This window comes from Nocardioides sp. YR527 (assembly GCF_900101045.1).
Lineage (GTDB): Bacteria > Actinomycetota > Actinomycetes > Propionibacteriales > Nocardioidaceae > Nocardioides.
In genome coordinates this window covers 1-109,183 of the sequence record NZ_FNFN01000010.1, presented here as the reverse complement: position 1 = coordinate 109,183, position 109,183 = coordinate 1, and the positions used below count along the sequence as shown (strand labels likewise).

122 protein-coding genes, 4 tRNA genes, 1 rRNA gene and 1 pseudogene (1 of these 128 cut by a window edge) are annotated in these 109,183 nt (G+C 68.9%); 83 read left to right on the top strand and 45 right to left on the bottom strand.

The window, feature by feature from the left end:
• The 3 genes in view from BLT25_RS25705 to BLT25_RS25695 are tightly spaced (at most 21 nt apart) and all read left to right on the top strand, a layout consistent with a single transcriptional unit that may run on beyond the window.
• A protein-coding gene (locus tag BLT25_RS25705) for an ABC transporter permease (RefSeq protein WP_091052133.1) crosses the window boundary here: on the top strand, positions 1-727 show its 3' portion. It extends 107 nt beyond the left edge of the window; only the last 727 of its 834 coding nucleotides appear in the window; its start codon lies off the left edge, out of view; the stop codon is at positions 725-727.
• A 13-nt stretch (positions 728-740) separates the two neighbouring features.
• A complete protein-coding gene (locus BLT25_RS25700) occupies positions 741-2,384 on the top strand; it encodes an amidohydrolase (protein WP_091052131.1) in 1,644 nt (547 codons plus the stop codon).
• 21 nt (positions 2,385-2,405) lie between these two features.
• A complete protein-coding gene (locus tag BLT25_RS25695; protein WP_091052129.1) occupies positions 2,406-2,654 on the top strand; it encodes a zinc-ribbon domain-containing protein in 249 nt (82 codons plus the stop codon).
• A gap of 238 nt (positions 2,655-2,892) precedes the next feature.
• Here the strand turns inward: BLT25_RS25695 and BLT25_RS25690 are convergent, their stop codons facing one another.
• Positions 2,893-4,158: an HNH endonuclease signature motif containing protein gene (locus tag BLT25_RS25690; protein ID WP_143033864.1), complete on the bottom strand. Its 1,266-nt coding sequence runs from the start codon at positions 4,156-4,158 to the stop codon at positions 2,893-2,895.
• Between the two features lie 525 nt (positions 4,159-4,683).
• On the opposite strand from BLT25_RS25690, the gene BLT25_RS25685 reads away from it, so the two are divergent.
• From BLT25_RS25685 to BLT25_RS25670, 4 genes are read left to right on the top strand one after another with little or no spacing between them, the layout of a single operon-like run.
• On the top strand, positions 4,684-5,679 hold the full coding sequence (locus BLT25_RS25685; protein ID WP_091052127.1) for an intradiol ring-cleavage dioxygenase: 996 nt from the start codon (positions 4,684-4,686) through the stop codon (positions 5,677-5,679).
• A gap of 26 nt (positions 5,680-5,705) precedes the next feature.
• Positions 5,706-5,900 (top strand): Sec-independent protein translocase subunit TatA/TatB, encoded by a 195-nt coding sequence (locus BLT25_RS25680; RefSeq protein ID WP_091052126.1) that lies wholly within the window; start codon positions 5,706-5,708, stop codon positions 5,898-5,900.
• Positions 5,897-6,667 (top strand): twin-arginine translocase subunit TatC, encoded by a 771-nt coding sequence (tatC, locus tag BLT25_RS25675; protein ID WP_091052124.1) that lies wholly within the window; start codon positions 5,897-5,899, stop codon positions 6,665-6,667. The genes BLT25_RS25680 and tatC overlap by 4 nt, the downstream gene beginning before the upstream one ends.
• Positions 6,648-7,139 (top strand): Sec-independent protein translocase subunit TatA/TatB, encoded by a 492-nt coding sequence (locus BLT25_RS25670; RefSeq protein WP_218131484.1) that lies wholly within the window; start codon positions 6,648-6,650, stop codon positions 7,137-7,139. Before tatC ends, BLT25_RS25670 begins: the two co-directional genes overlap by 20 nt.
• Here BLT25_RS25670 and BLT25_RS25665 read toward each other — a convergent pair.
• A complete protein-coding gene (locus tag BLT25_RS25665; protein ID WP_091052123.1) occupies positions 7,132-8,673 on the bottom strand; it encodes an AMP-binding protein in 1,542 nt (513 codons plus the stop codon). The genes BLT25_RS25670 and BLT25_RS25665 overlap by 8 nt on opposite strands.
• A 104-nt stretch (positions 8,674-8,777) precedes the next feature.
• On the opposite strand from BLT25_RS25665, the gene BLT25_RS25660 reads away from it, so the two are divergent.
• The 3 genes from BLT25_RS25660 to BLT25_RS25650 are packed head-to-tail and all read left to right on the top strand — an operon-like array spanning position 8,778 to position 11,126.
• On the top strand, positions 8,778-9,047 hold the full coding sequence (locus BLT25_RS25660) for a hypothetical protein (RefSeq protein ID WP_091052295.1): 270 nt from the start codon (positions 8,778-8,780) through the stop codon (positions 9,045-9,047).
• Positions 9,034-10,476, top strand: a complete 1,443-nt coding sequence (locus BLT25_RS25655) for a sensor histidine kinase (protein ID WP_256328796.1) — start codon at positions 9,034-9,036, stop codon at positions 10,474-10,476. The genes BLT25_RS25660 and BLT25_RS25655 overlap by 14 nt, the downstream gene beginning before the upstream one ends.
• Complete coding sequence (locus tag BLT25_RS25650; RefSeq protein WP_091052121.1) at positions 10,461-11,126, top strand: response regulator transcription factor; 666 nt, start codon at positions 10,461-10,463, stop codon at positions 11,124-11,126. The genes BLT25_RS25655 and BLT25_RS25650 overlap by 16 nt, the downstream gene beginning before the upstream one ends.
• 16 nt (positions 11,127-11,142) lie before the next feature.
• Here BLT25_RS25650 and BLT25_RS25645 read toward each other — a convergent pair whose 3' ends face one another.
• Together BLT25_RS25645 and BLT25_RS25640 are read right to left on the bottom strand one after the other, a co-directional pair.
• Complete coding sequence (locus BLT25_RS25645) at positions 11,143-12,015, bottom strand: serine/threonine-protein kinase (protein WP_091052120.1); 873 nt, start codon at positions 12,013-12,015, stop codon at positions 11,143-11,145.
• 7 nt (positions 12,016-12,022) lie between these two features.
• Positions 12,023-12,403: a hypothetical protein gene (locus tag BLT25_RS25640; RefSeq protein ID WP_143033863.1), complete on the bottom strand. Its 381-nt coding sequence runs from the start codon at positions 12,401-12,403 to the stop codon at positions 12,023-12,025.
• Positions 12,404-12,553: 150 nt separating this feature from the next.
• Between BLT25_RS25640 and BLT25_RS25635 the strand changes: the two genes are divergently transcribed.
• Entirely contained in the window at positions 12,554-12,988 is a 435-nt protein-coding gene (locus BLT25_RS25635; protein WP_091052116.1) for a hypothetical protein, read from the top strand.
• Positions 12,989-13,031: 43 nt separating this feature from the next.
• On the top strand, positions 13,032-14,114 hold the full coding sequence (locus BLT25_RS25630; protein ID WP_091052114.1) for a baeRF2 domain-containing protein: 1,083 nt from the start codon (positions 13,032-13,034) through the stop codon (positions 14,112-14,114).
• Positions 14,115-14,120: 6 nt separating this feature from the next.
• Here the strand turns inward: BLT25_RS25630 and BLT25_RS25625 are convergent, their stop codons facing one another.
• The 4 genes from BLT25_RS25625 to BLT25_RS25610 form a co-directional block, all read right to left on the bottom strand.
• Entirely contained in the window at positions 14,121-15,053 is a 933-nt protein-coding gene (locus BLT25_RS25625) for a lysophospholipid acyltransferase family protein (protein WP_091052112.1), read from the bottom strand.
• Between the two features lie 166 nt (positions 15,054-15,219).
• A complete protein-coding gene (locus BLT25_RS25620) occupies positions 15,220-16,800 on the bottom strand; it encodes an NPN-dependent hydroxyacid isomerase, LarAH14/15/16 family (protein WP_091052110.1) in 1,581 nt (526 codons plus the stop codon).
• 28 nt (positions 16,801-16,828) lie between these two features.
• A complete protein-coding gene (locus BLT25_RS25615; RefSeq protein ID WP_091052108.1) occupies positions 16,829-18,019 on the bottom strand; it encodes a zinc-dependent alcohol dehydrogenase in 1,191 nt (396 codons plus the stop codon).
• A gap of 11 nt (positions 18,020-18,030) precedes the next feature.
• Positions 18,031-20,316 carry an HAD-IB family hydrolase gene (locus BLT25_RS25610; RefSeq protein WP_256328795.1) on the bottom strand — a complete coding sequence of 762 codons (2,286 nt, stop codon included), beginning with the start codon at positions 20,314-20,316 and terminating at the stop codon, positions 18,031-18,033.
• A gap of 99 nt (positions 20,317-20,415) precedes the next feature.
• Here BLT25_RS25610 and BLT25_RS25605 point away from each other — a divergent pair, with 99 nt between their 5' ends.
• The 3 genes from BLT25_RS25605 (at position 20,416) to BLT25_RS25595 (ending at position 23,067) form a co-directional block, all read left to right on the top strand.
• Positions 20,416-20,910 carry a hypothetical protein gene (locus BLT25_RS25605; RefSeq protein ID WP_091052106.1) on the top strand — a complete coding sequence of 165 codons (495 nt, stop codon included), beginning with the start codon at positions 20,416-20,418 and terminating at the stop codon, positions 20,908-20,910.
• Between the two features lie 402 nt (positions 20,911-21,312).
• Positions 21,313-22,608 carry an HNH endonuclease gene (locus tag BLT25_RS25600; RefSeq protein WP_091052104.1) on the top strand — a complete coding sequence of 432 codons (1,296 nt, stop codon included), beginning with the start codon at positions 21,313-21,315 and terminating at the stop codon, positions 22,606-22,608.
• Positions 22,609-22,731: 123 nt separating this feature from the next.
• Positions 22,732-23,067 carry a DUF1048 domain-containing protein gene (locus BLT25_RS25595; protein WP_091052102.1) on the top strand — a complete coding sequence of 112 codons (336 nt, stop codon included), beginning with the start codon at positions 22,732-22,734 and terminating at the stop codon, positions 23,065-23,067.
• Between the two features lies 1 nt (position 23,068).
• Here the strand turns inward: BLT25_RS25595 and BLT25_RS25590 are convergent, their stop codons facing one another.
• The 5 genes from BLT25_RS25590 to BLT25_RS25570 are packed head-to-tail and all read right to left on the bottom strand — an operon-like array spanning position 23,069 to position 30,732.
• Entirely contained in the window at positions 23,069-23,581 is a 513-nt protein-coding gene (locus tag BLT25_RS25590; protein WP_091052101.1) for a GNAT family N-acetyltransferase, read from the bottom strand.
• Positions 23,572-25,659, bottom strand: coding sequence for a penicillin acylase family protein (locus BLT25_RS25585; protein ID WP_091052099.1), 2,088 nt, complete (start codon positions 25,657-25,659; stop codon positions 23,572-23,574). Before BLT25_RS25585 ends, BLT25_RS25590 begins: the two co-directional genes overlap by 10 nt.
• Complete coding sequence (locus tag BLT25_RS25580) at positions 25,656-27,932, bottom strand: GNAT family N-acetyltransferase (RefSeq protein ID WP_091052097.1); 2,277 nt, start codon at positions 27,930-27,932, stop codon at positions 25,656-25,658. Before BLT25_RS25580 ends, BLT25_RS25585 begins: the two co-directional genes overlap by 4 nt.
• Entirely contained in the window at positions 27,929-29,296 is a 1,368-nt protein-coding gene (locus BLT25_RS25575) for a lysine N(6)-hydroxylase/L-ornithine N(5)-oxygenase family protein (RefSeq protein ID WP_091052095.1), read from the bottom strand. Before BLT25_RS25575 ends, BLT25_RS25580 begins: the two co-directional genes overlap by 4 nt.
• Positions 29,293-30,732: a pyridoxal phosphate-dependent decarboxylase family protein gene (locus tag BLT25_RS25570; protein WP_256328793.1), complete on the bottom strand. Its 1,440-nt coding sequence runs from the start codon at positions 30,730-30,732 to the stop codon at positions 29,293-29,295. The genes BLT25_RS25575 and BLT25_RS25570 overlap by 4 nt, the downstream gene beginning before the upstream one ends.
• 105 nt (positions 30,733-30,837) lie before the next feature.
• On the opposite strand from BLT25_RS25570, the gene BLT25_RS25565 reads away from it, so the two are divergent.
• Complete coding sequence (locus BLT25_RS25565) at positions 30,838-32,094, top strand: MFS transporter (protein WP_176884278.1); 1,257 nt, start codon at positions 30,838-30,840, stop codon at positions 32,092-32,094.
• A gap of 18 nt (positions 32,095-32,112) precedes the next feature.
• Here the strand turns inward: BLT25_RS25565 and BLT25_RS25560 are convergent, their stop codons facing one another.
• Positions 32,113-32,691, bottom strand: coding sequence for a DUF4232 domain-containing protein (locus BLT25_RS25560; protein ID WP_091052087.1), 579 nt, complete (start codon positions 32,689-32,691; stop codon positions 32,113-32,115).
• 25 nt (positions 32,692-32,716) lie between these two features.
• Positions 32,717-33,613, bottom strand: a complete 897-nt coding sequence (locus BLT25_RS25555) for a type II CAAX endopeptidase family protein (protein ID WP_091052085.1) — start codon at positions 33,611-33,613, stop codon at positions 32,717-32,719.
• Positions 33,614-33,756: 143 nt separating this feature from the next.
• Here BLT25_RS25555 and BLT25_RS25550 point away from each other — a divergent pair, with 143 nt between their 5' ends.
• Positions 33,757-34,983, top strand: a complete 1,227-nt coding sequence (locus tag BLT25_RS25550; RefSeq protein ID WP_143033862.1) for a sensor histidine kinase — start codon at positions 33,757-33,759, stop codon at positions 34,981-34,983.
• The gene (locus BLT25_RS25545) at positions 34,980-35,639 is read left to right on the top strand and encodes a response regulator (RefSeq protein WP_091052081.1); all 660 of its coding nucleotides are present in this window, start codon (positions 34,980-34,982) and stop codon (positions 35,637-35,639) included. The genes BLT25_RS25550 and BLT25_RS25545 overlap by 4 nt, the downstream gene beginning before the upstream one ends.
• Before the next feature lie 12 nt (positions 35,640-35,651).
• On the opposite strand, the gene BLT25_RS25540 is transcribed toward BLT25_RS25545, so the two are convergent.
• From BLT25_RS25540 to BLT25_RS25520, 6 genes are all read right to left on the bottom strand, one after another.
• A complete protein-coding gene (locus BLT25_RS25540) occupies positions 35,652-36,269 on the bottom strand; it encodes a response regulator (RefSeq protein WP_091052079.1) in 618 nt (205 codons plus the stop codon).
• A complete protein-coding gene (locus tag BLT25_RS25535; RefSeq protein ID WP_091052078.1) occupies positions 36,266-37,513 on the bottom strand; it encodes a sensor histidine kinase in 1,248 nt (415 codons plus the stop codon). Before BLT25_RS25535 ends, BLT25_RS25540 begins: the two co-directional genes overlap by 4 nt.
• Positions 37,510-39,510, bottom strand: coding sequence for an MMPL family transporter (locus BLT25_RS25530; protein ID WP_256328792.1), 2,001 nt, complete (start codon positions 39,508-39,510; stop codon positions 37,510-37,512). The genes BLT25_RS25535 and BLT25_RS25530 overlap by 4 nt, the downstream gene beginning before the upstream one ends.
• A 196-nt stretch (positions 39,511-39,706) precedes the next feature.
• A complete protein-coding gene (locus BLT25_RS25525; protein ID WP_256328789.1) occupies positions 39,707-40,522 on the bottom strand; it encodes an endonuclease/exonuclease/phosphatase family protein in 816 nt (271 codons plus the stop codon).
• Between the two features lie 125 nt (positions 40,523-40,647).
• Entirely contained in the window at positions 40,648-40,893 is a 246-nt protein-coding gene (locus BLT25_RS29565; RefSeq protein ID WP_143033861.1) for a hypothetical protein, read from the bottom strand.
• Positions 40,894-40,950: 57 nt separating this feature from the next.
• A complete protein-coding gene (locus tag BLT25_RS25520; RefSeq protein ID WP_091052073.1) occupies positions 40,951-41,883 on the bottom strand; it encodes a LysR family transcriptional regulator in 933 nt (310 codons plus the stop codon).
• A 75-nt stretch (positions 41,884-41,958) separates the two neighbouring features.
• On the opposite strand from BLT25_RS25520, the gene BLT25_RS25515 reads away from it, so the two are divergent.
• Both BLT25_RS25515 and BLT25_RS25510 read left to right on the top strand, forming a co-directional pair.
• A complete protein-coding gene (locus tag BLT25_RS25515; RefSeq protein WP_091052291.1) occupies positions 41,959-43,185 on the top strand; it encodes an MFS transporter in 1,227 nt (408 codons plus the stop codon).
• 97 nt (positions 43,186-43,282) lie between these two features.
• The gene (locus BLT25_RS25510; RefSeq protein WP_091052072.1) at positions 43,283-43,744 is read left to right on the top strand and encodes a nitroreductase family deazaflavin-dependent oxidoreductase; all 462 of its coding nucleotides are present in this window, start codon (positions 43,283-43,285) and stop codon (positions 43,742-43,744) included.
• Between the two features lie 142 nt (positions 43,745-43,886).
• Here BLT25_RS25510 and BLT25_RS25500 read toward each other — a convergent pair whose 3' ends face one another.
• Complete coding sequence (locus BLT25_RS25500; protein ID WP_091052070.1) at positions 43,887-44,204, bottom strand: hypothetical protein; 318 nt, start codon at positions 44,202-44,204, stop codon at positions 43,887-43,889.
• Between the two features lie 160 nt (positions 44,205-44,364).
• Complete coding sequence (locus BLT25_RS25495; RefSeq protein ID WP_176884276.1) at positions 44,365-44,787, bottom strand: helix-turn-helix domain-containing protein; 423 nt, start codon at positions 44,785-44,787, stop codon at positions 44,365-44,367.
• Between the two features lie 190 nt (positions 44,788-44,977).
• Here BLT25_RS25495 and BLT25_RS25490 point away from each other — a divergent pair, with 190 nt between their 5' ends.
• From BLT25_RS25490 to BLT25_RS25370, 28 genes are all read left to right on the top strand, one after another.
• Entirely contained in the window at positions 44,978-45,211 is a 234-nt protein-coding gene (locus BLT25_RS25490) for a hypothetical protein (protein WP_091052067.1), read from the top strand.
• A gap of 121 nt (positions 45,212-45,332) precedes the next feature.
• On the top strand, positions 45,333-45,584 hold the full coding sequence (locus BLT25_RS25485) for a hypothetical protein (protein ID WP_143033859.1): 252 nt from the start codon (positions 45,333-45,335) through the stop codon (positions 45,582-45,584).
• Entirely contained in the window at positions 45,584-45,991 is a 408-nt protein-coding gene (locus BLT25_RS25480) for a hypothetical protein (RefSeq protein WP_091052064.1), read from the top strand. The genes BLT25_RS25485 and BLT25_RS25480 overlap by 1 nt, the downstream gene beginning before the upstream one ends.
• Complete coding sequence (locus BLT25_RS25475) at positions 45,988-46,314, top strand: hypothetical protein (protein WP_143033858.1); 327 nt, start codon at positions 45,988-45,990, stop codon at positions 46,312-46,314. Before BLT25_RS25480 ends, BLT25_RS25475 begins: the two co-directional genes overlap by 4 nt.
• On the top strand, positions 46,311-46,685 hold the full coding sequence (locus BLT25_RS25470) for a WhiB family transcriptional regulator (RefSeq protein ID WP_091052061.1): 375 nt from the start codon (positions 46,311-46,313) through the stop codon (positions 46,683-46,685). Before BLT25_RS25475 ends, BLT25_RS25470 begins: the two co-directional genes overlap by 4 nt.
• Before the next feature lie 68 nt (positions 46,686-46,753).
• Positions 46,754-46,897, top strand: a complete 144-nt coding sequence (locus tag BLT25_RS30070; protein WP_176884274.1) for a hypothetical protein — start codon at positions 46,754-46,756, stop codon at positions 46,895-46,897.
• Between the two features lie 66 nt (positions 46,898-46,963).
• Positions 46,964-47,590 carry an ERF family protein gene (locus BLT25_RS25465; protein WP_091052060.1) on the top strand — a complete coding sequence of 209 codons (627 nt, stop codon included), beginning with the start codon at positions 46,964-46,966 and terminating at the stop codon, positions 47,588-47,590.
• Entirely contained in the window at positions 47,587-48,147 is a 561-nt protein-coding gene (locus BLT25_RS25460) for a hypothetical protein (protein WP_091052058.1), read from the top strand. Before BLT25_RS25465 ends, BLT25_RS25460 begins: the two co-directional genes overlap by 4 nt.
• A 169-nt stretch (positions 48,148-48,316) precedes the next feature.
• Positions 48,317-48,697 (top strand): hypothetical protein, encoded by a 381-nt coding sequence (locus tag BLT25_RS25455; protein WP_091052056.1) that lies wholly within the window; start codon positions 48,317-48,319, stop codon positions 48,695-48,697.
• Positions 48,697-49,500, top strand: coding sequence for a hypothetical protein (locus BLT25_RS25450; protein ID WP_091052054.1), 804 nt, complete (start codon positions 48,697-48,699; stop codon positions 49,498-49,500). Before BLT25_RS25455 ends, BLT25_RS25450 begins: the two co-directional genes overlap by 1 nt.
• Positions 49,497-50,768, top strand: a complete 1,272-nt coding sequence (locus BLT25_RS25445) for a replicative DNA helicase (protein ID WP_091052053.1) — start codon at positions 49,497-49,499, stop codon at positions 50,766-50,768. Before BLT25_RS25450 ends, BLT25_RS25445 begins: the two co-directional genes overlap by 4 nt.
• Positions 50,769-51,112: 344 nt before the next feature.
• Positions 51,113-51,466 carry a hypothetical protein gene (locus BLT25_RS25440; RefSeq protein ID WP_091052051.1) on the top strand — a complete coding sequence of 118 codons (354 nt, stop codon included), beginning with the start codon at positions 51,113-51,115 and terminating at the stop codon, positions 51,464-51,466.
• Positions 51,463-53,118 carry a DNA cytosine methyltransferase gene (locus tag BLT25_RS25435; RefSeq protein ID WP_091052049.1) on the top strand — a complete coding sequence of 552 codons (1,656 nt, stop codon included), beginning with the start codon at positions 51,463-51,465 and terminating at the stop codon, positions 53,116-53,118. Before BLT25_RS25440 ends, BLT25_RS25435 begins: the two co-directional genes overlap by 4 nt.
• Positions 53,115-53,327 carry a hypothetical protein gene (locus BLT25_RS25430; RefSeq protein ID WP_091052047.1) on the top strand — a complete coding sequence of 71 codons (213 nt, stop codon included), beginning with the start codon at positions 53,115-53,117 and terminating at the stop codon, positions 53,325-53,327. The genes BLT25_RS25435 and BLT25_RS25430 overlap by 4 nt, the downstream gene beginning before the upstream one ends.
• The gene (locus tag BLT25_RS25425; RefSeq protein WP_091052046.1) at positions 53,327-54,025 is read left to right on the top strand and encodes a hypothetical protein; all 699 of its coding nucleotides are present in this window, start codon (positions 53,327-53,329) and stop codon (positions 54,023-54,025) included. Before BLT25_RS25430 ends, BLT25_RS25425 begins: the two co-directional genes overlap by 1 nt.
• A gap of 26 nt (positions 54,026-54,051) precedes the next feature.
• Positions 54,052-54,519: a single-stranded DNA-binding protein gene (ssb, locus tag BLT25_RS25420; protein WP_091052044.1), complete on the top strand. Its 468-nt coding sequence runs from the start codon at positions 54,052-54,054 to the stop codon at positions 54,517-54,519.
• A complete protein-coding gene (locus tag BLT25_RS25415) occupies positions 54,519-54,773 on the top strand; it encodes a hypothetical protein (protein ID WP_091052042.1) in 255 nt (84 codons plus the stop codon). Before ssb ends, BLT25_RS25415 begins: the two co-directional genes overlap by 1 nt.
• A gap of 35 nt (positions 54,774-54,808) precedes the next feature.
• A complete protein-coding gene (locus tag BLT25_RS25410) occupies positions 54,809-55,171 on the top strand; it encodes an HNH endonuclease (RefSeq protein WP_143033857.1) in 363 nt (120 codons plus the stop codon).
• 68 nt (positions 55,172-55,239) lie between these two features.
• Positions 55,240-55,386, top strand: coding sequence for a hypothetical protein (locus BLT25_RS30065; protein ID WP_176884273.1), 147 nt, complete (start codon positions 55,240-55,242; stop codon positions 55,384-55,386).
• 156 nt (positions 55,387-55,542) lie between these two features.
• On the top strand, positions 55,543-56,460 hold the full coding sequence (locus tag BLT25_RS25405; protein WP_091052038.1) for a hypothetical protein: 918 nt from the start codon (positions 55,543-55,545) through the stop codon (positions 56,458-56,460).
• Complete coding sequence (locus BLT25_RS25400; RefSeq protein ID WP_091052036.1) at positions 56,453-56,815, top strand: hypothetical protein; 363 nt, start codon at positions 56,453-56,455, stop codon at positions 56,813-56,815. Before BLT25_RS25405 ends, BLT25_RS25400 begins: the two co-directional genes overlap by 8 nt.
• On the top strand, positions 56,808-57,173 hold the full coding sequence (locus tag BLT25_RS25395; protein ID WP_091052034.1) for a hypothetical protein: 366 nt from the start codon (positions 56,808-56,810) through the stop codon (positions 57,171-57,173). Before BLT25_RS25400 ends, BLT25_RS25395 begins: the two co-directional genes overlap by 8 nt.
• Positions 57,166-57,438, top strand: coding sequence for a hypothetical protein (locus tag BLT25_RS25390; protein WP_091052032.1), 273 nt, complete (start codon positions 57,166-57,168; stop codon positions 57,436-57,438). The genes BLT25_RS25395 and BLT25_RS25390 overlap by 8 nt, the downstream gene beginning before the upstream one ends.
• Positions 57,439-57,591: 153 nt before the next feature.
• A complete protein-coding gene (locus BLT25_RS25385; protein ID WP_091052030.1) occupies positions 57,592-58,197 on the top strand; it encodes a hypothetical protein in 606 nt (201 codons plus the stop codon).
• 229 nt (positions 58,198-58,426) lie between these two features.
• A tRNA-Asn gene (locus BLT25_RS25380) sits at positions 58,427-58,502 on the top strand.
• Positions 58,503-58,581: 79 nt separating this feature from the next.
• Positions 58,582-58,652: transfer RNA gene (locus tag BLT25_RS25375), tRNA-Trp, on the top strand.
• An 83-nt stretch (positions 58,653-58,735) separates the two neighbouring features.
• On the top strand, positions 58,736-58,888 hold the full coding sequence (locus tag BLT25_RS30060; RefSeq protein WP_176884271.1) for a hypothetical protein: 153 nt from the start codon (positions 58,736-58,738) through the stop codon (positions 58,886-58,888).
• Positions 58,885-59,589: an endonuclease/exonuclease/phosphatase family protein gene (locus BLT25_RS25370; RefSeq protein ID WP_091052029.1), complete on the top strand. Its 705-nt coding sequence runs from the start codon at positions 58,885-58,887 to the stop codon at positions 59,587-59,589. The genes BLT25_RS30060 and BLT25_RS25370 overlap by 4 nt, the downstream gene beginning before the upstream one ends.
• A gap of 7 nt (positions 59,590-59,596) precedes the next feature.
• Here the strand turns inward: BLT25_RS25370 and BLT25_RS25365 are convergent.
• Positions 59,597-59,670, bottom strand: a tRNA-Val gene (locus BLT25_RS25365).
• A 220-nt stretch (positions 59,671-59,890) separates the two neighbouring features.
• Here BLT25_RS25365 and BLT25_RS25360 point away from each other — a divergent pair.
• Positions 59,891-60,877 (top strand): hypothetical protein, encoded by a 987-nt coding sequence (locus BLT25_RS25360; RefSeq protein WP_091052027.1) that lies wholly within the window; start codon positions 59,891-59,893, stop codon positions 60,875-60,877.
• A 443-nt stretch (positions 60,878-61,320) separates the two neighbouring features.
• Here the strand turns inward: BLT25_RS25360 and BLT25_RS25355 are convergent, their stop codons facing one another.
• Positions 61,321-61,506 (bottom strand): hypothetical protein, encoded by a 186-nt coding sequence (locus BLT25_RS25355; protein ID WP_091052026.1) that lies wholly within the window; start codon positions 61,504-61,506, stop codon positions 61,321-61,323.
• A gap of 89 nt (positions 61,507-61,595) precedes the next feature.
• Here BLT25_RS25355 and BLT25_RS25350 point away from each other — a divergent pair, with 89 nt between their 5' ends.
• From BLT25_RS25350 to BLT25_RS25335, 4 genes are all read left to right on the top strand, one after another.
• On the top strand, positions 61,596-62,153 hold the full coding sequence (locus BLT25_RS25350; protein WP_091052024.1) for a helix-turn-helix domain-containing protein: 558 nt from the start codon (positions 61,596-61,598) through the stop codon (positions 62,151-62,153).
• Positions 62,125-63,417, top strand: a complete 1,293-nt coding sequence (locus BLT25_RS25345) for a PBSX family phage terminase large subunit (protein WP_091052022.1) — start codon at positions 62,125-62,127, stop codon at positions 63,415-63,417. Before BLT25_RS25350 ends, BLT25_RS25345 begins: the two co-directional genes overlap by 29 nt.
• Positions 63,418-63,427: 10 nt before the next feature.
• Positions 63,428-64,924 (top strand): phage portal protein, encoded by a 1,497-nt coding sequence (locus BLT25_RS25340; protein ID WP_176884268.1) that lies wholly within the window; start codon positions 63,428-63,430, stop codon positions 64,922-64,924.
• 73 nt (positions 64,925-64,997) lie between these two features.
• Positions 64,998-66,092 (top strand): phage minor capsid protein, encoded by a 1,095-nt coding sequence (locus tag BLT25_RS25335; protein WP_176884266.1) that lies wholly within the window; start codon positions 64,998-65,000, stop codon positions 66,090-66,092.
• Between the two features lie 294 nt (positions 66,093-66,386).
• On the opposite strand, the gene BLT25_RS25330 is transcribed toward BLT25_RS25335, so the two are convergent.
• From BLT25_RS25330 to BLT25_RS25300, 9 genes and pseudogenes are all read right to left on the bottom strand, one after another.
• Positions 66,387-67,022: a DUF5753 domain-containing protein gene (locus tag BLT25_RS25330; RefSeq protein ID WP_256328788.1), complete on the bottom strand. Its 636-nt coding sequence runs from the start codon at positions 67,020-67,022 to the stop codon at positions 66,387-66,389.
• 15 nt (positions 67,023-67,037) lie between these two features.
• A pseudogene (locus tag BLT25_RS30745) lies at positions 67,038-67,232 on the bottom strand (helix-turn-helix domain-containing protein); the annotation flags it as partial.
• 6 nt (positions 67,233-67,238) lie between these two features.
• Entirely contained in the window at positions 67,239-67,736 is a 498-nt protein-coding gene (locus BLT25_RS25325) for a DUF6879 family protein (protein ID WP_091052016.1), read from the bottom strand.
• Positions 67,717-67,974 (bottom strand): hypothetical protein, encoded by a 258-nt coding sequence (locus BLT25_RS25320; protein WP_091052014.1) that lies wholly within the window; start codon positions 67,972-67,974, stop codon positions 67,717-67,719. The genes BLT25_RS25325 and BLT25_RS25320 overlap by 20 nt, the downstream gene beginning before the upstream one ends.
• Positions 67,975-68,412: 438 nt before the next feature.
• Positions 68,413-68,682: a hypothetical protein gene (locus tag BLT25_RS25315; protein WP_091052013.1), complete on the bottom strand. Its 270-nt coding sequence runs from the start codon at positions 68,680-68,682 to the stop codon at positions 68,413-68,415.
• A gap of 57 nt (positions 68,683-68,739) precedes the next feature.
• Positions 68,740-68,871, bottom strand: coding sequence for a hypothetical protein (locus BLT25_RS30530; protein ID WP_256328787.1), 132 nt, complete (start codon positions 68,869-68,871; stop codon positions 68,740-68,742).
• Complete coding sequence (locus BLT25_RS25310; RefSeq protein WP_143033856.1) at positions 68,864-69,130, bottom strand: hypothetical protein; 267 nt, start codon at positions 69,128-69,130, stop codon at positions 68,864-68,866. The genes BLT25_RS30530 and BLT25_RS25310 overlap by 8 nt, the downstream gene beginning before the upstream one ends.
• Complete coding sequence (locus BLT25_RS25305) at positions 69,123-69,743, bottom strand: zinc metalloprotease (protein ID WP_091052010.1); 621 nt, start codon at positions 69,741-69,743, stop codon at positions 69,123-69,125. The genes BLT25_RS25310 and BLT25_RS25305 overlap by 8 nt, the downstream gene beginning before the upstream one ends.
• 138 nt (positions 69,744-69,881) lie before the next feature.
• Entirely contained in the window at positions 69,882-70,085 is a 204-nt protein-coding gene (locus tag BLT25_RS25300; RefSeq protein WP_091052008.1) for a hypothetical protein, read from the bottom strand.
• A 697-nt stretch (positions 70,086-70,782) separates the two neighbouring features.
• On the opposite strand from BLT25_RS25300, the gene BLT25_RS25295 reads away from it, so the two are divergent.
• The 20 genes from BLT25_RS25295 to BLT25_RS25200 all read left to right on the top strand — a co-directional run bounded on the left by BLT25_RS25295 (position 70,783) and on the right by BLT25_RS25200 (position 83,517).
• On the top strand, positions 70,783-71,529 hold the full coding sequence (locus BLT25_RS25295; RefSeq protein WP_091052006.1) for a hypothetical protein: 747 nt from the start codon (positions 70,783-70,785) through the stop codon (positions 71,527-71,529).
• 29 nt (positions 71,530-71,558) lie between these two features.
• Positions 71,559-72,536: a major capsid protein gene (locus tag BLT25_RS25290; protein WP_091052004.1), complete on the top strand. Its 978-nt coding sequence runs from the start codon at positions 71,559-71,561 to the stop codon at positions 72,534-72,536.
• 2 nt (positions 72,537-72,538) lie between these two features.
• On the top strand, positions 72,539-72,952 hold the full coding sequence (locus BLT25_RS25285; protein WP_091052003.1) for an SAP domain-containing protein: 414 nt from the start codon (positions 72,539-72,541) through the stop codon (positions 72,950-72,952).
• A 181-nt stretch (positions 72,953-73,133) separates the two neighbouring features.
• Positions 73,134-73,535: a hypothetical protein gene (locus BLT25_RS25280; protein WP_091052001.1), complete on the top strand. Its 402-nt coding sequence runs from the start codon at positions 73,134-73,136 to the stop codon at positions 73,533-73,535.
• A gap of 1 nt (position 73,536) precedes the next feature.
• Complete coding sequence (locus BLT25_RS25275; RefSeq protein ID WP_091052000.1) at positions 73,537-73,854, top strand: hypothetical protein; 318 nt, start codon at positions 73,537-73,539, stop codon at positions 73,852-73,854.
• The gene (locus tag BLT25_RS25270; protein WP_218131482.1) at positions 73,851-74,204 is read left to right on the top strand and encodes a minor capsid protein; all 354 of its coding nucleotides are present in this window, start codon (positions 73,851-73,853) and stop codon (positions 74,202-74,204) included. The genes BLT25_RS25275 and BLT25_RS25270 overlap by 4 nt, the downstream gene beginning before the upstream one ends.
• Complete coding sequence (locus BLT25_RS25265; RefSeq protein WP_143033855.1) at positions 74,197-74,631, top strand: minor capsid protein; 435 nt, start codon at positions 74,197-74,199, stop codon at positions 74,629-74,631. The genes BLT25_RS25270 and BLT25_RS25265 overlap by 8 nt, the downstream gene beginning before the upstream one ends.
• 10 nt (positions 74,632-74,641) lie before the next feature.
• Positions 74,642-75,100: a phage tail tube protein gene (locus tag BLT25_RS25260; protein WP_091051996.1), complete on the top strand. Its 459-nt coding sequence runs from the start codon at positions 74,642-74,644 to the stop codon at positions 75,098-75,100.
• Positions 75,101-75,152: 52 nt separating this feature from the next.
• Positions 75,153-75,225: transfer RNA gene (locus tag BLT25_RS25255), tRNA-Lys, on the top strand.
• Positions 75,226-75,262: 37 nt separating this feature from the next.
• Positions 75,263-75,760 (top strand): hypothetical protein, encoded by a 498-nt coding sequence (locus BLT25_RS25250; RefSeq protein ID WP_091051994.1) that lies wholly within the window; start codon positions 75,263-75,265, stop codon positions 75,758-75,760.
• Positions 75,761-75,822: 62 nt separating this feature from the next.
• Entirely contained in the window at positions 75,823-76,002 is a 180-nt protein-coding gene (locus BLT25_RS25245) for a hypothetical protein (RefSeq protein WP_091051992.1), read from the top strand.
• A gap of 9 nt (positions 76,003-76,011) precedes the next feature.
• On the top strand, positions 76,012-78,393 hold the full coding sequence (locus BLT25_RS25240; RefSeq protein ID WP_091051991.1) for a phage tail tape measure protein: 2,382 nt from the start codon (positions 76,012-76,014) through the stop codon (positions 78,391-78,393).
• Positions 78,394-78,395: 2 nt separating this feature from the next.
• Positions 78,396-79,313, top strand: a complete 918-nt coding sequence (locus BLT25_RS25235; protein ID WP_091051989.1) for a phage distal tail protein — start codon at positions 78,396-78,398, stop codon at positions 79,311-79,313.
• A 64-nt stretch (positions 79,314-79,377) separates the two neighbouring features.
• Positions 79,378-80,370, top strand: coding sequence for a hypothetical protein (locus BLT25_RS25230; RefSeq protein WP_091051988.1), 993 nt, complete (start codon positions 79,378-79,380; stop codon positions 80,368-80,370).
• Positions 80,371-81,558, top strand: a complete 1,188-nt coding sequence (locus tag BLT25_RS25225; RefSeq protein WP_091051986.1) for a hypothetical protein — start codon at positions 80,371-80,373, stop codon at positions 81,556-81,558.
• Positions 81,558-82,085, top strand: coding sequence for a hypothetical protein (locus BLT25_RS25220; protein WP_143033854.1), 528 nt, complete (start codon positions 81,558-81,560; stop codon positions 82,083-82,085). The genes BLT25_RS25225 and BLT25_RS25220 overlap by 1 nt, the downstream gene beginning before the upstream one ends.
• Positions 82,086-82,099: 14 nt before the next feature.
• Positions 82,100-82,396, top strand: coding sequence for a hypothetical protein (locus tag BLT25_RS25215; protein ID WP_091051983.1), 297 nt, complete (start codon positions 82,100-82,102; stop codon positions 82,394-82,396).
• Complete coding sequence (locus tag BLT25_RS25210) at positions 82,396-83,097, top strand: CHAP domain-containing protein (protein WP_091051981.1); 702 nt, start codon at positions 82,396-82,398, stop codon at positions 83,095-83,097. The genes BLT25_RS25215 and BLT25_RS25210 overlap by 1 nt, the downstream gene beginning before the upstream one ends.
• A gap of 2 nt (positions 83,098-83,099) precedes the next feature.
• Positions 83,100-83,303 carry a hypothetical protein gene (locus BLT25_RS25205; RefSeq protein WP_091051980.1) on the top strand — a complete coding sequence of 68 codons (204 nt, stop codon included), beginning with the start codon at positions 83,100-83,102 and terminating at the stop codon, positions 83,301-83,303.
• A gap of 4 nt (positions 83,304-83,307) precedes the next feature.
• On the top strand, positions 83,308-83,517 hold the full coding sequence (locus BLT25_RS25200; protein WP_091051978.1) for a hypothetical protein: 210 nt from the start codon (positions 83,308-83,310) through the stop codon (positions 83,515-83,517).
• A gap of 44 nt (positions 83,518-83,561) precedes the next feature.
• Here the strand turns inward: BLT25_RS25200 and BLT25_RS25195 are convergent, their stop codons facing one another.
• The 6 genes from BLT25_RS25195 to BLT25_RS25170 form a co-directional block, all read right to left on the bottom strand.
• Positions 83,562-84,500, bottom strand: coding sequence for a tyrosine-type recombinase/integrase (locus BLT25_RS25195; RefSeq protein WP_091051977.1), 939 nt, complete (start codon positions 84,498-84,500; stop codon positions 83,562-83,564).
• Between the two features lie 354 nt (positions 84,501-84,854).
• The gene (locus BLT25_RS25190) at positions 84,855-85,319 is read right to left on the bottom strand and encodes a peroxiredoxin (protein ID WP_091051975.1); all 465 of its coding nucleotides are present in this window, start codon (positions 85,317-85,319) and stop codon (positions 84,855-84,857) included.
• Positions 85,316-86,980, bottom strand: coding sequence for an AMP-binding protein (locus BLT25_RS25185; protein ID WP_091051974.1), 1,665 nt, complete (start codon positions 86,978-86,980; stop codon positions 85,316-85,318). The genes BLT25_RS25190 and BLT25_RS25185 overlap by 4 nt, the downstream gene beginning before the upstream one ends.
• Before the next feature lie 69 nt (positions 86,981-87,049).
• Positions 87,050-87,463 carry a DUF3052 domain-containing protein gene (locus tag BLT25_RS25180; protein WP_008358178.1) on the bottom strand — a complete coding sequence of 138 codons (414 nt, stop codon included), beginning with the start codon at positions 87,461-87,463 and terminating at the stop codon, positions 87,050-87,052.
• A 132-nt stretch (positions 87,464-87,595) separates the two neighbouring features.
• Entirely contained in the window at positions 87,596-89,155 is a 1,560-nt protein-coding gene (locus BLT25_RS25175; RefSeq protein ID WP_091051972.1) for a TIGR03767 family metallophosphoesterase, read from the bottom strand.
• A 117-nt stretch (positions 89,156-89,272) separates the two neighbouring features.
• Positions 89,273-92,233 carry an alpha-mannosidase gene (locus tag BLT25_RS25170; protein ID WP_091051971.1) on the bottom strand — a complete coding sequence of 987 codons (2,961 nt, stop codon included), beginning with the start codon at positions 92,231-92,233 and terminating at the stop codon, positions 89,273-89,275.
• Between the two features lie 55 nt (positions 92,234-92,288).
• On the opposite strand from BLT25_RS25170, the gene BLT25_RS25165 reads away from it, so the two are divergent.
• Positions 92,289-93,470: a glycoside hydrolase 5 family protein gene (locus BLT25_RS25165; RefSeq protein WP_091051969.1), complete on the top strand. Its 1,182-nt coding sequence runs from the start codon at positions 92,289-92,291 to the stop codon at positions 93,468-93,470.
• A gap of 20 nt (positions 93,471-93,490) precedes the next feature.
• Here the strand turns inward: BLT25_RS25165 and BLT25_RS25160 are convergent, their stop codons facing one another.
• A complete protein-coding gene (locus BLT25_RS25160) occupies positions 93,491-94,267 on the bottom strand; it encodes a siderophore-interacting protein (RefSeq protein ID WP_091051967.1) in 777 nt (258 codons plus the stop codon).
• Positions 94,268-94,334: 67 nt separating this feature from the next.
• Between BLT25_RS25160 and BLT25_RS25155 the strand changes: the two genes are divergently transcribed.
• Both BLT25_RS25155 and BLT25_RS25150 read left to right on the top strand, forming a co-directional pair.
• Positions 94,335-95,447 carry a glutamate-cysteine ligase family protein gene (locus BLT25_RS25155; protein ID WP_091051966.1) on the top strand — a complete coding sequence of 371 codons (1,113 nt, stop codon included), beginning with the start codon at positions 94,335-94,337 and terminating at the stop codon, positions 95,445-95,447.
• Positions 95,444-96,403 carry an NAD(P)/FAD-dependent oxidoreductase gene (locus tag BLT25_RS25150; RefSeq protein WP_091051964.1) on the top strand — a complete coding sequence of 320 codons (960 nt, stop codon included), beginning with the start codon at positions 95,444-95,446 and terminating at the stop codon, positions 96,401-96,403. The genes BLT25_RS25155 and BLT25_RS25150 overlap by 4 nt, the downstream gene beginning before the upstream one ends.
• On the opposite strand, the gene BLT25_RS25145 is transcribed toward BLT25_RS25150, so the two are convergent.
• Positions 96,400-97,293: a carbohydrate kinase family protein gene (locus tag BLT25_RS25145; RefSeq protein ID WP_256328786.1), complete on the bottom strand. Its 894-nt coding sequence runs from the start codon at positions 97,291-97,293 to the stop codon at positions 96,400-96,402. The two genes, BLT25_RS25150 and BLT25_RS25145, sit on opposite strands and share 4 nt — an antisense overlap.
• Before the next feature lie 85 nt (positions 97,294-97,378).
• Here BLT25_RS25145 and aceE point away from each other — a divergent pair, with 85 nt between their 5' ends.
• From aceE to BLT25_RS25110, 7 genes are all read left to right on the top strand, one after another.
• On the top strand, positions 97,379-100,219 hold the full coding sequence (aceE, locus tag BLT25_RS25140) for a pyruvate dehydrogenase (acetyl-transferring), homodimeric type (RefSeq protein WP_091051963.1): 2,841 nt from the start codon (positions 97,379-97,381) through the stop codon (positions 100,217-100,219).
• Positions 100,220-100,427: 208 nt separating this feature from the next.
• Positions 100,428-101,609, top strand: coding sequence for a PucR family transcriptional regulator (locus BLT25_RS25135; protein ID WP_091051961.1), 1,182 nt, complete (start codon positions 100,428-100,430; stop codon positions 101,607-101,609).
• A 103-nt stretch (positions 101,610-101,712) separates the two neighbouring features.
• Positions 101,713-102,903, top strand: coding sequence for an acyltransferase domain-containing protein (locus BLT25_RS25130; RefSeq protein WP_091051959.1), 1,191 nt, complete (start codon positions 101,713-101,715; stop codon positions 102,901-102,903).
• Positions 102,900-103,886 (top strand): beta-ketoacyl-ACP synthase III, encoded by a 987-nt coding sequence (locus BLT25_RS25125; protein ID WP_091051957.1) that lies wholly within the window; start codon positions 102,900-102,902, stop codon positions 103,884-103,886. Before BLT25_RS25130 ends, BLT25_RS25125 begins: the two co-directional genes overlap by 4 nt.
• A gap of 55 nt (positions 103,887-103,941) precedes the next feature.
• Complete coding sequence (locus BLT25_RS25120; RefSeq protein WP_091051955.1) at positions 103,942-104,193, top strand: acyl carrier protein; 252 nt, start codon at positions 103,942-103,944, stop codon at positions 104,191-104,193.
• A gap of 91 nt (positions 104,194-104,284) precedes the next feature.
• The gene (locus BLT25_RS25115; RefSeq protein WP_091051954.1) at positions 104,285-105,553 is read left to right on the top strand and encodes a beta-ketoacyl-[acyl-carrier-protein] synthase family protein; all 1,269 of its coding nucleotides are present in this window, start codon (positions 104,285-104,287) and stop codon (positions 105,551-105,553) included.
• Entirely contained in the window at positions 105,553-106,992 is a 1,440-nt protein-coding gene (locus BLT25_RS25110; protein ID WP_091051952.1) for an acyl-CoA carboxylase subunit beta, read from the top strand. The genes BLT25_RS25115 and BLT25_RS25110 overlap by 1 nt, the downstream gene beginning before the upstream one ends.
• Positions 106,993-107,104: 112 nt before the next feature.
• Here the strand turns inward: BLT25_RS25110 and BLT25_RS25105 are convergent, their stop codons facing one another.
• The 3 genes from BLT25_RS25105 to rrf all read right to left on the bottom strand — a co-directional run.
• A complete protein-coding gene (locus BLT25_RS25105; protein ID WP_176884297.1) occupies positions 107,105-107,596 on the bottom strand; it encodes a DUF3145 domain-containing protein in 492 nt (163 codons plus the stop codon).
• A 244-nt stretch (positions 107,597-107,840) separates the two neighbouring features.
• Entirely contained in the window at positions 107,841-108,962 is a 1,122-nt protein-coding gene (locus tag BLT25_RS25100) for a tetratricopeptide repeat protein (protein ID WP_091051948.1), read from the bottom strand.
• Between the two features lie 127 nt (positions 108,963-109,089).
• Positions 109,090-109,183: ribosomal RNA gene (rrf, locus tag BLT25_RS25095) — 5S ribosomal RNA — on the bottom strand; the annotation flags it as partial.

Sequence of the window (109,183 nt, the reverse complement as noted above, 5' to 3'; positions counted from 1 at the left end):
CGGCCGACTGCTGACCGCCTGGGACGGCTTCAGCCTGGAGCCGTTCAAGGCGATCATCGAGCGGCCGACCGTACGTCACACCGTCGCCGTCTCCCTCCAGACCGCCGTGATCGCCGCGCTCCTGGCGTGCGCGCTCGGCACCCTGGCCGGGATGGCGACGGCACGGTTCCCGGGCCGTTGGGCGGGCCCGTTCACGCTGCTGTTGCTGCTGGTCTCGGTGACGCCCGAGATCGTCGACGGCATCGCGCTGCTCCCCTGGTTCGTGACGCTCGGGCAGGACTGGTCGCTGCTGCCGTTCAACAACGGCTACGTACGCCTCGTGATCGGGCATTCGCTCTTCGCGACCGCGGTCGTCACCTATATCGTCCGGGCGCGCCTGGTCGGGCTGGACGCGTCGTTGGAGGAGGCCTCGGCGGATCTCTATGCGCGCCCTGTCACGACCTTCTTCAAGGTCACGCTCCCGCTGGTCGGGCCGGCGGTGCTGGCCGGTGGGCTGCTGGCCTTCACGCTGAGCCTCGACAACACGGTGATCTCCTCGTTCATCAACGTCTCCGGCACGACCTCGTGGCCCGTCTACGTGCTCTCCTCGGTCCGCTCCGGTCTCAAGCCCGAGATCGCCGCGGTCTCCACGATCCTGTTGGTCCTCACGCTCCTGGTCCTCGGCCTGGTGGCGCTCGTGCTCAAGCGCTCGGGCTCCTCGGTCACCGACACCATGGCCGTCAACTGATGGCCGTCGACTGATGGGCGGTCCCGTCGTCCCGGCGGACCTGCTGCTGCGCGGTGGCCGGGTGCTGCGCTCGGGATGCTGGTCGGAGGTGACGCTCGCGGTCCAGGGTGGGCGGATCGCGGCCATCGGCGAGGACCTCGACGCCCTGGCCGGTCCTGAGACGGTGGTCGAGGAGCTCGACGGCAGGTGGGTCCTGCCCGCCTTCCACGACTCCCACGTGCACCCGATCCAGGCCGGGCTGGAGATGAACCAGTGCGACCTGACCGGTCTCTCGACGCTCGAGGGCTACCTGGACGCCATCGCGTCCTACGCCGCGGCTCACCCCGGACGCGCCTGGGTCACCGGCGGTGGCTGGTCGATGGACTCCTTCCCAGGTGGGGTGCCGAGCGCCGAGCCCCTCGACCGGCTCCTTCCCGACCGGCCGGTCTTCCTGCCCAACCGCGACCACCACTCCGCCTGGGTGAACAGCCGCGCGCTCGAGATCGCCGGCATCGATGCCCGCACGCCCGACCCCGCCGACGGGCGCATCGAGCGGGACGCCGCCGGGCGGCCCACCGGCGCGCTGCACGAGGGCGCGATGGCGCTGGTCGGCTCGCTGGTGCCGACGCCGACCTCCCGCGACCTGACCGAGGCACTGCTCACCGCGCAGCGCCATCTCAACTCCGTCGGCATCGTGGGCTGGCAGGACGCGCTGGTCGGCGAGGGTCTCGGCATGCCGGACTCGCTGCCGACCTACATCGCCGCCAACGACTCCGGCGCGCTCACCGCGAAGGTCGTCCTCGCCCAGTGGTGGGACCGCGACCGCGGCGTGGAGCAGTTGCCCGAGCTGATCTCACGCCGGGCTCTCGCCGCACAGGCGGGGCTGGACGCGGCCAGCGTGAAGCTGATGCAGGACGGCGTCTGCGAGACCCACACGGCCGCGATGCTCGACCCCTACCTCGACTCCCACGGTCACCTCACCGACAACCGCGGGCTCTCCTTCATCCCGGCCGACGCCCTGGCCGCCTACGTCGCGGCCCTGGACGCCCATGGGTTCCAGGCGCACATCCACGCGCTCGGCGACCGGGCCGTCCGCGACAGCCTGGACGCGATCGAGCACGCGCGTGCGGTCAACGGGGCCAGCGGGCTGCGGCACCATCTGGCCCACATCCAGGTCGTCTCCCGGTCCGATGTCGCCCGCTTCGCCGCGCTCGAGGTCACCGCCAACATCCAGCCGCTGTGGGCGTGCCGGGACGAGGCGGTGGAGGTGCTGACCCTGCCGTTCCTGGCACCGGCCGCGCGCGAGCAGCACTATGTGTTCGGGTCGCTGCTGCGTACGGGTGCCCGGATCGCGTGCGGGAGCGACTGGCCGGTCTCCGACCCGGCACCGCTGCTCGGCATGCACGTCGCCGTCAACCGCCGCTCCCCCGACCAGCCCGCGGACGCCGCCCCGCTGCTGCCCGAGGAGGCGCTGACGGTCGCCGAGGCCCTCGCCGGCTACACCACCGGCACGGCCCACCTGAACCGCCTGGAGGACTCCACCGGCCGGATCGAGACCGGGTACGCAGCCGACCTGGTCGTCGTCGACCACGACATCCTCGACGACGACACCACCGTCCTCGCCCGGACCCGGGTCACCCACACGTACGCAGACGGCCGCGAGGTCCACCGCCGCTGAGCGCGTGCAAGACTCGTCGGCATGATCATCTTCGGGCTCAAGGCCTACACGCGTCTGCTGGCCACGCTCTCGCTGGTCTGTCCCCACTGCCGCCAGCAGGCCGCCCATCGCCTGTTCGAGGTCGTCAACAAGTTCACCCTCTTCTTCATCCCGCTCTTCCCGGTCAGCAAGTCGCGCCGGATGGACTGCACCTACTGCGGCTACGCCTCGAAGCTGTCCAAGGAGCAGGCCGAGCAGCTCTTGGCTGGGCCGCGTCCTTCCATCGGTTGATCACCCCGTGTGGGCACGCGACTGAGCGGCCTGGGTGCCTGACTGGCTGCCGTAGGGCGGGTGGGGCCGAGTGCCTGTCCGGGTTGGGAGATTCAAAGACCAGGGTGTTTGGCCTGGGTGCCGTTCGAGTGTCTTGCGGACTTCCAGCATCGGTCTTGGTTTCGTCGGGATACCTGTCCATGTCCGGGCTTTCAGACGTACGTCGGGAGGTACGCCGCCTAGGGCTGTTGTGCGGTGGTCAAGCAGCGGTGCTGCGGGCGACGTCGCTGATTCCGCTGACGTCTGTGGTGCCGTCGGGGCCGGTGAGGAACCTGTAGCCGTTCGGGGAACGCCATCGGTAGCGGCCCGGAGCGAGGCGTTCGTAGGTCCAGCCGAGATGGGTCTTGGCGCGGTGGTGCCGTCGGCACAGGCAAGTCAGGTTCGACGTGGTGGTCTTCCCACCCTCGACATAGGGAACCCGGTGGTCGAGGTCGCAGCTCTCGGCCTTCACGCTGCAGCCGGGGAAGGCGCAGGTCTGATCGATGAGCTCGACCTGGGCCCTCAGTCGCCGGGTCGGGGTGTAGGCCTCGGTCGAGATCTCCTCGTTCAGGTCGACCACCACTACCGGCCTGACGACCACCCCGGGCATTCCGGCCCAGCGGTCGAGCTGTTCGATGGTGGCCAGCCCTCGGGTGTTGCCGATCCGGATCAGGCCGGTGGTGGCCAGGTCACGGGTGTCGGTGTGGATCTTTAGGTCGACCACCCGGCCTTTGCCGGGAAGGTCGCCACTGGCCCCGGTGGTGTAGGCGCGACCCAGGATCCCGAGCGCGGCAGCACGACGGGCATCGAGGGACAGGTCGGCGGTGGTGTCGTGGTCGAGAAGACCGTGGGCGATGGCGGCGACCGCAGCCTCGAGGTCGAGCGCGTCGGCCACATCGAGCGTCGCGGTGACCTCCGCGGTCGCGCCGGCGGCTTGGCCCTGCTCGGCGCCGACCGAGGGTAGGAACAGCGAAGGATCGGTCCCGATATCGCAGCGTCGGTAGTCGACGGCTTCCGCTGCGATCGCGGCGGTCAGGTCGGGCTCGAACAGGGCCGCGGCTTCCTTCACGGTCCGTTCCAGCTGAGCAGGACCGATCTTGTGGGCATGGGCAGCGACTTGGGTGTCGACCCAGCCCGCGACCTCCGGATCGAGGTGGCGGGTGATCTCGGCGACCCGACGGGCCCGCCACCCGGCCAACGTGCCGTCGAGGATCCTGACCCACGTGCGGGGCAGCCGCCAGGCCAGCTCGACCGCGTCGGCGAGGTACTTCCGGCCGGAGTAGGTCGAGTAGCCCAGCACCGCGGCGAACTCGATCACCGCCGCCTCCGAGATCATCGGCGCCCCCGACCCGGTCAGCATCACCGCCCGATCCCCGTAGGTGTCGACCTCCAGCACCGCTGCCTCGCCAACGGTCTCCACCACGTTCGCCGCGGCGTACTTCGCAGCGAGGATCAAGGTGTCACGGCCCGCTTGATCCTCAGCCACACGAGCCGCCCGCACTTCGGCTAACAATTCAGGCGAGGACCCGGTGTCAGCGACTGATTTCATGCATCGAATCTACCATTCTAAGCATGATTATGCATAGCCCATTCAGACCACATTTGCGCAGTTCAGAGTGCATTTTTGAACAATAAGCGAATCTCAAGAATCCACGAAAATCTGCTTTTTATGAGAGAAGATACGATCCCGTTTGAGCAGACCCCGACGTACCTCTCCAAACCCAGACAGGGACAGGTATCCCGACGAAACCCAGACCGATGCTGGAAGTCCGCAAGACACCCGTACGGCACCCAGCCCAAACACCCTGGTCTTTTAAATCTCCCAACCCGAACAGCCACTCAGCCCCACCCGCCCTACGCCACCCAGTCAGGCACCCAAGCCGCTCGGTCCCATCCGCACACGCCCCCGGCGAAATCTCAAAGCAACCTCACAGGCGGGACAGATGGTCCTCACTGACCAGGACGCCAGAGTCAGGGTCATCGCAGCAAAGCCCAACGTCAAGGAGATGACATGAGCCGCGTACCCGAACCCGAGAACACCCCTGAAGGCCCTGCCTATGAAGGTCGCCTGCTGGCCCGCCCCGAGGAGGAGGTGGTCGACCAGGGTGCCGGCTTCGACATCTCGACGCTGCTGACCCGGCGCCGGGTCCTCGGACTCGTCGGGGTAGGCGTCGGGGCCGCTGCCCTGGCCGCTTGTGGGTCCACGAGCTCGTCGAGCTCGGGGTCGACCTCCTCGGGGTCCGGCGCGGAGGGGTCGACGACGTCGACGACCTCCGACGGCGAGATCCCGCAGGAGACCAACGGCCCCTACCCGGCCGACGGGACCAACGGCACCAACGTGCTGACCGAGTCCGGGATCGTACGCAGCGACATCACCTCCAGCCTGGACGGCGGCACGACCGTCGACGGGGTGCCGCTCGAGTTCACCTTCACCGTGACGGACATGGCCAACGACAACGCGGCCTTCGAAGGCGTCGCGGTCTACCTGTGGCAGTGCGACGCCCAGGGCCAGTACTCGATGTACTCCGAGGGCGTCGAGGACGAGACGTACCTCCGCGGGGTCCAGGTCGCCGATGCGAACGGTCAGGTGACCTTCAAGACCATCGTCCCCGGCTGCTACTCCGGCCGCTGGACGCACATGCACTTCGAGGTCTACCCCGACGCCGACTCGGCGACCACCGGTGAGAACGCGATCGCGACCTCTCAGGTGGCGTTCCCCGAGGACATGCTGACCCCGATCTACGAGCTCGACACCTACGACGGCTCGGCGGACAACATGTCGCAGGTCTCGCTCGACACCGACAACGTCTTCAGCGACGGCTACGAGCTGGAGATGGGCACGTTCGAGGGCGACGCGGAGTCCGGTTACACCGGTTCGCTCGCGGTCGCCGTCGACACGACCACCGAGGCCGCCATGGGCGCCGCTCCCGGCGGCGGTGGCGGCGAGGGCGGCGCTCCGCCCCAGGGCGGCGAAGGCGGAACGCCGCCCGAGATGCCGTCCAACTGACCCGACAACCGACCAAGGAGAACACCATGTTGCAGAACCTCACGGGCTGGCACGCCCTCGTCATCCTCGCCATCATCCTGCTCGTCTTCGGCTCGGCGAAGCTGCCGGCACTGGCCCGGAGCGTCGGCCAGTCCGTACGCATCCTCAAGGACGAGACCCACGACGCCGCCGAGCCGCAGGCCGCCACGGTCGAGGCCGTGGCTGACCGCAGGGCGTCATGACCACGGCCACCGTCGCACGGGGAACCATGCCGGTCGCCGGCCACCTACGCGAGGCGAGCAGGCGTGGGATCCGGGCGGCGGTGGCGCTCCTCGTCGGTGTGGTCGTCGGCTTCTGGCTCTCCGACCAGATCCTGGAGGTCCTGCGCTCGCCGATCGAGCAGATCGCGCAGTCCCAGGACGCCAGCCTCAACTACGACACCGTCACCGGTGCCTTCGACCTCAAGCTCAAGATCGCGCTCTTCACCGGCGTGATCCTCTCCAGCCCGATCTGGCTGGCCGAGCTCTTCGCGTACGTCACCCCGGGTCTGACCCGGCGCGAGAAGAGATACACCTTCGGGTTCCTCGCCGCGGCGCTCCCGCTCTTCGCCGCCGGCTGCGCGTTCGGCTTCCTGCTCTTCCCACACATGGTCGAGATGCTCGCCGGCTTCTCCTCCACCGAGGACAGCACCATCCTCAACGCCGGCTACTACGTCGACTTCGTGATGAAGATGGTCCTCGCCATCGGGGTCGCGTTCGTGCTGCCGGTCTTCGTGGTCGTGCTCAACCTGCTCGGCCTGCTCCCCTCGAGCACGCTGCGGCGCAGCTGGCGCGCCATCGTGGTCGTCATCGTCCTGTTCAGCGCACTGGTGACACCGGCCGCGGACGTACTGTCGATGTTCCTCGTCGCCGCGCCGATGTCGGCCCTGTTCGCCGCCGCCGTCCTGATCACCCACCTCCACGACAGGCAACTGGCCAGAAAGGACCACCATGTTCGGTCTGAGCTTTGAGAAGCTGTTCCTCGTCGCGATCCTCGCCGGCCTCGTGATCGGCCCCCAGCGGCTCCCGCTCTACACCCACCGCCTTGCCGAGCTGATCCGCTCCTTCCGGAGCTTCGTGGACGCCTCCAAGGCCCGGGCGGAGACCGAGATCGGGATCTCGCGTGCGGAGCTGGAAGCCCTGGACGTACGCCAGTACGACCCGCGCCGCATCGTCCGCACCGCGCTCACGGAGAAGCCCCCGACACCGGCATCGGCGGAGGCGACCGCTGAGGCGGCTGCCGATCTGGAGGCAGAAGCGACCCGCGTACGTCCCGGGCAGAAGTACCTCGTCACCGGAGGTTCCGCTCACCCCCGCCGCATCCTGATCTCCTCGCTCCCCGAGGACGACCCTCGTCGCATCGCCGCCCACGTCCCGCCGCCGGCCGAGGACGACGAGACGGAGCGGCTCATGGCCGAGGTCAACCAGCTCCTGGTCAGTTGACCTTGCGATCGCGGTCGCCCCAGTAGGGCTCGCGGAGCTTGAACTTCTGCAGCTTCCCGGTGGCCGTGCGGGCCAGGGACTCACGGAACTCGACGACCGTCGGTGCCTTGTAGCCGGCGGCGCGCTCCTTGGACCAGGCGATCAGCTCCTCCTGGGTCGCCTCGGTCCCGGGGGCGAGGACGACGAGGGCGAGGATGGTCTCGCCCCACTTCTCGCTCGGGATGCCGATCACGGCGACCTCGGCGACCGAGGGGTGCAGGAAGAGGACGTCCTCGACCTCGGCGCTCGAGACGTTCTCGCCGCCGGTGATGATCACGTCCTTGATGCGGTCGGAGATGGTGAGGTAGCCATCGTCGCCGAGGCTGCCGCCGTCGCCGGTGTGGAACCAGCCCTCGGCCAGAGCCTTCTCGGTCTCCTCCGGCTTCTCCCAGTAGCCCTCGAGCACGACGTTGGACCGGGCCAGGACCTCCTTGTCGGGCGAGATGTCGAGGCTGACCCCGATCGCGGGCGCGCCGGCGCGGGTCAGCTTCGCGGCCCGCTCCATCGGGTCGAGGTCGTCCCACTCGGCGCGGTTGCGGTTGATGGTCAGCAGCGGCGAGGTCTCGGTGAGGCCGTAGATCTGGATGAACTCCCAGCCCAGCTCCTCCTGGACGCGCACGACCGTCTTCGTCGGCGGCGGCGCACCGGCCATGATGATCCGCACCTTGTCCCGTCCCGGGATCTCGCCCTCGGTGGCCTGCCACTGCGGAAGCGCGTCGAGCACGGCCGCGGCCACCGCGGGGGCGGCGCACATGTAGGTGACCCCCTGGTCACGTACGCGGCGCAGGATCTCCATCCCGTCGACCTTGCGCAGCACGATGTGCTTGATGCCGAGGCCGGTCGCCGCGAACGGCATCCCCCAGCCGTTGGCGTGGAACATCGGCAGCGTGTGCAGGTAGACGTCGCGGTCGTTGCAGCCCGCGTGCAGCGCGAAGGTCAGCGCGTTGGTCCAGATGTTGCGGTGGGTGATCTGCACCCCCTTGGGCCGGGCGGTGGTGCCCGAGGTGTAGTTGATCGCCGCGGTCGCGTTCTCGTCCGGCGCCCACGGCTTCGGCTCGACGCCGTCGGCGGCGTAGAGGTTGGCGTCGTCGCCGAGCACGAAACGGTGCTTGGCGGTGACGTCCTTCAGCGCCTCGTCGACCTCCGGGTCGACCCAGAGCACCGAGGCGCCGGACTGCTCCACGATGTAGGAGACCTCGTCGGGACGGAGGCGGAAGTTGACGGGCACCAGGACGCGGCCGTAGCCGGAGACGCCGTAGAAGGCGGTCAGCAGCCGCGCCGAGTTGTGGGACACGATCGCGACCCGCTCCCCCACGCCGATGCCGAGCTCGTCGAGCTTCGCCGCCATCCGCTTCGCGAGCGACTTCATCTCGGCGTACGTCACCTCCCCCAGGGAGGCTGCCGGCTGGTCGGGCTCGTCGACGATGCCCACCCGCTCGCCGTAGACGGATGCGGCGCGGTCGATGAAGTCGTTGACGCTGAACGGGACGAACACGGGCGTTACCTCCAGGTGCAAGTGGTGACCCGGATCACTGTATCGATGAGAGGTCTCTCATGGACCCCCACATCGGACAGGTGGTCAGGCACTATCGGAGGGTCATGTCGCGCACCCTGAAACTCGTCATCCCGCTGGCCGTCCTGGTGGCGGTCGGCGTCTATCTGGCCGCCTCCTTCGCGGGAGCCTCCGAGAACGACCCGCCGCCCCGCGAGCCCGTCGTGCTGCCCTCGCAGTCGACCTCGCCGTCCTCACCGAGCACCGGATCGTCGCCGAGCACGGATCCTTCGGGTGTCCCGGTCGTCACTCCTGGTCCCGTCGACGATGATGACGACGACGATGATGACCGCGACGACCGACATGACGACGACTGACCCACGCCGCCGGGGTCTGTCCGTACGCGCCCGGATCACCGCCTCGGTCGCTCTCCTGGTCACCCTCGCCCTGGCCGGCGCGGGTCTCATCGTCTACGCGGTCGAGCTCAACCGGGTCGACGACGCCACGACTCGCGAGATGGAGCAGGAGCTCGACGAGTTCGCCCGGCTGCGCACCGAGGGGATCGACCCCGAGACGCGGGCGCCGTACGACGTCGAGGGGCTGCTGCGGACCTTCCTGAGCCGCAACGTCCCCGACGACGACGAGCTCCTGGTCGCCTGGGTGGACGGCAAGCCGCGTGCGCAGTTCCCCGAGGACCCTCTCATCACCACGCCGAGGTTCAGCACGGCCGTCGAGGGCCTGGTCGCCTCCGGCGGCACGACCTACCTCGACACCGCCAAGGGCGAGGTACGCATCACCGCCCAGCCGGTGCGACAGGACACCGCCACGGGCACCACCGAGGGTGCCCTCCTGGTCGTCTCCTACCTCGACGAGGACCGCGCCGAGCTGCGCAGCACCATGCGGACGTACACGATCGTGGCCGGGCTCCTCGCCCTGATCGTCACCCTGGTCGCGGCCTGGCAGTCCGGGCGGCTGCTGGCACCGCTGACCCGGCTGCGGCAGGCGACCGGCGCGGTCAGCGCGACCGACCTCTCCGCCCGCCTGCCCGAGTCGGGCAACGACGACATCTCGGCGCTGACCAGGAACTTCAACGGCATGCTGGACCGCCTGGAACAGGCGTTCACCGACCAGCGGCAGTTCCTCGACGACGCCGGTCACGAGCTGCGTACGCCGCTGACGATCATCGGCGGCCACCTCGAGCTCCTCGACGAGTCCGACCCCGCCGAGGTCGAGCATACCCGGCGGCTGGCGCTCGACGAGGTCGACCGGATGAGCCGTCTGGTCGGCGACCTGATCCTGCTGGCCAAGCACGACCGGCCCGACTTCCTCACCCTGGAGGAGGTCGACGTCGACACCCTCACCGAGGACATCCTGGCCAAGGCCAGCGCGCTGGCCGACCGCGACTGGCACCTGGACGAGGCCACTCCCGGCACCTGGCGCCTGGACCCGCAGCGGGTCACCCAGGCGATGCTGCAGCTGTGCGACAACGCCGCCGGCCACACCGCACCCGGCGACCGGATCGCGGTCGGCTCGGCGACCGTCGACGGCACCCTGCGGCTGTGGGTGCGCGACACCGGACCGGGCGTGCCCGCCGCGGACCGGGGCCGGATCTTCGAGCGGTTCGCGCGCGGCGCGGAGACCGGCTCGGGCGACCGCCCGGGACTCGGGCTCGGCCTCGCCATCGTCTCGGCGATCGCCACCGCCCACGGCGGCACCGTCGGCGTCGAGGACGCGACGCCTCCCGGCGCCCGCTTCACGATCACCCTGCCCGCACACACCGAAGGAGAGGCATGGCCCGCATCCTGATCGTCGAGGACGAGGACCGCATCGCGGCCTTCCTCGCCAAGGGCCTGAGCGCCGACGGCCACCAGGTCAGCACCGTCGCCGACGGTCTGGAGGGACTCGAGGAGGCGCTGAGCGGTGCCTTCGACCTGATGGTGCTCGACATCGGCCTGCCGACCATCGACGGCTTCGAGGTGCTCGACCAGCTGCGCGCCCAGGGCTCCCGGATGCCGGTGGTCGTGCTGACCGCCCGCGACTCGGTGCACGACACCGTCTCCGCGCTCGAGGGCGGCGCCGACGACTACCTCGCCAAGCCGTTCCGCTTCGCCGAGCTGCGGGCACGGATCAACGTACGCCTGCGGCAGCAGGACAACACCGCCGCCGAGGTGGGCGAGCTCCGCTCGGGCTCGGTGGCGCTGGACCTGCGTACGCGGCGGCTCCGTGTCGACGGGCGCGAGAGCGACCTCTCCGCGCGGGAGTTCGCGCTGGCGGAGGTGCTGCTGCGGCATCCGGGGCAGGTCCTCTCCCGCGCGCAGCTGCTCGACCTGGCCTGGGGCATGGACTTCGACCCGGGCTCCAACGTCGTCGACGTCTACGTCGGCTATCTGCGCAAGAAGCTGGGATCGGCCCGGGTCGAGACCGTCCGCGGCATGGGTTACCGCTTCCAGTCCTGACCCGGACCCGGGGGAATCAGTGGATCCGCAGGCCGCCCAGCGAGGCTCGCGGAAGCCGCTCCAGCGCGGGCGAGACGGTCTCGGCGATCTCCGCCGGGGCCGGCCGGTCACCGGCAGCCGGGGCGAGGCACGCCTCGATCACCTTGACCACCTCGGGCGGCGTACGTCTGGGGAGGTCGCCGGCCTCGGAGACGAGCTGCGGGTAGCGCTCGGTGCGGTCCGCGGCCGACGGGTCGCCATGGGGGAACGGCCGCTCGCCGGTGACGGCGTGGAAGAGGGTCGCGCCCAGGGCCCATACGTCGCTGGCCGGGCCGACCTCGCCCCGCTCGCCGGGCAGGCACTGCTCGGGCGCCATGTAGGCGTCGGTGCCGATCTCGTGGCGCAGCGCGGCCGCCGCCTCGGTGGACCGGGCGACCGAGAGGTCGATCAGCCGGGCCGGGGAGCCCATGATCAGGTTGCTCGGCTTGAGGTCGAGATGCACCCAGCCTGAGCGACGCAGGTAGTGCAGCGCCGAGGCGAGGTCGAGCGCCAGCGGCAGGTACTGCTGCTCCGGGAGGCGCCCGTGGCGGCGGATCAGCGTCGAGAGCCGCGGGCCCTCGACGTGCTCCATCACGACGTACGGGCGCTCGCCGTCGAGGTCCTCCCGCAGGCCGCGGACGAGGACCGGATGACGCAGCCGGGTCAGTGCGTCGGTCTCGCGCCGCAGCGCGTTGCGGCTGGTCTCGCTCTCGATCAGGTTCGGTCGCAGGACCTTGGCGACGACCGGCCCGTAGGTGATCTCGTCGAAGGCCAGGAAGGCCTCGTACGACGAGCCGCCCCCGAGCAGCCGCATCGCGGTCAGCTCGGGGGTGATCGCGTCACCCTGGACCAGGCCCCAGGTGTCGGTCATCTTCGACTCAGCCCTGGGTCCGGTCGTTGGTGTTGTCGCGCGTGTTGTCCCGCGTGTTGTCCCGCGTGTTGTCCTTGGTGTTGTTGTCCTTGGTCTGGTCGTCGCGGGTGAGCTTGGTGTTGTCGCGGGTGTTGTCGCGGGTGTTGTCCTTGGTCGCCCGGGTCACGCCGGTGCCGTTGGTCGCGGTGTCGTTGCCGGCGGCGTCGCGGGTGACGTCGTCGGCGTCGTTGTCGTCATCGTCGTCGACCGTGGTCACCTGGGTGTTGGACTTCTCCTCACGCTTGGCATAGCTGTCGTCATCGACAGCGGCAGCGCTCTGGTAGCTGAACACGCCGGCCGCGACCACACCGACCAGGCCGGTCCCGAGGATCATCGGAAGCTTCTTCATCATTCGTCCCTTCAGGTTCTGCCCCGGGTGTTCCCGGCGCCATGGAAGAACCATCTCGACCCGCGGTGAGGTGATCGTGAGATGACCATGAGAGCTCTCTCATCCGTGAGCCGGTTCGGGTCCTGGGGCCGGTGGTGGTAGGAACGTCCCGTGCAAAGCAGCGAGCGGCGCGAGATCGCGCTCAAGGTCGGAGTACTGCTGGTGGTCGGGGTGCTGATCTCGGTGGCCGGCTACGGATACTCGCGCTCGCGCTTCCGCGAGCATGCCACCGAGCAGGCCGAGACGGCCGCCAGCCGGTTCGCGCGGACCACGAGCTGGACCACGGTCGAGGCGAAGCCGGAGCTGGTGGCGCAGTGGGCGCTGGCCTGTCCCTCGGTCCAGACCCCGCCGACCGAGAAGACGGCGGATGCGCGCGGCCACCTGGAGAAGGTACGCATCACCTCCACCGACCTCACCGAGACCGGCGCCACGGTGGAGCTGACCCCCGACGGCGGTCAGTCCGTGTTCACCCTCGTCGTCAACCGCTCCGGCGAGGGCAAGGACGAGGAGTGGCGGGTCACCGAGGTGACCTGCGCGGCCGGTTGAGCCGGCCCGTCTGCCAGCGCCCGTCGGTGGGTACCAGACCGATATGGACACCGCTGGATTCACCAACCTGTTGACCCGCCCCGGGCCGTACGCCACCGTGCTGGCCGATGTCAGCCAGGACTCGGAGAACGCGGCCCACGCCAAGGAGCTGAGGGTGCGCGCCGCCTGCGAGGAGCTCTCCGCCCAGGGCGCTCCCCCGGGCGTCGTCGCGCAGGTCTCGGACCGGCTGGAGGCGAACGTACGCCAGCCGGCCCCGCTCGCGCGGGTCGTCGTCGCGACGCCCGAGGGGATCGCCTACGACGCGGTCGCCGTCGCCGAGGTCCCGAACCCGGTCGCGACCTGGGACGCGCTGCCCGACCTCGGCTCCTGGATCGCCGCGCGCGAGACCTCGATGCCGTTCGTACTGGTCCTGGCCGACCACACCGGTGGCGACATCTCGCTGTGGGACTCCGGACTGCCGCAGCCCACGAGCACGACCACCGTGGAGGGCGACGAGCTCGAGCACGTCCACAAGATCCACGACAACGTCGGGTGGGCGGCCTTCCGCATGCAGCAGACCACCGACAACGTCTGGCGCCACAACGCCGACAAGGTGGCCGAGGAGGTGACCCGGCTGGTCCGCGACCACGGCCATGAGCTCGTGCTCCTCGGCGGCGACCCGACCACGGTGGGCAGGCTGCGCGAGCGCCTCGCCGGCCTTCCCGCCGAGGTGGTCGAGCTGGCCAGCGGGCAGCGCGCCACGGACGGCGGCGACCATGCCCGGGACGAGGCGATCCGCAGCGCGCTGCTGGACCGGGTCGTACGCCATCGCACGACGCTGGTCGGGCGGCTCGAGGAGGCCTGGGGCAGGGGCGAGCGCGCGGCCACCGGCGTACGCGACGTCGCCGACGCGTTCGTCACCGGCCGCGTCGAGACCCTGCTGATCGACCCCGGAGCGCTGGTCGGCCGCATGCTCGACCCGGCGGAGCATCCCGGCCTCGCCTTCGGTGAGGCCCCGGTCTCAGGTCCGGTCGAGGCCGACGAGGCACTCATCGCCGCCGCGGTCCTCACCGACGCGGAGGTGTATGTGCTGCCCGCCAGCCTGCTCGGCGACGCCCCGGTGGCCGCGCTGCTGCGCTGGGCCTGACCCGGCTCAGCGACGCCAGGCCTTGATCCGGTCCGGCTCGGGGTCGGGTGACTCCGTGGCCGCCCAGACCTTGCGCCACTCGGCGATCTCCTCACCGGCCGGGTCGGGGGTGCGATCCTCGGCGGCGCGGCGCATCGAGGAGTACCAGTCGGTGGCGTCCTCATCCAGCAGCCTCGCCACCGCCGTCCGGATGCGGGGCGCGAACTCGCGCATCGACTCGTCCTCGGCCGGGCGCAGCGGCTCCCCGAAGCGTAGGGTCAGCTGGCGGCGGCCCCCGGACCTGTCCTTGCCGGGCCAGTTCACCCCGCGCGGCATCGCCGCGTAGGTGCCGCGGTGGGCGATCGGGACCACGGGGACGCCGTACTCGACGGCCAGGTAGGCGGCGCCGGACCGGAACCGGCCGACGGTGCCGTCCTTGGACCGAGTGCCTTCCGGGAAGACGACCAGCGACCAGCCGTCGGCGAGCACCTCACCGGGCGCGTTCGCGAGCGCGCCCCCGCGACGGTCGATCGGCAGCGTGTTGAAGACCAGCGAGGAGCCCACCGCCCGCCACCAGGTGTCGAAGAAGTAGTCGGCGGCGGCCGCCACCGCCGTACGCCGTCGCCACTGGTCAGGAAGGCTCAGCAGGATCAGCGGAGTGTCCAGGTGGGAGGCGTGGTTGGCCACGAAGATCACCGGCCCGTCGAGCTTCTCGAGCACGTCCAAGCCCTCGACCTGGGTCTTCACCTGCGACCGGAAGACCGCCTCCAGCCCGGCCTGGGCGACCTCCCTGACCGCCCGCGCGGCCGGCCTGCGCGACCACTCGTTGTCGAAGACCGTCGTCTCTGCCGGTGGCACGAACGGCTCCGCCGACCGCGGCACCTGCGCCCGGTGTCCCCACCTCCAGCCCCGCTGGAAGAGCCGTACATCGCGGGCCGTCTCCTTCCAGAAGCTGCTCATTCGAACCTCCCCGCCCCCGCTGGTCGAGCCGGATTCGTGAGGGACGAACGAATCCGTGTCGAGACCAACACAGTCCCGGCCGCGCTCGAGAGGACCGTGTTGGTCTCGACACCGCTCGCTAGCGCTCGCGGGTCTGAACGAAGTGGCCCCGACCGACGTACGGCGCTCATCGGACGTCCGCCAGCAGGTGCGGAGGGTTGCGCAGGTAGGTGATCGACGGCGACGGACCGACCGTCGAGGAGGCCATCTCCAGCGCGTCGCGCAAGGTGGTCGCCGACCGGAAGCCCATCCGCGCCGCGGCCTTGGGGTTGCCGCCGACCCAGATCACGTCGCCCAGGTGGTCGAGGGCGTGCGCGATCCAGTACCACATGTAGAACGGGTGGACGCCGTGGTAGGCGTTCGAGGTGCGGTAGAGGTGGACGTACCAGGGGTCGGTGGCGAACTGCTCCTCGAACTTCGGCCCGATCAGCGCCGGGTCGGTGGTGTCGGCCAGCACCTCTTCGTAGAAGTCGACGTAGGAGGGATGGGTGAGGGTGTTGAAGCCCTCGTCGAGCGGGTGGTAGAGGATCGCGACGCCGCCCTCACGTACGACCGGCTGCCGCAGGTAGGAGTTGAAGTAGTAGCCCAGCCCCATGCAGGCGGCCAGGATCGGGTTCATGGTCGAGTTGACGTTGTAGGGGCCGAGATAGGGCACCCCCATCACCATCACGTCGGACTGGCCCTCGACCTTGACCCGCTGCTGCTGGTGGACCCGCTGCACGGTCAGCTCGTGGACCGGCTCGACGGCGCCGGCGGTGATCCCGGTCAACCCGTAGTTGGAGCGCAGGTCGTGGAACATCTTGTGGCGCATCTTCTGCGGCGCGACCGCCAGCCCTCTGCGCAGGCCGAGCACGGTGGCCTGGTCGCGCAACGACCACTCCCACTCGCGCTTGAGCAGCGTGTCGTACGGCTTCCCGAACACCTCGTTGTCGAGCGTCGTCTCGATCTGGAAGACCTTGACGTGCTCGCCGATCAGCCTGCCCATCCGCCAGGCGGAGGAGTGCATCTCGGAGTGCTTGTGGTCCATGAAGCTGCGCGAGTGCACCATGGTCTTGGCGTTGTGGTGGTGCTTGATCGACTTGTAGGAGGCCAGCCCGATGCCGACCGACTTGTGGCCGCCGTCCATCGCGACGAGGTTGACGTTGACGTAGATCAGCAGGTCGGAGGTGGCCGCCCGCTTGTTGATCTCGACGTCCTCGCCCCTCTCGGTGGCGCCCATGTGCTCGAGGTTGGCGCGGTCCTCGGCGTCGTGGTTGTAGAGCAGTCCCTGCGGCGCGAAGCTGCGGAAGACCCGCTCCCCCACGATGTGCTTCATCTCGGCGTCGGTCATCCGGCGGTGAAGGGCCAGCGCGGCGATGATCTCGACGTCGTCGACGCCCTTCTCGGCCGCGATCGTGAGCACCTGCTCGATGATCCGGCCCCGGATGTCGGGCGCCTTCATGGTCGGCAGCGGCAGCGAGAGGTCGTCGAAGGCGATCGTCAGCCGCATCCCCGGGAACATCAGCTCCCGCAGCGGCTCGGAGTCGACCGGGTTCTCCAGCGCCTCCCGGATCGCCCCGTCCACATCCGGCACCGTCGGCAGCGACTCGGGCGGGTAGACCACCCGCGTGCCCTGCGGGAACTCCTCGAGCCGGAACCCGAGCCCCTCGTGGACGAGCAGGGGCGGCGTACGGTCGTCGACCTCCAGCACGAAACCTGGGCGTGTCATCGTCTCTCCTTCTTCAGGACGGCTGTGTTCAGCTGGTTCGGCGTGGGTCGAACGCCACCTTGACGGTGCCGAGCCGACCGGCTGAGTGGGCATGGTCGAGGGCCTCGCGCCAGCGGTGGAGCGGGTAGGGCGCGACGGTCTTCGCGAGGCGGCACATGGCGTCGTGACCGACCAGATCCAGCGCGGTGGCGAAGTCGCCGGAGCCCCGCGAGGAGGCGTACGTCCCGACCACCTCGAGCTCCCGGAACCAGGCCGCGGACAGATCGGCGGAGGCGGGCATCCCGGAGAGCACCACGCGACCGCCCGCGCGGGTGGCGTGCAGACAGGTCTGCAGCGACTCCTTCGAGCCGACCGCGTCGACGGTCACGTCCACGCCGCCGAGCAGGTAGGGCGAGGAGAGCATCTCCGGCTCGAGCATGAAGGCGCTGGTCGCGCGCCGGATCCGGCGCAGCGTCTCGCTCGGTGCGACGACCTCGGTCGCGCCGAACTCGAGCGCCAGCTCGCGCTGATGAGCGTGCTTGGCGACGACCAGGATCTCCCCGGCGTCGGTGAGCTCGCGCAAGGCCAGCGTGGCCAGCAGCCCGACCGCTCCGGCGCCGGAGACGAGCACCCGGTCACCGGGCTTGACCGCGGCCCTTCGCGCCGTGTGCACCGCGCAGGCGACCGGCTCGGCGAGCAGCGCCTGCTCGTCGGAGTAGCCGTCGGGCACCACGTGGAGCTGGGAACGGTGCACCGAGAGCTGCTGCGACCAGCCGCCGCCGGTGTCGTGGCAGAACCCGGTCTGCAGCCCGGAGGAGATGTCGCCGACGGTGATCCGGGAGCACCGGTTGGTCTCGCCGCGCGCACACGCCTCGCACGCCTCCAGCCCGCGCGCGGCGCAGGTCAGGACCGGGTCGACGACCACGCGGGTCCCGGCGTCCAGGTCGCCGCAGGGGTCGATCAGCTCGCCCACGATCTCGTGGCCGGGCACGAACGGCAGGCTCACCAGCGGCTGGAAGTAGAGGCTCGTCCGCCCCGAGAGCATCCCCAGGTCGGACCCGCAGATCCCGGCCAGCGACACCTTCAGCCGCGCCCATCCGTCGTGCTCGACCTTCGGCGGGTCCAGCGTCACCATCCGCAGCGGCGCCGCCGCCCCGGTCAGCAACAGCGGCAGGTGCCGTCCGGCAACCTTCCCCACCGCCGTCTTCGCGACGCTGCGGTACATCTCGAGCGCGAGCATTCAGCCCCTCCTCATCGGTTCAGCCCGGCCGGGTCGAGCGTGCGGCTCGCGTGCCCCGGCGACTCCCAGTCGACGATCGTCCAGTGCGACTTCTTGGCGTGCCGGAACAGAGGTACGTCGGGACGGACGGCGACCGGATGCCCGACCGCCGCGAGCAGCGGGAGGTCGGAGTGGGAGTCGGCGTAGGCGAAGCAGTCGGAGGGCGAGATGCCCTCGCGGCGCGACCACTCCCGGACGAACGCGCCGCGCGACTCCCCGACCAGCGGCGACGCGGCCAGGTGGCCGGTGCAGAACCCCCGGTCGTCGACAGCCAGGTCTGCCGCCTCGATGTGGTCGAACAGCGGCATCAGCGGCCGGGTCAGCGGCCGGATCGCGCCGGTGACCAGCACCGTCACGTGCCCCGCGGCCCGGTGCTCCCGGATCCGCCGGACCGCGTCCGGGGCGAGCCGCCCGAGGATGTGCGTGGTCAGGTGCTCGTCGACGATCTCGTCGAGCTCGGAGAGCCGGGCGCCGGCGTACTCCTTGTAGACCGTACGCAGCAGCGCGCCGCGCTCGGTCCTGTCCGCCCACACGTAGCCGGGCACCTTGCTCGCCATCCGGGCGATCTCGGCCGCCTTCTGGGTGCCGGAGAGCTCACCGAGCCGCAGCCACAGGTAGGTCTCGATCACGTTGGAGGACATCAGGGTGCCGTCGAGGTCGAAGAAGGCCGCGACCCGCCCGTCCTCGAGCTTCGGCAGCCGGCCGGGGACGGGCTTCTTCCGCAGCTTGCGCAGCTCATCGAGATCGCGGACCGGCTTGGTCACCGACGGCACGTGGATGTCGTAGAGGTATTCGTGCCAGTCGATCACGCCGGTGTCGAAGGCGAAGGTCTCCTGGTCGGCCGGCGACAGCGACCGGTAGAGCGAGAGCGTGTTGGTGTCGACGAAGCGGAGGTCGGCCTGGGCGTACTCCTTGTAGAGGTCCAGGTAGCGACGGAGGAACTGCAGCCGCCGGCCCTGCCGGTCGAGGTCGCGCGCCCATCCGCGGGTGCGGTCGCTGCGCGGGACCAGCCCGAGCAGCCTGTCGGCGATCTTGTGCACCCGCTCCCCGGTCACCATCATCCGCTCCACCGAGGCACCGCCCGGGAACGTCCACTCCGGCAGCCTGGCGGCACCGCGGTCACCGGCGGCGAACGGCTCCTTGGAGAAGTAGGCCCGCACGGTCTCGTAGAGCATCCCGAACGTCACCGGGTTGCGGTCGCCGGAGGCGAGATGGAAGTAGGCCGGGTCGCCGTGGTCCGGCGGGTGCGCCAGGCACGCCACGATCGAGGCGACGACGTGGTCGACCGGCACGATGTCGACGGGGGTGTCCGCGGCGGCAGGGAAGAGCGGCAGCTCGCCGCGGCCGTAGGCGAGGATCAGCGGCTCGGCCATCTTGAAGCCCTCGATCCAGCCCGGATGAGGCCGGGAGATGGCCGACTCGATGATCGCCGGGCGGTAGATCGTGGCCCGGTTCCCGGCCGCGGCGTGGGCTTCGACGACCCGCTCCCCCAGCGCCTTGGTGAAGGTGTAGGCGTCGGTCCAGCCCAGCGACCGCGCGCGCTCGGTGCCGAGGCGTACGAGCTCGTCCTTCACCCACTTCTTCCGCGCCTCCTCCGCGGCCGCCGCGGCGGTCATCAGGCCGGCACGACCGTGCTCACGCTCGGCCTGCTTGCGCAGCCCGGAGATCACCTCGACCCCGCGCGAGCGCTCCTCGACGGCCGCACGCTGCGCCAGCCCCCAGGCCAGCTCGGCATCCACGTCGACGTCGTGGTCCACCGGTCCCTCGGGGATGTGTCCCCTTCTCCGCCCGGAGACGTACGCGGTCGAGACATGCAGGTAGTGGATGTCCCGCCCCGTCTCCGCGACCCGCCTGAGCAGCTCGCGCACGCCGACGACATTGGTGACGAAACCTTCGTCGACCGGCGGGTCGAAGGAGACGTCGCCCGCCGAGTGCACCACCGCGTCGAGATCCTCAGGTAGCGCCGGCGGATCGGAGAGATCGCCCTCGACGACGTTCACCTCCGCGTCCGCGACGGACTCGAAGATCGGCTTGGTCAGCATCTTCGCGATCCGGTCCGCGCCCGACGTCGACCCCTTGGGCCGGACCAGGACGCTCAGACGTACGTCCGGCACCTCGGTCAACATCAGATGCAGCAGCGCCTCGCCGACAAACCCCGTCACCCCCGTGAGCAGCACATGCTGACCCGCGAGCCGCTCCCGAATGGAGGCCCGAGTGTCGTCGTCGTGGTCGTTTCCCTGCGCAAGGTCAGAGGTCACGGATGCGATTGTGCCCCGTCGAGGCAACCCCCGTGGCTCCTTTTACGGGCTCGACCTGAGAAACTGCGTGGAAGCCCCGAAACCCCCGAGGAGGCGTACGTGCCGAGGAAGCTGCTGAGCGTCGCAGCAGTCCTCTCAGCGACCGCTCTCGCTGGCTGCGGCTCCGGGGAGCCCACCACCAGCAGCCCAGGTCCGAGCCCCTCGACCTCCTCCCCCGTCGAAGCCTCCGGACCGTGCCTCTTCGAGCCCGGTCAGGTCGCCAGCGCCATCCCCGGCTCCTGGTCGCACACCGCCGACGAGGACGTCTGCACCTACACCAGCGACCGGGGCGCGATCTTCGTGACAACCTTGGTCGACACCTCCGTCCCTGCCGGACTCGCTGCCAGCCGGGAAGACTGCATCTCCTCTCCCGCGCCTGTCGAGGTCGGCGATCGGGCGTTCGTGTGTATCGAGTCGCACTCTGACGGGGATCTCGTGGTCGGCAACGTTGCTGTCGGGAGTCGGCTCTGGTCGCTTGTCATCGTTCCTGATGAAGGTGTTCATGACGCCGAGCTCGGGGCCATGGGGCGGCTTGTCGAGATGGTCGCCGACTAGAGTCGCTTGCTGGTCGAGCCGCTTCCACACCGCTGGTCGAGCCGTCCACTGCTGGTCGAGCCGCCGGAGCCGCTAGGCGGAGGCGTGTCGAGACCAACACGGTTCTCTTGCTCGGGAGAGCTCGCTTTGGTGACTGTGTTTTCGTTTCAGGTTCGCCGCCGACCCTTGCTTTGAGTGTTTCTCGATCGCGCGCCGCCTCAAGGACGCCCTTCGGGCGCCGCTATCGCGGTGGCCTTCGGCCATCCTTGACTCGGCACCCGATCGAGAAAGATCTCGCCTATATCGGGGCGGCGGCGAGAGTGTGGCGCGGAGTTCACGTGTCTTGTTCGCTGACCGCGTAACTTGGGTTTGAACTGCTTAAATCGGTCGAGTGATGATGCTCGATCGCATATAATAAGACCCATGTACGAGACCATCGACCGCCTCCTCGCAGGGCCGCCTCCGGGCGCGTCCGAGGCTGAGCTGGTCGACTGGATCGCTCGTCTCGAAGAGGTCAAGTGCACCGCCGAGGCCGTGCAGGCACAAGCAGCGGTACGTCTCGACGAAGCCGTCCGCGAGCGCCAGGCCGAGGCTGGGGTTCCCGCCCGGAAGCTCGGTGAAGGGGTCGCCTCCCAGATCGCGTTGGCGCGAAGGGTCTCACCCGAGAAGGGCGCCAAACTCCTAGGTCTGGCGAAGATCATGATCGCGGAGATGCCGCACACCTTCGCGTTGATGAAGGCCGGGCTGTTCTCGCAGTGGCAGGCCACCATCCTGGCCCGTGAGACCGCCTGCCTCTCCCTCGATGACCGCAAGGTCATCGACTACCAGCTCTGCGCCGCCGGCCCGGACGGGGAGCCGGCTCGAGCGGTGTCGATGGGGCTGCGGCAGCTCGAGAACGCCGCCAAGAAACTCGCCATCACCCTCGACCAAGCATCCGTCGTCGCCCGCGCCGCCAACGCGGCGAAGGACCGTCGGGTCAGCCTCCGGCCGGCACCCGACACCATGACCTGGCTCGGCGCGCTGCTCCCGGTCAAAGACGGGGTCGCCGTCTTCGCCGCCCTGGACCAAGCCGCCAAGACCGCTGCGGCCGCCGGTGACGAACGGACCCGGGGTCAGGTCATGGCCGATACGCTGGTCGACCGGGTCACCGGCCGCGCCACTACCCGCGCGAAGCCTCGGGTCGAGGTCAAGATCGTGATGACCGCCGACTCCCTCACCAACGACGCCGATCAGCCGGCCGTGGTCGAGGGCTACGGGCCCGTCCCCGCGTCCTGGGCCCGCGACGCACTCGCCGATGCCGAGGTGTTCGTCCGCCGGTTGTTCACCGACCCCGCCGGGCGGCTGGTCGCGATGGAGTCCCGATCACGCAAGGCACCCGACGGGCTGGCCGAGTTCATCACCACGCGTGACAGCGGGATCTGCCGCACCAACGGGTGTGATGCCCCGATCCGCAACATCGACCACATTCAACGCCACACCGACGGCGGCACCACCAGCGCCGAGAATCTCCAAGGGCTCTGCGAACGGTGCAACCAAGCCAAGGAAGCCCTCGGCTGGCAGGCGAGACCAGGACCCGACGGCAGCATCACCACCACCACACCCACCGGACACACCTACACCAGCCCACCACCCGACACCTGGGCACCGGACCCACCACCCCTGTCGCCGGCAGAACGCACGCTGCGCGGCGTACTCCTCGACCACCGCCTGGCGGCCTGAGGCTCCGGGGTTCCCGGAAACTTTCTTCGGATCGGTGCTTGACCTTGACGCTGCGTCAGGGCTGCACGCTTCTTCCATCGGCCCGAACACGGGACCCGAAACCATCGAAGAAGGAGCATCACCATGAACAACATCCTCAGCCGCCTCGTGGGTGACAAGAAGGACTGGAAGCGCATGGAGGCCCGCGCTGCCGAGCTTCCCTCGGACTACCGCACCGTCTATGGGGAGATGAAGAGCTACATGTGGCGCTTCACCGCCGGCGACGGCATGGACATCGTCGCCATCCTCCGCGAGATCCTCGACCTGTTCGAGACCGAGGCCGCCGCCGGACGCAGCGTCATCGAGGTCACCGGACCCGACCTGGCCGCCTTCTGCGACGCCCGACTCCCCGAGCAGCACGACGCCTACCGCAACAAGCTGCGGGCGAACCTCAACGAGGTCGCCCAGAAGCTGTCGTGAGTCAGGGCAGATCGAGGAAGGCGTACTGGGCGACCTTGTGCGGGAGCTGGACGACCGGGCCCCGGCGGAAGCCGTAGGCGTCGAGACGGGCGAGGGAGGCCTCGTTGGTGGCATCGGGCTCGACGACGACACGGCGGACGCCGGGCTTGGCCACGACCTGCTCGAGGAAGAATCCGAGGACGGTCTCCGTCTGGCCCTTCCGGGCGGGGGTGTCGGCCAGGAAGAGGTGTACGCCGAGGTCGCCGGGGAGCCGCTCGTAGAAGGTGCCGAGCTCGTCGACCTCGGGGTCCCAGGTCTGGAAGAGCGCGACCGGGTCGCCGTCGAGTTCGACGATGTACGCCGCCAGATGGGGCTGCTCCTGAAGCCAGGTGTAGATCTCCTCGATCTCTTCACGCGGCTTCTCGACCATGCCCCAGAACCGGGCCCGATCGTCGTGCAGCCAGCCGCACAACAGGTCGATGTCGGCCGAGGGCTCCAGGTCACGAACGGTGAGGGCTGGGTCTGTCAGGGGCATGTCTTCTCCTCGGTGAGCAGGGACCAGTCGGTGACGACGCGGACCGCGCCTCCCCTGGCCCAGGCGTCGTGCTGATCGGTGTGATGGGGGCTGTCCGGGGACCCGCTGACACCGAGGGGTACGACCCAGCGGCTGTTGTCGCGGTCGGCCAGATCCCAGGCATAGCGCGCCACCGAGCCCCGGACGGTCACAGTGGCGCCCGGGATCCAGGCGTTGCAGCGCACCGTGTCGGTGTCGCCGGGCAGTGGGGTGGCAGGGGCGGTCCGGGTGTGCGGCAGCTCGAACTGCTCCAACGCATGCAACGGCCAGAACCGGTGCCTCTCCGGCCAGTGCGGCATGTGCCCCCGCCGAGTCGGCTCGTCCTGACCACTGTCCTTGCCGAGTCGGCTCGTCATGACGAGCTGGCTCGGCGTTTCCGCGTCGGTGTGTGCCGACTCGGCCAGGTAGACGGCCCGGGCAGCCTCTTCGACGAGAGCGATCGGGTCCAGCCCGAAGGGCCGCTTCGCCGACAAGATGACATGCAAGCAGGCCGCGACCCGCGACGGCAGACTGAACCAGGGCTCGTAGAGAGGCCCGTGCTCCGATTGCTCACGCAGCGGCGCGAGCGCCGGTGCCGCGCAGATCCGGTCGACCACCTCGGCCCGCAGCGCGGCGAACCAGGCCGCGCCCGTGGAGCCGTCCATCGCGCCGTCCCAGCCGACCAGCGCGGGTGGACGAAGTTCGACCGGGAGCAGTGCGAGCAAGGGCCCGCCCGCGGTCTGGGTGGTGTCGGCGAGCACCGCCACCGCCCGCTCCGCGTCGAGAGCGCCGGCCTCGTCGAGCAGGTGCCCGATCCGCTGGGCCCGGAACGGTGGCGCGAAGCCGGAGGCGAGCACGTCGAACTCCGGCATGCAGCGGTCGTTGGCCGTCACCAGCACCTCACCCGTACGCCGCGGAAGCGGGTCGACCCAGCCGGTCCACTCCCCTGCCTCGTCGCGTCGCGGCACCCGGCCGCCGACCGTGTGGACGACATCACCCGCCACGTCGGCGATCACCCAGTTGTTGACCGGCTCGACCCAGTGCGCCACCGCGGCCTCCACGTCGGCGACCGAGCGGGCGCGCAGCAGCGGGAGCAGCGCCCCGAAGCCGAGGTCCCCGAGCTCATGACCGGGCGAGCGCAGCACCTGCCCCCAGCCCTCGTCGGGACCGCCGAGGACCACCGGTCCGCGGTCGGTCTCCAGGACCTCGACCTCGACCGGCTCCTGGTCGCGGACGAGGACCGTCTCGACGCTCCGCCGCACCTCGCCGCTCGACGAGCGGACCGAGTCGCCGGAGCGGGCCAGGTCGACGCGTACGAGATCCTGATAGTCGGCCATCGCGTTGGTGATGCCCCATGCCACCTGACCGGCGTGCGCGAAGTGCTGCACGCCGGGTACGCCTGGGAAGGTCATCCCGACCACGTCGAAAGCGTCGTCGGGGTCAGTGCACGCCAGCCGCACCTGGAGGTAGACGTTGGGTGCTTCGAAGAGCCGGTGCGGGTCACCGGCCACCAGCGGCAGACCGGAGACGGTGCGGCCGCCGCCGAGGGCGTACGCGTTGGACCCACCGGAGAGGCCCTCGGTGCGGAACAGCTCGGCCTCCGGTCCGAGCACCCGCGCCGCCCGGGCGCCGAACAGCTTCGAGGGGAACGACCCGAACAGGATCTGCTGCACCCAGAAGACCGCCAGTGGCGTCCACGGCTGCCAGGTCCCCGGCGCGGGACCGAGCCCGTCAGGCCCGTCGAGCTCAGGGCAGGAGGTCTCCTCGAGACCGGCGCGGACCCCGTCGACGTACGCCTCCAGGAACCCCTGCGTCTCCTCGTCGAGCCGCTCGTAGGCCGCCCGCGCCACCGCGGCCAGCCGGACGTGGTGGGCGAAGACGTCCCACTCCAGCCCGGCAGGGCCGAGCAGCTCCGAGGTGCGGCCCTCGCCCCGCAGCCGCTCGATCTCGAGCTGCCAGGCCCGGTCCCGAGCGGTGGCCCGGCCCTGCAGCCGGGCCACCTCGGTCAGCGAGGCACCCCGCACATGCGGGATGCCCCACTCGTCGCGAAGAAGGTTCATGCGACCGGATCGGCGGCCGGTTCCGCGACGGGGTTGGCCAGCGTACCGGCGAAGATGAGCGACTCGGCCTGGTCGGTGATGTCCACCATCTGCAGGGTGTTGCGCAGCTGGAGCCGGTTCAGGCACGAGTGGCGGAAGCGCGGACGGAGGAAGTCGTAGCGCGCGACCGCCTCGGCAAGCTCCGGGTGGTCGGCGGCGTGGTCGACGATGCAGGCCCGCGCTTCGGCCCAGAACTCGGTCTCCGGCAGCACCCCCTCATCATCCAGGATCGCGGCGACGTAGCGCAGCACCCCGTCGAAGATGTCGGTGTGGACCGCGAGCGCCTTGACGTCGTCGGGGAAGGAGCCGCGGATCCGGGAGACCTCCTCGGGCAGCGGCAGGTCACCCATCACCGCCACCTCCTCGCCGATGTCCTTCATGAACATCCGCACCGGGACGTGGTCGCGCAGCACCATCACCAGGTTCTCGCCGTGCGGCATGAACACCAGGTCGTACGCCAGCAGGCAGTGCACCAACGGGCGCAGGTAGGCGTCGAGGTAGCTGCGGACCCACTCCCGAGCGGGCAGCCCGGAGGCGCGGACCAGTTCGGCCGCGTACGAGGCACCGGCGGCGTCGCGGTGGAGCAGCGCCGCCATCGTCGCGCACCGCTCCCCCTCAGCCAGGCGCGGCACCGGCGACTCCCGCCACAGCGCGGCGATCATCTTCCGGTAGGGCGACGGGCTCGGCAGGGAGTGGAAGACGTCGCCGGTCCAGCCGATCGAAGCGAGCTCTCGCAGCACCCCGAAACCACGCTCCTTGAGCTCTGCGTCGCCCTCCACCACGTCGGCGACCCAGTCGTTGATGGCCGGGGTGGCCGCCATGTAGGCCGGCGAGAGCCCCCGCATGAAGCCCATGTTCTGGATCGACAGCGCCGTCTTGACGTAGTGCCGCTCGGGCCGGCTGGTGTTGAAGTACGTCCGGATCGACTGCTGCGGGCGGTGGACGTCCTCCGCCTCGCCGACCAGCACGATCCGGCGCGCGGCGACGTCGGTGGCGAAGGTGACCGCCAGCTTGTGGCGCCACTGCCACGGGTGGACCGGCAGGTAGCGGAACCCGTCCGGGTCGAGCCCGAGGCCGCGCAGCTTCGCCGCGAACCGGGCCAGCGTCGCCTCGCCGAGCTCGGCGGCATAGAGACGCGACTCGTCCTCGCCGCGCCCCAGGGCCAGATGGGAGTGGTCCCGGGAGACGGCGACCCACACCAGGCTCAGGTCGTTGCTCGTCTCCGGCGCCCAGCGGGCGTGGTCGTCGATGTCGAAGCCGATCCGGCCGTTGTTGGCGACGAAGGCCGGGTGGCCCTCGCTCATCGCGCCCTCGACGCTCTGGTGGTCGGCGTCGACCAGGTCGGCTGCCGTCAGTGTCTGGTGCTCGAGCTTCCAGCAGGCCGAGGCGATGGTGGCCGCCAGCTCCTCCAGGTACGTCGGCAGCAGCGTGTCCGGGATCCCGAGGTCGGGGGCGAACTCGGCGACGAACGCCTGCGCGTCGACCTCCGCCTCCACACCTTCGCTCCGCCGCACGATCGAGTCCGCGTCCACCACCCAGTGGTCGAGCTGGAAGCGGCGTGCGGTGAAGACGTAGGTCGAGGACGGCCCCTGCAGCTCCCAGCCCGCGTCGGTGGCCACGGGCGCGAGCATCCGCTCGTGGCTGAACTCCGCGATCGCCTTGGCGACCAGGTGCCGGTGCGCGATCGCCAGGTTCTCCGGTCGCAGGTGAGCGGCTGCGTGCATCTCCCGGGTGCAGACCGAGAGCATCGCGGTCTTCTCCCCGATGCTGATCTCGCGCAGCTCGACGAAGCCCGCCTCGGTGTTCTTGCGACGGATCGCCTCGTTGCGTACGTCCGGCTCGACGACCACACGACGCACGCCGGGCTCCGCGAAGCAGTGCCGCATGACCGCGCGGAAGACCCGGGTCGTGTAGCCGGAGACGGGATCGCCGGAGGTCGGCGCGACCAAGACGTGCATGCCCAGGTCGCCGGCGGCCAGGTCGGGCACGTGAGTGATCCCGGCGAGCTCGCTGCGGGCGGGGTCGTAGGTCTCGACCAGGAACGCCGGCACCCCGTCGACCCGGCCGAGCCAGGCGTCGTGGTGCGGGTGAGCGGCGATGCGCGCGTACTCCGCGGCGACATCCTCCAGCGCGGCGTCCAGCATCATCCAGTACGCCGAGCGCGGGTGCGTCACCCAGGCGTGGACGGTGGCGAGGTGGGCCTCGATCTCGAGCGGTTCGATCGTGATCCTCATCGGTTCTCCTTCATCTGCTGGCTGGCACCGGGCTGGATCTTGAAGCGGTCCGGGACGCCGAACTCCTGGAAGGCGACCCGCTTCTCGACCGGGTATGGCTCCCGGCCGAGGATGGCGGCGAGGATGACCGAGCTGCGGTACGCACCCATGCCGAGGTCGGGGGCGACGAAGCCGTGGGTGTGCTCCTCGCCGTTCTGCACCCAGATCTCGCGATCGGCGGTGTCGACCGAGAAGGTCGAGCTGGCGGCGTAGCGCCCCTGCTCGTCCAGGCGGAGCCGGTCGCGGACCGGCTCCAGGAAGGCCGGGATGCCGGCGCGGTATCCGGTGGCGAGGACGATCGCCTCGGTCGCCATCTCGTAGTCCTCCTCCTGCTCCACGTGGTGCAGCGCGAGGTGGTAGCCGTCTTCGGTGCGGGTCACGCCGCGCACCTCGGTATTGCTGAGCAGCGTCGTCTCGGCGGGCGCGCCGATCGACCGGGTGTAGAGCGCCTCGTGGATCGCGTCGATGGTGTCGCCCGAGATGCCCTTGTAGAGGCTCTGCTGCGCCTTCAGCAGCCTGTCGCGCTTCTCGCTCGGCAGCGCCTGGAAGTAGGCGGTGTACTCCGGGGAGGTCAGCTCGAGGGTGAGCTTGGTGTACTCCATCGAGAAGAACCGCGGGCTGCGGGTCAGCCAGGCCAGCTGGTAGTCGTGGTCGGGCTGGGCGGTCAGCAAGTCGAGGTAGACCTCGGCGGCCGACTGGCCGCTGCCGACGACGGTGATGCTGCGCCGGGTGACGAGCTCGTCCTTGCGGGCCAGGTACTCGGCGCTGTGCAGCGCCGGCCCCTCCGCCGCGACGGCCTCGGCCGCACATTCCGGGACGCGTGGGGTCGTCCCGGTCCCGAGCACCAGCCGCTTGGTCCGATGGGTCTCACCGGAGGCGGTGGTGACGACGTACGTCTTCCCGTCGTGCTCCACGGAGGTGACGTGCTGCCCGAAGCGGACCGAGTCGAGCCGTTCGGCGACCCACTGGCAGTACTGGTTGTACTCACGCCGGTGGGGCAGGAAGTTCTCGCGGATGTAGAACGGGTAGATCCGGCCGGTCTGCTTGAGGAAGTTGAGGAAGCTGAACCGCGAGGTCGGGTCGGCCATCGTCACCAGGTCCGCGAGGAACGGCACCTGCAGGGTGGCCTCGTCGAGCATCATCCCGGGGTGCCAGTCGAACCGGTCGCGACCCTCGAGGAAGAGGCAGTCGAGCTCGTCGAGCGGGTCGGCGAGGGCGGCCAGCCCGAGGTTGAACGGGCCGAGCCCGATGCCGATCAGGTCGTGGACCTCGGCCGAGGAGCCGGTGAACGATGAGTCGGTGAACACAGTGGTGGGTGCGGTCATCGGGCCACCTCCGGGACGGCTCGGCCCAGGGTGCGGACCTGCTCGATGATCTCGAGTACGTCCTGCACGGAGGCCTTGGGGTTGAGCAGCGTGAGCTTGAGGAACTGTCGGCCGTCTACCTTCGTCGCGGCGACGACGCCGCGGCCGCCGCTCCACATCTCGGCTCGGATGCGACGGTTGAGGTCGCCGAGAGCGTCCTCGTCCAGGTGCGCGTCGACGTAGCGGAAGACGACGGTGGAGAGCTGCGAGGGCGTGATGACCTCGATGTCGGGCTGCACGCTGAGGATGTCGTAGACCTCGCGGGCCAGATCGATCACCGTCTCGAGATAGGCGCCGATCTGGTCAGGCCCCATCGTGCGCAGCGTCAGCCACAGCTTGAGCGCGTCGAAGCGGCGGGTGGTCTGCAGGGACTTGTCGACCTGGTTGGGGTTCTCCGACTCCCGCGGGTTGAGGTAGTCGGCGTACCAGGAGGCGTGCTGCATGGTCGCCAGGTCGCGGACGAGCAGGGCGCTGGAGGAGACCGGCTGGAACCACGTCTTGTGGTAGTCGATGGTGATCGAGTTCGAGCGCTCGATGCCGTCGAGCAGGTGGCGGTACTTCGGCGAGGCGAGCAGCCCACCGCCGTACGCCGCGTCGACGTGGAACCAGACGTTGAAGTCCGCGCAGGCGTCGGCGATGGCGTGGAGGGGGTCGATGACGCCGAAGTCCGTGGTGCCGGCGGTGGCCACGACCGCGGCCGGTACGAGGCCGTCGACGACGCACTCGTCGAGCGCCTCGCGCAGCGCGACGACGTCCATCCGGTGCTCGGCGTCGGTCGGGACCGCGATCGCGGCCGCGTCGCCCATGCCGAGCAGGCGAGCCGACTTGGCGATGGAGAAGTGGCTGTCGGCGGAGGTCAGGAAGCGCAGCCGGTCCAGAGGTACGCCGCGACGCTCCGCCTCACCACGGGCCAGGAGCAGCGCCTGCAGGTTCGACTGGCTGCCACCGCTGGTGAAGATGCCGTCGCGAGTCGCCTCCGGGTAGCCCGCGCGGGCAGCGGTCCAGTCGATGAGACGACGTTCCATGAACGTACCGCCGACGGACTGGTCGAAGGTGTCCATCGAGGTGTTGACCGCCGCGATCAGCAGCTCGCCCACGAGGGAGGGGATCACGACCGGGCAGTTCAGGTGGGCGGCGTAGGAGGGGTCGTGGAACCAGACCGCGTCCTTGAGCCACAGCCTGCTGACCTCGGCCAGCGCGGCGGCGCTGTCGACGAGGGGGCTGTCCAGATCGACCTCGGCGACAGGTTCGGCGGCCTTCTCTGGCGAGATCCCGGTGGTGGGACCCTCGAGCGTGGCGAGCTGGTCGACGAGCAGTCTGATTGCTTCGGTGATGCCGCTGGTGTACTCACGAGCATTGTCGGGATGGAACAGATGCTCCAAGTGCGGTGCGCTCACTGGTCTCCTTCGACACGGGGGGATTAGGTTAGGCGAACCTAAGTGAGGCTACCCTAAACGTCTCCCCGCCAGACAGGGCGGTCCAGAGAGAGGACGATCACACCCGTGCCGCACTCCCCCAGCCAGGCCACCCGCGTGCTCGTGGGTTTTGCCTTCGCCTCCCTCGGCAACGGCCTGACCCTCCCGTTCCTCTACGTCTACATGGCCCAGGTGCAGGACCTCGGGTCGTCGACCGCGGGCTGGATGTTCGCCTGGATGGGGGTCGTCGGCCTGGCTGCCGCGCCCGGGGTCGGAGCGCTCCTCGACCGCTTCGGACCACGCCCGGTCCTGCTGGCCGCGCTCCTCGTGGAGTCCGCTTCGATCGGATCGCTCGGGTTCGTCGACGGGACCGTGCCGACGATGGCGGTGCTGGCCGGCGTGGTCGTGGGCGCCTCTCCCCTGTGGCCCGGCACGACCACCCTGCTGGCCGGGATGGTGCCGGCCGCGGACCGCGAGCGGGCCTACGGCTTCGCCTTCCTGGGGCTGAACGTGGGCATCGGCGTCGGCGGCCTGGTCAGCGCCTTCCTCATCGACGTGACGCGGCCGGAGACCTTCCAGGTGCTCTACCTGTGCGACGCCGTCGCCTACCTGGCCTACGCCGCGGTGCTCGCGTTCCTGGTCCGCTCCCCGGCCCGCGCCACCGACGGCGACGCGGACGACGCGAGCGCCGGTTCCTGGGGCGAGGTGCTGCGCGACCGGCGAGCGGTCGCCCTGGTCGGCTGCGGCGTGCTCGCGGTGACCTTCGGCTACGGACAGCTCGAGGCCGGCGCGACCGCCTACGCCGTCGACGTGGCCGGAGTGCCGGCGACAGCGCTCGGCTGGGCCTTCGCCGCCAACGCCGCGGTGATCGTCTGTGGGCAGGTGATCCTGCTGCGGCTCACCTCCGGGTGGCGGCGTACGACCGCTCTGGCCTGCGCCGTGCTGACCTGGTCGCTGGCCTGGACCGTGCTCGCGGCCGCCGACCTGATGCCCTTCGCCGGCGCGATCGCCGCCGTCGTGATCGGCCTCGCGATCTTCGGCCTCGGCGAGACGCTGTGGGCTCCGATCGTGACCGGCCTGGCGAACACCATCGCCCCCGACCACCTGCGGGGCCGCTACAACGCGTCCCTCGGTCTCACCCTGACCCTAGGCCAGATCCTCGGCCCGGCGCTGGCCGGCTCCCTCATCGGCAGCGGCCTAGGCCACCTGTGGGCGGTCGTCGTGATCGGCGGCACCCTCACCGCGGGCCTGGTGCTGACCCGGCTCCGCTACCTGCTCACCGCAACCGAGGACGGCGCCCCGGAGGCGGAGGCCTCCGAGGCGCCGGTCGCCGAACGGATCTGATCAGCCGGATCTGACGGATCAGCTGGAGAACGGGACCGCCTTCGCCGCGTCGGTGTGCCAGTTGGTGCCGATCGGCTGGTCGACCTCCGCGGTGCTCGGCAGCTTCAGGGACACCGGATCCATGTCGCCCTCGTGCGCGGAGACGATGATCTCCTCGAACTGCACGCCGCCCTCCTGCGGCCCGCTGTGCGGGTTCACCCCGGCGTACGCCTTGGTCGAGCCGGTCATCGTGATCGGCTCGCTCACCGCCTGCTCGCTCGGCTTCACGTCACCGGAGAGGTCCGAGCCGAAGCCGGCCTCGATCGTGGCGCCCTCGAGGGTGCAGGTCACGCCGGGCTTCGCACTCGCCGTGACGAGGTAGTAGCCGCCCGCCTGAGACTCCTCGGAGACCGTGAAGGACAGGTCGCCGGTGGCGCAGACGTCGCCGGACGCCTCGGTCGACTCCTCGCTGGGCTCGGTGGTCGGCTCCACCGACGGGCTCGGGCTGGTCTGCTCGCCCCCGTCGGTGGTCCCGGAGGAGCAGGCCGACGCGGCGAGCGCGACCGCGGCGGTGGCGAGGACGAGCGGCGCGACACGGCGCCGGGTGCTGATACGCATGGCTCCTCTATACACGCCGGGGCCTTTACTTCTCGTAGCCCAGCCGTCCGCGCGTGGCGACGATGACGATCGCCGCGCCGATCCCCGCGGCGAGCAGCACCGCGAGCTGGAACAGGTCGGCATCGACGCCCGGGAACAGCTCGGTGGAGGCCACCGAGGCGTAGTTGTTGACGCTGGTGTGCAGGAGCATCGCCAGCGGCAGGCTCTGCCCGGTGCGGTTGAAGACCCAGGTCATCACGATCCCGAAGGTGACGCAGAAGGCCGAGAAGACGAGCGGCGCGTACCAGCTCACGTCCGGCCAGCCGGCCCAGTCGGTCAGGAACAGCGGCATGTGCCACAGCGCCCAGATCGGGCCGAGCACGAAGGCGGAGCCGAGCGGGCCGACCTTCCGCTGCAGCCGGGGCAGGGCGAAGTCGCGCCAGCCCGGCTCCTCGGCGAGACCCGTGGTGATCATCTGCAGGACGAGCCCGGGGACGTACGCCACCAGCACGAACAGCCACGCCTGCGACGGCGCCGCCATCTGCCCACCGACGGCCTGGGTCGCGACGATGATGGCGGCCGGGACACCGATCAGGATGCCGGCGTACCAGCGCCAGCTCGCCCGCCAGCGCCACATCCCGACGACCCAGGCCCGTAGGCCGGCTCGGCCGCCGACGAGCCCGGTGACCAGCGCGGCGCTGCCGATCGGGCCGAGGTAGGCGCCGGGGAGCATCCCGAGGAGCTGGCCGCCGATCATGCCGCCGGGGAAGGTGAGGTCCCAGACGCCGAGACCGCTGTTGGACAGGACGTACGGTGTCCAGGCCAGCCAGCTCGCCGCGAGGGCGAGCACGAAGAAGGTGGAGAGCTGGTGGCGGCGTACGAAGGCTCGTAGGCCCTGGTCCGGCTCGGTCGCCGGCCGGGCGACTGGCTGGGTGGTAGTCATGGTCGTTCCTTTCCGAGGGGGTCGAGTTCGTGACCTGAACCTAGGAACGGGACCGGTCCGGCCGCGCCGGGCAAAAGAGCGAACCTGCGTACTTGCATCGAAAGATGCTGGTGACCGGGACCGGCCTCGGAAAGGATGATGGCGTGAACGATCTGAGGATGATGCCGCGGCTGATCACCCCCGTGGTGATCTGGCTGATCACCACCTCGCTGCTGGTGGCCGCGCCGAGCCTCGACTCCGTCGATCCCTCGGTCGCCGGGAGCCCGGCGCTCGGCAGCGGTGGCTGGTGGGTCGCGCTGGTGGTGCTGACCGCGCAGGCGGTCGTGCTCCTCGAGCGGCGCTCGCGGCCGTTGCCGGTGCTGCTCGCGGTGGCCGCCGCGCCGGTCGTCCTGGCGCTCAGCGGAGCGGGCGACGCCACCAGCCTCTCCTCGGCGGCTGTGCTGGTCGCGGTGTGGTCGGCGGTGACCTCGACGCCGCTCCCCCACCGGCTCCGTGATTTGGGCGCGGCCCTGGCCTGCGCCGGGCTGCTGGTCGCGCTCGGCACGTCCCTGAGCCAGACGAGCATCGGCCTCCCGGCTGGCACCGCGGTCCTCGCCGGCCTCGTCCAGGGTGCGGGCGTGATCGTCCTGCCGGCGCTGCTCGCCGCCACCGTGCGAGCGCGCCGCGACGCCCGCGAGGCCCGCACCGACCTCGCCCTCGCCGTCGACCGCGAGCAGTCCGCCCAGATCGCCGCGGCGATCGCGGAGGAGCGTACGGCGATGGCGCGTGAGCTCCACGACATCGCCGCCCACCATCTGACCGGCATCGCGGTGATGACCGGCGCGGTCGAGCGGCAGATCGACACCGATCCGGCCGGAGCGAAGGAGTCCGTACGCCAGGTCCGCACCCAGAGCACCGCGATGCTGCGCGAGCTGCGCGGCCTGGTCACGCTCCTGCGGAACCCCGGGCAGGCCGAGGACGCGGGCGGGCAGGAGCGGCTGTCCCAGCTGGCCTCGCTAGTCGAGGAGGCGCGGCGCGCCGGACTCGAGGTGGAGCTCTCGATGCTGGGGACCGGCGCCGCCGTCGAGAGCGTCGGGCCGCTCGCCCAGCTCTCCGCCTATCGCACGGTGCAGGAGTGCCTCGCCAACGCCGCCCGGCACGCGCCCGGGGCACGCTGCGTGGTGGTGCTGGACACCCAGGACCCGGCCGAGGTCGTGGTCACGGTCCGCAACGGGCCACCGGCGACTCCCGTCCCGTCCGGCGGGAGGCCGGCGCGGCGTGGCCTGGGCCTGGTCGGCATGCAGGAGCGCGCCGACCTGACCGACTCGATCCTCGAGGCCGGACCGACCGCCGAGGGCGGCTGGCAGACCCGGCTGAGGATCACCGCATGATCCGGGTCGTGGTCGCCGACGACCAGCCGCTGGTGCGTGCCGGGCTGCGTACGCTGCTGGGCACCGAGCCCGACATCGAGGTCGTCGCGGTGGCCGAGGACGGTGCGGAGGCGGTCGAGCAGGCGCTCGCGCTGCGGCCGGACGTGGTCTGCATGGACATCCGCATGCCCGGCCGCGACGGCATCAGCGCCACCCGCGAGCTGTGCGGTCCCGACGTCACCGACCCGATCCCGGTGCTCGTCCTGACCACCTTCGACATCGACGACTACGTCTTCGGTGCCCTCGAAGCCGGCGCCTCCGGCTTCCTCCTCAAGGACGCCGACCCCGATGCCATCGTCGCCGCGGTCCGCTCCGTCGCTGCCGGCCACGGCACCCTCGACACCTCGCTGACCCGCCGTGTCCTCCGCGAGGTCGTCACCCGCAGGCGTACGCAGCCCGTGACCGCGGCCCGCGCCAGCGAGGTCCTCACCACCCGCGAGCTCGACATCCTCCTCCACCTCGCCGAGGGCATGTCCAACGAGGAGATCGCCCAGGCGCTCGTCCTGGAGATCTCCACGGTCAAGTCCCACCTGGCCCGGATGATGCCCAAGCTCGGCGTCAAGTCCCGCCTCCAGGCCGCCGTGTGGGCCTACCAGTCGGGACTCGTCGAGCACTGAGGCGTAGGCGGGTCAGATCAGGCCGGTCTCCTGTGCGACGTGGATGGCGCGGGAGCGGCTGTCGACGTCGAGCTTGGTGAAGATGTGCGCGAGGTGGCTCTTCACGGTGGCCTCGGTGACGAAGAGGGTGCGCGCGATCTCCTTGTTGGTCGCTCCCCTGGCGAGGTGCCGCAGCACCTCGATCTCGCGATCGGTGAGCCGCGGCAGCGGGCTGCGCATGCCCTTGAGCACCCGGGTGGCCAGTTCCGGGGCGAGGACCATGTCGCCGGCGGCAGCACGGTGGATCCCCTGGACGATGACCTCGGGGTCGACGTCCTTGAGGAGGTAGCCGGCGGCACCCGCCTCGATCGCACCGAGCACCTCGGCGTCGCGGTCGAAGGTGGTCAGGATCAGCACGGCCGGCGCCGGATCGAGGGCGCGGAGCGCGACCGTGGTCCGGATGCCGTCGATCCCGCTCCCGAGGCGCAGGTCGCACAGCACGACATCGGGGTGGAGGTGACCGGCGAGGACGATCGCCTCCTCGCCGGTCGCGGCCTCACCGACGACCGTCAGCGCGTCGCCGGCTTCGATCACGGCACGCAGGCCGCTGCGTACGACCGGGTGGTCGTCGACCAGGAGCACCGTGGTCATCGCGACGCCTCGATGTGGATCGGGAGATGCGCGGAAACCGCGGTGCCCTCACCGGGCGTGCTCTCCACGTCGAGACCGCCACCGAGCTCGCGGAGGCGAGCCCGCATGAAACGCAGGCCGTAGCTGGAGGAGCCGGCATCGGCGTCCTGCTCCCAGGCGACGACGTCGAACCCGGTGCCATCGTCGCTGATGTCCATGCGCACCGAGTCTCCGTCGTCGATCAGGGTGACGACCACCCGGGTCGCCCCGGCGTGCAGACGTACGTTGGAGAGGGCCGACTGGGCGGTGCGGAGCAGCGCGACCTCGACCTCGGTGCGCAGCAGCGGGAGCGTGTCGTCGACATGGAGCTCGACGTGCAGCCCGGCCTCGTCGGTCGTGCGGTCGAGCATACGCCGAAGCGCCGCGGCGAGGGCGGCGTCCTCGAGCTCGGCCGGCGCCAGGGCCTCGACGATCCGGCGTACGTCCGCGAGGCTGTCACCCGCCAGCGCCTCGACCTGCGCGAAGGTGCGCGACGACTCCGGGTCCGTGGTGCGGTTGCCTCCGGCGTGGGTGAGGAGCCGGATCGAGGAGAGCGCCTGCGCGATGGTGTCGTGGATGTCTCGCGAGATCCGGGTGCGTTCGGCGACCGCTCCGGAGTGGCGCTGGGCGAGCAGGAGCTCGTCCTGCAGCTCGGCCATCTCCTGCTGGGCGCTCTTCAACGAGGTGACCAGGCGTTCTCGCTCGGCGGCGTCGTGGAGGAGCTGCAGGTATCCACGGGAGATGCCGAACGCGAAGATGCCGCCGATGAGCGGTCCGAAGACGTCCGCGTAGCTGGTCGTGCCGCGGTGCAGGATCGGGGCGACGACCACCACCACGAGGATGGCCGCCGAGAAGACCAGTCCCCAGCGCAGCGGGAGCAGGTGCCCGGCGAGCAGCCACAGCAGGAACGCGAGCCAGACGAACTCGTCCGAGACGGCGACCGCGGCGACCCAGATCACCGCGAAGCCGAGCAGCCACCACACCGGGAGGCTGTGCGAGCGCGTCCTGGACGGCAGGATCGTGCCGGCGGTGTGCCAGAGCAGGATCGCGAGCCCGGAGACGATCGCGGCGGGAGCCGCCACCCCGTCGCCGATCGCCCGGCTGACGCCGATCGCGGTCAGCACGACGGCGATGACGTGCTGCCCGATCTCCATCGCCCGCACGGTCGGCCCGGCCGGGATAGATCCCGAGCCGGGCCGCCGCAACGGCGCGTGTACGACGCTCATGGCCTCGATTCTCTACCCTGCAACGTCCCCGGCCACCAGATCCGGTCGCCGACCAGGCTGAAGATCGCCGGCACGATCACCGTACGCACAACCAGGGTGTCCACGAGCACGCCCACACCGACGATCAGGCCGAGCTGCCCGAGCGTGACCAGCGGCAGCACACCGAGAGCGGCGAAGACCCCGGCGAGGACGATGCCCGCGCTGGTGATCACGCCACCGGTGTGGGCGACCGCCTCGACCACGCCGGCCCGGGTGCCGAGCCGCGCCGCGTCCGCGCGCGCCCGGTGGACGAGGAAGATCGTGTAGTCGATCCCGAGGGCGACCAGGAACAGGAACGCCAGGATCGGCACCTGCTGGTCGAGCGCCTGCTGGTCGAACAGGACGCGGCTCAGCCAGGCTCCGGCGCCGATCGCGGCGACCGCACTGGCGAGGTTCACCAGGAGCAGGAGGCCGGGCGCGATCAGCGAGCGCAGCAGGACGAGGAGCACGAGGAAGCTCACCGCGAGCACCAGCGGCGCGATCAGCAGCAGGTCGTCCTCGCTGCCCGTGGCGGCGTCCAGGTCGGTCGCGACCGCGCCGCCGACAAGGGCATCCGCGCCCGCGATCGGGTGGACCGCCTCCCGCAGGTCGGTGATCTGGTCGAGGCTCCGCTCGGTGCCCGGCGAGTAGTCGCTGGTCACCATGATCTTCGTCAAGGACCCGTCGTCGGTGACTCCGGCCGGCTGGGCGCGTACGACGCCCTCCACGTCACCCGCGGCCGCGGTCACCTCGGCAGCGGCCGCACTGTCGGCGACGATGTAGGTCGGCTGGGCCTCACCTGGCGGGAAGTGCGCCGAGAGCGTCTCGAGACCGGCAGCCGACTCGGACTGCACCCGGAACTTCTCGACCTGGTCGAGCCCGACCGACGTACCGAAGAGGCCGGAGGCCATCACCGCGAGCAGCGCGAGCCCGCCCAGCAGGCTCGCCACCGGACGCTTGAGGACCCGCGACGCGACCGCGCGCCAGACCCCGCCCTGGTCACGCGACTCACCCGGACGCGGGATGAACGGCCAGAACAGTCGCCGGCCACACACCGCCAGGGCCGGCGGCAGCACGAACAGCACCGCGACGAGGGCGATGAGCAGGCCGATCGCCGCGGGAACTCCCAGGCCACGGGTCATCGGGATCGTGGCGAGGACCAGCGTCAGCAGGGCGAGCACCACCGTCAGGTTGGAGGCGAGGATCGCGAGGACCGTCTTCCGCCAGGCCGTGCTCAGCGCCAGACGGTCGTCATCGGTCCGCTGCAGCTCCTCCCGGTAGCGCGAGATCAGCAGGAGCGCGTAGTTCGTCCCCGCGCCGAACACGAGCACGCTGACGATGCCGGCGTCGAACCCGAAGTCCCACAGGTCTCCCGCCGCTGCGGTGACCCGCCCGGCGAGCGCGTCGGCGAGGGCGACCACGACCAGCGGGATCAGCCACAGCACCGGCGAGCGGTAGGTGATGATCAGCAGCAGCGCCACGATCAGGATCGTGGCCAGCAGCAGCGTGACGTCGGCGCCGTCGAAGGCAGCGGCCGCATCGGCCCCGAACGCCGGCCCGCCCGTCACCTGCAGCACCAGCCCGTCGGGGGCTTGTGCCGCGACGTCGGCTCGCAGGGTCTTGATCACCTCCAGGTTCTCGGCGTTGTCGGCGCCGACCGTGACCGGTACGGGGAGAGCCGCGGCCCTGTCGTCCTCGCTGAGCATCGGACCGGCGTCGCCCGGCGCGGCCTGAGCACCGATCTCGACGCCGAGCCGCTCGAGGCCGTCGAGATCACCCTGGGAGAGTGCACCGTTGTCCTCGCGGGAGGCGACGACGAGCACGGACTGTCGGTCCGCACCGGGGAACTCCTCCAGCAGCTCGCTCACCCGCGTCGACTCCGCGCCCGCCGGCGCCTGCCCGGTCTGCGCCGGGGCCTCCGCGCCGGCGAAGACCCCGAAGAGCACCCCCATCACGACCACCGCGAGACCGAGCGCCACCCAGGCTCCCCGCCGTGAGGTCAATCTGTCTGAGAGATGCGGACGAGCAACCGACCGCGTACGAACCAGAGAATCTGCCATGCCACCAACTCCACCAGGCACGACGCCGCGGAACATCGCGAGCAAGGCTGAGCCAGGAATCAGCCAAATGGGCGATGCCGCGCATCCTCATCGCCCATCGAGCGGGTCGGGGTCCCTATCGACGCGGCTCGATCACGACCCGGCTGACGACAGGGAGGTGGTCGGAGGCTACGGGGTCGGCCGTGACGACCTCGGCGGTCACCGGGCGGACGCGATCGGTGACGTACAGGTTGTCGATACGGCCGTGCGGGTCCTCGGCGGGATAGGTGTAGCCGCTCCCGTGGCCGGCGACCTCCCAGGCGTCGTCGAACGCCGCGGTCAGGGTCGCGATCTCGGGTGCGTCGGGGTAGGCGTTGACGTCACCGACCACGATCGCCGGATCCTTCTTACCGACCAGGTCGACGATCTCGGCGGTCTGATGGAGCCGGATGTCCTGCGAGGTGTGCTCCAGGTGGGTCGTGTAGAAGTCCAGTCGCTGACCGCGTACGTCGATGGTCGCCCGGAGCAGGCCGCGCTGCTCCTTGCCGGCGTTGTAGAGATGGGTGTTCTCCGAGGCCACGATCGGGTAGCGGGAGAGCACGGCGGTGCCGTACTGGCTGCGCTCGGTCTGACCAGCGGGCGGCGGGGAGTCGAGGTTCGCACCGTACGCCGCGTGCCAGCCCAACAGAGCCGCGAGCGCGGCGGGCTGGTCGACCCAGCCGCTGCGTGCCGAGTAGTGGCGGTCGACCTCCTGGAGCCCGACGACGTCCGCGCCGCTGGCCTCGATGACGTCTGCGACCCGCTGCAGGTCGAGCACACCGTCGGTGCCCTGGGCATGGTGGATGTTGAACGTCATCACGTCGACGACCCGCGCGCCGCCATGCCCTCCGTGGGCGGTGGCGGCCGTGGGCATCACGAAGAACGTGGAGACCAGGACGAGAAGCGCTGGCATCAGGCGGTACGACATGGGGTGACTCGCTCTCCGGTAGAAGCGGGAGCCCACAACCTAGGGCCGCCACCGGTCCTCCCCGCGGCAGCGAGACGAACGGCTCCGGAACATCGAGCACTTCCGAGTGCTCAGGCCTGGTCGCCCTCCCAGACGAGCGGCTCCCGGATCAGGATCGGGGCGGTGAAGCCGACGCGGCGGACCGGGTTGAACTCGGTCTCGTCCTGGTTGTCGTCGGTGTGGACCCGGTCCGGGCCGCCGGAGAAGCTGACCGACGCCTCAGGAAGCTCCCGGTCGTGATGGAGCACCTCGATGGTTCCATCGAAGTACGCACGCGGCGCCGAAGCCCTCCGAGTCTCCCTGCGTGAACCCTCCATGCCGCCATGATGGCACTCCGGGTTCGGGCCCCGCACCGGTTTCTTCGACGCGTACGCTCACCCCGCCAAGGGACGCAGACCGATCTCGGTGAGCCGTCGGCCCCGCCGCCGGAGTAGGTCCTGGAAGGCGGCGGCGAGGGTCGATGGACGGCGGTCGAGCCAGCAGGCGCCGATGTGCCGCACCGCCTCGGGGTTCGTCAACGGCACCTCGACGTAGCCGGTGGCGCCGTGCGGGTCGCGGGGAGCCAGGCTGACACCGAGACCGGCCGAGACCAGCCCCCGCAGCGTGGCGAGGTCGTCACCCTCGAACCCGACGGTCGGTGTGACGCCGCTGGCCAGGGCGAGCTCGTCGAGCAGCGTACGCATCCCATAACCGCGCTTCATGCAGATGAACGTCTCCTCGGCGGCCTCCTCGAAGCTCACCCGGGCACGGGTGGCCAGCCGGTGGCCGGTCGGTACGACCAGGACCAGCGGCTCGGTGTGCAGCCGCCACTGGCGCAGGCCGGAGCCGGCCTCGAGCGGCGAGATGAGTGCGACCTCGGCGGTGCCGTCGGCGAGGGCTGCCAGGCAGCGCGGACGCGAGGTCTGGAGCAGGTCGACGGACGCACCCGGATGCTGCTGAAGGAACGCCTTGACCAGCGCCGGCACGACCCGCTCGCCGAGCGTGCTCTGGAACGCGAGGGCGATCCGCCCGCGGGTGCCGGACTCCTGGGCCTGGACGGCTTCGATGCCCGCCGTGGCCGCTGCGACCGCGGCGGCGGCGTGCGGCGCGAGCGCCTCCCCTGCCCTGGTGAGCCGCAGACCACGCCCGTGTCTTTCGACCACGTCCACGCCGAGCTCCCGACCGAGGCGCGCGAGCATGCGGCTCACCGTGGGCTGCGGCATTTGCAGCAGGTCGGCGGCGGCGAGCGTCTGCCCCGTCTCGGCCAGGGCGGCGAGGGCCGGGAGCATCGGCAGGACATTCCGTGCGGTGGCATCCACAGCCGACATCGTATGCGAATCAGCATTCTTCAAGCATCATCCATGCATTGGACGCATAGTCACGGGCTCCTTAGCGTGATGCAGGTGAGCGAACAGGAACCCACCGACCCCGGCGATCGACGCGTGCTGATCGCGCTCGTCGCGATCGGGATGACGACGTTCGTGCAGCTCTACTACCCCCAGGCACTGATCCCGGCGCTCAGCCGCGACTTCGCGGTCGACGCCTCCCAGGCCGCCCTGACCGTCTCCGGGGCGACGATCGGGCTCGCCGTCGCCGCGCTCGGCTGGTCGTGGGTCGCCGACCGGATCGGCCGGGCCCGGTCGATGACGATCGCCATCGTCACCGCGGCGGCGATCGGACTGGCACTCCCGTTCGTGACCTCGTTCCCCGTGCTCATCCTCCTTCGCGTCGCCCAGGGCATCGCCCTGGGTGGCACCCCGGCGCTCGCGCTCGCCTACCTCAGCGAGCAGGTCGGCCGGCGCGACGCGATGGCCGCGGGCGCGACGTACATCTCCGGAACGGTCGTCGGCGGCCTCGTCGGACGGCTGGTCGCCGCACCGGTCGCCGACGTGAGCGACTGGCGCGTGGCGGCTCTCGTGGCCGGGGGCCTCAGCGCGCTCGGCGCCGCCGTCGCGGTCACCGCGCTCCCGCCCGAGCGCCGCCGCCCCGCGGCGGCTCCTCGCCCAGCCGGTGTATGGGCCGGGATGGTCGCCAACCTCACCAACCCCGGCCAGCTTGCGCTCTATGCGCAGGCGTTCTTCTTGATGGGCGCGCAGGTGGCGGTCTTCAACTACCTCGGCTACCGGCTCGAGCTGGAGCCGTTCGACCTGCCGCCGGCGCTGACCGCGGTGATCTTCCTGGCCGGGCTTTCCGGCGCAGTGTCGGCCCGGCTGGCGGCGACGTTCGCGGCCCGCTTCGGTCGCCTACGCGTACTCCTCGTCTCGTCCCTGACCATGGCCGCCGGAGGCGCGCTGACGATCCCCGACCGGCTGCCGACCATCCTGATCGGGCTGCTGCTGTTCGCAACGGCCTACTTCGCCGCGCACTCGATCGCGTCGGGCTGGGTGGGCCCGATGGCGACCAGCGGGATCGCGCAGGCCACCTCGCTCTACACGCTCTTCTACTACGCAGGCTCCAGCCTCTTCGGCTGGCTCGGCGGCCTCGCCTTCGCTGCCGGCTGGACAGGCACCGCGAGCATGGTCATCGCGATCGTCCTGATCGCGTACGCCGCCGCCCGCACGCTCCTGCCCCCCTCCTCCGGCGAGGTCAGTGCGCAGACGGCGCCGACGACGTACGCAGCTCCGCGCTGACCAAGCGAGACGGCTGTCGCCGTATCGTGACCAGCGCGGTCGGCCTGTCATCCGCCTCAGGCCGCCACCGTCGGACCACGAACCCGAGGAGAAGCCGATGGCCAGGACCTATCGCGTCAACGCCGCCACGCGCCTGGTCAACCGCGCGTTCGCGGTGATGATCCGGCTGGGGCTGGGCAACTCGTACCGACACATCCTCACCGTCCCCGGCCGCCGGACGGGCACGCCCTACTCCACGCCCGTCGATGTCATGGCCCGGGACGGCGAGCGCTGGCTGGTCGCCGCCTACGGCGTCACCAGCTGGGTGCGCAACGCCCGCGCGGCCGGTCGGGTCACGCTCAGCCGGGGCGGCCGCTCTGAAACGGTGCAGGTCACCGAGTTGGACCCGCCGGCCAGCGTCCCCGTGCTGCGCCAGTACCTGCGGGAGGTACCGGTGACCCGGCCTTACTTCGCCGTGACCGCGGACTCCCCCGACGAGGACATCATCGCGGACTCACACCGGCATCCCGTCTTTCGCCTCACCGCCACCGACATCGCCGACATCGCCGCGGGGGACTGAACTTGTGGTGGACGCAGAGGGACTCGAACCCCCGACATCCTCCTTGTAAGCGAGGATGCCTAAAACGGTGTGCTTATCTGCGTTCTGCCTGCGTAGTGGGTGCGTAGCGCGAACCGCTGTGCTAATGGTTAAACGCTGTGGTTCAGTCGACCACGTGGAGCTTGGGGCGCTCTCCCTCGAAGTCCCGCTCGTGCATCTGGGCCATCCGGTAGCCGTGCCCGAACGCCGCCGCGATCTTCATGTGGCAGGTCGCGAAGGCTGCGACGACGAACGCGGTGCAGCCCACGAACATGCCGCCGGAGTAGATCATCTGCAACGTCCCGTCCCCATTGAAGGGGCGGAAGCCGAGTGCATGGATGAAGAAGGCGGCCACGGCGACCGGGGCAGCCACGATGAGGGTCCGGACAGCCCAACGTCGAACGATGCGAGGTGTCAGGCTGTCCAGCCACGTGTCGAGCATGTCGGGGATCTACCGTTTCTTGAGTATTGCCGAGTATGGGGGCGGGGGTATAAACTCCCGAGGTTTTGCCTCCGCTTGGCTGATATTAAACAGCCACCCACCGACAACACACGGCGTTCACACATTCGTGATAGAAACCGCCCGTTTGGGTCAGTACGTACTAGCCCGAACGGCGACGGCCCAGTCCACGAGTCAACTCGATGTCAACGTTCAGGCGTTGGAGCTCGGCTAGGACTTCCTCGCGCTCCTCGCGCGGCAGCCCCGCGAACCACTCCTTGTGGTCTTCGACGGACGACTCGTCCTTAGACGCAGGGGAATCGAGTAGCCACTGATAGTCCGCCGGGTCGTAGTCGGCCAACTCCAGGGCCTTGCTTGGGTCCGCGTTCACGGTCCGCGCGGCGATGACCACGGTCTCCGGCTTGACGGTGACCGACACTTCTACGCCGCCGACCTTCTGTGTCCCGGATTCGATCGCGCGCCACCAGGTCTCCGAGATGCCGGCGCGCCGCGCTGCTTCGCGCATCGCCATGGTTCCGCGTGCCTCGTTGATGTAGGCCCCGAGGGGCCATCGGTTCTTGGGCATCAGGTGCCTTTCTCTCCCCCACACTTTCGGTTGACTCATCCACAGTAACGGCGAACTGGCTGCGTAGTTACTACCCAGTTTGGCTATTCCCGGAGGTCAGAGGCGGGTTCGAACACACGTTCACAACACAGCGCGCCTCTTTCTGCGAAGTGCTTGCGTAGTTGCGTACTGGGCGCGTAGTGTGTCTGTCATGGAGAACACCCCGGACCGTCTCGACAGGCGGACAGTCGAGCATTCAGACCTCACCGCCGCACAGCGGAGCACCCGTGCTCGGGCTGCTGCCCTGGCCCGCTGGGGCAAGACAACGGACCGTGCGGAACAGACCGCGGCGGCCCGTGAGGCGTTCCTGGGCAAGTTCCCCAACGAGACGGCGATGCGGGGCCACATGGCGTCCCTGTCGTTCAAGGCGTCCCGGGCGTCCTGACCAAAACCAAGACACCCCCGGCGGGTTGGAGACCGAGACCTAAAGAGGACCGGAGCCGCCGAGGGTGACGAGAAGGAGATTACCAGTGTCAGTCATCAAGCTTTCCCCGCCACTCCCCCCGATGGACGAGTTCTACCTGACTCGTCTCGCGGTGGCCGAGTTGACCGCGATGCACCTCACGCGAGAGGAGGTCCAGGGCCTCGTCCAGGAGGCGTACGACAAGTACGACATCATCGCGACCCCTTCCATTGCGAAGGAGGCCGAGGCGGGCCGCGTGATCGAGGACGCCCGCGAAGTGTCGGACCAGGCCGACTACCTGGCCGCGAACGACCCGGCCCAGACGCAGATCACCGACTTCATCGGGGGTGCCTGATGGTTGCCGAGTCGTACGACGTGGCCGCCGCGGAGGCGGTCGAGATCGCCAACACTCCCCCAGTGAGCACCCGCCGCGTACGGGTCACGGTCGAGGGTGACGCCCACTACATCGGGAAGAACCTGCGGGTCGTGACCCCCGAGGGTCCCACGATCGTGGTTGGTGAGGACTGGGCCGGCGTCACGGTCGAGGACCTCGCCCCGGAGTACGTGTGGACCGACGCTGATGTGGTCCAGTGGATCGGCACGGACGTCACGTACACCCGCCGCAGGATGGAGGGCAACACGTCCCGATGGTTCTCCGGCGCACCGACGCTGACCATCTTCGGCCGGACCGACACCGCGATCTCCGCCGCCGTGAGAGACGGACGCGCGCGCGTCCTGCGCCGCCAGGCGGTCGACCAGTGAGCCACGCCACCAACGGGCGCGCACGCGAACACCGCGTGTCTGACCATATGACGCGCCGCAGGTGGATCCAGGTAGCAAGGTCTGCCGGATCCAAGGGTGCCGCCGACCTCATCATGGTTCACCCCGTCTTCGGCCTGGCTCTCGTCCAGGTCGGCACCGAGAAATCCAAGAAGCTCGGGCCCGCCGATCGCGACCGACTGGTCACGCTCGCTGACCTGTGCTCAGCGCTCCCCCTCGTCGCCTTGTGCGCCCAGGGCCGTACGCCGCGGTTCCTTCAGGCGACCCGCGATGTTCCTTCTACCTGGGATGAGGTGACGGTGTGACCGAGCCGCTTCTGTTCGGGCCCGCCACGTCGGCGGCATGGATGGACTTCGCCCACTGTCGCGACGTGGACCCTGCCCGTATGCAACCGGACGCCGCGCTGCGTACCTCGGTGGAGGACACGAAGGCGGAGGTCTGCGGGCCGTGCCCCGTCCGCCGCGAGTGCTTCCAGCACGCCAAGGACCAGGGCGAGGCGTACGGCATCCATGCCGGCGTGTGGTTCGGGGAGGACCCCGTGTGGTTGCAGGTGCTGACCTGTCCTGCGCCCGCCTGCGGGAAGGAGTTCATCCGGTCCCCGAAGGCTGGGGGGCAGCGGTACTGCTCGCAGAAGTGCCGGCGGGCGGCGGATCGAGCCCGGAGCAAGGCCGCCTGACTCTCTCGCGCTCGCCAGTTCGCGCGTAGTGCTTGCGCACTGCGCGCGAACTGCGTAGTATCTACGTCATGGAGACCGAGACCGAAGCAACGACGTTCGACTGCATGACCTGTGGTGCGTCGCACGTGTTCGACACCGCCGACGAGGCCCGCGACTACGACGAGGGCCACGTCGATCTGGGGCACGTGACGGTCCTTCAAGAGATCGCCTGACCACCCGTACCGGGATGCCCTGCGAGGGGGCAGGGCATCCCACCTTCTCGATTGGAGACCGAGACCATGAGTGACAAGCTGACTGTTCAAGAGGCGTGGGCCGCCGTGATGGCCGACGTCCAGGGGCTGGGCAAGAACCAGGCCGTGACCTCCGGGCCCGCCCGGTTCAACTTCCGTGGTGTCGATGACGTGATGAACGCTGTCGGCCCCGTGCTGCGAACCCACGGCGTGTCCGTCGTGCCGACCGAGGTCACGCACTCCCCCGAGAACGTGACCACCTCGAACGGCAAGGGGATGCGCAACGTCACGGTGTTCGTGAAGTACGCCATCCACGGGCCCGCGGGCGACACGATGGCGGGGGCCGCCGCGGGCGAGGCCGCCGACTCCGGCGACAAGGCCACCCCCAAGGCCATGAGCGTGGCGTTCCGTACGTTCCTCCTTCAGGCCCTGTGTCTGCCGACGAACGAGCCTGACCCGGACGAGCACCAGTACGAGCGGGCCGCCCCTCCCGCCGAGATCACCCCGGACCAGCGTCGCGCGATGATCCTTCAGGGTCTGGGCGAGTCGGAGACCGAGGCCGCGGTGCGCGAGTGGGGGAACCGTGCCCACGCGTTCGGGCTGCTGGATGACGCGCTGAAGGCGACCGTGGACCAGCACCTCGCCCGCGTCACTGGACAGGCGGTGGCGTCATGACCGCCGAGACCGTGGCCCCTGTCGGCCTGAACGGGGACGTGGTCGAGAACGTCACCGCGTCCGTCCAGGCCCTGAGTGACAGGCTTCTTGGCCTGGTCACCGAGTGCACCGACCCCGAGGGCCGTGACCTGGCAGAGCTGCTGTGGAGCGTCCGTGAGGCCCGCGTCTTCCTTCTGTCGATCGAGCGGACCCTGGAGGAGGAGACCGCCAAGTCGATGCTGGCGGACAACGCCGAGAGCGGCACCCTGCGCGTGGAGCGCTCCCGCCGGCCAGACCGGAAGTCGTGGGAGCACGCCGCCTGGCAGGCCGAAGTTCGCCGCAAGGTCATCCAGGCCGAGGGCCTGAAGGGCGCGCACGTCATCAGCGCGGACGGCGAGGAGCTGGACGTGTCCCTGGAAGCGGTCGTACGCCGCGTGCAGGAGGTCCACGGTTCGGCCGCCCCGAAGGTGACCGGGCTCCGTGGACTCGGGATCGACGCTGACGACTACTGCGAGCGGTCCCCGGGGCCGTGGGCCGTGAAGGTCACGCGGATGGCCGACGAGGGGGCCAGCCAGTGAAAGCCAGTCGCGCCCCGGGTGGCTCGATCCACGATCACCAGAACGCCATGAAGTGGGCCCGCCGCTGGTCCCGCGCCTGGAACACCCGCTATCAGGTCAGGTGGGCCAAGGCCAGCGCCGTGTGGCACGTGTTCCCCACTGACAAGCCCGCACACCACAGGAGGGCCGCGTGAGCCTCACCCCAGGTCAGGTGCAACAGCGCCTGTTCGACGTACACCAGGAGCTCGGGGCCGCCGCCCGTGCGGTAGCGGATGCCCGGAATGCCGAGGTCCACGCGATCGAGGCGCTGACGATGGCGAAGGCTCGCGCGATCCTGTCCGAGGAGTGCCCGCGCCCGAAGCGAGGAGAGAACGGCGTCACGGTCGCGGACCGTGACGCGTGGGTGGACCAGGCGACCAGTGACGAGCGGTTCGACGCCGCGGTGAAGGAGCAGGTCCGGAAGGCCGCTGAGGACCGTCTGCGGGTCGTACGTGACCAGGCGTCCGTCGTCCAGTCACTGTCTGCGCTCATGCGCGCTGAGATGTCCCTGGGTGCCGGGGTGGGTGCGTGATGGCGAAGCAGTGGGGGAAGCTCTATGGCGACCTGCACGACCACCCGAAGATGCGTCGCGCCCGGAAGGGTGGCGACCGTCCCCGCGACGCTTCCGCGATCGGGCTGTGGGTATGCGCCGAGTCGTGGTGCATCGACAACTTCCACACCGATGGGTGGGTGCCGGCGGAGGAACTGGACCGGTGGGACTCGAACGCCGAGATCCTGGCTCAGCGGCTCGTGGACGCAAACCTCTGGGTCGCGGAGGAGCGCGACGGGGAACCGGGGTTCCAGTTCTGGCAGTGGACCGACCACCAGGAGTCCGCCGAGAAGATCAACGCGAAGCGGGAGAAGAACCGGGTGCGGATGGCCAACAACCGGGGCACGTCCCCGAGTCCCGCGCCGCGCCCGAAGGCGACCCCGAAGCCGAAGCCTGAACCGGCTGATGATGGCGGGTTCGATGAGTTCTGGGCCGCCTACCCGAAGAAGCAGTCCAAGAAGACCGCACAGACCGCCTACGCGAAGGCCCGCAAGTCCGCGCCCGCCGAGACGATCATGAAGGGCCTGGTCATGGCCAAGGCGATGTGGCAGGGCAAGGATCCCCAGTTCATCCCGCACGCCGCGACGTGGCTGAACGGTGGACGCTGGGAGGACGAACCCCTCAACGCCGCACCGTCCGACGACCCCCAGCCCACGCGGACCATCCTGCGACAGTGCCGCGACAACGAGAACCACGACCGTCACGAGTGGACCGACATGCGCAACGTCTATCTCTGCCAGGGCATCCAGGACCACGACCCCGCTGACCCGTGGGCCATCGCATGACCGCTACGCAGAACACCGACGCCGAGAGGGCCCTGCTCTCCGCACTCCTCACCGGTCGGTGCGACATGGACGAGCTCGGGCCGATGCTCACCGAGGCGGACTTCTGGAACCCGCACCACGGCGCGGTGTGGGACGCGTGCGTGACCGCTCACGGGCGGGGTGACCGGATCGACCCCGTCACCCTGCCCGTGGAGGCACGACACAAGACCCTCCTGGTCGACCTTATGGTGTCCGATGTCCTCCCGGTCCAGGCACCGCGGTACGCCGCCCAGGTGGCCGACGCTGCCCTGCGCCGCCGACTCGTGGACGCGGCCCTGTCGATCAGGCAGCGCGCCGAAGACCCAGACGCCGGCTCCGGTGAGGAGGCCGCCCGCGAGGCAGAGTCGATCGTCGCGAAGGCCGCCGAGTCCGCCGAAACCTCTGACTCGGGGGTGGCGCTCGAGGAGGCCGTGGACCTCACCTTGGATTGGATCGAGCACCCCCAGCAGACCGCGCCGACGCCGTGGCCTGAGGTGAACGACGCCACCAACGGTCTACGCCCGGGGCAGATGATCACCGTCGCGGCACGCCCGGGGCACGGCAAGTCGCTGGTGGCCGCGAACGTCGGCATGTTCACCGCGATGCAGGGGCAGCCCGTCCACATCGCCTCCCTGGAGATGTCGCGGGAGGAGTACGTGTCCCGGTTCCTCGCGAACCTCGCGAAGGTGTCCCTGGGCAACATCATCAACCGGCAGTTGTCGGACCGTGAGTGGTCCCAGATCAGCGACGCCGCGGAACGCCTCCGACACCTCCCCCTGTGGATCGATGACCGTCCCGCCCAGTCGATGACCCAGATCCGGGCCGCCGCCCGCCGCACGCAGCGCAAGTTCGGCAAGCCCCTCGGGCTGATCGCGATCGACTACGCCCAGTTGGTCAGGCCGGCCGATGCCCGGATGCCGCGTGAACAGCAGGTGGCGCAGATCTCCGGGACCGTGAAGCTCACGGCGAAGGAGTACGCCTGTCCGGTGTTGCTGCTGGCCCAGTTGAACCGTGGCAACGTGAACCGGACCGACAAGACTCCGATGGTGTCGGACCTCCGCGAATCTGGCGCGCTCGAGCAGGATAGCGATCAGGTGTGGCTGCTGCACCGCCCGGACCAGTACGAGCGGGAGTCGGATCGTGCGGGCGAGGTCGACCTGATCGTGGGGAAGAACCGTGGCGGCCCCTCGGGGGTTCAGGTGTCCCTGTCGTTCCAGGGTCACTATGGCCGGATCGCGTCCATGGTCTGAGAAACATCCGGTCCGACTGTTTCGAATCGAGCTCGTGAGGACTCTCCCCTACATGGCACGCACACACAGCAGACGAGGCGACTACGACAGGCGACGCACCCAGCAGAAGCGGGCAGCGGCTCGCACCTGTCCTGAGTGCGGACGAAAGGACGCGATCCGCGTAACCGTGAACCCACCCACCCATACGCGTTCGTGCCGGTGGTGCCCATACGAAGACACCACGGTTTTCGAATGACCCCCTGACCCTCTCCCCTGTGGTGCCCCCGTCGTGATGGCGGGGGCACTTCGTATTTTGGGGTGCGTAGTGGTTGCGTAGTTGGTGCGCAGTGCGTATTATCGATGCCATGGAGACCAAGACCGAGACGCCGTTTGCGGCGAACAACCTGGAGCCCGGTGCCGAAACCTGCATCCACTGCGGGCAGACCCGCTCCGGCCACAGCCTGATCACGGCTGCGTGCCGCAAGGCGGGCTACTACGGCAACCACTTCGACCCCGTGCCCACCACCCACGTGACCGTGAGCATCCCTAACGATGACCTCGTTTGGCAGTACGGAACCCGTTGGGAGACCGCCGAGGGGCACACCGATGAGTGGTGGTCGTCGGAGAAGTTCGCCCGTGACTACACGTCCAACGCCCGCGGGAACCCCTCCCTGGTTCGCCGGATGCTCATCACGGGCCCCGCCGAGGTGGTCCTGTGACCTTCTCCGCCACTGACTTCTTCTGCGGCATGGGCGGCTCGAGCACCGGGCTCGTGGGCGCTGGCTTCCAGGTGAAGCTCGCCGCGAACCACTGGAACCGGGCCATCGAGACCCACTCCAGCAACCACCCCGACACCGAGCACGTGTGCGCCGACCTGTCCGGCGTGGACTTCCGCTACCTCCCGGACACGGACATCCTGTGGGCCTCCCCCATCTGCACCGAACTCTCCCCCGCCGGCGGCCGGTCGAAGAAGCCCCTGGGCCAGGGTGCGCTTGCGTTGGGCCTCGGGGACGACGAGGACAACCTGACCGCCGAGGGCAACCCCCTCCCCCAGGCTGCGTTCGAGCGGACCCGGACCACGTTCTGGGAAGTCATCCGCGCGGCTGAAGTCAAAAGCTACAAGGCCGTCCTGGTCGAGAACGTGGCGGAGGCCGCCGACTGGCCCCTGTTCGACGTGTGGCTGTCCGGGATGACCGCTCTCGGCTACAACCACCAGTTCGTGTCTGTGTCGGCCGCGCACGTCGGCTACACCGATGAGAACCCCAACGCCCCGCAGTGGCGCGACCGCCTGTACGTCGTGCTGACCCGCAAGGGCATCAAGCTCCCCGACGTGGAGCCCCGCCCGATGGCGTTCTGTGGCCGCTGCGACTGTGTGGTGCCCGCCAAGCAGGCGTGGAAGAAGCAGGGCCGCCGGATCGGGAAGTACGGCAAGCAGTACGTGTACGTGTGTCCGCAGTGCCCCGAGATCGTGGAGCCGTACGTGGCTCCCGCGGCGGCTGCGATCGACTGGACCGACCTCGGGACCCGCATCGGTGACCGGGCGAAGCCCCTCGGTGCCGCGACCATGCGCCGCATCAAGATGGGCCTGGAGACCATCGGGAACCCTGCCCTGGTCGCCGCTGGCGGCAACACCTACGACGGTGCGTCCGGCGCGAACAACAACTACGTCCGGGCGTGGCCCGTGGACTCGTCCCCGACCCCTGCCCAGGTGACCGCGATCCAGAACGGGGTAGCGCTCACCGACGAGGCACGCAAGGCCGTCCTCACCCTGAACCACGGCGCGAACGGCGGCCACCGGGCGTTCGACCCCGATGGCCGGCCGATGCCCTCGCGCACGGTGAAGAACGGCGAAGCCCTGGCGATGACTGAGGCGTTCGTGACGATGCTCCGCCGCAACGGCGGCAACACCCCGGTGTCGTCCGCACCGCTTCAGGGGTTCACCGCTGGCGGGTTCCACCACGGCCTCACCGTGCCCCCGGGCGCGTTCGTGTCCGCCCATCATGGTGGGTACGCCGAGGGCGACCCGTCGATGAACAAGGCCGTGTCCGAGCCACTGCGCACGATGACGACCCAGGTCAACAAGAGCTTGGTCATCCCCTACCGCAAGGGCGCGAAGCCGTACGCCGCCCAGGCTGCGCCGCTGTCGACCATCGCGACCCACGACCAGCACGGCGTACTCCGGGTCGAGATCTCGGTGGAGGACTGCTACTTCCGGATGCTGTCGCCGCGGGAGGCCGCGAACGCCCAGGCGTTCCCGCAGACCTACGTCATCACCGGGTCCAAGGCTGAGCAGCAGAAGCAGGCCGGTAACGCCGTGGCGGTGAACGTCGCTCACTGGCTGGGCCGCCAGGTTGCGCGGGTGCTCGCATGAAGAAGTGGAACCCGTGGGTTCGGTTCATCTGGGACCACTGGAACCTCGACATGATCACGTGGGAGCAGGCGGCCGAGGAGACCGCGATCGGGTACGACACCGAGATCGCGGAGTTCAAGGAGACGCGGCCCATGCCCCAGTTGAAGGACTACATGACGGGGCTCTCCGGCCAGTGGCGGCACCAGACCGGCCAGCTCGAGGTGGCGTGATGGGCGGCCACACGAAGGGGCTCGCGGTCGACCTGATCGCAGACCCCGACGACCCCCGCCACGGCACCACCGCCGGCCACTGGGCGCACCACCGCGCCGATGTCCCGCAGTGCGACCCCTGCCTGATCGCAAAGGCCCGCTACGACAAACAGCGCCGGGTGAACGACTACCAGGGGAAGGTCCGGAAGGTCTCGACCTTGGGCGCACGTCGACGCATCGAGGCCCTACAGGCGATCGGGTGGACGAACACCCAGATTGCGGAGGCCGCAGGGTTCAACGATCGTCAGGGGCTCCAGTACGCCAAGTACCACGACCAGATCACGGTCCCGACGTTCGAGCGGATCGCGACGGCGTACGAACGCCTGTCGATGCGGGTCCCGCCGGACTCGTTCGGGAAGTCCCGCGCCATGGCCGCGGCCCGCAAGAACGGATGGGTTCCGCCGCTGGCGTGGGACGACATCGACAACGACGAGGCCCCCGCGGCCGCTGCGATCCCGCCCAAGCCGAAGCCGGACCGTCTGGCCCTGTTGCAGCGTGCCGACGAGGCCGAGCAGACCGCGAAGCAGGCAGCCGAGGAGATCGGGGTGTCTCAGGAGGGCCTGAACCGGTGGTGCAAGCGCCACGGGCACATGGACCTCTACTTCCGGCTGCTGCGCCGGGACCCGAAGTTCAACGGCAATCAGTACCGAGCCGCGTAACCCAACACACAAGGAGAACCACCAGAATGACTCTGCCCACCATCACCATCGTCGGCAACACCACCGGGCCCGCGGAACTGCGGTTCCTGGAGGCGTCGGGTAAGGCCGTCTGCAACCTGACCGTGGTCGCCAACAAGCGGACCCGCAACAAGCAGACCAACGAGTGGGAGGACGGGGGACGGTCCCCGTTCATCCGCGTCACGCTCTGGGAGCAGGCCGCCGAGGACCTGGCCGAGGCCCTGGGCAACGTCCAGTCCGCGAAGGTCATCGTCACCGGGACCCTGATCGCCCGGGAGTACGAGAAGAACGGCGAGAAGCGGGAGTCCATCGAGCTCGACTACGCGACCGTGGGCATCATCCCTGCGTCGACCCGTCCCCGCGGCCAGCAGGGACAGCAGCACCGGCCCCAGCAGGGCCAGCGTGACCCGTGGGCCGCTCCGCCGGCGAACGACCCGTGGGCGACCCCGGCCCCCGCCGACGAGCCGCCGTTCTGATGGCCGACCCGATCGGCGAAAGCCTGGAGATCCAGCCCACCGCGTGCACCTCGTGCCGCATGGGTTCCGAAGACTGCATGGCCCGCCTGAACCGGACCTCTGTGGCTGGCAAGGGCCAGAAGCGGGGGCGGGGCGGTGTTGTTGGTCGTGGCCTGGCGTGCTGCACGTCGTGCGCGGACGGCAACACCCACCCCGCGACGGGTGAGGGGATCGCCTGCGCGGACCACGGCAAGATGTGGGCGCGGAAGAAGTGAGGCGTACGGACCCGTCCGCGAAGACGGTACGGGCAGTGAGAGACCGCGACGGGCACGCCTGTGTCCGTTGCGGTTCTCCGCGTGACCTGACCACCCAGCACCGGGTAGCCCGCGGCATGGGCGGCACTCGAGCCTCGTGGATCAACGAGCCCGCGAACCTGATCACGCTGTGCGGGTCGGGCACCACGGGGTGCCATGGCTGGGTGGAGGCGAACCCGACGATGGGCCGCCATCTGGGGCTGTCGGTGTCTCGCTACGGCCTGCCTCCCGCCGAGGTGCCGGTACTGACGTGGCGCGACGGGTTCGTGCTCCTCGACAACCACGGCGGCTGGACCCTCGTCCCCGAGGCCGACGTGCCCGACATACCCGATTTTGGTGTATGCGCAGTGCTTGCGTAGTTGGTGCGTAGTGCTCTAGATTTGGTGGTGGAGACCGATAGACCACCAACCAAAGAGGAGTGATCTCCATGCCGTGGTTCGTACCGCCCAGCAAGGGCAAGAAGGCCAAGAAGTCGAAGGTCAAGAAGGAGCGCTTCACCGCTCTGGGCCTGTCGCCGAAGGCCGCACGGAAGGCCGCGAAGCGGGCCCGCCGGAACGGCCGAAAGACCTGGTAGTGGCCCTTCGGGGTGCGGTTGGGCGGCTGCGTGCCGCCACTGCGGAGTTGCGTCGGGTGAGTGAGAACCCCGGCGCAACTCCGGCCCGAATCAAGGCGGCTCAGGACGAGCTGTCCAAGGCACAGACCGAAGAACTTCAGTCACGAAAGGGAGACCATGACTGACCAGATCCCGCCACCGTTCAAGGACGGCGGCCACCACAACACGACCCCCCACGGGTCCCCCAGCGTCCACCACGCCCCCGAGGCGCTGAAGGTGCTGACCGAGGAGTTCGCCGACGTAGCGCACCTGCCTGGCGCTGGATACAACGCACCTCGGCACATGGCCGAACGCGGACTCAAGGCGATGGACCTCGCCGGCCTGGCGGTCGTCACCGCCGAGCCCGACGACATGCCGACTCGGATCGAGCGGGCGCTGACGATGCTGGACGCCGCCGAGGCACTGGCCGGCACCAACTCCGCCGTGGAGATCGGCGGGTTCCGCATCGAGGAGTGCGACAACCAGGGAGAGACCGCGACCACGCGGAACCTGCACACCGCGGGCCGTGAGGCCGAGCGCCTGGAGACCGAGAACAAGCGACTGAAGGACGCCGCGCCGAACGTCGAGGAAGACCAGCGCGTGAAGGCGTGGTATCAGATCGCTGATCACCCCGCGTTCCGGTCGTGCTACGAGGAGGAGCGTCCGCTGATCGAGGCTGTGGTGGACAAGATCACTGCGCTGGAGGCCGAGAACCAGCGGCTGACGAGGGCGTGCCAGCAGAAGAATGGCGACTGCGAGCGCTACGCGAAGGCAGCCGCGAAGGCCGAGAAGGACGCCCGGGACCTGGAACGCCAGCGCAACGACGCGTCGGCGCGTGAGAGGAACTGGGCCGCCCAGATGGAGCGCACCGAGCAGCAGCACGAGAACGTCAGCATCCAGCTGTCCGGCGCGCGGGTCGAGGTCGCCCGACTCCGGGAGGCGCTGACCGAGATCCGCGGTGCGGCTCTGGGTGAGGACCCGAAGGACCGGCGTATGGCGCTGCTGGTGATCTGGGCGCTTGCCGGCCAGGCCCTGGAGGGTGGCTCCGATGAGTGAGGTCTTTACGCTGGGTGACACCCTGCCGAACCTGTACATCCCGTACCCGTCGTGCGGCCACTGCTTCAACGACGTGACGATCGAGGACGGCTACGCCTACTGCGAGACCTGCCGTATCCAGTGGCCGGACATCTCCGAGGACGCCACCGCGTCGCCCGACGAGAACGTGGAGGGTACGGAGGTTCCCTGCGAGATCGTCCACGACCAGCAGAAGGCCCCGTACGACCACGACGGGAAGCGCTGGGAGTTCGGACCGCCGCAGCCCTGCATCCTGCCGTCCGGTCACGAGGGCCCCGGCCTGTGCCCGGTGGAGGCGACGATCACGCCGTTCGAGGAGGTGGCCACCCATGGGTGAGCAGACCCGCACCGAGCGCCGCACGAAGAAGCACACGGCCATGATCGACCAGTTCAACGAGCTGTGCCCGATCGGCTCGCCCGTCGTCTTCTGGCCCGGAGTCAGGGACGGCGAGGGCCGCAAGAGCACCACCCGCTCGGTGGCGTGGCTGCTGGGCGACCACACACCGGTGGTGATGGTGGAGGGCTACCCCGGCGGCATCGCGCTGGCCAACGTGATGCCGTACGCGCCCCACCCGAAGCAGGCCAAGCGAGCGGCGTGGGAGGAGGGCGTCCGCGCGGCCCACCGGTCAAACCTGACGCTGTTCGCCATCAAGCAGGTCAACCCATACCGCACGGAGGAGAAGGCCGATGACTGAGACCAAGACTGACCCGCTGGACTTCGGGGCGCTCACCGAGCGACTGGAGGCCAACCCCACCGCCTTCCGCGCCGACACGATCCGTCGCGAGATCGCCGCCGAGCTCGTGCGCTCCGCCGACATCGTCCGGCAGTGGCAACTCATGCACGGCCTTGGCCAGCACATCGCGAACCCGTGTCTCCGGTGTGAGGCATGGGAGCGCGCCGAGGTGGTGCTGAGGGCTCGCGCCCGGGAGCTGGAGGAGGGGTCATGTTCTGGTGGATGAGGCTCCGGTTCTTCCCGAAGGTCCGGTGTGCGGGCTGTGGCCACTCCCCGTGGCTGCACGGGTCCCGCTGGGTCCCCGGGTGCGGTGTCCGCTTCTGTCGGTGCCGTGCTGACTACCTCCGTTCATCCTCGAGCAACAAGGATCGGTGATCCGGTGAACCTGACCGAACTGCTTCAGCGTGTCCCGGGGGTGTATGACGATCTCCACCACGCGCACAGCGTGAAGGTGGGTGAGCCCTCCGAGCAGGTGGCGCACGCTGACCCGGAGTCCTCTCCCCCGGGCAAACTGGCTGTGATCGAGCACCGCTACAAGCTCGTGCGGGTCCTGCGGTGGTGGGTGGATGCCGTACGCGACCCCGCCGACACCACTCCCCCGGTGGGTGGGTCGGTGGTCCGCATGGCGCTGTTCCTGATCACCCACCTCGAGCGGATGGCCGAGGAGGACCGGGCCGACCTGCGGGACGAACTCCGGGAGTGGCGCTACCAGGCGTGGCGTCTGATGGACCCCGCGCCCACGTCCGCGGAGGACCGGAAGAACGGGACGCCGTGGCGTCTGCCGCCGGAGACGCCACAGCAGATCGTGCCCGTGCACGTGGCCGCGAAACTCCTCGGGGTGACCACTCAGACCATCCGGAACCGGGCCCCAGGCCCGACCGCCGGCAAGGTCAAGGTGGAGGACGTCCTGACCAAGGAAGACCTGTGCGTCCACGACCTGTGGGTGCGCTGCTGCACCGAGTGCGGTGCATCGCGCGTTGCGTAGTGCGTGCGTAGTTTGGTACTCTTTCGCGTAGAGTCACCGCAGTGTGATTCGAAGACTTGCCGGGGTGCCCGTACAGGCAGACCCCTCCATAGATACGGCTGCGTCAGGCGCGGCCCCCGGCAGTAAGACCCCCAACCTTGGGTTGGTGGGAAGTCCCACGGGACACAGGTTGTAGCGAACGTCTTGGTCTCCCTCTCGTCGCTCGCTCCCTGTGTCTCGTGGGCATCCATGGCGGGTAGCTCAGTTGGTAGAGCCCCGGATTGTTAATCCGGTCCGCGCAGGTTCGAGCCCTGCCCCGCCAGCCAGGAACCAGGGAGACCCCTTGCTAGATGCGAGGGATAGGGGTGCACCGGGCGGCCCGCCTCCCTGGTTCCGTTGATTCAAGCGCCGATAGCTCAGTGGTAGAGCCCCGGTCTCCAAAACCGGTTACCGAGGTTCGATTCCTCGTCGGCGTGCTCCGGCCCACCCCCTCCCACGCCTCTCCTCTGGACGCGCAAATGGGAGGGGCGGGGCCTTTTTCTATGGAGAGGACCGACCCATGATCTACGGCTACTCGCCGCACTCCCCCACCGTCACCGAGTCCCTGCGTGACGCCGTGCTGCCGTGCCGGCGGAAGGGCTGCGGCTGCATCCCCTACGACCACAAGATCCACTCGAAGAGGGCCCGCGAGGCCCGAGAGGCTCAGTCATGAGACGCATCGTCGCGGCCCTGGTGGCTGCGTTCCTCGCTGTCGTCCTGTTCGCTCACCCTGCGGAGGGCTACGCGCCCACGTCGCTGTCGATCGGGACCCACAACCTCCTCCACGGGAAGGCGGCCCCGCACGCGTTCGCTGACGTGATCGGGTGGCAGGAGGCCGACACGAGACGGGCCCACACCCGCATCCGTGCCATGGACGGCTACCGGACCTACTCCCGTACCGAGGTCCCGATCTCGTGGCGTACCGCCTCGTGGCGCTACCAGGACGCCGGGACCGTACGGACCCACAAGGGCCTGTCCCGCGTCTCCCCTCACCGTTACGTCACCTGGGTGAGGCTCGAGCACCGTCGTACGCACGTCGTGATCGTGCTGATGAACACCCATGCCGTGAGTGGCGCGTGGAACCAGAACACAGGCGAGCTCGCAGAGTCGTGGCGTCGTTCGATGTGGGGTGTCCATGATCGGGCTGTCGATCGGCTCGCGGACCGGTTCGCCGCCAAGGGCTATCGCCTGTTCCTCACGGGGGACATGAACCGTCTGCGGCACGTCTACACCTACACGTGTCTGCGGCGTGCGGATGCCGGCGGGATCGACGTCATCCTTCGTTCCACGTCGTCGCGCCTTGAGTCTCGCGAGGTTCTGCCCTACTGGGGTTCAGACCACCGTGCGGAGCGTGTGCGCGTGAACGTGCACTGAGTGTGCGTGCGCACGGCAGGACTCGAACCTGCGACCTCGTCCTTGTAAGGGACGCACTCTAACCAACTGAGTTACGCGCGCTAGACGCCCGAACTCTACCGCTGCACCGCCCTGGGGCCACATCCCGGGGCGTTCGTCATTTCCAAGAGGAAGGAGGGGATCACATTGCGCAAGGACACCACCTGGCCCATCTCGGACACGAGCTGGTGACCCTCACCCTTCCCCCAGGCAGGGGCGCTTACTGCCCGCGTCGGCTGGGAGGCCGACCCAACATCTCTATCCCCGTCTGAGAGGCGGCTGTATGAAGTGCAAGGCAGGTGCCTACGCCGGCCCGGACGCCGTGAAGCTCGTGAAGTGGACCTCCACAGGTGAATGGGACGGCGAGACCGCCCCCGCGACCCTGGTAGCCCAGGCCACGGGGATCGGGCCGACCACCCTGAAGGACCACCGTGGCGGCCGCTGCTCGTGCCACAAGAAGGTCGAGACGCAGCCGCGGGAACTGAAGATCCTGATCATCGACATCGAGCGTCTGCCTGGGTGGGTGGCGTTCGAGAAGTCGGGGATCAACCTGTCGGGGCCGTTCTGGGACCTGTCGGGGTGGAAGTGGCTGATCAAGCATCGTCTCTCCCCCGACGCGGTGACCCGGTGGCCCCGCACGATCTGCGCTGCGTGGCGGTTCCTCGGTGACTCGGGTACTGAGTTCGCATCCGAGTGGGGTGACGGCCCGGAGGGGCTGATGCGCCGCACCTGGGAGGCGTACGACGCCGCTGACATCGTGGTGGGCCACAACCTGGCCCGGTTCGACACGAAGCACCTGAACACCGGGTGGCGGGACGCGGGCTTCATGCCTCCGTCGCCGTACAAGACGATCGACACCCTGTCTGTGGCCCGCCGTCACTTCGGGGACGAGTCCAAGACCCTCGACGCCCTGACTCGTCGCCTGGGACTCGCTTCGAAGACCGACAAGTACGACGCCGCTGTAGCCCAGGCCGCGTGCGACGGTGACGTGGAGGCGCAGAAGCGGATCCATGGGTACAACGTGGGCGACATCGACGCCACGGAGGCTCTGTACCTCGCTGAGCTCCCGTGGATCAACGGTCACCCGCACGTCACCCCTGACGCCGGCAACGCGCGCGCTGCGTGCCCTCGCTGTGGCTCGAGGAACGTGGAGCGCAACGGCACGTGGTCCCCTGGCGTGTTCGTGTATGCGGTGTACCGGTGTACGGACTGTGGGGGTAACTACCGCACGACGTACGAGACCCGCGGCCCTTCGGTGCGTGCGCTATGAGCAACTGGTGGGATGACCTGCCGGAGAACGACGAGCACCTGGAGCGTGGGGAGAACTGAGAAGGGCCCGTCAACCACGATCGGTTGGCGGGCCCTCTCGGTGTGTGTCAGTCGCCGTACCGGAGCGCGGACCCGAGAGTGATCGTGTCCTCGAACAGGTGGGCGTGTGCTGGGCACTCGCGCTTGTAGTCGGTGATGCGCCGTACGGGGAACCGGTGGAACTGGTCAGAGTGACCGCAGTCGCAACCGGGCGCGCATTGGTGAGCGGTGCACGTGCACTTCATCGCAGGTTCACCGCCTGCACCATGGGGAGCGGACGACGGGCACCGGGGCGCTTCATGCACTCCCGGCAGTCGCCCATCCCGCATCCACACGAGGTGATCACGTCGCATCCGGGCGCGTGACGGTTGTTGTCGGTGTCGCACACCTCGCAGTAGCGCGGCATCACGCACCGTGCCTCTCGACGTAGCGGGTGAGCGTACGGGCGGCCGAGTCACGCATGGACGCCTCGTGACCAGGCTCAGCGAGCGCTACAGCCTGCAACGCGCCAATGGTGGTCCACGGGTCGACGTGAGCCGCCTTGTCGATCAGTTCCCGAGTCAACTCGGGTGCTTCGGTCTTGGTCTCCATAGGGACCATCGTACTCACTACGCAAACACTTCGCAATGCTTTCGCACACACTGTTCGCACGCAGTGCACGCGCACAGGAGGAACACACCATGAGCACGGACCGCGCACGCGTGCAGCCCCTTACGCGCGAGGAGAAGGACCGGATCCTCTCCCTGCATGGGGAGGGCAAGACGCGGGGGGCGATCGCTCGGACGGTGGGTCGTGATCCTGCGTCGGTCACGCGTGTGGTGAAGGCCGCGGGTAAGTCGTTCGCTCGGACGGATGAGGTGAAGGAAGCCATCGAGGCAACGAAGGTCGACAACGCCGGCAGGCGCGCGAAGTCGGTGCAGCGGCTCTACACGCTGGTGGAGCGGCTGTTAGACCGGTTGGACGCGGACACGTACACGACGATCGGTTACGCCTTCGGGCAGGCCATCAAGACGAGCCTGAACCAGGACGAGGTTCCGCCCGCTGAACTGCGGCACCTGACCGCGACCATGACGAACCTCCTGCACTCGGCGGCGAAGCTCGAGGCCGTGGACAAGGGCATGGGCGGCGAGGCCGCTATGTCCCTCCTCGGTGATCTGTTCTCGGGGTTGCAGGCCCAGTACGGCGACGGCACAGACGAGGCGGTAGAGGATGACTCCGAGTCGCCAGATACTGAGTGAGGCCCAGCGGCGATCCATCGCACTGTCCACGGCTCGCATCAACCTGTGGGAGGGCGCGATCCGGTCGGGCAAGACGATCGGGTCGCTGATCCGCTGGGTTCACTACGTGTCGCGCGAGGCTCCACGGTCGGGGATCCTGTTCATGGTCGGGCAGACCAAGGACACCATCAACCGCAACGTCCTTCAGCCGTTGATGGATCCGGCAGTGTTCGGGCCGATCGCTGCACACGTCCACTACACACAGGGCGCTGACACGTGCGTGATCTTCGGCCGGACCGTTCACCTCGTGGGCGCGAAGGACGTCAAGGCGTTCGGGCGTATCCGGGGTGCGACCTCGGCGGGTGCGTACGTCGATGAGGCAACGCTGCTGCCCGCCAACTTCCTGACCGAGCTCTTGGGTCGTATGTCGCTGAAGGGCGCGAAGCTCTTTGCGACCACGAACCCGGACAGCCCAGCGCACTGGCTGAAGCGGGAGTTCATCGACAGGGCGCGTGACCTGAACATGCGGGTGTTCTCGTTCACCCTGGACGACAACCCCTCACTGGATCCCGCGTACGTGAAGGCCATCAAGGCCGAGCACACCGGGCTCTGGCATCGCCGCCTGATCCAAGGGCATTGGGTCGCGGCTGAGGGCGTGATCTATGAGGCGTGGAACCCTGACCTCCACGTCACCGCGGATATCCCGAGGATCGACACGTGGCTGTCTGTGGGCCTGGACTACGGCACCACGAACCCGCTCGATGCGTCACTGATCGGGCTGGGCACAGGGGCGGATGGGGTACGGCGGTTGTACGTCACCGACGAGTGGCGGCACGACCCGAAGGTGGCCCGCCGGCGACTCACCGACGTGGAGCACTCGACCAACGTCCGCGAGTGGCTACAGCAGACACCCAGGTTCGACGGCACCACAGAGAAGGGTGTGTCACCGCGGTTCATCGTGGTCGACCCCTCCGCCGCCTCGTTCATTCAGCAGCTCAACCACGACCGTGTCGGCAACATCGCCCCGGCGAAGAACGACGTGGTCCCCGGCATCCGCACCGTGTCCTCTCTCCTCGCCGCCGATCGGCTGCGGGTGCATCCGTCGTGTGCCCCGCTCATCGATGAGATGTCTTCCTACTCGTGGGACGACAAGGCGACCGAGAAGGGCGAGGACAAGCCCCTGAAGGTCGCAGACCACGCCGTGGACGGTCTCCGTTACGGCATCCACACCACTGAGCCCCTTTGGCGGGGGCAGATCGGACGGCTGACTGATGCCGCTGCCTAACAACGGGGCCGTGTGGCCTCCCGCCCACATCGAGCCGGTTCGGGCGGACATCCTGGAGTGCGACACGTGGTATTCGGGCGACCCGGAGCGCCTGCGCACCTTCTACGAGGGCGGGTCGTCTGCGCCCGCTCACCCCAACCGAGCGTCGCAGTACGCCGGCGGGATCAAGGGCAAGGTCGCCCGCTGGTGGTGGGGTGTGCCCACGCCCGCGGGTGAGACCCCGGTGAAGCTGCACGTACCGCTCGCCGCGGACCTGTGCGCCACCTCCTCGGATCTTCTGTTCTCCGAGGCCCCCAACCTGACGGCCGCCGAGGACGAGGAGACCCTGGGTCAGTTCCTCGCGGACCTGCTCGAGGATGGCCTGGTGTCCGTCCTTCAGGAGGCGGCCGAGGTCGCGGCTGCACACGGTGGGGTGTACCTCCGCAACGTGTGGAACCTGGCCGCACGCGAGCGCCCGTGGACCAGCGTGGTTCACGCTGACATGGCGGTCCCGGTGTTCCGGTATGGCCGTCTGCACGAGGTGACGTTCTGGCAGCAGCTCCACGGCACCGACTCCAACAGTCAGGTGGTGTGGCGTCTGCTGGAGCATCACGCGGTCGGGTACATCGAGCACGGCCTGTTCAAGGGCACCTCCGACAACATCGGGCAGCGTGTCCCTCTCCAGGACCACCCGGACGCGGAGTACCTCGCTCCCCTGGTCGACGCCGAGTCCCGGCAGAAGACCGGCATCCTGCGCCTCACCGCGCAGTACATCCCGAACCAGTTGCCCAACCGGCTCCACCGCGGGTCCCGTCAGGGCCGCTCCGACCTCCAGGGCCTCCTCCCCCTGCTGGACTCCCTGGACGAGGCCTACTCGTCGTGGCAGCGCGACATTCGCCACGCGAAGTCCAGGCTCCACGTCCCCGCCCAGTACCTCGAGTCCATGGGCCCCGGTGAGGGTGCCATCACGCAGTTGGACAAGGAGGTGTACATCCCGATTCAGGGGATGCTCGCCGGCGGTGACTCGTTGCAGATCGACGCCCAGCAGTTCGAGATCCGCGTGGAGGAGCACAAGGCGACGTGTGCGGAGTGGACGAAGACGATCATCGAGTCGGCGGGCTACTCCACGCAGTCACTCACCAGCGACGGGGGCAGCGCGGTGACGGCCGCCGAGGTCCACTCCCATGAGCGGCGCTCGTACATGACCCGCGGGAAGAAGGAGCTCCGGTGGATCGCTGCGCTGCGTGAGCACGTGGAGGTGCAGGTGGAGATCGCCAACGCCCTGGGTGCTGGCATCGCTGGGGACGGGGTGCAGATCGAGTTCCAGGACGGTGTCCAGGACTCGGCGCTGAACCTGGCCCAGACCGCGATGGCTCTCCGCAACGCTGAGGCCGCATCCACGGAGACGCGGGTGCGGATGGTCCACCCCGACTGGGATGACACCCAGATCGAGGAGGAGGCCGCCAAGATCATGGCGGAAACCGGGGGCGGCGCACCGATGCCTGTCCCGGAGGATGCCGGGTTCTAACCACCCGTCAGGGCCGTTCACACACGGGCGGCCCTGACGTACCGTACGAGATCGGAAGGGGGACCTTATGCCCGTGTCACGGTTGACCGCCGAGGGTCTAGCGGCCCAGGTCGCGGCGGTGTACGCCGACGTTGAGGTACGGCTGCTGTCGATGATGGCGCGCTACCTCGAGCAGGGCACCGAGTCCCCTGACTGGCTCAACACCAAGATGGCGGAGTTGCAGACGTTCCGCCGGCGCGCGATGCGGCTCATCGCGGCGGGCGAGGACGAGGCCGTGGAACTGCTGGTGGGTGCGCTGCACACCGCGTACATGCGCGGGCAGGCGTCCGCCCAAGGCGAGCTCGACACCAACCCCGACCTCACGGACGAGGCCATGCCGGCACCGCGGTTCGCGGACCTCGCCATCCAGTCCATGGTTGCGGCGCAGTCGGAGCAGATGCGGGGCCTGTCCCTCCCGATCGTGCGGGCCGCTGAGGGCGCGCTGCGCGACATCATCGTGTCCGTGGCCGCCGGGTCCCTCACCGGTGCCACCACGAGACTCCAGGACGCCCAGACAGCGCTCGATCGTCTGGGGTCTCGGGGTATCCGGGCAGTGACCGACACTGCGGGCCGTCAGTGGGAGCTTCAGACGTACGTGGAGATGGCCACGCGTACGGTGACGGCCCAGGCGTCGGTCCAGGGTCATCTCGACCGGCTGGAGGATGCGGGGATCAACCTGTTCCAGGTGTCTGACTCTCCGCGTGAGTGCGAGATCTGTGCACCGTGGGAGGGGAAGATCCTGTCCCGGGGTCCGGTGTCCGCGATCCAGCGGAACCGGCGGACGGGCAAGATGGAGTCGGTCCGTGTCGACGGCACGGTGGAGGAGGCGACACGGGCGGGCCTGTTCCATCCGAACTGCACCCACAACCTGTCCGGCTACATCCACGGCGCGACCCGAACCAGTGACGCCGGCAACGACCGCGCGGGCTACGAGGCCCAGCAGCGGCAACGGCAGATGGAGCGGAAGGTGCGGGAGTGGAAGCGTCGTGAGGCTGTCGCGGTCACGCCGGCGGCGAAGGCTCGGGCGCGCGCGAAGGTGAAGGCGTGGCGTGACGCGATCGACGCCCACACGAAGGAGCACGGTCTTCCGAGGAAGCGGAACCGCGAGACCCTGACCGCGGCCCGGTGACCTTCGAACACGTGTTCTAGACTCGCTGCATGAGGGCGACGATGAAGCGACCAGCGAAACGGACGCTCCCGACGCTCGTGTGGTGGCAATGGGACCAGTCCATCGGAGGCCGCGTCCCCAGGTTCCCACCACGCCCCGCGGTCCTCCTGGAGTGGCGCGTGGTGGAGCGCCCAGGGCGTCCGAACCGCTGGGATGGGCTGGTCCTGTGGGCCGAGTCCAAAGGTGGGCTGCTGCGGTGGAGCATCCACCTCGATTGGGCGTATGCCTCCGAGCTGATCCCCGTGGGCGACCCGCCTACCGAAGACGGTGGCGGGCCTGGTCGATGATCCCTCGAGCCTCCGCACCGAACACCGCCTGATCCCGGAGCGCATCGAAGACCCGCACGAAGTGGGAGATCGTCTCCGGCCGCGAGGTCTGAAGCGACGCAGACCAATACTCCTGCCGCAACAGCGTCTCGTCGTAGAGGTAGAACGCCTCCCCCGGGAACAGACTCCGACGTTGCCCAAGCGGGATGATCCCCACCGACACGTACGGCATCTGCTCGACCTCAAGCAGGTAGTCCAGTTGACCACCCATCACGTCGCGCCCGCCCGTGTTGCTGTACAGCGCGTACTCCTCCATCACGAACACGAACGCAGGCCGCCCCGTCCCCAGGAACTTCTTCCGGAGCATCCGGTTGCGGGCCGCCTCCTCCACGTTCTCCAACGGCAGGCCGTGAATGTGGGCGTGGAGCGTGAACAGCTCGCGGGTGTAGTCCAGCGTCTGGAGCCAACCCGGGATGTTCAGCCCCTCGTAGATCCGGAACAGCTTCGTCCGGGCGTACCGGTCCATCAGGTCGAGCTGCAGGTTCTGCATGCCCCGTTTGTGGACCTGCTTGTAGTCGTGCCACATCTGATCGATTTCGCGGGAGACCGCGATCAGTTCGGGCACCAGTCGTTCCGCGCCGCACACAGCGGCCCAGGCCCGAATGTTCTCGTCACTCGGGGCCTGGGTGCCGTGCTCGATCTTCGAGACCTTCGACTTGTTCCATCCGCATCGGGCCGCCATCTCCACACCGGTGATGCCGGCGTCCAGGCGGAGCCGCTTCAACCGCGACCCGAACGCTCTCTTCGCGGACTCGGATGGGTGCTGTTCGGACACGACGGGCTACGGCGTGTACGTGCCGTTGGGTCTCCCGATCGACCACGCTTGCTCGAACGCTTCGACGCAGAGCTTGACCACCTCGGGGTCGGTGCACAACTGCATGCCCACGGACTGGTTGTCTCCTCCGAGGAGGTTGAACACCACGAGGTCGTCCCTGATGAGGCAGTCGTTGACGGGGAGCACGATCGTTGCGGCCTCGGGGCGCGGGAGCCACCGGAGTTGTTCCCCGGTGTTGGCGATCTCGACCGCCATCCGCTGGTACTCCGACAGGGGCTCAGACACGACGCGGACGCGACGGTAGTTGATGCCCTTCTCCGCCAGTCCAGCGATATCGGCATCGTTGGCGACCCGCCGGCGCTCCAGGAACTCCTCGTCGTTGGTCCGCCACGCGTCCATGAGTTTCCGGTCGATCTCGTAGTGGTCGCGGAGTTCGAGTTTACGGACCTCCCCGGGCTGCCCGAATACGAGCTCGCCGCGACGCTCAGCCGAGATCAATTCCATGCCGCTCCTTCACGTACTTCTTCACGAATGCGTCTACAGTGCGCCCGGACATCTCGCCGTACGTCTCGTCCGGGGCGAGGCCCACGAGCTGGTCACGGACCTCGGGGCCGGTGATCTTGGACTGCACGATCCACGAGCCGCGATCGGTCTCGTAGAACGTCTCACAGTCGCCGGTTCCGTCTGACTCTGGATCCTTGATGTAGAAGGTGAGGGTGAGGTTGTCGTCCGAGTTCGGCATGCTGGTTCCCCTCCAGTGGGTGGCTGTGGTGCTCAACGATGGCACCTCTCGCGAGACCCGGTCAAGGAACTTCGGGGAACTTCGTTTCACCTGTCGTCGGGCCCGTCTTAGCGTCTGTGTTGCCCGGAGCGCCGCCGACAAGGGGTAACCACACACCTTGGTTGACACGGTGGCGTTCCGGGTTCCAGACGCCAACACGACGGGACCAGGGATGGATTCGAGCAGGTGCGGGACGTGCGATCTGTACTGGCCGCGGGAGGAGCGGCACCCGCCGTGCCTGAAGCTGTCCCCCGAGGAACGCCGCGAGCGCGGAGCCCTGATGGCCCAGCCGGAGCCTGACCCCGTCTCGAAGTAGAACGAGCCCCCACCCGGTGTCCTGGGTGGGGGCTGTTCGTCGTTGGTGCGCGTGCAGTGCTCAGGCAGTGCGCGCGCACGGGGTCAGAAGATCTGCGGCGCAGGCGGCTCATCGTCCGGAATCGGCGTGGGCGTAGCGCCCGCCGCCTCGATCCACTTCCCCCGGTCACGGAGCGACATCGTGTCCTGATCAGCGATCCCCTCGCCGGCGTTCACCGTCGCCATGACGAGGGCGAGCGTCGCGTGAACCTGGGCCTGTCCAACCAGCCGGTTGAAGTGGTCCGGGCCGAGCGTGCCCGTCTCCACCTTGGCCATGATGTCCTCTGCCTTGCGGTAGTGATCCGGTCCGTTCATCGTGTCGTGTTCTCCCTATCTGTTGCTGCCCGCACCCCTCCGGCGCGAGCACGTCTATCAGGCCGGCGTCTCGGGCTCGTACATCGAGCAGAGGCGGCCATGGGTCGGTCCCGGAGGGTCGGTGATCAGGCACTCACACGGCCCGTCCTCGGCGTATCCGCCTTCCGTGTTCACCTCGTGCTCAGCCATGGAACCAGTCGTCCAGGTCCAGGTCTTCAGGATCCGGGCACCGCCGGCACACGCCGTTCACCCAGGATTCCGGCCCCTCGTGCCGGTTCGGGTTCAGGCAGTTCTCCGGGACATCCGGGTGCGCTTCGACCGCCTCACCCTGGAACCCACACGGGCAGGTCACCAGTTCCTCGCGGGGATCGTGCTGCCCTCGGTTCTCACGGCCACAGGTCGGGCATGTCCACTGGAAGAGGACGATCACCTTCACTCGATCAGCCACGGCTCGCATCCTCCCACTTCCACACACCCAGCTCGCGGACCTCGGCGGCCCGGTTCATCGCCGCATAGTCCGCCCCAGTCGGCAGCACCGTGTCGCGGCCACCTGGCGTCCCAGCGATCACCCCGGACACCCCGTGGTCGGCGTGCTCGTCGGGGTGCGGGATGCCCAGGACGTGACCGAGCTCGTGCGCGATGATCGACGTACGCTGGTCGCGGTCCATCCGGTTGTTGGTGTTGAGCTGGATCACCATCGCACCGTTCCCAAGGTCGGAGGCGAGGCCAGCCCATCCCGTGTCGTTGTAGTCCCAGGCTTGCACGTACGCCGTGTACGTCCCCGGCACGGGCTCGAGCCCCAGGCGGATGTCGATGCGGGGCGAGCGGTCCCATGCCTCAACGGCGTCTCGTACTGGGTGTCTGCCCCACAGGCCGCCGGTGTTGTCGATCACCGTCACGCGGGGTACGGATCGTTCGATGGCCGGCGGTGCCGCTGCGACCTTCTGGTGTGGGGTCGCCTTGGCGGGCTCGCAGGTCGTCACGCCGGCGGCGAGTGCTGCCATCAGCAGCGTGAGTATCAGCGGGATGAGCAGGGGTCGAGTGTTGGTTTCGGTCTCCATGCCCGGAAACGGTACGCACTGCGCGCTCACTGCGCAACCACCCATACGAACTATGCGCGCGGTGGCGTTGGATGATGGCGGCGATCCCCACCCCGAGAACGGTCCCCAGCAACCAGCCGGTGACCATGAGGATTCCGCTCACGCCTGTTCGTGCTTCCGGGCTAAGCGGAGGTTCCGTTCAACGACCTTCCACGCGCGCGCGGCTGCCTTGGTCTTCCCGGATCCTTCGAGCGCCTGGGCCTTCGCGGTGTACTTCGCGGCTTCCTTGGCGTGGAACTGGGCGAGGGGTGCGTGCCAGTCCTCTTTCAGGAGCTCGGCGGCGGTGGGTTCGGTGTCGCTCACTGCTGGTGTCTCTCTCGTATCGCTGCTAGCAGCCAGGTCATGATCTCGGCGTAGAACCGGGCGTGCCTGGTCATACGTAAAGGATGAGGGGTGAGCGCGTAGTGCGTAACCACCCGTTTGGGTCATCCTTGATTTGAGGTATGCGGATCGCACTTCGCACCCAGTTTTGTGCGAGTGCAGTGCGGGTGCAGTGCGAGCGCACAAAAAACGCACAAAAGTGCACAGACCTCGCACGCCACGTTTTGACGTGGTTTTGATGCACATCAGATCTTGGTCATCGACGCGTCAGGCGGCCTCTGGGATCGTGTCATTCGGTGCGTTGTCGCAGGTCAGGCCATAGGTTCTGTGCGCGTGCACTGCGCGTGCAGTGTCCGCGGTGTGCGAGCGTTGTGCAGCGTACAGATACAGAAGTTATCCCTAAAGGGATAACAACACGCGTACGCACACGCACGCGCGAGAGCGAGCCACCATCGAGGCCACTGGCGAGGTACACCGCGATGTGCGTACTACGTGCGAAGTTTGGTACTGTAGTCCGTAGAGTCACCGCAGTGTGACCAGCGCCGAGCCCAGCAGATTTCCGGACGGAGATTGAGCAACGGCCCGCGCATCACCCCGCCACCTGGAACCGCCTCCGCAAGAGCGCGCTCACCGGGTCGGCGGGGTTCTTCATGTCCACCCCGAACCAGAGGGAGACCCCGTGAGCCTGGAGCACACGACGAACAACCCCGCCGACCTGCTGTCCGACGACGCTCGGGCATGGCTGGCCGGCACCATGGCGAAGAACGCTGCCCGGTTCGGTGGCTGGTCCATGGACGCATCTGGTGACACCGGCGACGGTGACACCGGCAGCGACGACGGCACCGATGACGGTGACGACACCTCGAGCGATGACGACTCCCAGGGGAGCGACAACGACGAGGGCGACGACACCGAGGGTGACGACGACGAGTCCGGCAAGGACAAGCGTGTCACCAAGGCCAACAAGGAAGCCCAGCGCTACCGCGAGAAGCTGCGCGCCGCCGAGAAGGCAGCCGCGGACAACCAGTCGGTACTGGACGCCCTGAAGAAGGCCCTCAACGGCGACAAGGACGACGCCCCCGCCGATCCCAAGGCCCTCGCCGCGGAGATCGAGAAGCAGAAGGCCGACGCGGCCGAACTGCGGGTGTCCCTCGCCGTGCACAACCTCGCGGCGGGTGCGGGCGCGAACGCGTCGGCCCTGCTCGACAGCAAGTCCTTCACGTCCTCCATCTCTGGGCTGGACCCGGAGACGGACGCGAAGAAGATCACCGCGGCCATCAAGACCGCTGTGGCGAACAACCCTGCCTATCGGCTGACCCAGGGGTCAAGCGCGGGCGGCGGGGACATCGACGGCGACAAGAGCGAGAAGCCCGCCAAGGGGACCAAGTCCCTCGAGCAGGCCATTCGCGATCGCTACAAGAAGTGACCCCTCCCCCTTCCGAAAGGTAGACCACCATGGCTGCTGTGACTCTGGCTGAGTCCAAGAAGAACACCACGGACGACATCGACCTCGCGGTCATCGATGAGTTCATCAAGTCGGACTGGTTCCTCTCGAACGTCCAGTTCGATGACGCTGTCAACCCCGCTGGCGGTGGCGGCACTCTGACCTACGGGTACACCCGTCTCGTCACCGAGCGCGGTGCGTCCATCCGTGACTACGGGTCGGACATGCCCGCCGAGCAGGCCGCTGTCCGCCAGCGCTACTCGGTGGACCTCGTCCCGATCGACGGCACGTACAAGGTCGACCGCGACCTGGCCGGCCTCGGCCCGGCCGCGACCAACGAGGTCGCGTTCCAGTCCCAGCAGGCCATCAAGGCTGTCCGGGCGAAGTTCAACGAGACCATGATCGACGGTGCCCGCCAGACCGGCGGCAACGGCTTCGATGGTCTGGACGCCGCCCTCGCCGGGTCGACCACCGAGATCGCCACGGGCCCCGACCTCTCGCAGGCCGCCGTCTCCACCGAGATCAAGGCCCACGACGCGATCGACGCCCTGGACGAGTTCCTCTCGCTCCTGAACGGCACCGCCACCGCCCTGGTGACCAACGCCAAGGGTGTGCTGCGTCTCCGCTCCCTCGCCCGCCGCGCGGGCTACTACGAGCGCGAGAAGGACGAGTTCGGCCGCCAGGTCGAGTCCTACAGCGGTGTCCCGTTCGTGGACCTCGGCGCGAAGTCGGGCAGCTCCGCTCCCGTCATCCCGGTCGACACCACGTCCACCCCGGGCTCCTCGCTCGTGGACATCTACGCGGTTCGCCTGGGCCTGGACGGCTTCCACGGCGTGTTCACCAACGGGGGCAACCTCGTGAAGAACTGGCTGCCGGACTTCGAGACCCCGGGCCCGATCAAGCCGGGTGAGGTCGCGATGGGCCCGATCGCCTTGGCGCTGAAGGCGACCAAGGCCGCGGGCGTCCTGCGCAACGTGAAGGTGGCGTGACGATGGCGAAGGTCACGACCGCGCCTGACTTCAATGGTCAGGTCGGAACCGTCGTGTTCCGTGACGGTGAGGGCGAGACCGAGAACGAGGGGATGCTGGCGTACTTCCGCCGGCACGCCGACAAGTTCGAGGTCGACGGCGACGAGCCCGCCGAGGACGAGGGCCCGAAGCTCACCCCGAAGCAGGCCCTCCAGGCCGAGCTCGAGGAGCGCGGCCTGTCGACCGAGGGCAAGGTGGACGAGCTGAAGGCTCGTCTTGCTGAGTTCGAGGCCGCCAAGGTCGAGGCTCCCGAGGTCGAGGCTCCCGCCGACGGATCGACCGAGGGCGACTCGAACGACGGTGAGCCCGTCGAGGGTGCCGACTCCGACGAGAACGAGGACGAGGACGGCGATGGCGGCTCCGCCGAGACGGCCTAAGGGCCTGCTCACCTTCAAGGGCTCGCTGTGGAACGCCCTCACGTCGGGACAACTGGAGAAGGCTGTTGCCCAAACCAGGAAGAACGCCAAGAGGGCTGGCAGCAAGCACACCCGCAAGAAGCGCTGACACGCAGGGGGCACACCACACACGGTGTGCCCCCTGGTCGTGAAGGAGGGGAACATGGCACGGATCTACGCCCAGGTCACTGACCTCCCGGACTACCCCGGCGGCGACACCCTCACCGACCCCACCGCGTCCCTTCTCCTGCGCATCGCGTCGGGGATCGTGGACCGGTGCTTGGTTGGCCGGCGCTACCCGCACGACGCCAACGCGATGCCCACGGACGAGGACGACATCCAGGCGATGAAGGACGCGACGTGTCTCATCGCGATCGAGGCCAACGCCGCCGGCATCGGCAAGCCCGGTGAGTCCACCGAGTGGGGGCAGGTCGCCATCGGCAACGTGTCCCTGTCGAACCGGCAGCGCGCCGAGGGTGTCACCCTCGTGGACGGTGTCCCCGTCCCCGTGCTGGCGGCTCAGTCGCTGCTGTCGGTGGGCGCTCGCTGCGTGCGGGTGATCTGAGATGGACATCCCCGCATGGGTCCTCGTCCACGAGGTCGCCGTGAAGCCCCTCCTTGGGGAGGGCTCGAACGGCAAGATCTACGGTCCCTCGTTCCCGCTGAAGTGCATGGCGCAGGGGAACGTACGCCGCATCCGGAACACCGAGGGTGACACCGTCGTGTCCACCCTGACCCTGTTCGCCGCACCCGGCCAGGCTGACGCGATCCCCACGGGGTCGCTGGTGACCTGGCGTGGCGGTGACCGGGAAGTTCTGGTGTCCGTCGACCACGACGACGGCGGCCTTGGGACGCCCCAGCACACGGAGGTGGCGGCACAGTGAGCGCTGGCTTCGAGATCAACCTGAACATCGACGGCGCGAAGAAGGCCGTACGCGAGGCCCGAAAGCAGGGTCTGCGGGACGCGGTCGAGTACGTGCTGACCGAGGCGAACAAGCACATCCCGCACGACGAGGGCAACCTCGAGCGGTCGGGCCGTGCCGACGTGAACGCCGAGGGGACCCGCGGGGCGGTCTCGTACGACACCCCGTACGCGGTTAAGCAGCACGAGGACATGTCGCTGCGTCACCCGGGCAAGGGTCAGGGGAAGTGGCTGGAGAACACCATGACCCGCGAGGCGGACACGGTGCGGGAGATCATCGGGACCGCGATCAAGGGAGCGATCGGTGACTGATGCCGCTGTGGTCGCGATGGCCAAGATCCTCCATGACGCTGGCGTCGGGGTCTACGACCCTGAGAACCCGATCCCCGCCGACAAGATCCCGATCTCGATCTCCGGCTTCACGGGCACACACACGCGCGGGATCGCCGTCACGACGTACGCCGGCGGGGTCTCGCCGGACTCCCGCGAGAACGACGAATACCCCCGCCTCCAGGTCCGCGTCCGGGACACCGCGCCGCTCGCTGGCCTGGACCTCGAACGCGATGCATGGCAGGCCCTTCAGTTCCGTGTCGGCGGCCCGTCACCGCGGGCAGTGGGCGACTGGTGGGTGCAGGACATCCACGCCATCCAGAGCGAAGCCGAACCCCTAGGCCGTGATGACGCGGGCCGGTGGGAGTTCGTACGCAACTACCAACTCCACATCAACCCCCTGACGTAAGGAACGCATCATGGCGAAGTACAACGCCCGTGACTGGATCTTCGAGGCCACCCCGGACCCCGAGGCCGGAACCCCGGTCTGGACCAAGGTCGAGGCCGTCAACACCTTCACCCTGTCCCGCTCCGCCAACGAGGCGACCGTGGAGACCACGGACTTCGACTCCGCCGGTGAGTACGAGGGTCAGGCCATGCAGCGCGGAGCCTCCCTCCAGCTCGCCGGCCAGAAGCGCCTCAACGCCGCTGGTGACGACTCGGCTCCGGGTCAGAAGGTCTGCAACGACCTGGCCCAGGCTCTCGGTGAGGCGTCGCTGGGCGGTGTCCGGTTCCGCCACGTCTCCGAGGACTCGTGGGAGGTCTGGACCGCGTTCGCTTCCAGCGCCGACGAGGGCGGCGGCAACAACGACAAGTCCTCGTGGGGTGTCACCTTCACCCGCTCGGGCCCGAAGACCACGGTGGCTGTGACCCCGTGACGGTGAGCCCCGGGACCATTCGGACCTTGTCCGGACTCCCGGGGCGTACGTCGCCCGCCTAGCTCAGTAGGTAGAGCACCCGGCTCTTAACCGGGGTGTCGCAGGTTCGAGCCCTGCGGCGGGCACCCACTCCGATCCACACCACGAGCACAGGGAGACCCCGTGACCGAGCACGACGACACCACGCCCGACTTCGACTTGGACGACCCGTTCGGACTCGAGGACGACGAGCCCACCGTGGACCTTGTCCCCGAGGACGACGAGGACGACGAGGACGACCACACCGACTTCGATGCGTGGTGGAAGAAGCAGGCCAAGGCCAAGAAGAAGCCTGCGACCACCACCATCCGCGGGGTCACCATCACGCTCCCCCGATCCCTCCCGCTCCAGTACCAGCTCGAGGTGACCCGGCAGGGGAAGCTGAAGCCGGACAAGCAGAACCCGCTGATCCTGGCCTCCATCCTTCTCGGGCAGCAGCAGACCCAGCAGCTTCTCCGCGCGGGCCTGGACCTGGACCAGTTCCCGGTTCTCCTCGCGTGGATCCCGGCAAAGATCCAGGGGTCGGACATGACCCTGGATGAGGTCGCCCGCGACCTGGAGGAGTACGAGCGGAAGCGCGCCGAGAAGCGCGCTCAGGGGGACGAGTCGGGGGAAGCCTGACCCCAGAGCAGCAAGAGGAGTTCGACCACTGGTGCCTGATCCTCAGGCACTGGGGCCTGGTCGTGGCGGACTACCGCCGAGAGTACGACCTGTCTCCGGACGCGGTCGCCGTGCTCGACCTGCCTGAATTCCTCTGGCTTCTCCGGGGCCTCTCCCCCAGCGCCCGCTTCATGAAGGCGTGGCGCGACGCTCCCCGCAACGTCTACACCGATGCCGATATCGCCGCCGTACACGACAACTAGGAGCGCGCCGTGGACATCGGGACTCTCGCCGGCTATCTCGACCTGGACGTTTCCAAGTTCGACACCGCACTGGAGTCGGTCCAGGACAAGATCGGTGAGTCCACCGAGAGCTGGAAGGGCAAGATGGCCCTTGGCGGGGCCGCGGCGGCTGCACTGTTCGGTGCGTCCCTCGTCTCCGCGATGAACCTCGAGCCCGGTCAGGACAAGATCGCTGCGTCTCTCGGGCTGACCGAGAAGCAGGCCGAGATCGCAGGCAAGGTCGCGGGCGACGTGTACGCCAACGGCTGGGGCCAGTCGGCCGACGACGTGAACAACGCGGTCGAGTCGATCATGTCCTCCATCAAGGGCATGAAGGGCGCGAGCGCGTCTGAGCTCCAGTCGGTGACTGAGGACGCTATGGCGTTCTCCCAGGCCATGGAGATCGACGTCACCCGCGCGGCCCAGGTCGCCGGAAACATGATCGCCAACGGCATGGCGAAGGATGCTACCGAGGCGTTCGACCTGATGACCGTCGCTTCGCAGAAGGTCCCGAAGGCCCTCCGTGAGGACATCCTGGACGCGACCGATGAGTACGGCCAGTTCTTCAACACCATCGGCATCAAGGGCCCCGAGGCCATGGGCATCCTCGCCCAGGGTGCCGAGAAGGGCATGTACGGCATCGACAAGGCCGGCGACGCGGTGAAGGAATTCACCATCCGCTCCACCGACATGTCGAACGGGTCGATCTCGGCGTACAAGGCCATCGGGCTCAACGCCGACGACATGGCGAACAAGATCCTCGCCGGCGGGGACTCCGCCTCCGGGGCGTTCAACCAGATCATCGACGGCATCCTGGGCATCGAGGACCCCGCGAAGCGCGCCAACACAGCCATTGCGCTGTTCGGTACGCCGCTCGAGGACATCGGCGTCAAGGACATCCCGAAGTTCCTGAAGGGCCTGAAGTCGGGACAGACGGCACTCGGTGACTACGAGGGCGCGGCGAAGAAGGCTGGGGAGACCCTGTCTGACAACGCCTCCTCCAACATCACCGCGTTCACCCGGAAGGTCCAGGGCGCGTTCGTGGACGTCGTCGGCGGCACCGTCCTGCCGATCGTCAACGAGTTCGCAGCGGCCCTGAACGGCAAGCTCGGGCCCGCGTTCACGGTCCTCGGGGACGCGATCTCCGGGTCCGTGAAGTGGCTTTCCGAGCACAAGGCCGTGTCGATCCCCCTCATCGGGATCATCGCGGCACTCGCCGCCGTCACCGGGGTGTACGCCGCGGTCACCGCGGTGCAGGCCGCTGGTGGCGTGCTGGCGTTCGTCAAGGGCCTGAAGCTCGTCCGTGGCGCGATGCTCGTTGCCACCGCGGTGCAGTGGGCCTACAACCTGGCGCTCACCGCCAACCCCATCGGCATCATCATCGTGGCCATCGCGGCACTCGTGGCCGGCCTCATTTGGTTCTTCACCAAGACCGAGGTCGGGCGCAAGATTTTCTCCGCCGCGATGGAGGGCATGAAGATTGCCGCCCAGGCGGTGGCCGACTTCTTCACCGAGACTCTGCCGGAGGCCGCATCGACGGCGTGGCGGTGGATCACCGACAAGTTCAACGCGCTCGTGACGTTCCACGCTGCGCTCCCGGGCCGGATCGGTAAGGCCGTCTCTGGGCTGTTCAACAAGGCCCAGGATCTGTCCGACAAGGCGAAGTCGTACCTGATCGACAAGGCCGTGGGGTTCGTGACGTGGTACTTCTCGATGCCGGGTCGGATCGCCCGCGCGGCCATCGGCCTGTTCGACAAGCCGCGTGCACTCGCCCGCGACGCACGTCAGTACGCCATCGACCGCATGGTGGGCCTGCTGGACTGGCTCGCTGGTCTCCCGGGTCGGGTGTCGAACCGGACGAGCGGCACGTTCAACAAGGTCAAGTCGCTGGCTCGAGACGCGAAGGACTCCGCGGTCGGGAAGATGAACGACATGCTGGGTTGGCTCGGTGGCCTCCCCGGCAGGGTCTCGCGCAAGGTCGGCGGGATGTTCGACGCGATCCCGGCGGCGATGCGCGCGGCTGCGCAGGGTGTCCGGAACGCGTGGAACGAGAACATCGGCGGCAAGGGTCTGACGATCGACCTCCCGGACAAGCTCCCGGGTCTGCCGAACTCGTGGTCCGTCTCGATTCCGAGGCTGGCGACCGGTGGCCGTGTCGGGGCGTACAAGCCGATGACGGCGATCATCGGTGACGCGAACGAGCCGGAGAACGTCCTGCGGGACTCCCAGTTGAAGGCGGTCGTCATGGCCGCCATCGGGATGGCCGGCGGACGCGGCGGAGGCGGTCCGATGATCGGCCAGCTCGTCACGAACGGTGCAGACGCTGACGCGATCGCCGAGGGCCTTTGGCACAAGCTACGGAGTAGGGGCTAACCATGACGATGGGCATTCTCGCCGTGCAGGACTTCGGCGGAATCCAGGTGGCCCCCGGGTCCGGGGCGGGCATGATGGTTGCCCGCCCCGGGCAGGTCCAGTACGGCGTAATGCTGCTGGGTGGGGGCACGTCGGCCCGGTGGAAGAACCTCACCGCGTGGCGTGACCTCCCCTCCGCGTCGGTCGCTGACTCCCAGCGGCCCCAGGCGCACGGCACCTACCCCGGCAGCGTGTTCGGGGACTCCCTGACCGTCACGTTCGACTACCTCATCCGCGGGACGTTCGAGGAGCGAATGGCGGCCCTGGCCGCGATCGAGCAGTACGCCCCGATGGACGGCATCGAACGTCCCCTGGTCATCGATGACGGGGACGGCCCGTGGATGCGGATGGCTCGAGTCACCGCCCGCACGGTCCCCCAGGACCACACGTTCAAGGTCGCACCGCTGGCGTGCTCGATGCAGTTCCTGTGTGCGGACCCGCGGCGCTACGCCCTGGATGACAAGACGATCCAGGTACGGATCCCGTCGAGCTCGGGCGGCATCAACTACCCCATCACCTACCCGCTGGAGTACGGCACGTTCTCCGGCGGCGGCGGGACCGCGAACAACGCGGGCGCGGTCGCGACACCGGTCACGGTCACCTTCACTGGGCCCCTGAACCAGCCAGCCCTGTCTGCCACCAACCACCACACGTGGGCCATGGGGTTCGACATCAACCTGGCCGCCGGGGAAACCCTCGTGGTCGACACCGCGGACGGGACCGCGCTCCTCAACGGGACCGCGGACCGTCTGTACACGATCACGAGCGGATCCGATCCGCTGGAGCGCTGCACCCTCAACCCCGGCAACACGTCTCTGTCTCTCCTGTCCGCTTCGGGGACGGGGTACGCCACCGTCTCCTATCGCGACGCTCGAATGTGAGGTCTTCATGACTACGTACGCGACTCGTCTCCAGAACGGAACTGACACCGCGGTACGGATGCGGATGGCAGACGCGACGATGCTGCACGCCCCGGCCACTGGGGTCGGCGGACGCACCGGGTTCCGAAACGACTCAGGCGGCATCGTGAACGCGGTCGCCGGAACCATGAACGTGACCTGCTCACCGTTCACCGCCTGGGTGGACGGTGGCACCTCGGATGCACAGGGCGGATACCCCGTCATCAACGACTCGACCGCAACCCTCGCGATCGCTCCCGGTGATGCCACACAGGCCCGCGTCGACATCGTCGCCGTAGTCATCAACGATCACGCCTTCGACGGATCAGGGCAGACCAACTGCACCCTGACCGTTATCCAGGGAACCCCTGGCGGTGGCACCCCTGCCCTGCCGGTGACGTGCGCCCCGATCCGTGCGATCAACATCCCCGCCGGCCTCTCGGCGGGTACGGGTGGTCTGTCGTCGGGGAACATGGGGACCGACTACCGGCAGTATCTGCCGAACGGCATCCTGAGGGTGGCGTCTGCCGCCGAGCGTGACGCCGCGAACAAGTCGGCCCGCGGTGACGTTGTCTACCGGGTCGACCTGGACACGCTCGAGGTGTGGAACGGGTCCACGTGGCGTTCGTACCAGCCGTACCGCGACAGCTACAAGGGCCGGATCTCCCGTGCCGCTGGCCAGAACTTCGCGTCCACGGATCAGGTCGTCATCGACTTCTCCACGGTCGACTACAACACCGGCATGACCGTCTCGGCGGTCACGAACCGCATCGACGCGAACGTGGACGCGGTGTACCGGATCACCGCGGGTGGCACGTGGGCCGTCAACAACACCGGTCGCCGAATCCTGATGCTGAAGAAGAACGGTACGGAGCTTCTGCGTTCGAACTACGCGAACGTCACGAACGCCTCCGGCATCTTCCTCACATGGGAGGGCCCGCTGGTGGCTGGGGACCAGCTCACCCTGGAGGGATACCAGGACTCGGGGTCTACCCTCGCGCTGGCGAACGCCTACCTCGCTGTAGCGGAGGTCCGGTAGATGGCGACGCCGTCCTACCGGTACGTCCTCTGCGATCTCCTCACCGACCAGTTGCTTGCGGTTCTCCCCCTCACGGGGGTGTCGTTCTCCCGCGCGATCTCCCGGACCGGGTCACTGTCCGCCACGCTGAAGGCCCCCGCGGTCGGCACGTCGGTGAACGGTGTGGTCACGACACCGGAGAAGAACCGGCAACTGATCAACGCCGCGAAGCTGCTGCACCGGTACGCCGGCAGGTCCGCCCTGTGGGTGTACCGGGACAACGCGGTCTGGTGGGGAGGGATCCCGTGGACCGTGATCCCCCGCCAGGACCAGCGCGGATCCGTGGAGGTGTCGGTCACGGGGGCCACGTTCGACTCGTACGCCCACCGCCGGACCCTCCACAAGAACATCGACTACGTGCAGTGGGACCAGAACCAGTTGGTGGCGTCCCTGTGGCAGACCCTCCAGGGGTTCGACACTGGCGGCGACCAGCGCGGCAACATCGGTGTGGAGTGCGGGTTCTTCCAGGACTCCATCCCGAAGTCCACGATCCTGCGTGACCGCACGTACCGGATGGCCGACCAGCCCCGGTTCGGGAAGCTGATCGAAGACCTCGGGGACGTGATCGACGGCCCAGAGCACACGATCGACACCTGGGTGGACGACGCCGGGAACCGGCACAAGACCCTCCGGGTTCAGACCAGGATCGGGGTCATCGACCCGAGGGCTGTGTTCCAGCGGGTTGCGAACGGCGGTGGACGGGTCCTGGAGTGGTCCCACACCGCCGACGCCGTGGACGGGGGAACCACGTTCTGGGCTCGCGGTGACGCCCCCGAAGGCAACGCCGATACCGAGGTGGAGCCGATCCTGTCGACGCGCTACTACGCCCACGATCTCCTTGACGACGGGTGGCCCCTGCTGGACGTGTCCGCGGACTACCAGGGAGTCAAGGAGGTAGGGACGCTCAACCAGTACGCCCAGGCGCTCCGGTCCACCCAGTCCGGTGCGATGCCGTCCTCTGACTATGTCGTCGCGGTCGGAAACACCGGATGGTCACCCAACCGTCTCGGGGACAACGTGCGTCTGAAGCTCACCGACGCATGGCACGACAACACCGACCTCACCGTACGCCCCGTGGCCGTCACCGTCACAGCATCCGAGAAGGGTGTGGACGAGAAGGTCGCTCTCACCTTTGACGCGGAGGCATGATGGCAACCCCCAACGCCGCACGGCATCACGACCTCGAGCAGCGTCTACGGGACATGGATAACTCGATCCGTGATCTCGGGTCCCTCGCGATGGGCCGCAAGATCTCGCCCGTGTTCGCGAAGTCGCAATACGCCGAGGACAATGCCGCCCCATCGTTCGGGACCAGTACCCAAACGTATTGGGCGTCCCCCGCACTCGGCAGGCCCCCGCAGGGCTACTCCATCGCACACATCAGCGTCCAGGTTTCGGCCGGCGCGTCGTTCGGTGCCTCATCCGGCAACCTCACCGTTGCCCCGTACCTGGACTACGACACCGCCTCGGGGAACACGATCTCTGGCCCAGCGATCAACTCGGGAAACTCCAACATCGCCGTGGCCAACTCGTTCTGGTCGTACACGATCACGGGCCTGACTCAGGCTCACTTCATCAACCTTGGGCTGGGTGTGATCCGGGGCGGCGATTCCCCGACGCCGGTGGCTGGGTCGTGTAACTGGCACCTGTCCGCGTCAATCATCTTCCTGCACTAGAAGGGCCCTACACCATGTGGGACTCCATTCTCCCGTACGCGGGTGGCCTCGGGGCCGTGCTCGCGGCCCTGGTCGGCGGTTACGTCGGCTTCAAGAAGCTCCTGAAGGAACTGCGCGGCGACACCCCCGAGGGCCAGGACCCGGCCTCTCTCGCTTCGGTCCTGGCCGTTGCGACCGCCGCCCGCGACGAGGCCACCAGCGCCAAGGAAGCCGCAACGCGCGCCGAAACCAAGGTGGACGCCCACCTCCAGTCGCACGCCGACAACGACGTGCGCCGCCCCATCGTCCGACTCGTTCGAGAGGAACGCTGATGTCCAACGCATCGGGAATCATCAAGGTGGCCAAGGCTGAGGTCGGCTACCACGAGGGCCGCTCCGGTGGCCACTGGAACAACAAGCAGAAGTACTCCCCCGCCGTCCCCTCCCTGGAGTGGTCCCAGAACCAGGCGTGGTGCGCCACGTTCGTCTCGTGGTGCGCCCTTCAGGCCGGCGTCACGACCCTCTACCCGCGCACCGCGTCCACGGACCTCGGGGCCCGCTGGTTCAAGGACCGTGGCCAGTGGTCGGAGTACCCCGCCGTGGGTGCTCAGGTGTTCTTCGGCGTCAACGGCGACATGAACCACACCGGCATCGTGTACGGCTTCGATGCCACGTACATCTACACGATCGAGGGCAACACCAACGCCTCGGGCTCACGCGAGGGTGACGGCGTCTACCTGAAGACCCGAGCCCGCCGTGACTCGTACGTGCAGGGCTACGGCTACCCCAAGTTCACCGAGGGCATCAAGTCGGCTGACCCGAACCCCCCGGTCCCCCAGCGCAAGACCACGCCCACCACCCCACCTAAGAAGGGATCCACCGCTGTGGCTGACGTACCCAACTTCGAGACCCGAATGATCGAGTCCAACACCCGCATGGAGGAGATGCTGCGCGCGATCGGCGCGAAGACCGGCGCGGACATCAAGGGTGCGCTCGCGCGCGCCGACAAGACCAACAAGGACCGGAGGAAGTGACCATGCGCACCTTCATCAAGAAGCTCACGAGCCACAGCGTCCGCGCGTGGCTGTACGGTATCGCTGCCGCGTCCGTCCCGCTCGCGATCGCTGAGGGCTGGATCAGCCCCCAGGCGGCGGTGTACGCCGTCCCCTTCATCGTCGCTCTCCTGAAGGTCACGCCGGACGCCCCGGCCCAGGTCGACCTTCCCGACGTGGAGGTCTGACCGCGTGCACACGGCAACCGAACAGATCCTGCGCTGGTTCGAGACCGGCCACATGAAGCCGGAACTGGCCGCCGTGGTCGAGCCGTTCGCCGAGCTCGCCCGGAAGATCGCCACCACGCTGGAGGGCCCCGAGGCCACCGCCGCGCTGCGGAAGCTCCTCGAATCCAAGGACTGTGCCGTCCGCGCCGCGGTCGTCCAGCTCAACATCCCGTGACGTACGCCCCGCACCCATCCCAGGGTGCGGGGCGTTTCGTCGTTCTACAGCCGGTCCATCGGGGACAGGTCCCGGTGAGCCAACCGGGCTCGCTCGTCCCGTGTCGCCTTCGCGTACCGGGTGAGCATCTGCCGGGAGTCCCACCCCGCGATCTGCATCAGGTCGCCCTCGCCGCCACCGGCACGAAGCCACGAGTCCGCGAAGGTGTGCCGGAACACGTGCGGGTGCAGGTCGATCCCGACCTTCCGGCCGCGCTTCCGGATCGCCTGGTAGGCCCCGTTCCCCGTGAGCCTGCCCTTGCCCGTGGTGCCCAGCCAGAACCACTCGCGTTCGGCGTAGTTCTGTCGCCGCCGCATCCTGAGGTAGCGGTCCAGAGCTCGAGCGGTCGACGCACCGAACGGCAGGTCCAACTCCTTGCGGCCCTTGGTCACGACATGCGCGACACGGTCCCGGAGGTCGGTTCCGTCCACGGTCATGGATACGAGCCCGGAGAGGCGACAGCCGTTGTCCCCGAGGAACATCATCATGGCGAGGTCGCGAACGTCTTGGAACGACCTCGGGTCGCTACAGGTCCCGATCAGCGCTTTGATCTGGTCGGGCTTCAGAACCTGGATGGTGCCGGCCGCCGGGTTGGGCTGCTTCAGGGTGGCGGTGGGGTCGGTGTCGACCTCGTCTTCTGTGCGGCACCAGGAGAAGAACGACTTGATCCCGAGGAAGTGGGACCGTGCGGATTGGGCGGACAGTCTCCGGGTCACGTCCACGACGTAGGCGGTCACGTCGTCGGAGGTGACCTCTCGCGGGTCGTCGGGGCGGTCCTGGGCATCGAGCCATTCGGCCAGCCGGATGGGGCCGTAGGAGTAGTTCTCGAGTGTGCGGGGGCTCTTGTTCTCCGCTTCGAGGGCGAGGAGCCACGACGTGATCAGCCCGTCCCACAGGTCGTGGTATTTGGGCAGCAGAACGAAGGGCCGGATTGCGTCGGTCATGCTTGGGGTGCTCCCTGGATAAAGTGTCTGCGTCCGGTGTGCTAATTCCGGTTCGCACTACTTCGCACTATTCTCGCAGGTCGCAGACTACTTCGCAGCAACTTCGCAAACACTCTAGTTGTAAGGGAGGCGCTCTACCAACTGAGCTATGCGTCCAAAGCGCCCCAAGAGTACGCGATCAGGGGCGGGCCCGACGAACCGGGCCGACGTACCAACCCTGAAATGGAAGTTGAGCCGCTGACGTCTCGGGTCATCAGCGGCTCAACACCTCAAGAGTAGATCCCACCCCGGGCATCAGAAAAGCGATGTAACCAGCCTGTTAACGGAACTTTGATGACCGGTAAACTACTTTACTCACACCGCCGCATGGAGCTGGCGGAGGTGCTCGTCGAGGTCGCGGCCGTCGGCGTTGTCGTTGTGCACGGCCCACCGCACCACGCCCGACTTGTCGATGATGTAGGAGGACCGTCGCGGGGCGCCGGTGCGGTCGTTGAAGACGTCGTAGGCCTGGGCGACCTCGCCGTGCGGCCAGAAGTCGGAGAGCACCGAGAAGTTGAGCCGGTCGGTGTCGGCGAACTGCCGCATGGCGTACACCGGGTCGCACGAGATCGCCAGGACCTCGGTGTCGAAGGTGACGAACTCGTCGAGCCGGTCGCGCAGACCGCTCATCTCACCGGTGCACACGCCGGAGAAGGCGAACGGGAAGAAGAAGATCGCCACCGCCTTCTTGCCGTGGAAGTCCGAGAGGGTGACGTCTGCACCGAACTGGTCGCGCAGCGTGAAGTCCGGAGCCGGACCACCGATCTCAAGTCCACTCACTGCTCTGCCGCCCTTTCGCCGTTCGATCCTGCCGCCTCGATGTCCCAGGTGGCCAGCTCGCGCCGGAGCACCTTGCCGGTCGCGTTGCGCGGCAGAGCATCGGTCACGACGATCTCGCGCGGCACCTTGAACCGAGCCAGATTCTCCTTGACCCAGTCCTTCAACGCCGCATCGACGTCGGCCTCGGCGCCAGGAACCAGCACCACGAACCCGCGCAGCCGCTTGCCGAAGTCGGCGTCGTCGACCCCGACGCAGGCAGCGTCGGCAACGAGCGGGTGGCGGATGAGGCAGTCCTCGACCTCCTGCGGGAAGACGTTCTCGCCACCGGAGACGATCATGTCGTCGTCGCGACCCTCGACGTAGAGCCGGCCGTCGGGCCCGAACCGCCCGACGTCACCGGTCGCCATCAGACCGTCGACGACCTCCTTGCCGCCGCCGCTGGTGTAGCCCTCGAAGAGGAGCCCGTTGCCGACGAAGATCCGGCCGGCCTCACCAACGGGCAGCGGTACGCCGTCGCCGTCGAGGATCCGCATCCGGGTCCCCCAGGGCACCTTGCCGGCGGAGGTGGGCGCCTCGCGCAGGTCGACGGGGTCGGCGATCGAGGCGTAGGAGACCTCGGTCGAGCCGTAGACGTTGTAGAGGCTGTCGCCGAACCGGTCCATCCACTCCAGCGCGAGATCGCCGGGCAGCGCCGAGCCGGAGGACGCGACGGCCTTGAGCCGAGAGGCGATCCCCGCGAGGTCGTACGCAGCCAGCGTCTCCTCCGGCAAAGACAGGATTCGCTGCATCATGACCGGGATGACCACGAACGAGTCCGCACGGGTCTCCGCGAGGGTCGCCACGGCGTCCTCAGGGTCGAACCGGCGACGCAGGATCATGGTGGTGCCGAGCAGCTCGGCGAAGAGCAGGTGGGCGAGCCCCCAGGTGTGGAAGAGCGGGGCGGCGACGAAGCAGCGCCAGCCGTCCTTCATCGGCATCCGCGACATCAGCGCGACCGCGGCGTCGAACCCGGCCTCGGGGCGCGGCGCCGACTTCGGCGCCCCCGTCGTGCCCGAGGTCAGGATCACGATCCGACCGTGCCGCTTCGGCGGCACCACCGGCCGGGCGTCACCGGAGACCAGCGACTCCAGGGTCTCCCCCGGGTCCGCCGAGTCCACCCAGGCAACCAGACGTGGCGCAGAGGTCGCCCCGGACAGCAGCCCGGTGAACTCCTCGTCATGGATGATCAGGGCAGGCTGGTCCCGCTCCAGCACTCCGACGAGCTGCGGACCGGCGAAGGCGGTGTTGAGGTAGAGCGCGTCGGCGCCCAGCTTCGCTACCGCGAGGGTCGCGTCGACGAACCCTCGGTGGTTGCGGCACATGATCGCGACCCCGTCACCCTCACCGACCCCCCGAGCCGCCAGGGCCCGGGCGATCGCGTTGGAGCGGCGGTCGAGCTCGGCGTACGTCAACGACCCGAGCTCGTCGATGACCGCGGTGCGCCGCGGGTAGCGGTGGGCGAGGCCGATGAAGCCTCCCGCCGGCCCGGTGCCCCAGCGCGCCAGCGTCAGACCGGTCCGTGCGAGCCCGAGAGGATTGACCGGCCGGACGATGCCGGAGCCGGCCAGGATCATCGCCGCGGATCCGGCGGTGCGTGCCTTGGCAGCCGTAGTCGAGAACACCGTTGGGAGTCTAGCCAGACTCACGAGAGGACTCCTGCGGGTGTCCAGCGACCCCGAGAATCGCTGCCATCAGACAGGAGTCTTCGGCGCCAGCAGACGCGTCGCGGCCCAGTCCTTGCTCACAGATGCGGTGGTGGTCTGGGACAGTCCGGCGATCGGCGCGGCCTCGGCGATGTCGGCCGGGTCGACTGCACCGGGGCGGCCCACCTTCGGCGTCAGCAACCAGATGACGCCGCCTCCGACGAGATCGGTCAGCGCGTCGACGAGGCCGTCGACGAGATCACCGTCGTCATCGCGCCACCACAGCAGCACGGCGTCGACCACGTTGCCGTAGTCGCCGTCGACCAGGTCTGCGTCGACGGAGTCTTCGATGGCGACCCGCAGCTCGTCATCAGTGTCGTTGTCCCAGCCCAGTTCCTGGATGACCATGCCGGACTTGAGGCCCAGCCGGTCCGCAGGCCCTGTGGCTGCGGTCGAGCTCACGTGTCGTTCCTCCAAAAGCTTGATGTCCACGCCGCTTGCATGAACTTGGTTGGTGGTAGTCCAGCGGAGAACGCTGGTCCACGCAACCCCACCCGCCTGTCATTCGCTAGATAACGGCGTGTCGGAGGCCTTTCAGGCCCTCGGATCGAGCAGATGGAGCAGTACGTTGCGATCCTGCGCCGTCCCTGCCGACGGATGCTCGGCGAGGCGGACCTTCGGTCCCTGCCAGTCGTTGGCGGACAGCTCACGGGAGAGCGAGGCGAGGTGGCCCACCTCCTCGATCGAGCCGCTCCAGCGGGCCGGACCGGCGTGGTCGAGCATCGTGGTGGCGATGGTGAGCACGTCCCCGTCGGAGATGAGCTCGACGATCCGGCCCTGCTGAGGCCAGTCGACCAGGGACGGAGCGGTGACCTCCCACCACGAGCCGCGCGGCTTCACCGACGTACGATGCGTGTGCCCGTTGAGCCAGAGCACGGCACTCTCATGGCGTGAGACGGTCTGCTCGACCTCGTCGCTGAGCACCCGCCGCGCGCCGCCGGCGCCGCTCATGTCGTTGACCAGCGAGGCGACGTCGTGGTGGCTGGCGATCACCGCGAGCCGCTCGTCGTAGTCGGTGGAGGCGAGCACGGCGTCGAGCCATTCGAGCTGCTCGGCGTCGATCGAGCCCTGGAAACCGCCGGCCGGATTGACCGTGTCGAGGACGACGAAGGTGACCTCGTCATTGACGTCGTAGCGGTAGTAGGGCTTCCCGCCGGCCTTGAAGCCGTGGCCCGGCGGCTGCGCCTCGTCGTGCACGTGGGAGTCGACGAACTCCTGCAGCGTGGTCTGCCGGCGTCTCCGGTCGGGGGTCACCTCGTACGGCTCCAGCTCGGCCAGCATCCCGAGCGCCACCGGGTCACCCGAGATCAGCCCGGCGATGAGCTTCGCCTTGGCCTCGTCGGTCCAGTGCTCGGGCATGGCGATCGCCTTCAGATCGCCGACCGCGATCTCACCGATGGCGGAGGTGCCCGGCACGGTGCCCTGCAGCAGCCCGTCGTGGTTGCCGTTGACGGCCAGCCAGGGCACTTCCAGCCCGGGTGAGTCGATCGCACGGCGCACGGCCTTCAGCAGCCCGGGGACCAGCGGGAAGCCGTAGTCACCGCGGCGCATGTCGTGCGTCTCGCCCTGGGGGTGCCAGAAGCGCTTGTCCGGCAGCGTGGCGACGCCTTCGTAGTGCAGCATGTCGCCGGAGTCGGGGGTCAGGCGCCCGCCGTCGAGCAGCGTCAGATACCAGTCGAGCTCGTTGTACTGCCCGTTGTCGGTGTTGTCGCCGGTCGCGATCGCCAGGTCGAGCGGGCCACCGCCGATCGGACCCTCGGTGATCTCGTTGACCGCCTCGACCATCGCCGCGCCGACCTGCGCGGTCAGCAGCTCCTGGGCCCGGTACGTCCCGATCTCGTCGATCAGCTCACGGGTCGTGCTGTCGGGGTCCATGAGCCGGTCCAGGACCTCGACCCGCGCCGGCGACTGGTGGTCGCAGATGTGCATGTCGGACAGGTGCGCGACGGTCAGCACCGGCTCGCCCAGCTCCTCGGGCTTGCGAGCCAGCTCGGTGCGCGAGATGTGGCGCTCCTGCGGGCCTTCGGCCAGACGTACGTAGGTGCCCTTCCGGCCACCCGCGACGATCCGCCCGCTCTCGCTCGTGACACCCATCTACGCCGCCTCTTCTCCTCAGGACCGGCCGCCGCGGTCCGTGCGCGAACGATACTCCCCAGCGGCACATCGCGGTGGCCCTGGTGGTGATCGATCCCGATCAGAAGCCGTCGTACGTCAGCTGCGATGGAACCGGAGCGTACGAACCTCGAACGCACCGAGACCGAGCCCGACAGCCCCTCCCTCTGCGCTCACCTCGGCAAGAGGATCCTCGAGCAGCGAGACCTCGCTGACCCGTCCGTACCGTCCTTCGACGCGCAGCTCCCCCTGCGTACGCGCGCCGGTGGACTCGTAGACTCGCACGACCAGGTCGCCGGAGCGGTCGGCGGCGAGCTTCACGCTGGAGACCACCAGCCCCTCCCCGGACACGGCCACCAGCGGCTCGACGGCCTGGGCGCCCACAACCTCACGAGGAGGCGTGTTGAGCGCGGCCCCCGCCTCGGTCGCGGCCCCGACATCGGCCCCGATGACCAGGCCGTAGCGGTGGGTCTGCACGCCCTGGTCGGTCTCCGGATCGGGGAACCGCGGCGCGCGCAGGAGCGAGAGCCGCACCTCGGTCGTCAGGGCCGTCGGCCGAGTGACGTCGAAGCCGTACGTCGAGTCGTTGACCAGCGCGACCCCGAACCCGGGCTCCTCGGCCAGCACCCAGCGGTGCATAGACGTCTCGAACTTCGCCGCCTCCCAGGAGGTGTTCGTGTGGGTCGGCCGGCGGTGGTAGCCGAACTGGGTCTCGGCGAGCGTCTGTTCGGCGCGTACGTCGAGCGGGAAGGTGACCTTGAGGAACTTCTCGGTCTCGTTCCACTCGGTGCGCTGGGAGATCTCCAGCACCCTCGACCCCGGAGCCAGGGACAGGGTCTGCACCGTCGAGGAGTCGGCGGAGATCGGTCGCTCGATGACCAGCCCGTCCGGCGTCACCGAGATCGAGGAGACCTCACGCAGGTCGGTGGCGCGGTTGCGGTAGAACCGGTCGACGTCCCAGGCGTCCCACATGTTCGGGAAGTCCTGGTGGAGCTGCAGCAGGTTGGCCTCGGCCCCGGCCGGGATCGCGTCGCGACCGGTCGCCAGGTCGAGCGCCGAGGTGATCAGTCCCTCGGCCGAGACCGTGACCCGGACGAGCTCGTTGCCCAAGACGTACGTCCCACCCTCCTCGACCACCGAGACGCCCCCGGTGGGCCGTGCCGCCACCACCGCACCCGAGCGCCCGTCGGCACTCAGCGCGACCGTTCCTTCGCCGGCAAGAGCCGTGAGCGCTCGCCCGATGAGATCCTCGGCGGCCGCGGCCACCCGCGCATAGTGGGCGACCGCCTCGCGGTGGACCCAGGCGATCGACGTACCGGGCAGGATGTCGTGGAACTGCTGCAGCAGCACCTGCTGCCACAAGGCGTCCAGCTCGTCGTAGGGGTAGTCGAGAAGTCCACGGACCGCGGCGGTCGCGGACCACAGCTCGGCCTCGACCAGCAGGTGCTCGCAGCGCCGGTTGCCCTGCTTGGTGAGGTGCTGCGAGGTGAGCGTGGCGCGATGGAGCTCGAGGTAGAGCTCACCGACCCAGACCGGCGGGTCGCGCAGCTCGGCACGGGCCTCGGCGAAGAAGTCGTCCGGGTGACGCCAGGAGACCTGGGCCGAGCCTTCGAGAGAAGCCAGACGGCGGGCCTTGCCCGCCATCTCCCGGGTGGTGCCACCGCCGCCGTCGCCCCAGCCGACGGGCGCGATCGACCCGGTGGCGACCCGGTTCTCCTGGAACTGCCGCGAGGCCTTGGCGACCTCCGCTCCGGAGAGCTGGGAGCTGTAGGTGTCCATCGGCGGGAAGTGGCTCAGGATGCGGGAGCCGTCGATGCCCTCCCACTCGAAGGTGTGGTGGGGGAACCGGTTGACCTGGTTCCAGGAGATCTTCTGGGTGAAGAACCATTCGAAGCCAGCCCGCTTCATCAGCTGCGGCAGCGCCGGCGAGTAGCCGAACGAGTCCGGCAGCCACACCCCGCGGCAGCGGCTCCCGAACTCGGTCTCGAAGAACCGCTGCCCGTAGAGGAACTGCCGCACCAGCGACTCCCCGGACGGCATCGTGGTGTCGGACTCGACCCACATGCCGCCCAGCGGAATGAAGCGACCCTCGGCGACTGCGGCCTTCACGCGCGCGAAGACCTCGGGCCGGTGCTCCTTGAGCCAGGCGTACTGCTGGGCTGAGGACATCCCGTAGCGGAAGTCGGGGTCCTGCTCGATCAGCTCGGTCATCGAGGAGGCGGTGCGGGCGACCTTGCGGATCGTCTCGCGCACCGGCCACAGCCAGGCGGAGTCGATGTGGGCATGACCGATCGCGGCGATCTGATGCGCGGACTCGTGGGCGGCCGGCTCCAGTACCCCGCTCAGCACCGAGCGGGCGGCGGCCGCCGTCTCCGCGACCCGCTGCAGGTCGACCCGGTCCAAGGCGTCGTCCATCGCCTGCAGGATTCGCGACTTCCGCGGCCCTGCCGGCAGCTCGACCTGCAGCTCGTGGAGCGTCTCCAGATCGAGGCAGAGATCGAAGACCTCCTGCTCGAAGACGGCGAGCTCGATGCGACGTGTCGTGTAGAGCTTCCGCTTCGACGAGGTCTGGATGTCACCCTCCCGCGTCGGCTGGAACGGGTGGTGCTCAAGGAGAAGCGGGTTGGCCGCGGCCTCCAGGAAGAGCTCGATCTCCTCACCGCCGACGGCCTCCGGCGTCACCAGCACCCACTGGTTGCGCGGGTTGAGGCTCTTGACCGGCTCTCCGGCGGCCGTGTAAGCGAGCGCCTCGCACTGGAACCCGGTCCGGCTGACGTCGAAGCCGAGGTCGCAGACCAGCTCGACCCGCTTCCCCGACCATGCCGCGGGCACGGTCCCGGTGATCCGGAACCAGGTCGTCCCCCAGGCCGGGCCCCACTCGGTGCCGACCTCGACGGGCTCGTACGTCAGTGCCAGCCCGTCCGCGACGGCGACCGGCTCCCCGGGCAGCTCGTGCCATGCGACGCTCACGGGCGCCGAGGTGTTGTGCACGGCCGGCCACAGGCGCTCCTTGAGGACCCGGCTCACCCGGCCTTCGGTGAGGTGAATGTCGTCGTGCATCAGTGCTGTCCTCGCTTCTGGCTCGTCCGCTTCGGGCGTCACTTATATTGCCCGGGTGCCAAGAACCCCGACGTCGACCGCCCCGTTGCGCTTCGGCGCCAACCACGTGCCCTCATCCGGCTGGTTCTACTCCTGGCTCGATTTCGACGGCGACCAGATCGCTCGCGACTTCGACGATCTCGCCGGTCTCGGCCTCGACCACGTACGCATCTTCCCGGTCTGGCCGTGGATCCAGCCCAACCGCTCGCTGATCCGGTCCTCGGCGGTCGACGACGTGCTGACCACCATCGACCTGGCCGCCGCCCGCGGCCTCGACGTCTGCGTCGACCTGGTCCAAGGTCATCTGTCGAGCTTCGACTTCCTGCCCTCGTGGGTCCTCACCCACCACCAGCGCTCGCTGTTCAGTCACCCGGAGGTGCGCGCCGGTCTGCGCACGTACGTAGATACCCTCGCAGGCGCCGTCGCCTCCCGGGACAACGTCTTCGCGCTGACCCTCGGCAACGAGGTCAACAACCTGTGGCCGTCCAACCCGACCACGATCGCCGAGTCCCGCTCCTGGGCCCAGGAGCTCCTCGGGACCGCCCGCAAGGCCGCTCCCGGCCTGCTCTGCCTCCACTCGCTCTTCGACGACGCCTTCTACGCACCCGACCACCCCTTCGGCCCCGCCGACGTCACCACGCTCGGCGACCTGTCCACCGTCCACTCCTGGGTCTTCAACGGCGTCGGTGCCCTCGACGCGCCGCTGGGTCCCGCCACGCTCACCCACGCTGACTACCTGGTCGAGCTCGCCGCTGCGAACGCCACCGAGCCGGGGCGTCCGGTCTGGCTCCAGGAGATCGGCGCGCCCCTGCCGGAGATCGGCCCCGACAGCGTGCGCGCGTTCGTCACCGGCACCATCGACCACGTCGCCCAGAACCCGGCACTGTTCGGCATCACCTGGTGGTGCTCGCACGACCTGGACCGGTCGCTGGTCGACTTCCCCGAGCGGGAGTACGACCTGGGACTCTTCACCGTCGACCACCGGCGCAAGCCGGTCGCCGAAGCGCTGGCCGAGGCGATCGCGGCACACGGCGGTCCCCGCGCCGAACCGTTCGCCCGTCAGCGGATCGAGTGCCCCGTCGATCTGCTCCACGAGCCCGAGCGCCGCGCCGAGATCGCCCCCGGCAGCGACTTCCACCGCGCCTGGGTCAGCGCCCGCATCGAGGGGCCGGTCGAGATCGTCCCGCGAAGCGCCTGAGCGAGGGCCTGAGCCGGGCCTCAGTGGGTCGCGTAGACGGCCCGGCTGTCCGCGGCCTGGCTGCGCTTCCACGTACGGAAGCTGTCCTCGTTGTTCCCACGGCGCCAGTAGCCGGAGATCGACAGGTCGCCGCGTGGCACCCCTCGTTCGCGCAGCAGGTAGGGACGGATCCGCTGCATCGTGACCTCGGCCTCGCCGTGCACGAAGGCGTGCACCCGGCCGAGCAGCCAGGGCAGCTCACGCACGACGGACTCCAACGGCGGGTCGACGGTGGCGTCCAGCCAGCGCACCTCGACCCCGGCCGGCGCCTCGACGTGCTGGAGATGCTCCGCGGAGGGCACCTCGATCACCGCGTAGCCCACCGCGTCGGCCGGCAGCGCAGCGAGCGCCGCCCGGATCGCGGGCAGGCCGGACTCGTCGCCGACGAGCAGGTGCCAGTCGGCCGCCGGGTCCGGAGCGTACGTCCCACCCGGCCCGCGCAGGGTGAGCACGTCACCCGGGCCGGCCGTCGCCGCCCACCGGCCGGCGACACCCTCGGCGCCGTGGTGCACGAAGTCGACCGCGAGAGTCCCCTCGGCGACCGAGGGGTCCAGCGCCGTATAGGTGCGACAGACGGTCGTGCCGTCGCCGACCGGGATCTCCAGGCGTACGAACCGGTCGGTGCACACGCTGCCCTCGAACGCGGAGAGGTCCTCGGCACGGAGATGGACGCGGGTCATCCCGGCACTGAGACGCCGGGTCGAGGTGACCACGACCCGCATCTCCGGCTTTGACTCCGGCTTCACCGCGCGAAACATGAGGGGAGCCTAACCTAATTTCCGAGAATTGCGGATGACGGCCCGCGGACTGCCCTAGAGTTGCGCCGTGCTCTACTCCGCCGGGTTCGAGTTCGAGTATGCCCTGGTGACGGAGTCACCCGACGTAGGCGCGGGCACGTTTCGCGACACGGGCATCTTCCATGACTTCGGGGACCTCGACTTCGACACCCTCCAACGCGCCCTTGCCGACGGCTCCGGCACCACCGACGAGGAACTCGTCCGCGGTGACCTGGGGATCAAGAGCGGCTACTGGTATCTCGAGGGAGACGAGCGGTTCAGCACCGACGGCACCTTCACCACGATGCTGGTCAAGGGGGTGGAGATCCGCACCCCGATCTGCTCGAGCACCACCGAGGCCGCCGACCGGCTGACCGATCTGCAGGACGACCTCTCCAAGCGCCTCGCTCCCCTCGGCCTGAGCCTGGGCATCGTCGGCTTCAACCCGGTCCGTGAGGCGTACGTCCTCGACCCCCCGCTCAACGAGTGGGAGCAGAAGATGAGGGCCGAGCATCGTGAGTACGACCACGCCGAGGTCTCCAACCTGAGCTACGGCCCCGACATCAACCTCTCCTTCCCCGGGCTGACCGCGGAACAGGTCGTCGAGGTGACCCGACGGCTGACCTACTACAGCCCCTTCATGGTGCCGTTCAGCTTCAGCTCGCCCTTCCACGCCGGCCGGGCGTGGCGCGGACCCAGCAAGCGCACCTACGAGCGCACCTGGCGACGGGTGGCGGCGCGCTGCTTCGTCGAACCGACCGCGGGCGCCGAGCTCACCATGGTCCATCCGCCACGGATCCCGCGCGAGGAGGGACGCATCGAGTTCAAGGCATTCGACGCCTTCCTCTCCCGCGACCTGCTGCTCGCCGGGGCGGCCCTGACGCTGGGCGTCTGCCTCGCCGACGACCTGCCGGGCCTTGCCGACAGACCCAGCCGCGACCTGCACCAACGCTCCGCGACCGACGCGTTCTCCGACCCCGAGATCGCCGCCGGCGCGGGTGACGTGCTCGCGGCCGCTCACCGGGCGCTGGCCGGCATGCCGGAGGCCGGCCACCTCGACTGTCTGGACCGGTTGCTGAGCGCGGGGCGCACCCCAGCCGATAGCCTTCTGGACGCATATTCGCGCACAGGCCTGATGTACCTCCCGGAAGGACTTCGTTGACTGATCTCCCCGCCGACCTGACCGCTGAACTTCTCGTAGAGGCCGACGTGGCGATCTGCGGAGCCGGCCCGATCGGCGCCGCGACAGCCTATTTCCTGGCGCGGATGTCACCGGAGCTGCGGATCGTGGTGCTCGGCGACGACCCGGACGACGACCCCGGCCACGTCTCCACCTACCGCTACTCGGGCGGCAGCATCCGCTGGACCTGGGCCGACCCGGTCAAGCGGGAGATGACCGCCGAGACCGCCGAGTTCGTGCAGGGCCTGATCGCCGAGGGCGTCGATCTGGCCGCGATCGAGAACACCTACCACCTGCTCCACACCGGCGAGCACATCCCGGCGCTCAACATCTCCGCGACCCGGCTCGTCTCCCACCTGCTCGAGCGGGCCGCCGACGCCGGGGCACAGGTCATCCCGGGCGCGGTTGTCGAAGGCGTACGTCCTGACGGCTCGGGCCACCTGATCGAGACCACCCGCGGCACGATCCGCGCCGAGCGGGTCCTGTTCGCGCTGGGCGCCGCCAACGCCCGTCTCTTCCCGCAGAGCGAGGCCGAGCTCGAGAAGCGCCAGCTCTTCGTGCTCGACCTCCCCGTCCCTCCCGAGCGGGAGCGGATGCCGCACACGATCGTGCCGGTCGGCGAAGGCTTCGGCTATGCCTTCGTGAAGTCGGTCGAAGGGCACCTGCGGGTGCTGGTCGGCCAGGAGGACATCGTCGAGGACGACGACCTCAGTGGCCCCGTCGACCACTGGGAGACCCTCCTCGAGAGTGGCCTCGCGACCGCACTCCCCTGGCTTCGCGACGCCAAGGTCGAGCAGATCCTGTGGGGCGTCGACATCGCCGAGAAGAAGCTGGTCCTCGACGAGCCCGCGCCCGGCCTGCTCCTGGCCGGATGTGGCAGCTCGGTCCGCTCCTCGGCGTGGTTGGGACGTACGCTCGCCGAGCGCCTGGCCGCTTAGCCCTCCAGCTCGGCCCGGGTCGGCGGGTTGGCACCGGCACGCGAGACGGTGACCGCCGCCGCCCGGACGCCGTGGGCGAGCACCTCGCGACGGTCGCGCCCGAAGTCGTCCCAGAGCGCGTCAACGAGGCCTGCGGAGAAGGTGTCGCCGGCACCGATGGTGTCCACGACCGTCACCTTCTGAGCCGCCACGTCGATCCGCTCGGACGCGGTGATCCAGCTGGCGCCGTCGCCGCCGCGGGTCACCGCGACCGCACCGGCACCGAGCTCGAGCAGCCGCGCGGCCGCCTTGTCGAGCCCTGCCCCGGGGTAGAGCGTCTCCAGGTCCTCGTCGCTCGCCTTGACCACGTCGGCGTACGCCGCCGCCCGCTCGATCCGTGAGACGACCTCCTGGCCGGTTCCGGTCAGCGTGGGCCGCATGTTGATGTCGTAGACGACACGGACGGAGTCGGGCAGCCCGTCGAGCAGCGCGAAGACCGTCTCGGCGCCCGGGGAGAGCACCGGCGCGAGCGAGCCGATGTGGACGACCCGCGGCGTCCCCACCGCGATCTCGCCGAGCTTCCACTCCACGTCGAAGACGTACGTCGCCGACCCGTCGGCCGTGATGGTGGCCTGCGCGGTCGAGGTGCGGTCCAGCACGTGCGGGTCGCACGCCATCACGACACCCGAATCAGCCAGGTGAGCAGCCAAGGAGCCCCCACGAGCATCATCCGCGAACGAAGCCGCGTACCGCACCGGTCGGCCGAGCCGGCCGAGCGCCACGGCGACGTTGGCCCCGCTTCCGCCGGGGTGGTCCCGGGTCACGCCGTCGGCCGTCGTGACCACGTCGACCAGCGCCTCACCTACCACCAAGACGTCAGCAGCGGCATTGTCACGATCCAGACCGGTCACGGCGGCAGATTAGCAACTCGGCGTACCGAACGAATTTCAGGGGTTGACCAGCAGAAATCGCCTACTGTCCAGTAACCCACCGCGGATGGGTGACCGCCCTGGACCGCGTGCGACCATTGAGGATGTGACCGAAGAATCCACCGAGACGACTGGTGGTCCGCAGGGCCCGACCCCCGCCCAGCCGACCGTAATCCACGAGGGTCTACCGACCCAGCTTCCGGACATCGATCCCGAAGAGACCAGTGAGTGGCTCGGCTCGTTCGACGCGATGCTCGAGTCGAGCGGACGCGAGCGAGCCCGCTACATGATGCTGCGTCTGCTGGAGCGAGCCCGAGAGAAGTCCGTCGGGGTCCCCGCGCTGCGCAGCACGGACTACATCAACACCATCCCCTCCGACCGCGAGCCGTGGTTCCCGGGCGATGAGGACATCGAGCGACGCATCCGGGCCTTCATCCGCTGGAACGCCGCCGTCATGGTCTCCTCCGCCAACCGCAAGGGCCTGGAGGTGGGCGGCCACATCGCCACCTACCAGTCCTCCGCGAGCCTCTACGAGGTCGGCTTCAACCACTTCTTCCGCGGCAAGGACCACCCGGGCGGCGGCGACCAGGTCTTCATCCAGGGCCACGCCTCCCCCGGCATCTACGCGCGTGCCTTCCTCGAGGGCAGGCTCAACGAGGAGCAGCTCTTCCGCTTCCGCCAGGAGGTGCAGCACGGCGTAGGCCAGGGCATCTCCTCCTACCCGCACCCGCGCCTCATGCCCGACTTCTGGGAGTTCCCGACGGTCTCGATGGGCCTGACCGGGATCAACTCGATCTATCAGGCGCGGTTCAACCGCTACCTGCAGAACCGCGGCATCAAGGACACCTCCGACCAGCGGGTGTGGGCCTTCCTCGGCGACGGCGAGATGGGTGAGCCCGAGTCGCTCGGCGCCATCCGCGTGGCCGCCCGCGAGGAGCTCGACAACCTGGTCTGGGTGATCAACTGCAACCTGCAGCAGCTCGACGGCCCGGTGACCGGCAACGGCAAGGTCATCCAGGAGCTGGAGTCCAACTTCCGCGGCGCCGGCTGGAACGTCATCAAGGTCATCTGGGGCCGCGAGTGGGACCAGCTGCTCGCCAAGGACGTCGACGGTGCCCTGGTCAACAAGATGAACTCCACCCCCGACGGCCAGTTCCAGACCTACTCGGTCGAGACCGGTGCCTACGTCCGGGAGAACTTCTTCGGCTCCGACCCGCGCCTGCGCAAGATGGTCGAGCAGATGAGCGACGAGCAGATCCGCAAGCTCCCCCGCGGTGGCCATGACTACCGCAAGGTCTACGCGGCCTTCGACGCGGCCACCAAGACCGTCGGGCAGCCGACCGTCATCCTGGCCCACACCATCAAGGGCTGGACGATCGACGCTCTGGAGGGCAAGAACGCCACCCACCAGATGAAGAAGCTGACGATGGCGGACCTGAAGAAGTTCCGCGACCGTCTGCTCCTGCCGATCTCCGACAAGGAGCTCGAGTCGACCTACGAGCAGACCGGCGCGGCGCCGTTCTTCAACCCGGGTCCGGCATCGGCCGAGATCGAATACATGATGGAGCGCCGCAAGCAGCTCGGCGGCCCGCTCCCCCAGCGCCGGGTCGAGTTCAAGCCGCTCACCCTGCCGGGCGAGAAGGTCTACTCCGAGCTCAAGCAGGGCTCCGGCAAGAACAAGATCGCCTCCACGATGGCCACCGTCCGGCTCCTCAAGGACTGGATGCGTGACCCGGAGATCGGCAAGCGGATCGTCCCGATCGCGCCCGACGAGTACCGCACGTTCGGCATGGACGCGATGTTCCCGAGCGCGAAGGTCTACAACCCTGGCGGCCAGCAGTACGAGTCGGTCGACCGGAAGTTGTTGCTCTCCTACAAGGAGTCCGCGCAGGGCCAGCTCCTGCACGAGGGCATCTCCGAGGCGGGGGCACTGGCGTCGGCGACCGCTGCCGGCACGGCGTACGCCACCCACGGCGAGCCGATGATCCCGTTCTACATCTTCTACTCGATGTTCGGGTTCCAGCGCACCGGCGACTCGATCTGGGCGATGGCCGACATGATGGGCCGCGGCTTCCTGGTCGGCGCCACCGCCGGTCGCACCACGCTGACCGGTGAGGGTCTCCAGCACGCCGACGGCCACTCCCCGCTGCTGGCGGCGACGAACCCGGCGGTCGTGCACTACGACCCGGCCTTCGCCTACGAGGTCTCCCACATCATGCAGAGCGGTCTCGAGCGGATGTACGGCTCAACCGAGGAGCACCCGCACGGCGAGAACGTCATCTTCTACCTGACCGTCTACAACGAGCCGGTCAGCCAGCCCAAGGAGCCCGACAACGTCGACCTCGAGGGCATCCTGAAGGGCATCCACCAGGTATCGACCGCCGAAGGAGACGGCCCGAAGGTCCGCCTGCTCGCCTCCGGCGTCGGCTTCCCGTGGGTCGAGGAGGCTGCCCGCATCCTCGAGGAGGACTGGGGCGTCAAGGCCGACACCTGGTCGGTCACCTCGTGGAACGAGCTCGCCCGCGACGCCATCGACGCCGAGCAGTGGAGCCTCAACCACCCCGGTGAGACCCCGCGCACGCCGTACGTCACCGAGAAGCTCTCGGCGACCAGCGGCCCCGTCATCGCGGTCTCCGACTACATGCGGGCCGTCCCGCTGCAGATCGCCCGCTGGGTGCCCGACGACTACCGGGTCCTCGGTGCCGACGGGTTCGGCTTCGCCGACACCCGCCCGGCCGCGCGTCGCTTCTTCCAGATCGACGCCGAGTCCGTCGTCGTCCAGGCCCTCCAGGCACTGGCCGAGGCCGGCGAGATCGACGCCTCGTTGGTGAAGAAGGCCTTCGACACTTACCGCATCGACGACCCGACGTCGACGAAGGGCATCATGCAGGAGGGCGGAGACGCCTGAGCCTGCGACCTGCGACGAAGTCGCAGGTCGCAACGCGAAGGGATCGAGCGAGCGCAGCGGCTGAGCTTGCGAAGGCGCGAAGCGGGTCGAGATCCACGCTGACGCGAACGAGTCGGCGCGAATGTCTCAGACGATTGAGACACTTGCGCCGGCTCGGAGCGACTGTTCCGGGCCCCCGGCCGCATCTCCAGGTGGAAGGATCAGCAGTGTGACCAATCAGGCGACCCTCGATACGCGTCGGCGGACGGCGACGGCGTTGCGGCGTGCGACCGGCCGGCTGGCAACGGCCGCCACGTCGCGTATGGACGACGCGATGCCGTGGTTCAAGGACCTCTCCGCGAAGAACCGCTCCCTCGTCGGCCTGATCGTCCAGGCCGGCATCAAGGAGTTCGTCGGCTGGTACGGCGGCGGCGCCTCGGCCGACACCGCCAAGCCCGACCTGGCCGCGTCGATGTTCGGCGTCGCGCCTCGTGCGCTGACCGGCATCATCACGCTCCAGCAGACCGTCGACCTCGTCCGCCTCTCCATCGAGGTGGTCGAGGCCAACATCGACCACCTCCTCGGACCCGAGGACGCCGCCGACGTCCACGAGGCGATCGGCCGCTACGCCCGTGAGGTCGCCTTCGCCACGGCCGAGGTCTACGCCCGCGCCGCCGAGCAGCGTGGCGCCTGGGACGCCCGGCTCGAGGCGCTCGTGGTCGACGCTGTCCTGCGTGCCGAGACCGACGAGGTCGTCCTCTCCCGGGCCAGTGCGCTCGGCTGGGACGCCGACCTGCCGCTGTGCGCGGTGCTGGGCCACGCCCCCGACGGCGTCCGCCTCGACGCTGCCATGGAGGAGGTACGCCGCCGCGCCCGCGCCCACGACCTGCACACCCTGTGCGCGGTCCAGGGTGACCGCCTCGTCGCCCTGCTCGGAGGCATCGACGACCCCCTCGAAGCCGCCGAGCGGATCGCCGACCTGTTCGCCGACGGTCCCGTCGTGGTCGGACCGATGGCCGCCGGGCTCGCCACCGCCGCGGAGTCCGCCAGGGCCGCGCTCTCCGCCTACCGGGCCGCACCCGGCTGGCCCGACGCGCCGCGCCCGGCACGCAGCCAGTCGTTCCTGCCCGAGCGTGCCCTGGCCGGCGACGCGTGGGCCCACCGCTACCTGATCGAGAATCTCTATCGGCCGCTGGTGGAGGCGCGCAGCACCCTGATCGAGACCCTGGCGGCGTACTTCGCCGCCGGAGGCGGCCTCGAGGCCACCGGTCGCACACTGTTCGTGCACCCCAACACCGTGCGCTACCGGCTCAAGCAGGTCGCGGAGCTCACCGGGTTCCTCCCGACCGACTCGCGCGACGCTCTCGCCCTGCAGGTCGCCCTGATTCTCGGCCGGCAACAGGACCACTAACCCTGGCAGCGACGCAAGTTGTAGAACCCCTACAAGATTGCGCGACAGATATTCGTTGCCACTGAAGGTGAACCGACACCCCTCCAGACGGGACTATCGTTCCGTGCTCGTCATTGTCGCCCCAGGACAAGGTGCTCAGACACCAGGATTCCTCACCCCGTGGCTGGAGGACCCCGCTTTTGCCGCTCGTATGGAGTGGCTCTCGACCGTCGCAGGCATCGACCTGATCGACTACGGCACCAATGCCGACGGTGAGACCATCCGCGCCACCGAGATCGCCCAGCCGCTGCTGGTCGCCACCGGCCTGGTCGCCGCCCTGCAGCTCTTCCCGCAGCCCGCGGACGCCTTCGCGAAGATCGGTGCCGTCGCCGGCCACAGCGTCGGTGAGATCACCGCCGCCGCGGGCGCCCGCGCGATCAGCGCCGAGCAGGCGATGGTGCTCGTCCGCGAGCGGGGCAAGGCCATGGCCGAGGCCGCCGCGAAGACGCCGACCGGCATGACCGCGGTCCTCGGCGGCGTACGCGAGGAGGTGCTGGCCGCGATCGAGAGGCACGGCCTCACCCCCGCCAACGACAACGGCCCCGGCCAGATCGTCGCCGCAGGCACCCTCGAGCAGCTCGAGGCCTTCGCCGCCGATCCTCCCGCCAAGGCCCGACTGATGCCGCTCAGCGTCGCCGGCGCCTTCCACACCAAGCACATGGAGCCCGCCGTCGGTCACCTCACGCGGCTGGCCCAGAGCGTCTCGACCCACGACCCGCGCACCCGCCTGATCAGCAACAAGGACGGCCAGGTCGTCCACGACGGCGCCAAGGCGCTGGACCGGATCGTCGGCCAGATCGCCAACCCTGTGCGCTGGGACCTCTGCCTCGAGACCATGTCCGACATCGGCGTGACCGGCATCTTGGAGATGCCGCCGGCCGGCACCCTGACCGGGATCGCCAAGCGTGCCCTCAAGGGTGTCGAGACCTTCGCCCTGAAGACTCCCGACCAGCTCGAGGACGCCCGCGCCTTCGTCGAGAAGCACGGCGAGGCCAACCCGATCGAGACCACGCCGACCTGGCGGATGGTCGTCGCCCCGTCCAAGGGCACCTTCAAGCTCTCCGAGACCGTGTCCGGGATCGACGTGATTCCGGCCGGCGCCGAGATCGGCGCCATCGCCAGCCTTCGCGACACGATCGCGATCACCTCGGCCCATGGCGGCGAGGTCATCGAATGGCTCGTCGAGGACGGCGACCTCGTTTCCCCCGGTCAGCCGCTGCTGCGTCTGCACCCGACAGGAGTCCAGCACTCGTGATCTCTGCCCCGACAGGTTCCCCGCACGCCCGCATCCTCGGCGTAGGCGGCTATCGCCCGAGCCGGGTGATCCCCAACAGCGAGATCGTCGATCTGATCGACTCCTCCGACGAGTGGATCCGCACCCGTTCCGGCATCACCGAGCGTCGCTGGGCCACGGAGGAGGAGACCGTGCAGATGATGTCGGTCGCCGCCTCCCGCAAGGCTCTCGAGCACGCCAAGATCGGCATCGACCAGATCGACTGCGTCATCGTCGCCACCGTCAGCCACCTGCGCCAGACCCCGGCGGTCGCCGCGCTGATCGCTGACGAGCTCGGCGCCGACCACCCGGCCGCCTTCGACATCTCGGCGGCCTGCGCGGGCTTCTGCCACGGCATCGCGATGGCCAACGACTTCGTACGCGGCGGCAGCGCCCGTCATGTACTCGTCATCGGTGTCGAGCGCCTCTCCGACATCACGAACCCGCACGACCGTGGCACCGCCTTCATCTTCGCCGACGGCGCGGGCGCCGCGGTCGTCGGCCCGAGCGAGGAGCCCGGGATCGGTCCGGTCGTGTGGGGTTCCTCGGGCGACAAGGCCGACCACATCCAGACCCCCGACTGGTTCGAGGCGAACGAGGCCAAGGAGACTCCCTGGCTGACGATGCTGGGCAACCCCGTCTTCCGCTGGGCCTCCTACGCCATGGCCAAGGTCGGCCAGGAGGCGCTCGACAAGGCCGGCATCACGGCCGACGAGCTCGACTGCTTCGTCCCGCACCAGGCCAACATGCGCATCGTCGACGCCCTGGCCCGCTCCATGAAGCTGCCGGAGTCGGTCAAGATCGCCCGCGACATCGCCACCATGGGCAACACGTCGGCCGCCTCGGTCCCGCTTGCTCTTGAGCGGATGATCGAGGAGGGTCAGGCTGAGTCGGGCGACACCGCCCTGCTCATCGCGTTCGGTGCCGGACTGGTCTACGCAGCCCAGGTCGTCGTCGTTCCGTAGTCCCGCACCACCCCAGAGTTTCACCACACAGAAAATCCGAGAGGAACCACCACACATGGCCACCACCGAAGAGATCCGCTCCGACCTCGCCGAGATCGTCAACGAGGTCGCCGGCATCGATGTTGCCGACGTTCAGCTCGACAAGTCCTTCGTCGACGACCTCGACGTCGACTCGCTGTCCATGGTCGAGGTCGTCGTCGCTGCCGAGGAGAAGTTCGGCGTATCCATCCCCGACGAGCAGGTCAAGAACCTCAAGACCGTTGGCGACGCGGTGAGCTTCATCGAGAAGGCTTCCGCGAACGCCTGACGCGCCCCGGCGGCTCGGCCAACCCTCCCAGGCCGAGCCGCCGGACCTGCTTCACCTGACCCAACGCGCCAACACCTCACACGGAGACCACATGAGCAGCCGCACCCGAGTCGTCGTCACCGGACTTGGCACCACCAACCCGGTTGGCGGAGATGTAGCCACCACCTGGGATGCCTTGATCGCCGGCCGCTCCGGCATCCGCGAGCTCACCGAGGAGTGGGCCCAGGACCTTCCCGTACGCATCGCCGGCCGTGTCGCCGTCGAGCCGTCCGAGGTCCTGGAGAGGGTCAAAGCCCGACGCCTGGACCGCTCCGCGCAGTTCGCCGTGGTCGCCGCGGCCGAGGCCTGGAAGGACGCCGGCTTCGAGGGCACCGCGACCGAGGCCGGACTCGACGGTGAGCGCCTCGGTGTCGCTGTCGCCACCGGCATCGGCGGCGTCACCACCCTGCTCGACAACTACGACACGCTTCTGGCCAAGGGGCCGCGCCGGGTCAGCCCGCTGGCCGTCCCGATGCTGATGGCCAACGCCTCGGCAGCCAACATCTCGCTGATCTACGGCGCCCGTGCCGCGGCTCAGACCCCGATCTCCGCCTGTGCCTCCGGATCCGAGGCGATCGCCCTGGCCGCCGACCAGATCCGTCTGGGCCGCGCCGACGTCGTGCTCGCCGGTGGCACCGAGGCAGCGATCCACCCGCTGCCGATGGCTGCCTTTGCCAACATGATGGCGCTGTCCAAGACCGCCTCCGGCCCCGATGGTGGCGACCCGACCGCGGTCAGCCGCCCCTGGGACACCGGTCGCGACGGCTTCGTGCTCGGTGAGGGCGCCGGCATCGTCGTGCTCGAGACGCTCGAGCACGCCCAGGCCCGCGGCGCCCGGATCTACGCCGAGGTCCTCGGCGCAGGTGTGACCGCCGATGCCCACGACATCGCCCAGCCCGACCCCGAGGGTCGTGGCGGCAGCCGCGCCATCAAGCGCGCGCTCGAGGACGGCGACATCGACCCGAGCACCATCGTCCACGTCAACGCCCACGCGACCTCGACCCCTCAGGGCGACATCGCCGAGGGCCTGATGCTCCACGCCACCCTCGGCAACCACGTCGAGAACGTCGTGGTCACCTCGACCAAGTCGATGACCGGCCACCTGCTCGGTGGTGCCGGGGCCCTCGAGACCGTCGCGACCGTCCTGGCGATCCACCACCGCCAGTCGCCGCCGACGATCAACCTCGACAACCTCGACCCCGCGGTCGAGCTCGACATCGCCACCAAGGCCCGCGACCTGCCGGTCGGCGACATCGCGGCCCTCAACAACTCCTTCGGTTTCGGTGGCGCGAATGTAGCGGTCGTCTACGGAAGCATCTGATGACCATCACAGCTCCTGCTCCCGCGGGGAAGCAGAAGCTTCCTCGCGACCAGGACCCCCGTCACCCGCTGACCCGCCTCAGGGCGCTCTTCGACGAGGGCACCGTCCAGCTCATCTCCCCCGATGACGAGTCCGGCATGCTGGCCGCCGTCGGCGAGGTCGACGGCACGCGAGCGGTCGCCTTCTGCTCGGACGCCACCGTCATGGGCGGCGCGATGGGCGACCTCGGCTGCCGTGTGGTCGTCAACGCCTACCACCGCGCGATGACCGACGGCATCCCCATCATCGGCCTGTGGCACTCCGGCGGTGCCCGGCTGGCAGAGGGCGTACTCTCCCTGCACGCGGTCGGCCGCATCTTCCACGCGATGACGCAGGCCAGTGGCAAGATCCCGCAGATCTCGGTCGTCCTCGGTCCGGCCGCCGGCGGTGCTGCCTACGGTCCGGCCCTGACCGACGTCGTCATCCTCGGACCCGAGGGCCGCATCTTCGTGACCGGTCCCGACGTCGTACGCTCCGTCACCGGCGAGGACGTCGACATGCTCCGCCTCGGCGGTCCCGAGCCGCACGGCCGCCGCTCCGGCGTCGTGCACATCCTCACCGAGTCCGAGCGCGAGGCGCTGGACAAGGCCCGCACAGTGACCTCTCTCCTGGGCTCCCAGGGTGGCCTCGACGTCGCCGCCGTCGAGGACAAGGACCTCGCCGAGCAGCTGCCCGAGTCGAAGAAGCGCGCCTACGACGTACACCCGCTGGTCGAGAACATCCTCGACGAGGGCACCGCGCAGGAGCTGCACGCTCGCTGGGCCCCCAACATCGTCACCGCGCTCGGTCGCTTCGGCGGCCGCACCGTCGGCGTCGTCGCCAACAACCCGCTGCGACTCGGTGGCTGCCTCGACTCCCTCTCCGCGGAGAAGGCCTCCCGGTTCGTACGCCTCTGCGACGCCCTCGGCGTCCCGCTGATCGTCGTCGTGGACGTCCCAGGCTACCTGCCTGGCGTCGGCCAGGAGTGGGACGGGGTCGTCCGCCGCGGCGCCAAGCTCCTGCACGCCTTCGGGGAGTGCGTGGTGCCCCGGGTCACCCTGGTGACCCGCAAGACCTACGGTGGCGCCTACATCGCCATGAACGCCCGTTCGCTCGGCGCCACCAAGGTCTTCGCCTGGCCGGGCGCGGAGGTCGCGGTCATGGGCCCGGTCGCCGCGATCCGGATCCTGCACCGCCGCAAGCTCGCCGAGGTCGCACCCGACCTCCGTCCTCAGGTCGAGGCGGAGCTCGCGGCCGAGCACGAGCGCCTCGCCGGCGGTGTCGACAAGGCTGTGGAGATCGGTGTCGTGGACGAAGTCATCGAGCCGTCGGCGACCCGCGGGGCGATCGCGGCCGCCTTCGAGGAAGCGATCCAAACCGTCGGCGTACGCCGCGGTGCTCACGGCAACATCCCACTCTGACCCGACTCACGCCGAGTCGGCGCGTCCTGACCGAAAACAACGCCGAGTCGGCGCGTAATGACGCGCCGACTCGGCGTTTTCGTGGCCGTGCTCTGCGGCCGACGAGGGTCGCTCAGACGACCTGGTGCAGCCAGCGTACGGGCGCGCCCTCCCCCGCGTGACGGAACGTCTCCAGCTCGTCGTCCCACGGCTTGCCGAGGAGCTTGTCGACCTCAAGCTCGAGCGTGGTGTCACCGAGGGCGGCCTTGACGACCGCGGCCTTGAGTCGGTCCTCGGGAATCATGATGTCGCCATGCAACCCGGTGACGGCGTGGAAGACGCCGAGGTCGGGGGTGAAGGAGTAGCGCGCACCCTCGGAGGTCGACGTGCCGTCTTCGGTGACCTCGAAGCGCAGGTGCGTCCATCCCTTCAGCGCTGACGCGATCGCCGCCGCGGAACCGACCGCACCGGACCAGAAGAGCTCGGCTCGGTAGGTGCCGGCCTGGGCGGGCTGCGCCGTCCAGTCGAAGTTCACCGGCGCGCCGAGGACCCCCGCGACGGCCCATTCGATGTGAGGGCAGAGCGCGGAGGGGGCCGAATGCACGAACACAACGCCTCGTGCGATGCCACGCGAGGCGCTCGGGTCCTTGATCTGAGTGGTCACCGAATATCTCCTTCGTTGCGGCGCGAGCTACGCCTTCCCCAGCGGGCTCGATCGTGCGTGAAGGACACACTTCAGTGGATCACAAGCATGTAGTTGTACTTCTATTCTTACCTACCACGCCCAGGATCTCCACTATCTGAGCAAAACGGCCAGTGGCGACCGACATAGCTGCCGATCGCCACTGATGGCACGTTCGAAGCGGACGTCAGTCCCTCTCGACCGTCTTCTCGAGAGCCTCGGCCCGCGTCGCGGCGTCGGTGATCTCCTCGGAGTCGATCGCGTAGGTGCGGTGGAACCAGGTCAGCGCGTCCTTTTCGCGGCCCGCGTCCTGGAGAGTGTCCGCGTACGCGTAGCGTAGCCGCACGACCCAGGATTCCCGGCTCTTGTTGTTGAGCGGCGACTGCTCGAGGATCCGCAGAGCCGCGTCGAACTGACCCATGTCTCGACGAGCGCCAGCCTCGACGATCGTCATCTCCGCCTTCGCCGGTGCGTCGAAGTTCGCCACCGACGGGCTGTGCGCGAGCTTGATCGCCTGCTCGGGCTGGCCGAGCGCGCGGTGGCAGTCCGCCATGATCGGCAGGTACGCCGTGGCGCCGTTCATCCGCTTCGCCGCGCGAAGCTCGGCGAGCGCCTCGGAGTAGTGCCCGGCAGCGTACGCAGCCTCACCCAGCGCCTCGCGGATCACAGCGATCCGCTGGGTGCGCGACTTGGCAGCCTTGGCGTGCTGGTAGGCCAGCTCGGGGTCGGAGTCGATGAACATGTCTGCAGCGACCAGGTGGCGGGCGATCCGCGCCGCCAGCTTCTCCGGGAGACCGCGCAGCTGAGCCGAGATCGCACGGTCCAGCTCCTTGCCGGTCACCTCCTCCGGCAGCTCCGGACCGTCGTAGATCCGCTGATCCGCCGTACGCTCCTCGCGCGGCTCGTCGAAGCGGCGCTGCGGCCTGCCACCAGGCTTGCCGCCACGGTCCTTGGAGTAACCGCCCTTGCGGTCGCCGCCGCCACCACGCTTCGGGCCGTCGGACCGCTTCGGACCGTCAGAGCGGCCGCCGTCGCGAGAGCCACCGCGCCCGGTCGACGGCTTGCCGTCGCAACGCTCGTCGCCGCCGCGGCCACCGTCACGACGCTGCTCGCCGCCGCGGCCACCTCCGCCATCACGGCGATCGCTGCTACGACCAGCACCCGGTCGACCGCCACTCGGTCGACCAGCGCTCGGCTTGCCGTCACCCGATCGGCCGCCACGGCCACCGGTAGATGAACCAGAGCTCTTCGGACGCCCGGGGCGTCCGGCGGGCTTACCGCCTCTGTTGCTACGGCGCTCGTCAGCCATAGCTGCCTTCCTCACTGCTGCTTCCCGCAGCCGACTTCGAACGATCCGAGGACCATCGCGTTGACAAACTCAGTGCCAGTAAAAGCAGTAGAGGCCGCCCCGAAGGGCGGCCTCTACCTGAAATTTTGTCCGGCGGCGTCCTACTCTCCCACAGCCTCTCGGTTGCAGTACCATCGGCGCTGAAGGGCTTGACTTCCGGGTTCGGGATGGGACCGGGTATT

What these genes read in the sequence shown, in the direction of transcription:
- BLT25_RS25500 (WP_091052070.1), bottom strand. Translation starts at nt 44,204, where the DNA reads ATGCTCGACACGTGGCTGGACAGCCTGACACCTCGCATCGTTCGACGT.
- BLT25_RS25415 (WP_091052042.1), top strand. Translation starts at nt 54,519, where the DNA reads ATGGCCGACCCGATCGGCGAAAGCCTGGAGATCCAGCCCACCGCGTGC.
- aceE (WP_091051963.1), top strand. Translation starts at nt 97,379, where the DNA reads ATGGGTGACCGCCCTGGACCGCGTGCGACCATTGAGGATGTGACCGAA.
- BLT25_RS25535 (WP_091052078.1), bottom strand. Translation starts at nt 37,513, where the DNA reads ATGAGCGTCGTACACGCGCCGTTGCGGCGGCCCGGCTCGGGATCTATC.
- BLT25_RS25525 (WP_256328789.1), bottom strand. Translation starts at nt 40,522, where the DNA reads ATGCCAGCGCTTCTCGTCCTGGTCTCCACGTTCTTCGTGATGCCCACG.
- BLT25_RS25205 (WP_091051980.1), top strand. Translation starts at nt 83,100, where the DNA reads ATGCGCACCTTCATCAAGAAGCTCACGAGCCACAGCGTCCGCGCGTGG.
- BLT25_RS25215 (WP_091051983.1), top strand. Translation starts at nt 82,100, where the DNA reads ATGTGGGACTCCATTCTCCCGTACGCGGGTGGCCTCGGGGCCGTGCTC.
- BLT25_RS25345 (WP_091052022.1), top strand. Translation starts at nt 62,125, where the DNA reads ATGACTCCGAGTCGCCAGATACTGAGTGAGGCCCAGCGGCGATCCATC.
- BLT25_RS25630 (WP_091052114.1), top strand. Translation starts at nt 13,032, where the DNA reads ATGGACACCGCTGGATTCACCAACCTGTTGACCCGCCCCGGGCCGTAC.
- BLT25_RS25430 (WP_091052047.1), top strand. Translation starts at nt 53,115, where the DNA reads ATGAAGAAGTGGAACCCGTGGGTTCGGTTCATCTGGGACCACTGGAAC.
- BLT25_RS25660 (WP_091052295.1), top strand. Translation starts at nt 8,778, where the DNA reads ATGTCGCGCACCCTGAAACTCGTCATCCCGCTGGCCGTCCTGGTGGCG.
- BLT25_RS25540 (WP_091052079.1), bottom strand. Translation starts at nt 36,269, where the DNA reads ATGACCACGGTGCTCCTGGTCGACGACCACCCGGTCGTACGCAGCGGC.
- BLT25_RS25445 (WP_091052053.1), top strand. Translation starts at nt 49,497, where the DNA reads ATGACCGCTACGCAGAACACCGACGCCGAGAGGGCCCTGCTCTCCGCA.
- BLT25_RS25395 (WP_091052034.1), top strand. Translation starts at nt 56,808, where the DNA reads ATGGGTGAGCAGACCCGCACCGAGCGCCGCACGAAGAAGCACACGGCC.
- BLT25_RS25640 (WP_143033863.1), bottom strand. Translation starts at nt 12,403, where the DNA reads ATGAAGAAGCTTCCGATGATCCTCGGGACCGGCCTGGTCGGTGTGGTC.
- BLT25_RS25315 (WP_091052013.1), bottom strand. Translation starts at nt 68,682, where the DNA reads ATGAACGGACCGGATCACTACCGCAAGGCAGAGGACATCATGGCCAAG.
- BLT25_RS25355 (WP_091052026.1), bottom strand. Translation starts at nt 61,506, where the DNA reads ATGGAGACCAAGACCGAAGCACCCGAGTTGACTCGGGAACTGATCGAC.
- BLT25_RS30070 (WP_176884274.1), top strand. Translation starts at nt 46,754, where the DNA reads ATGGAGACCGAGACCGAAGCAACGACGTTCGACTGCATGACCTGTGGT.
- BLT25_RS25350 (WP_091052024.1), top strand. Translation starts at nt 61,596, where the DNA reads ATGAGCACGGACCGCGCACGCGTGCAGCCCCTTACGCGCGAGGAGAAG.
- BLT25_RS25600 (WP_091052104.1), top strand. Translation starts at nt 21,313, where the DNA reads ATGTACGAGACCATCGACCGCCTCCTCGCAGGGCCGCCTCCGGGCGCG.
- BLT25_RS25425 (WP_091052046.1), top strand. Translation starts at nt 53,327, where the DNA reads ATGGGCGGCCACACGAAGGGGCTCGCGGTCGACCTGATCGCAGACCCC.
- BLT25_RS25160 (WP_091051967.1), bottom strand. Translation starts at nt 94,267, where the DNA reads ATGTTTCGCGCGGTGAAGCCGGAGTCAAAGCCGGAGATGCGGGTCGTG.
- BLT25_RS25120 (WP_091051955.1), top strand. Translation starts at nt 103,942, where the DNA reads ATGGCCACCACCGAAGAGATCCGCTCCGACCTCGCCGAGATCGTCAAC.
- BLT25_RS25555 (WP_091052085.1), bottom strand. Translation starts at nt 33,613, where the DNA reads ATGACTACCACCCAGCCAGTCGCCCGGCCGGCGACCGAGCCGGACCAG.
- BLT25_RS25400 (WP_091052036.1), top strand. Translation starts at nt 56,453, where the DNA reads ATGAGTGAGGTCTTTACGCTGGGTGACACCCTGCCGAACCTGTACATC.
- BLT25_RS25625 (WP_091052112.1), bottom strand. Translation starts at nt 15,053, where the DNA reads ATGAGCAGCTTCTGGAAGGAGACGGCCCGCGATGTACGGCTCTTCCAG.
- BLT25_RS25225 (WP_091051986.1), top strand. Translation starts at nt 80,371, where the DNA reads ATGGCGACGCCGTCCTACCGGTACGTCCTCTGCGATCTCCTCACCGAC.
- BLT25_RS25700 (WP_091052131.1), top strand. Translation starts at nt 741, where the DNA reads ATGGGCGGTCCCGTCGTCCCGGCGGACCTGCTGCTGCGCGGTGGCCGG.
- BLT25_RS25170 (WP_091051971.1), bottom strand. Translation starts at nt 92,233, where the DNA reads ATGCACGACGACATTCACCTCACCGAAGGCCGGGTGAGCCGGGTCCTC.
- BLT25_RS25230 (WP_091051988.1), top strand. Translation starts at nt 79,378, where the DNA reads ATGGCAGACGCGACGATGCTGCACGCCCCGGCCACTGGGGTCGGCGGA.
- BLT25_RS25575 (WP_091052095.1), bottom strand. Translation starts at nt 29,296, where the DNA reads ATGACCGCACCCACCACTGTGTTCACCGACTCATCGTTCACCGGCTCC.
- BLT25_RS25195 (WP_091051977.1), bottom strand. Translation starts at nt 84,500, where the DNA reads ATGACCGACGCAATCCGGCCCTTCGTTCTGCTGCCCAAATACCACGAC.
- BLT25_RS25260 (WP_091051996.1), top strand. Translation starts at nt 74,642, where the DNA reads ATGGCGAAGTACAACGCCCGTGACTGGATCTTCGAGGCCACCCCGGAC.
- BLT25_RS25645 (WP_091052120.1), bottom strand. Translation starts at nt 12,015, where the DNA reads ATGACCGACACCTGGGGCCTGGTCCAGGGTGACGCGATCACCCCCGAG.
- BLT25_RS25465 (WP_091052060.1), top strand. Translation starts at nt 46,964, where the DNA reads ATGAGTGACAAGCTGACTGTTCAAGAGGCGTGGGCCGCCGTGATGGCC.
- BLT25_RS25590 (WP_091052101.1), bottom strand. Translation starts at nt 23,581, where the DNA reads ATGCCCCTGACAGACCCAGCCCTCACCGTTCGTGACCTGGAGCCCTCG.
- BLT25_RS30065 (WP_176884273.1), top strand. Translation starts at nt 55,240, where the DNA reads ATGCCGTGGTTCGTACCGCCCAGCAAGGGCAAGAAGGCCAAGAAGTCG.
- BLT25_RS25440 (WP_091052051.1), top strand. Translation starts at nt 51,113, where the DNA reads ATGGAGACCAAGACCGAGACGCCGTTTGCGGCGAACAACCTGGAGCCC.
- BLT25_RS25485 (WP_143033859.1), top strand. Translation starts at nt 45,333, where the DNA reads ATGGACGAGTTCTACCTGACTCGTCTCGCGGTGGCCGAGTTGACCGCG.
- BLT25_RS25220 (WP_143033854.1), top strand. Translation starts at nt 81,558, where the DNA reads ATGGCAACCCCCAACGCCGCACGGCATCACGACCTCGAGCAGCGTCTA.
- ssb (WP_091052044.1), top strand. Translation starts at nt 54,052, where the DNA reads ATGACTCTGCCCACCATCACCATCGTCGGCAACACCACCGGGCCCGCG.
- BLT25_RS25520 (WP_091052073.1), bottom strand. Translation starts at nt 41,883, where the DNA reads ATGTCGGCTGTGGATGCCACCGCACGGAATGTCCTGCCGATGCTCCCG.
- BLT25_RS25275 (WP_091052000.1), top strand. Translation starts at nt 73,537, where the DNA reads ATGGACATCCCCGCATGGGTCCTCGTCCACGAGGTCGCCGTGAAGCCC.
- BLT25_RS25285 (WP_091052003.1), top strand. Translation starts at nt 72,539, where the DNA reads ATGGCGAAGGTCACGACCGCGCCTGACTTCAATGGTCAGGTCGGAACC.
- BLT25_RS25325 (WP_091052016.1), bottom strand. Translation starts at nt 67,736, where the DNA reads ATGGAATTGATCTCGGCTGAGCGTCGCGGCGAGCTCGTATTCGGGCAG.
- BLT25_RS25405 (WP_091052038.1), top strand. Translation starts at nt 55,543, where the DNA reads ATGACTGACCAGATCCCGCCACCGTTCAAGGACGGCGGCCACCACAAC.
- BLT25_RS25235 (WP_091051989.1), top strand. Translation starts at nt 78,396, where the DNA reads ATGACGATGGGCATTCTCGCCGTGCAGGACTTCGGCGGAATCCAGGTG.
- BLT25_RS25390 (WP_091052032.1), top strand. Translation starts at nt 57,166, where the DNA reads ATGACTGAGACCAAGACTGACCCGCTGGACTTCGGGGCGCTCACCGAG.
- BLT25_RS25280 (WP_091052001.1), top strand. Translation starts at nt 73,134, where the DNA reads ATGGCACGGATCTACGCCCAGGTCACTGACCTCCCGGACTACCCCGGC.
- BLT25_RS25110 (WP_091051952.1), top strand. Translation starts at nt 105,553, where the DNA reads ATGACCATCACAGCTCCTGCTCCCGCGGGGAAGCAGAAGCTTCCTCGC.
- BLT25_RS25450 (WP_091052054.1), top strand. Translation starts at nt 48,697, where the DNA reads ATGGCGAAGCAGTGGGGGAAGCTCTATGGCGACCTGCACGACCACCCG.
- BLT25_RS25545 (WP_091052081.1), top strand. Translation starts at nt 34,980, where the DNA reads ATGATCCGGGTCGTGGTCGCCGACGACCAGCCGCTGGTGCGTGCCGGG.
- BLT25_RS25650 (WP_091052121.1), top strand. Translation starts at nt 10,461, where the DNA reads ATGGCCCGCATCCTGATCGTCGAGGACGAGGACCGCATCGCGGCCTTC.
- BLT25_RS30530 (WP_256328787.1), bottom strand. Translation starts at nt 68,871, where the DNA reads ATGGCTGAGCACGAGGTGAACACGGAAGGCGGATACGCCGAGGACGGG.
- BLT25_RS25320 (WP_091052014.1), bottom strand. Translation starts at nt 67,974, where the DNA reads ATGCCGAACTCGGACGACAACCTCACCCTCACCTTCTACATCAAGGAT.
- BLT25_RS25695 (WP_091052129.1), top strand. Translation starts at nt 2,406, where the DNA reads ATGATCATCTTCGGGCTCAAGGCCTACACGCGTCTGCTGGCCACGCTC.
- BLT25_RS25510 (WP_091052072.1), top strand. Translation starts at nt 43,283, where the DNA reads ATGGCCAGGACCTATCGCGTCAACGCCGCCACGCGCCTGGTCAACCGC.
- BLT25_RS25585 (WP_091052099.1), bottom strand. Translation starts at nt 25,659, where the DNA reads ATGAACCTTCTTCGCGACGAGTGGGGCATCCCGCATGTGCGGGGTGCC.
- BLT25_RS25495 (WP_176884276.1), bottom strand. Translation starts at nt 44,787, where the DNA reads ATGCCCAAGAACCGATGGCCCCTCGGGGCCTACATCAACGAGGCACGC.
- BLT25_RS25115 (WP_091051954.1), top strand. Translation starts at nt 104,285, where the DNA reads ATGAGCAGCCGCACCCGAGTCGTCGTCACCGGACTTGGCACCACCAAC.
- BLT25_RS25595 (WP_091052102.1), top strand. Translation starts at nt 22,732, where the DNA reads ATGAACAACATCCTCAGCCGCCTCGTGGGTGACAAGAAGGACTGGAAG.
- BLT25_RS25100 (WP_091051948.1), bottom strand. Translation starts at nt 108,962, where the DNA reads ATGGCTGACGAGCGCCGTAGCAACAGAGGCGGTAAGCCCGCCGGACGC.
- BLT25_RS25480 (WP_091052064.1), top strand. Translation starts at nt 45,584, where the DNA reads ATGGTTGCCGAGTCGTACGACGTGGCCGCCGCGGAGGCGGTCGAGATC.
- BLT25_RS25175 (WP_091051972.1), bottom strand. Translation starts at nt 89,155, where the DNA reads ATGGGTGTCACGAGCGAGAGCGGGCGGATCGTCGCGGGTGGCCGGAAG.
- BLT25_RS25305 (WP_091052010.1), bottom strand. Translation starts at nt 69,743, where the DNA reads ATGGAGACCGAAACCAACACTCGACCCCTGCTCATCCCGCTGATACTC.
- tatC (WP_091052124.1), top strand. Translation starts at nt 5,897, where the DNA reads ATGACCACGGCCACCGTCGCACGGGGAACCATGCCGGTCGCCGGCCAC.
- BLT25_RS30060 (WP_176884271.1), top strand. Translation starts at nt 58,736, where the DNA reads ATGATCTACGGCTACTCGCCGCACTCCCCCACCGTCACCGAGTCCCTG.
- BLT25_RS25685 (WP_091052127.1), top strand. Translation starts at nt 4,684, where the DNA reads ATGAGCCGCGTACCCGAACCCGAGAACACCCCTGAAGGCCCTGCCTAT.
- BLT25_RS25360 (WP_091052027.1), top strand. Translation starts at nt 59,891, where the DNA reads ATGAAGTGCAAGGCAGGTGCCTACGCCGGCCCGGACGCCGTGAAGCTC.
- BLT25_RS25210 (WP_091051981.1), top strand. Translation starts at nt 82,396, where the DNA reads ATGTCCAACGCATCGGGAATCATCAAGGTGGCCAAGGCTGAGGTCGGC.
- BLT25_RS25290 (WP_091052004.1), top strand. Translation starts at nt 71,559, where the DNA reads ATGGCTGCTGTGACTCTGGCTGAGTCCAAGAAGAACACCACGGACGAC.
- BLT25_RS25560 (WP_091052087.1), bottom strand. Translation starts at nt 32,691, where the DNA reads ATGCGTATCAGCACCCGGCGCCGTGTCGCGCCGCTCGTCCTCGCCACC.
- BLT25_RS25620 (WP_091052110.1), bottom strand. Translation starts at nt 16,800, where the DNA reads ATGACACGCCCAGGTTTCGTGCTGGAGGTCGACGACCGTACGCCGCCC.
- BLT25_RS25615 (WP_091052108.1), bottom strand. Translation starts at nt 18,019, where the DNA reads ATGCTCGCGCTCGAGATGTACCGCAGCGTCGCGAAGACGGCGGTGGGG.
- BLT25_RS25580 (WP_091052097.1), bottom strand. Translation starts at nt 27,932, where the DNA reads ATGAGGATCACGATCGAACCGCTCGAGATCGAGGCCCACCTCGCCACC.
- BLT25_RS25655 (WP_256328796.1), top strand. Translation starts at nt 9,034, where the DNA reads ATGACGACGACTGACCCACGCCGCCGGGGTCTGTCCGTACGCGCCCGG.
- BLT25_RS25670 (WP_218131484.1), top strand. Translation starts at nt 6,648, where the DNA reads ATGTTCGGTCTGAGCTTTGAGAAGCTGTTCCTCGTCGCGATCCTCGCC.
- BLT25_RS25490 (WP_091052067.1), top strand. Translation starts at nt 44,978, where the DNA reads ATGGAGAACACCCCGGACCGTCTCGACAGGCGGACAGTCGAGCATTCA.
- BLT25_RS25460 (WP_091052058.1), top strand. Translation starts at nt 47,587, where the DNA reads ATGACCGCCGAGACCGTGGCCCCTGTCGGCCTGAACGGGGACGTGGTC.
- BLT25_RS29565 (WP_143033861.1), bottom strand. Translation starts at nt 40,893, where the DNA reads ATGGAGGGTTCACGCAGGGAGACTCGGAGGGCTTCGGCGCCGCGTGCG.
- BLT25_RS25370 (WP_091052029.1), top strand. Translation starts at nt 58,885, where the DNA reads ATGAGACGCATCGTCGCGGCCCTGGTGGCTGCGTTCCTCGCTGTCGTC.
- BLT25_RS25680 (WP_091052126.1), top strand. Translation starts at nt 5,706, where the DNA reads ATGTTGCAGAACCTCACGGGCTGGCACGCCCTCGTCATCCTCGCCATC.